Source organism: Aromatoleum aromaticum EbN1 (assembly GCF_000025965.1).
GTDB lineage: Bacteria > Pseudomonadota > Gammaproteobacteria > Burkholderiales > Rhodocyclaceae > Aromatoleum > Aromatoleum aromaticum.
In genome coordinates, this window is record NC_006513.1 from 513439 (window position 1) to 628781 (window position 115343).

The following is a 115343-nucleotide window of genomic DNA, read 5'->3' on the forward strand; positions in this document are numbered from 1 at the left end:
GACGATCTCCAGCGTCTGCTTGTCGATGACCTGGAGGATGTTCTTCGCGTCACGGCTCATCATCGAATCGACAAAAGCGTAGCGGCTGTTCTCGTGGCTGCGCAGGAAGAACCCCGCGCCGCGCGTCCGGATGCGCTTGATGACGCTCCAGTCCTCGAGATCGATCACCGTGACTTCGGCCGCCTTGAGGTTCGTACTCGCCATCACCCGCCGCCCCTGCCACTCCCAGGTGATGCCGGAACCGAGGTGCGGCATGCCGTCGAGCGGCAGGTCGGCGATCTTGCGGCGAACGTCGAGATTGACGACCTGTCCGACGCCCTCGCGCGATGCGCCGAGCACCATCGAATAGTCCTGGGTGAAGAAGAAGTCGTCGAGCACCTGCGTGAGCTCAGTGCGGCGCGGGTTCAGGTAGCCGCGAACGAACGCGCCTTCGCGCAGCTTGTAGTCGTGGACGTAGCCGATCGGGATTTCCTCCGCCGTCGGGTCGTAGCTGATTTCCCAGACCTCGGGCACGTCCTTCAACGCGGCGACGAAGGCATTGCGCGGCGTCGCTTCATACACTGCGGAGACGCGCGAGCTGCGCTTGCCTTCGCGGTCGGTGACGTCGATCGATTTCAGCAGATTCAGGTCACCGTCGAGCAGCACCAGCGTATGCGGCAGATAGTTCGCGACGGCGACGTGCCGGCCGTCCGGCGACACTGCGACGTTGCGCGTGTTGATGCCGGCGCGGACTTCGGCGACGACCTTGAGATTCCACAGGTCGTACTTCGTCACCCAGCCGTCGCGCGAGCCGAAAAACACGAAGCGGCCGTCCTTGGTGAACTTCGGCCCGCCGTGCAGCGCAAGCCGCGATGCAAAACGGTGGATCGGTTCGAGCTTGTCGCCATCGAGCACCGAGACGTGGTGGTCGCCCCCTTCGACGACGACGAAGAGGTTCATCGGATCGGCATCGAACACGGGCTTTGCCGCCAGCGTCGCCGGATCGACGTGCTGGATGCGCGACGCGCGGATGTCGGCTTCGCTCCATTTCGGCGCCGGAACGACCGGCGTGTAGATCAACGCGCCGAGCGCCGCGATCTCGTCCGCTTTCAGCGTTGCGTCGAACGCCGGCATCTGGGTCGCGACCCGGCCGTCGCGGATGACCTCCAGCGCCTCTTCCTTGCGCAGGCGTGCGAGATTCTCCGGCAACAGCGCCGGCCCGCTAGCGCCGAGGCGATTGCCCCCATGACAGGAGGCGCAGTATTGCTGGTAATGACGGCTCGCCATGTCGCTGTCGTCAGCGCGCACCGACGAACTGAAAGCGACGAAGACCGCCGCAAGCAGCACGGGAACGGCGAAAAGACGGGTTGATGGACGGAATGTTGCCGCTTTGGAACGAAGAAAATTCATTCGATGTCTCGGTGGGGTCAGGCAGGACGGCGGCGAGGCACGAAAGGAGTGGTCTTGACCCGCTCGCTGCCGTAGTCGGCCGCCGTCACGCCGATCTCCTCGTCGCTGAGGTAACAGGCCGGATCCTCGACCCACGGGTCGCCAGTGATCTGCTGTGCACGCACGCGCGAGCTCCCGTTGCACACCGCGAGGAATTTGCATTTGCCGCAGCGTCCGCCGAGGAGCCGGGGATGGCGCTTCAGGCCTGCCATCAGCGGATTCGACAGGTCGCTCCAGATCTCGGAGAACGGCCGCTCCCGCACGTTGCCGAGCGGCACATGCCACCACATCGTGTCGGGATGCACGACTCCGAGGTTGTCGATGTTCGCGACGTTGACGCCGCTCGCGTTGCCGCCCCACTGCAGCAACTTTGCACGGATATGCTCGGCGCACTCGGGAAACCGGCGCGCGACCCAGTGATACATGTAGACTCCGTCGGCATCGTTGTTGCCAGTGACGAATTCCTTGTCGATGCCGCGCCGATGCAGCGCCAGGCAGGTATCGAACAGCAGATCCATCGCCTCGCGCGTCGTGCGATGGTGCGCATCGTCGCCGCGGTGCTTGTTGCCGCGGCCGGCGTAGTTCAGATGCGAGAAGTAGAACTTGTCGATACCCTCGTCCTCGACGAGGCGCAGCAACGCGGGCAAGTCGGCAGCGTTGTCCTCGGTCATCGTGTAGCGCACGCCGACTTTGATGCCGCGGGCGGCGCACAGCCGGATGCCGCGCATCGAGGCATCGAAAGCACCTTCGAGACGGCGGAACCTGTCGTGCGTGGCGCCGATGCCGTCGAGGCTCACGCCCACGTAATCGAAGCCGATCTCGTCGATCCGGTCGATGTTGGATTCGCCGATCAGCGTGCCGTTGCTCGACAGGCCGACATAGAAGCCCATTTTTTTCGCGTGGCGGCCGATCTCGAAGATGTCCGGGCGCAGCAGCGGCTCGCCACCCGAAAGGATCAGCACCGGCACGCTGAATGCCTTGAGATCGTCCATCACCCCGAACACTTCCGCAGTCGACAACTCGCCGGGAAAGTCGGTATCGGCCGAAATCGAGTAGCAATGCTTGCAGGTGAGGTTGCAGCGCCTGATCAGGTTCCAGATCACCACCGGCCCGGGGGCGTTGCGGTGCGGGCCCGGAGGCGTGGGGTGATCGAGTTCGCGGATGAAGTTCGAGATGCGAAACATGCGGGCTCTCCTGAGTGCGGCCATTACAGCGGACTGCGATCCGCCGGGAAATGACGGCGGTCAAGGGGATGGCAGGGGAAAACTCACCCGCGCTTCTGCACGCTTCCTGCTGCGCCACCGATCCGCAGCCCCGTTTTTTTCAGGATTGCCGATGAGAACAACACCTCGCGGCCGCGGCAGGCGCCGGGAAAGCGAGCCACGATGCGGTCTGCGATGTCGCTGATCTGCTGCCGCACCTCGTCATGGCTGCGCCCGTGAACCATTGCGAACAGGTTGTACGGCCAGTCCGGCAGACGGCGCGGACGTCGATAGCAGTGAGTGACGGCATCGAGTGCACCGATGAATTCGCCGACTGCATCGACCCACTCGTCCGCAACATCCCACACGCTCATGCCATTCGCGGTGTAGCCGATCGCATAATGATTCGGTACCGCGCCGATGCGACGGATGACCCCGCGCTCGAGCATCGCGCGCACACGACAAAGCAGTTCGTCGACCGGGAGGCCGACTTCCCGGGCCACTTCGTCCCAAGGCTGCGGAACCAGCGGCAGGCCGTCCTGGGTCGCGATGATGATGCGCCGCTCGATCGCCTCGTCGTAGCCGACACCGGGCACTGTAGCGGGGTCGTTCGGGTCCTGCAGGACGGGATTTTCCCGGTGCGCTGCCATCATGCCTCCAGCTTCATTTCGACGAAGTACTCCCGTTCCTTCGGAAACAGGAACACCGGCAGCCCGGTCGCAGCTTCGATCCGTCTTGCCGTCGCGGCGATGCCCTGCGGGGTTTCGGTCGCCAGGACGAACCACATGTTGAGCGCGTGGTCGCGACGGTAGTTGTGCGCCACTTCGGCGAAGGCATTCACTTGGGCCGTGACGCGCTCGAAATCGGCTTCCGGCACGCTGATCGCCGCAAGGCAGAACGCGCCGCCGATCCGTTCGATCTGGAACATCGGGCCGAACCGGGTCAGCACCCGCTGATCGAGCAGGCGCTGCAGCCGGTCGATGACTTGCCCCTGGTCGATCCCGAGCCGGATGGCGACGTCGGCGAACGGGTTGCGCACCAGCGGAAAATCCCCTTGCAGCATGTTGATCAGTGCCCGGTCGGTGTCGTCGAGCAGCGGCGTCTGCCCCTTCGCGGTCGCCCGGCTCATGCGTCGCCGTCCGCCAGATAACGTGCGCCCTGCTGCTTGAACCGCCGGGTGCTGAACAGCACTGCGCCGGGCCAGCGATTCATGCAGTGGCGCGCAGCGATGGCTTCGCGCACGTCGAGCACCACTTCGCGCGATTTGCCATGGATCATGCAGAACAGGTTGTACGGCCAGTCCGGCAGGACGCGGCTGCGACGGTAGCAAAGCGTTACTGCAGGCTCGGCTGCGAGACTGCGGCCCAGTTCGCTGACCTGGTCGTCCGGCACGTCCCACACGCACATCGCGTTCGCGCAAAAACCGAGCTCATGGTGGCGCACGACGATTCCGAAACGCTTGATCAGGCCGTTTTCGAGCCACGACGCGATCAAGTCGATGACCATCGCTTCGCTGAGCCCGACGCTGCGCCCCAGCGCGTCGAACGGCCGCGGCAGCAACGGCAATCCCGACTGCAAGGCGAGCATCAACCGGCGCTCGATGCCCGGCAGCGCGCAGGGCGTTTCGCCGATGGAGAGCAAATCCCCCGTCGCAACGCTGGCAGCGCGGCGCACGGCACCGCCGAGATCGAAGCCGAGGTCGATGTGGAACTCCTCTTCGAGGGGCAGCACGACGACGCGGCAGCCGGTGTCCCGCTCGATTTCCGCGGCGATCTGTCGCAATCGCTGTTCCGACGCAGCGGTGATCACAAACCACAGATTGAGCGGATGTTCGCGCTGGTAATTGTGATTGACTTCCGGCACCGCGCTGACGCGGGCTGCAATCGACTCGAGTCGGGACAGGGGCGCTGCGAGCGCCGCCAGCGCGCTCGCGCCGACGCGCCGCGGCGCGAATACCGCTCCCACCCGGCTGACGACGCCGGAGTCCAGCCAGTTCTGCAGCGCGGCGAGAACGGCCGGCTCGCCCAATCCGCATTCCGCGCCGATCGCGGCAAACGGCTCGGAAACGAGGGGAAACCCGCGTTGGTAGTCATTCAACAGGCGAAACGTGGCCGTATGGGGTTGATGAACCGCTCCGGGCCCGGCCATCGTCGTGATGCACATCTGCGTGGCGCTCGTGCAAGGCATGTCCTAAAAACCTGTCCGGAAGGCGCGGCTGGTGAAGAAAATGCCGCTCGGGCTGGCGGCGGGGAGTTCGGCGCGCTTGTCGCGCTTCGCGGTGCCGTAGATCACGACCTTGTTGTCGTCACGCGCAGACACCCAGACCTCCTCGCCTTTCGGTGCAAACTCCATGTGAAGAATCGCCCGGCCGGGCTGCAGCGTATCGACGACGCTGTTTCCGACTGTATCGATCACCTGGACCCAGCCGTTGTCGGGGAAGGCGAAATTGACCCACACTTCGCGGCCGTCGGGCCTCGCCATCACGAACACCGGCTGGCTCTTGACCGGAATCCGCCCAACCTCCTTCCAGCTGCCGAGTTCGACGACCAGGACTTCGTGACGGCCGATCGCCGGCAGGTATGCGCGTCCCGCGGCAACGGCCCAGCCGCGCAGATGCGGCATCTTGTACACCGGCAATGCCTGCTCGCCCCGGCCGTAGCCCGGCAGGATCGTGCGCACGCCCAGTTCGGGATGCCACAGGTCGAGCATCGACAGACCGTCCTCGCCGAACAGCCCGGCGATGTAGTAGCGCCCGTCGGGCGTCACCAGCGCATCGTACGGTTGCTTGCCGGATGGGTAACGCTCGGTCTTCGGATGCCGCGGATCGGAGAGGTCGGTGACCCGGATCTCGTTCGCGTCGAACAGCGAATAGACGAAACGGTTGCCCGGCAGGTCGGCCAACCCGACGACTTTCGAGCGCTTGCCATCGAGACCGTAGGTGGCCGGCACATCGGCGAGCAGTTCCAGGGTGTCCGCGTCGAAAGCCTTGATTCCGCCCGGTTCGTAGTTCTGCGCGACGAGGATGCGTCCGTCCTGGGAAATCGCGCCGCCGATCGCGTTGCCGGCCTGTACCACGCGGTTCGCGATCGTCGCCGTGAGAAGATCCACCTTCGTCAGGCCCCCATCGCGGCCGAAGACGTAGGCATAACGACTGTCCCGTGAAAACACCACCGATGCATGGGACAGGTCGCCGAGGCCCGAAACCTGCGCGAGCGCCCGACGATGCGTCGTCTCGATGACCTGCAACTGTCCGGTCGCGCGCTCGACGACGACGCCGAGATCGCCGGTACCACGCAAGGCGACCGGCTGTTGGGAAGCGCACGCCGACAGCAGGAGCACCGAGACAGTCAATGCTGCACGCTTCACTTTGCTTCCGGACATCATGCGTCTCTCTTTTTCGGGTGCCGATGGGCAGACTGGCGAAGGCGCCGTCACCGCGTGCCCGCCGTCTGTTGGGTGGACGCCGGGCCACCATCCGCGGGAAAGCCTTCGACGAGCCGTTCCACGACCCAGGCAGCCTCCGATTCATCGACCAGGCCGCGAAACGACGGCATTGGCGTACCGGGCCGACCATCGACAATCGTCGCGATCAGCCCCTCCGGAGGTTTTCCCCGCAGCGCCGCCGGAGTGAGGGCCGGACCGAGGCCGCCCTGCAGGGTCAGGCCGTGACATGAGCCACAGTCCTGGCGAACCATATGGACCAGCTCGGACTGTCGTGTGTCGTCGGGAGCAATGCCCTGGGCGTGAACCGGAAAAACCAGCGCCGGAAGAAAAGCTGCGATCAAGATGCTTCGACAGAACATTCTCGGGGTCCTCGTCAGTCCGCGGAGGAAAGGTTTGCGATTCTGGACGGGAGGCCGCCCTGTATCCGTTCAGCCATCGTCCGAGTATCGCGGCGACATAGCCTGCTCCTCCTTGATATCGGTTAATTTCCCGGGTTACAAGTAGGGATAAAGTGGCGACACCCGAACGTCCTGTTCGCGCCATTCGAATCGGCCGCGGCGCACATATTCGCGGCATAAGCGGAGAGCTCTAATGAGCAAGAATATCGGCGGCTTCGATCCAGCGGTAAGGGGTAGCGATCTTCCGACGCGAGTCGCGCGGGCTGGCAAGGTGTATCTCGTCGGCGCCGGTCCCGGCGACCCGGAACTCCTCACGCTGAAAGCGGCACGCCTGCTGGCCGGCGCACAGGCAGTAGTCTACGACCACCTCGTCGGCGACGGCATTCTCGAACTGATCAACCCCACGGCGCGAATGATCTACGCCGGTAAGGAGGCGGGACATCACGCCCTTCCCCAGGATCAGATCAATCACCTGCTCGTCCAACTCGCGCGCACCGGCACCAACGTAGTCAGGCTAAAGGGCGGCGACCCGTTCATGTTCGGTCGCGGCGGCGAGGAGATGGAGGAACTGCTGGCCTGCGGCATCGAATGCGAGATCGTGCCCGGCATCACGGCGGCTTGCGGGATCGCAGCCTGTACAGGAATCCCGCTGACTCATCGCGACCACGCCCGCTCGGTGATCTTCACGACCGGACATCTCAAGGACGACACGGTCAACCTCGATTGGCCTGCCCTTGCACGACCGAAACAGACGGTCGTGATCTACATGGGGCTCGCGGCGCTCGAAATCATCTGCCACCAGTTGATGGCCCACGGCCTGCCTGCCGACACGCCCGCGGCCGTGATTCACGCTGGCACGACGGACCGGCAGGTCATCGTCGCTGATCGCATCGACCGCCTTGTCGCCACCGCACGCCACGCCCAGCTCGAATCGCCCGCACTGATCATGATCGGCTCGGTGGTGTCGCTCCACTCCCTCGCCCATGACAATCGCACATTCCGGGAACTCGCCCTCACGGCATGAGCGCCCGCCCTGGGTCATCGCCGGGAAAAGACCGCAATTTGATCAAGGTTAAGGATTCCGGCGCTTTAGAAGCTCAATCTCTGCGGCTGTCAGCCGTGTTGCGTAAAATCTTTATGACGGGAGATAGACCATGAGTAGCAAGAGAAGAAGCTGGACCACCGGTGCATTCCTGCTTGCGAGCCTGCCGATGGCAATGTCTCAGGCATACGCGCAGGCAAATACCGAGGAACATGTCGGCGAAGCGGAGGCGAAGTACCAAGCCGGCGGTTCTCCGCTGGCCGACGTCGAGATGTACCAGGACATCAATCCCGACGCTCCCAAGATGACCAAGGTGGAATTCGACAAGGCGCGGAATATCTACTTCCAGCGCTGCGCCGGCTGCCACGGCGTACTGCGCAAGGGCGCCACCGGCAAGCCGCTGACCCCCGACATAACGCTCCCCAAGGGCAGCGAATACCTCAAGGTCTTCATCAAGTACGGATCTCCCGCCGGGATGCCGAACTGGGGAACGTCGGGCGAACTCAGCGACGACGATGTCGACCTGATGGCGCGCTACATCCAGCAGTCGCCTCCACAACCGCCCGAGTTCGGCATGGCGCAAATGAAGGAGACGTGGAAAGTCATCGTCCCGCCCGAGCAGCGGCCGAATAAGAAGATGAACGACTACAACATCTCGAACATCTTCTCGACGACGCTGCGCGACACCGGCGAGATCGCGCTGATCGACGGCGACACGAAGAAAATCATCAACATCGTCAAGACCGGCTACGCGGTGCACATCTCCCGCATCTCGGCATCCGGCCGTTACCTGTTCGTGATCGGGCGGGACGCGAAGATCAACATGATCGACCTGTGGATGGAGAAGCCTGACAACGTCGCCGAGATCCGCATCGGCCTCGAGGCCCGCTCGGTCGACACCTCGAAGTACAAGGGCTACGAGGATAAATACGCGATCGCCGGCGCGTACTGGCCGCCGCAGTTCGTCATCATGAACGGCGACACGCTCGAGCCGCAGAAGATCGTCTCGACCCGCGGCCTCACCGTCGATACGCAGGAATACCACCCCGAGCCGCGCGTCGCCGCAATCGTCGCATCGCACTTCAAGCCGGAGTTCGTCGTCAACGTCAAGGAAACCGGCAAGACGCTGATGGTCGACTACTCCGACATCCAGAACCTGAAGACGACCGAGATCGGTTCGGCCCCCTACCTGCACGACGGCGGCTGGGACGCGTCGAAGCGCTACTTCATGGTCGCAGCGAACCAGTCGAACAAGGTCGCGGCGATCGATGCGAAGGACGGCAAGCTCGCCGGCCTTGTCGACGTCGGCAAGATCCCGCATCCGGGGCGAGGCGCAAACTTCACGCATCCGAAGTACGGTCCGGTGTGGGCAACCGGTCACCTGGGTGACGACACGATCGCGCTGATCGGCACCGATCCCGTGAAGCACAAGCAGTACGCGTGGAAAATGGTCGACACATTGAAGAGCCAGGGCGGAGGGTCGTTGTTCATCAAGACCCACCCGAAGTCGAAGCATCTCTATGTCGACAATCCGCTGCATCCGGAAGCCAAGGTCAGCCAGACCGTGGCGGTATATGACTTGAGCAACCTGCAGGCGGGTTCGAAGGTGCTGCCGATCGCCGAGTGGGCGGGGCTGAAGGACGACGGCGCGAAGCGGGTCGTGCAGCCGGAATACAACAAGGATGGCAACGAGGTGTGGTTCTCGGTGTGGTCGGCGAAGGACAAGGAGTCCGCGATCGTCGTCGTCGACGACAAGACGCTCGAACTGAAGACCGTGATCAAGGATCCGAAGCTGATCACGCCGACCGGGCACTTCAACATCTATAACACCCAGCACGACGTGTACTGAGTTGCATGGCGGCGAATGCCGCCACGACCGCGAGATGCAGACGGCCAGCTCAACGCTGGCCGTTTTTTTCAGCCCTCTGCGCCGATCATTTGCGCAGGCGGGTCACGATGAACAGAATGATGATCGCGCCGACAAGCGCGCCGATGAAGCCGGAGGGCTCCCCCGGCCGGTACAGGCCGAGGAACTGTCCGCCGTACGTCGCGAGCATCGCTCCCGCGATGCCAAGCAGCGTCGTCATGATGATCCCGAGGCCATCCTTGCCAGGATGCAGCAGGCGTGCAAGGAGTCCGACGATGAAGCCGATGATGATGGTCCCGATGAGCGACATGAGCATATCTCCTTGAGGTTCAGACTTCAGGCCACGCGGCAAGGAACTGCTTCCAGTGCGGCGCGTCGATGCGCCCGAGGGCTTCGCGCACGACGGCGAGTTCGGCGGCGTGCGCCACCGCATCGAGCCGGCCGCGCATGCGCTGAAAACCCAGGTACACCAAGTAGGTGTTGACGACATCGGTTTCACAGTAATCGCGGATTTCCGCGGCACGCTCGTCCTGCCACGCGCACCACACTGCGGAACCGTCCATGCCGAGCTTGCCGGGAAACCCCATCAGCTTCGCCATCTCGTCGAGCGGTGCGTTCGCACGCGGCTGGTACAGCGCGAGCAGGTCCATCAGGTCGAGGTGCCGGCTGTGATAGCGGCCGATGTAGTTGTTCCACTTGAAATCGCGCGAATCCTGGTAATCCCCTTCACCCTGGTCCCAGTACCGCGGTGCCGACACGCCGTGTTTCAGGCCGCGGTAATGCAGCACCGGCAGGTCGAAACCCCCGCCATTCCATGACACGATCTGCGGCGTGAAGCGTTCGATGCCGTCGTAGAAGCGCTGGATGATCTCGCCTTCCGTGCAGTCCGGTTCGGACAGCGAGAAGACCCGGAACTGGGAGGCGTCCCGCAGCACGCACGAAATCGTCACAACGCGCTGCAGGTGATGCTGGAGGAAGTCGCTGCCATTGGCCGCCCGCCGCTGCTGGAAAGCGAACTCGGCGACTTCGTAATCATCGAGATCGTCGGGCAGACCGTTGAGGACGCGGATGCCTTCGACATCCGGGACGGTCTCGATATCGAAGACGAGGACCGGCATCACTTGCGCACCCAGCTGCCATCGCGCTGGATCCACCAGCCCGGCCGGGCGCGCTCGATCCAGCGCCGCGCGAACGTGGCGCGCACCTCCGCCTCCCACTCGGGATGACCGTTGGCGCGTGCAATTTCGCGATAGAGGGCGGCGCGATCGGCGTTTTCAGCGGCGACCAGCGCATTCGCCTGGCCGCGCTGCGCGAGCGGGACGCCGGAGGCATCGCGCAGGGCAACGTTGCCGTCGGCCGCCAGCCCGACGGCACCCGACGCGTACAACAGCGCGAGCTTCGCATGACGCTGCTGCATCGACTGCTTGAGCGCCGCGATCGCCGGCGTGTCGATTTCGATGTTCCCCTGCGCGAGCACCAGTCCGGCAAAGCCGAGCAGCAACACGGCGATCCAGCCGCGCCATTTCATCATCGTCTTCGTCATCGCATTCATTTCGTCTCCCCGTCCGGCTGCGGTCGGATTGTCGGCGTCTCGCCTTCGCCGAGCTGCCAGACGTCCTCGATGATGCGATCGGCGGCTTTTTCCGCGGCCGCAGCGGGAAAATAGATATTGATCGTCACGCAGGCGCTGGCGGTCGCCACCACGGCGCCGAGCACAGCGACTCTGGGGAATCCAATCATCCGGCCTCCTGTTCCTGCCCGCGGCGAGTCGGGCGTGTTGCGGCGAAGCCGCGAATTCCGACTGCTACTGGATGACGGGGGGCGCGTTCGACGCGATGACCCGCTGCAGACGATCGATCAGCTCGTTCCAATCGACGCGCCGATTGTAGCCGATGACATTCAACGCAGGGACGCCGCCGCCACGCACGATGTAGTAGCCGTCACCGGGCGCCCCAGGATCATCGAGGCCGCCCATGCGGCATACGCCGTTGCGCAGGACGCAGGAGATGCCGATCTCGCGGTAGCCGAACGTCTCGAACACGCCGAGCAGCCCACGCTGCAGCGCGGCCACCGCGCCGGGCCCGCCGAGCGCGCTGATGTTCTGCACCGCACGCTGGCTGATCCGTCGCGGATAGCTTCCGGGGCTGCTGACGACGCGTGCATCGAAGCGCACCGGCTGCCAGCCCGCGAGTTCCAGCCCGAGGACGTCCGCGTCGACAAAACCGGACACGCTGCCGAACGAGAAGGCTTCGGTCAATTGTCCGAGGTCGAGGTGGCGCGCCTGGACGTCCGCGTAAAGATGCGATGCGACGCCGAACGGTTCGAACAATTGCAGGCGCGTCGCCTGCAGGTAGCCGCCGAACACCGAAATAACCAGAGCGCCGTCGAGCGAGATTTCGCCCGGCGCGACGCGCAACCCCGGCAGTGACGCGCTCAGCACGCCGGACATCGCCGGCAGGCCGGCCGCCTCGGCGAGCAGCGCCATCGATATCGGCTCGACGACAGCGGCACCCCTGCCATGCCAGCCCGTCGCATCGCGCACGAGCGCCAGCCGCTCGAGGACCAGCGCTCCGTCGAGCACCGGGATCGCGACGCGGCCGACGTCGACGCGTTGCCCGTCGAGTTGCGCGACAAGTTCGAAGGCGCCCAGCCCGAGCTTTTGCCAGCGACCGCCAGCGACCGCCAGTCGCGCTTCGGTGCGAGCTTCCGCGCGCCAGGGCACCACCCCGGTCAGCGGACCGAAACTCAGTTCCTTGTCACTGAGGCTGAAGCCGGCCTCGTCGAACGCAAGATCCACCGTGGTCGGCACCCCCTCTTCGACTGTCGCTGCGGCGCTGACGTGACCCGAGAAGTGCAGCCGATCCGTTGCGGCCGGCGCAAACGCTGGAGCGAGATAGCGCGGACCGACCACCGCGAGATCAGCGTCGGCGAGCGAAAACGCCAGGCTTCTCACGGCCACGGGTTGCAGGCCGATTTCGGCGGTTGCGGCGATCGTGCGCACGCCTTCGAGTTCGAGCCGCGCGCGTGCCACCGTGAGCACATCCGCTTCGAGCCGCCCCGCTGCCTCGATGACCGGTCCGGCCACGAGGTATAGCGGATGCAGATACGCTTCGCCGGCGTTCCAAGCCATACGCCCCTGCCAATCCCACCCGGCAAGCCCGCGCCGCGCCCGCAGATCGATATCGAGGCCCAGCCCTTCCGCCGCCCGCAGCCCATCCGCCTGCGAAAATCGGCCACTTTCGAGCTTGCCCGACACCTGGATGCGGGCGCCGCCGCGTGTCGGAGAATATTCGATGCGACCAGCGAGGCGCCCCGCCATATTCCAGCTTGCCAGATCGAGAAGCTTCCCCAGACGTGCGACCGCAAGCCCTGCAAGCGACGCGACGATTCGGCCATCCGGACGCATCACAATGTCGATCGTTTCGCGACCGGATATGCGCAGATTGAGTTTGCCGCTCTTGTTCCGGGTGTCGAAGTGCAGGTCGATGGCCGCACGCTCGAACAGGCCCGGGACGGTCAACAGGCCTCTGCGGCAGCGGACCACACGTTCGAGGCGAAAGGCCGGGCAACGGATGGTGATACCCTGCCAGTCGCGCTTGCCGATCGCGAAGCGTTCGATCGCCAGTTCAGCGGCCTCGCCTTCGTCGCCCAGCCGAACGTGCAGGCCGTCAATGACGAAAACAGGATGCGTGAGGCGACCCAGGTCGAGTTGCAGGGTCCGCGCTCCGGCAAATCCTGACCACGCCAGGAGCAAAAGCAGAAAAGCCAGACGCATCATGCGTCGGCCGGAACGGAGCTCAGCCCGGAAACACGCCGGTCGACAGGTACCGGTCGCCACGATCGCAGATGATGGACACGATCACTGCATTTTCCAGTTCGGCAGCAATGCGGACGGCGACGTGCATCGCGCCGCCGGAGGATATTCCGGCAAAAATGCCTTCCTCGCGCGCCAGGCGCCGTGTCATCTCCTCGGCGTCGGCCTGGCTCACGTTTTCGAGCGCATCGACCCGCGGTTTTTCGTAGATCTTCGGCAGATAGGCTTCGGGCCACTTGCGGATGCCCGGGATCTGCGAGCCCTCGTCGGGCTGGCAGCCGATAATCCGGACTGCCGGATTTCTTTCCTTCAAAAAGCGCGAGCAGCCCATGATCGTCCCGGTCGTGCCCATGCTGCTGACGAAGTGCGTGATCCGGCCGTCCGTCTGCTCCCAGATTTCCGGACCAGTGGCTTCATAATGAGAGAGCGGATTGTCCGGATTCGCGAACTGGTCAAGGATGATGCCCCGGCCTTCATCGCGCATCCGCTCCGCGACGTCCCGGGCCATTTCCATGCCGCCGTCGCGCGGAGTCAGGACGAGCTCGGCGCCGAATGCCCGCATGGTCTGGCGCCGCTCGACGCTCTGGTTTTCCGGCATCACGAGGATCATCTGGTAACCGCGCATCGCCGCAGCCATCGCCAGCGCAATCCCGGTATTTCCGCTGGTCGCCTCGATCAGCGTATCGCCGGGGCGGATCTCGCCGCGCGCTTCCGCCTGCACGATCATCGACAGCGCCGGCCGGTCCTTTACCGATCCGGCCGGGTTGTTGCCTTCGAGCTTCGCGAGAATGACGTTGTTGCGACCCGCGCCGATGCGCTTGAGGCGCACCAGCGGCGTGTGGCCAACGTAGTCTTCCAGCGTCTTGTAGTCCATATCCCTGTGTTCCGGTCTGATTTCGATGAGCCGATAGTAAGCGTGGAGCCCGTCCGCGCAAACCCGCGGGGCGACATAAGCTTATATCGGCAATCGTTCCGGAACGGGGCTCAGCGCATGTCGTTATACACAACTCAGGCCGCCTCATCGCGTAGCGCCTGTATGGTGGCGGCGGCATCCATGACGCGCTGCAAGCCCAGCCAGATGGTCTTCACACCCGGCTCGCCGTCGCCCTTGCGCGCCAGGAAGCCGCCGAGGGTGGCGATCAGGCGCAGCACTTCGTTGATGGTGGGCGGGGTGGCGGGCGGTTTCTTCTTCGTGAGCAGATACGCGCCGCGGATCTCGTCGGGGTCGAAGAAGAGCGTGGCATCCAGCTCGGGGCAGGTTCGGCCGGTGCGCATCAGATGCGCGATGCGCCAGGCGACGACCATGAACAACGCCAGCGCGCGCTCCAGGCGCTCGATGGCGGACAGTTGCAGCGCTTCGATCCGACAGCCGTTCTTGAGCACGTGAAAGAAAGTCTCGATCTCCCAGCGCGCCCGATACCAGTCGATCAGCTCGACCACGTCGGCAGCCGTCGCAGCTTCCCGGTTGGTGAGCAGGCGCCACTCCACGGGCTTGGTGCCGGCCGGCGCGCCGATCTCGCGCGCCACGATGCAGGTGGCCGATACCGTGCCCGCCTTGCCCGCAGGCAGGCTGACCCGTCGGGCCCACAGTTGCTGGCGCACCTCGCGCGCCTTCTGGCCGTGGCGCGAGCCCATCGTGAACACGATCTCGCCCAGCGGCTCGCCTGCGCAGGTGTGCGACCACAGCTTCGCGCCCTCTGGCAAGCAACGGTTGTGCTTGGCCCGCACCAGCCAGTCGGCCGGCGTGCCCAGCGTCTGGGCGCGCAGCATCATTTCCATCAGATCCGCTTCGCGGTCGGCTACATACACCAGGCGGGTGGTCGCCATCCCCGTGGCCAACTCCGCGACCCGCTCGTAGCCTTCGGGCCAGCGCGCGCTCTCCTTGATGCTGGTGCGCTCGCCTGGTTCATCGACATCCTCGCGCGCCCACATCCACGCATCGAGCACGCCCAGCGGTTCGCGCTCGGGCGTCACCGCATAGGTCGGGTGCAGGTACATGCCGCGGCGCGCCTCGTAGTTCAGCCGCCCCAGACCCGCGATGCCCTGCCCGTTGAAGTCCAGCTCGGTCGTGTCCTGCAGGCACAACACCACCGGATGGGCACGCATGCGGCTGCGGGTGCGCTCCCAATGCGGCGCCAGGATCGCCTGCCAGTCGACCTCGTCGTTGCCCAGGAAGCGGTACGCGCCAACCGTCTCGCCCCAGCCCCGGCACGCCATCGGAATGCCCGCCGTCGGCTTCGCCGACAACCGCTCCATCAGCACCTTCGCCCGCTTGTTCAGTCTCTCGTCGCCCAGCGCCATCCCCGCAAACTCCTCCACCACCCAGCTCTTCGTCGCCAACAGGTCACCCAAATTGCAAAAGTAGACGCGTTTTTATATGGGTTTACAAGCACTTCGTGTAAGTCATTGAAGGTCAACGATTATTCAGATCGGCGTGCCGGCGGTGCGGAGTTGTGTATAACGAGATGGGCTCAGCGCCGTCCGATGCCGTGATATTCAAGGCCGACCCGTGCCATGACCGACGGTTCGTACATGTTGCGCCCGTCGAAGACCACCGCATGCCGCAGCGTCTGCTTGATCCGGATGAAATCCGGGCTGCGGAACTCCTTCCATTCGGTGACGATGATCAACGCATCGGCACCTTCAAGGACCTCCATCGGCCGCTCGGCATAGGCCAGCCGCGGTTCGTCACCGAAGATACGCCGCGCCTCGTCCATCGCGACCGGATCGTAGGCAACGAGCGTAGCGCCACGGCGCAGCAATTCGGCGACGATTATCCGGCTCGGTGCGTCCCGCATGTCGTCGGTGTTGGGCTTGAAAGCGAGGCCCCACAGTCCGAAATGGCAGCCCGACAGATCCTCGCCGAACCGGGCGACGACCTTGTCGACGAGACGCAGCTTCTGCACCTCGTTGGCCACCTCGACAGCGTTCAGGATCAGCAGATCATGTCCGCGCTCGTGGCCGGTGTTGATCAGCGCTTTCACGTCCTTCGGGAAGCACGAACCACCGTAGCCGCAACCGGCGTAGAGAAAGTGCCAGCCGATGCGGGGGTCCGAGCCGATGCCCTGGCGCACGAGTTCAATGTCGGCGCCGAGCGTCTCGGCGAGGTTCGCCAGTTCGTTCATGAAGCTGATGCGGGTCGCGAGCATCGCGTTGGCAGCATATTTCGTCAGCTCGGCGCTCCTGACATCCATCATCAGCATCTTTTCGCGATTGCGCTGAAACGGGCCGTACAGTTCGCGCATCAGATCAATCGCGCGCTCGTCGTCCGCACCGACGATGATCCGGTCCGGACGCATGAAGTCATCGACCGCCGCGCCTTCCTTCAGGAATTCCGGGTTCGATACGACACTGAACGGAAAATCGACTTCGCGCGCCGCCAACTCCGCAACGATCGCCTCGCGAACGCAGTCACCCGTACCGACCGGAACCGTCGACTTGTTGACGATGACGCGATAGCCGTCCATGTGCTTGCCAATGTTTCGTGCCGCCGCGACCACGTACTTCAGATCCGCCGACCCATCTTCGTCCGGCGGTGTCCCGACCGCGATGAACTGGATCGTTCCGTGACGCGCTGCACGTTCGACATCGGTGGTGAAGAACAGCCGTCCGGCCTCGACATTGCGGCGCACGATCTCCAGCAGCCCCGGTTCGTGGATCGGAATTCCGCCGCCTTTGAGGATGCGGATCTTGGCCGGATCGACATCCAGGCACAGCACATCGTTGCCGACATCGGCGAGGCAGGCCCCACTGACGAGTCCGACATACCCGGTACCCACGACGGTGATTTTCATGAATCGTCCTCAGTCGGAAGAAACAACGAACCGGCGGGCGATCCACGCGCAGCCGGCAAAACATGTCATCGGCGCTTACGGCGCGAGATCGTATTCTTCCGTGCGGCGCGGAGGATATGTTTCCCAGCCGCCACACGCCGGGCAACGCCACTGGAACTGGCGCGCCTTGAACCCGCATTCGGCGCAACGATAACGCGCAACCCGGCGGGTGTGACCGTGGATTAACTGTTTTACAAGTTCGATGTCACTGCGCTGCTCGGCCGGCGCGTTCAGCAATGCGGCTTCGAGCAACTTGTCGAGCCCGAGCAGCGTCGGATTGCGGCGCAGCTCTTCCCTGACAAGGTCATAGGCCGCGCGCGACCCCTCCTTTTCGAGCTCCCAGTGGAACACTTCGTCGAGGAGATCGAGCGAGGAATGACGCTCGAGCCATGAGCGCAGCAGCGTCTGCCCCTGCTCGACCCGGTCTAGCCGCTGGTGGGCGTCCATGATGCGTTCGGCGACCAGCGCAAGGTAAACCGGATCCTGGCTCTCGACGCGCTTCCACACTTCGATGGCCTCGTCGTAGCGCTTCTCCGCCGCCATGAGATCGCCGAGGACGATGCTCGCGCGGACACACTGCCGGTTGATCGCGAACGCCTGGTCGAGATGGCGCCGGGCTTCCTCGTTCCGCGAGCTGGCAAGGGCGAGGGTCGCCAGTTCGCAATAGAAATTCGCGACTTCCTTGCGCCACAGGACGCTCTCGTGATCCGGCAGGGCCTTTGCCGCCTCGATCGCCTTTGCCCAGTCCTTTTCCTGCTGGTAGATCTCGAGCAGGAAACGCGCCGCAATGTCATTGAGGCGGGTGTCCCGAAGCTTCAGGAACACCGCCTCGGCGCGATCCAGCAACCCGGCCTTCAGATGATCCTGGCCAAGCTCGGCGAGCGCCTGAAGGCGTTGCTCGTCGGAGAGGTCCTCGCGGTCGACAAGGCTCTGGTGCATGCGAATGGCGCGATCGGTCTCGCCGCGGCGTCGAAACAGGCTTCCCAGCGCGAAATGCAGCTCGATCGTTTGCGGATCGATCTTCACTGCTTCGATGAATGCATCGATCGCCTTGTCTTGCTGTTCATTCAGCAGAAAGTTCAGACCCGACAGGTACGAACGCGGCAGCGCGCGCGATTCATGCACCACCTGACGTATGTCGATGCGGGCTGCCAGCCAGCCCAGCGCAAAAAAAAGCGGTAGCGCCAGAAACCACCAGAATTCGATTTCCATCGCTCAAAAAGTCTCGGGCGCCTGGACTTCGGCCGTGCTCGGGACCGGGTGGGTCGGGCGGTCGCGCGCGGCGCGCTCCAGCTGGCGCCGCAAGCGGCCGATTTCGCGTCGCTGACGCAGCAGCGAGCCGAAAGTCGCGGTCACGCCGAGCAGGGCACCCGCGGTGAATGCGACGAGGATGACGAACACCAGCGGCAGCTGCCAGCTGCTGCCGAAAAAGAAGTGAAGGCTCACGAGATGGTCGTTCTTCACTGCGAAACCGAACAGCAGGAAGAACAGCAGGAGCCGGATGATCCACATTACGACGCGCATGGGATGAATTATCTCCGAGCGAAGGGCAAAAAAGAAGGCGGCTTGCGCCGCCCTCCCGGACATTCATGATGCAGACCCGACCGCCGCGCAGCTCATCCGGCGATATCGACGCGCTCGCGCAGCTCTTTGCCGGCCTTGAAGTGGGGCACGTACTTTTCCGGAACCAGAACCTTGTCCCCGGATTTCGGATTACGCCCTACCCTCGGCGGTCGGTAGTTCAATGCAAAGCTGCCAAATCCCCGGATCTCGATGCGATCCCCGCGCGCAAGCGCTTCGGACATCGCATCGATCACCATCTTGACCGCGTAATCGGCGTCTTTTGCGACCAGCTGTGGAAAACGCGCCGCCAGCCTCGCAATCAGCTCCGATTTGGTCATATCCAACCGGACTTACTGCTTCTGCTCGTTGAGCTTGGCCTTCAGCAGCGCACCAAGGTTCGTGGTACCGCTGGCTGCGGAACTGTCCGATGCGAACTTCTGCATCGCGTCGCTCTGCTCGGCCTGATCCTTCGCGCGGATCGACAGGTTGATCGAACGCGTCTTGCGGTCCACGTTGATGATCATGACCTCGACTTCCTGGCCTTCCTTCAGCACGGTCGTCAAGTCATCGACACGATGCGCAGCAGCTTCCGAAGCCCGCAGGTAGCCTTCGACATCCTCGTTCAGCGCGATCACCGCACCGCGCGCCTCGACCGATTTCACTGTGCCGCCAACGATGCTGTTCTTCTCGTGGGTCGCGATGAAATTCGTGAACGGATCGCCTTCGAGCTGCTTCACGCCGAGCGAGATGCGCTCGCGCTCGACGTCGATCGCCAAGACCACAGCCTCGACTTCGTCGCCTTTCTTGAAGCGACGCACCGCCTCTTCGCCGGTATCGCTCCAGGACAGATCGGACAGATGCACCAGGCCGTCGATGCCGCCATCCAGGCCGATGAACACACCGAAATCGGTGATCGACTTGATCTGGCCGCGAACCTTGTCGCCCTTCTTGTGGTTGATCGCGAAATCATCCCACGGGTTCGACATGCACTGCTTCATGCCGAGCGAGATGCGGCGGCGGTCTTCGTCGATCTCGAGGATCATCACTTCGACTTCGTCGCCGAGCTGAACGACCTTGGTCGGATGGATGTTCTTGTTGGTCCAGTCCATTTCGGAGACGTGGACCAGGCCCTCGATGCCCTGTTCGACCTCGACAAACGCGCCGTAGTCGGTGATGTTGGTCACCTTGCCAAACAGGCGGGTGCCCTGCGGGTAACGGCGCGAGATGCCGACCCACGGATCTTCGCCGAGTTGCTTGAGGCCGAGCGAGACGCGGTTCTTTTCCTGGTCGAACTTAAGCACCTTGGCGTCGATCTCGTCGCCGACGTTGAGAACTTCGGACGGGTGACGCACGCGACGCCATGCGAGGTCGGTGATGTGCAGCAGGCCGTCGATGCCGCCGAGATCGACGAACGCACCGTAATCGGTGATGTTCTTGACGATACCCTTGATGACGGTGCCTTCCTTGAGGTTCGCGAGCAGCTTTTCGCGCTCTTCGCCCATCGTCTCTTCGAGCACGGCACGGCGGGACACGACGACGTTGTTGCGCTTGCGGTCGAGCTTGATGACCTTGAATTCGAATTCCTTGCCTTCGTACGGCGAGGTGTCCTTGACCGGACGCATGTCGACCAGCGAGCCCGGCAGGAACGCACGGATGCTGTTGGTCATGACCGTCAGGCCACCCTTGACGCGACCCGAGATCAGGCCCTTCACTAGGGAGCCTTCGTTGAGTGCCTTTTCCAGATCGTTCCAGGCTGCGATCCGCTTCGCCTTCTCGCGCGACAGACGGGTTTCACCGTAGCCGTCTTCCAGCGCGTCGATAGCGACGTGGACGAAGTCGCCGACCTGGACTTCGAGTTCGCCGCGGTCGTCGCGGAACTCTTCGATCGGCACGTAGCTCTCGGACTTCAGCCCGGCATTCACGACGACGAAGTTGTGGTCGATGCTCACGACTTCGGCGGTGATCACCTCGCCGGAGCGCATCTCCTGACGGGCAAGGCTTTCTTCGAACAGGTCGGCAAAACTTTCCTGGAAATCGGAAACGGGGGTGGCAGTGGTCATAAAGAGTGAAGGTCCAAAAGCCGCCCGAAAGCGGCTACCAGTAGAGGATTGAAAATCAGAAAACAAACTCTTGCGAGTCTGCTTCTCGCCTGCGGGAACGGGCTAAGAGCGGACCCGGTCGAGCACGAAACCGACCGCCTGCTCCACATCGACTTTGGTCGTATCCAGGAGCACCGCATCCGGCAATTTCTTCAAAGGAGCGACAGTGCGGGCGGCGTCGCGCGCATCCCGTTCATGAAGATCCTTTAAAAGACTTTCCATGCTAGCACCCATTCCTTTTTCCATCAACTGCTTATAGCGACGCTGCGCGCGCGCCTCGACAGTCGCGGTGAGGAATATCTTGACTGTCGCATCCGGGAACACGATCGAGCCCATGTCGCGCCCTTCCGCAACGAGTCCGGGCGCACGACGGTAATCGTGCTGGCGACCGAGCAGGGCAGCGCGCACCGCAGGCAATGCCGCCACCCGGGAGGCACCGACCGAACACGTTTCGCTGCGGATAGCGTCAGTGACGTCCTCGTCGTCGAGCATCACTCGCGCTGCGCTGAACCGGGCGGGCAAGCACGCAGCGAGCGCCGCGAGCGCCGGCTCGTCATCCAATGAGAGCTCCGCACGCCTTGCCGCGAGCGCGACCAGACGGTACAGCGAACCGCTGTCGAGGTAGTGGTAACCCAGCGCGGCGGCGACCCGCGCGGCGACCGTGCCCTTGCCGGAGGCCGACGGTCCGTCGATCGCGATGACCGGGACAGGCCGGGTGATGCTGGCGAAACACTCGAAATAGGTCGGGAAAGTCTTGTTCACGCATTTCGGCTCATTGATGCGCACGCGGCAGCCGCCGAGGCTCACCAGCGAGAAGCACATCGCCATGCGGTGGTCATCGTAGGTGTCAATCGCAGCCGGCACGAGCTTCGCAGGGGGCGTGACGCGCAGGAAATCCGCCCCCTCCTCCACTGCGGCGCCGACTTTACGCAATTCTTTCGCCATCGCTGCGATGCGGTCGGTTTCCTTGACCCGCCAGCTTGCAATATTGCGCAGCGTGCACGGACCGTCGGCAAACAGCGCCGCGACGGCGAGCGTCATCGCGGCGTCGGGAATATGGTTCAGGTCGAGATCGAACGCCTTCAGCCGTCCGCTCTCCGGTGCACGCGCTTCGATCCAGTTGTCGCCGATATCCACCCGGGCGCCGAGTTCGGCGAGCGCCTCGGCGAAGCGCACGTCGCCCTGGATGCTGCTGCGGCCCACGCCTTCGACGCGAACCGGCCCACCGCCGATCGCACCGGCGGCGAGAAAGTACGAAGCCGACGATGCGTCCCCTTCGACGAACAGCGTGCCGGGGCTGCGGTAGCGCGCGCCCCCGGGAACGGTGAAGCGGGTCCAGCCCTCGCGCTGCACCTCGACGCCGAAGCGGGCCATCAGATCGAGCGTGATCGAGATGTACGGCTTCGAGATCAGCTCGCCGACGACTTCGATCGTGGTCTGCGTTCCGGTGAGCGGCAAGGCCATCAGCAGCGCGGTGAGGAACTGGCTCGAAACGTCGCCTCGCACGCGCAGCATGCCGCCGGGGCGAATCGCGGCGGGCAGGATATGCAGCGGCGGGAAGCCTTCGACACCGAGATAGCGCACGTTCGCACCGACCTGCCGCAGCCCGTCGACGAGGTCGCCAATCGGCCGCTCATGCATCCGCGCCACCCCTGTCAGGCGGTATTCGCCCCCTGACAGCGCGAGCGCGGCGGTCAGCGGGCGGAACGCTGTGCCGGCATTGCCCAGGAACAGGTCCGCGGCCTTGACCGGAAAGGGCCCGGCGACGCCGTCGACCCGATAGTGGTCGCTGTCGCCCTCGCGTGCCCACGAGACGCCCAGCGTGCGCAGCGCGTCGAGCATCCGCTCGACGTCGTCGGAGGCGAGCAGGTCACGGATTTCCGTTCGTCCCTCGGCGAGGGCAGCAAGCAGCAGGGTGCGGTTCGAGATGCTCTTCGAGCCGGGCAGGCGCACCTGCCCCGTCGCGTCGAGCATCGGCGGAAGGTCGATGAAGTCCATAGTCATTCGGGTGTGGGAACAGCGTTGGCGGCAGTGGAAAATTGCTCGGCCCAGGCGTTGCGCGCCCGGCGCGCCTCGCCGAACAGTTGCTCGAGCCGGTCGCCGTCGCCAGACAGCAGCAGTGCCCGAAGCTGCGCGAGCTCGGCCAGATACTGGTCCAGTTCGCCCAGCAGCGCCTGCCGGTTGGCGATGCAGATATCCCGCCACATCTCCGGATGGCTGCCCGCGATACGCGTGAAATCGCGAAAGCCGCTCGCGGCGTACCCGAACAGCTGTTCGGCGTTGGACCGTCCGGCAAGGTCGTGCACCAGCCCGAACGCCAGCAGATGAGGCAGGTGGCTGACCGCGGCAAACACGCGATCGTGCTCCTGCGGCGGCATCTCGTGCATCAGCGCCCCGCACGCTTCCCACGCTTCGCGCACGCGCAGCACCGCCTCCGGCTCGTTTTCCGGCAGCGGCGTGACGACGACCTTCCTGCCGTCGTACAGCCCGGCGAATGACGCCTCGACACCGCTGCACTCGGCGCCGGCGATCGGGTGCGCCGGGACAACATACGGGAGGTGGTCGGGAAGATGGCGGTAGATGGCCTCGATGACGTCGCGCTTGGTACTGCCAGCGTCCGTGACCACCGTGCGCGGCGCCAGATGCGGCGCCATCGCCGCCATCACCGCATCCATCTGCCCGACCGGGGTAGCCAACAAGACGAAATCGGCGCCGTCCAGGGCGTCGGCCCAGCCGGCAGCCGCCTTGTCGATGACGCCCAGGGCCACTGCGCGGGCAAGCGACGCGGGGCTGCGGCCGAGCCCGACGATACGCCTGACCAGTCCGGCCCGGCGCAGCGCCAGCGCGAACGAGCCGCCAATCAGGCCGACGCCACAGACGACCAGCTTGTCGATCATGACCATTGCCTGCACCTTGCCTGTTTCATTCCGCTCAGATCACCGCGCCCGGGTACGACCCCAACACTTTGACGAACCCCGCACGTTCGTTGAGTTCCTTCAAAGCCGCGGCCACCTCCGGGTCGTCGCGATGGCCTTCGATGTCCATGTAGAACACGTACTCCCACAATCCGCCGCGCGCGGGACGGGATTGCAGCTTGCTCATGCTGACACCGTGCTTCGCCAGCGGTTCGAGCAGCGCATGCACCGCGCCGGGCCGATTCGGTGCCGAGCACACCAGCGAAGTCTTGTCCTGGCCGGAGCGGTCCGCGTCGTGGTGCGCGATGACGAGAAAGCACGTGGTGTTGTTCGGATCGTCCTCGATGTTCGCAGCCAGCACGCCGAGGCCGTAGAGGTCGGCCGCCGCCTCACCCGCGATCGCGCACGATTCGGCATCTTCAGAAGCGAGGCGCGCCGCCTCGGCGTTGCTCGCGACCGGTACGCGCGAAAGGGACGGCAGCTTGCGGTTCAGCCACTCGTGGCACTGGGCGAGGGACTGGGCGTGCGAATACAGCCGTTTGAGCGCGCCGATACCGGCAGCTTTCGACAGCAGGTGCTGATGGATGCGCAGCTTGACTTCGCCGCAGATCTGCAACGGATTCTCGAGCAGCAGGTCGAGCGTGCCGCCGACCACGCCTTCGGTCGAGTTCTCGACCGGGACGACGCCGTAGTCAACATTCCCGGCTTCGACGGCGCGAAAGACCTCCTCGATGGTCGAGGTCGGTACGAAGTTCGGCGCCGAGCCGAAATGCTTGCGCGAAGCGCTCTCCGAAAAAGTTCCCGCCGGCCCGAGGTAGGCGACCCTGAGCGGCCGTTCGAGTGCGAGGCACGCCGACATGATTTCACGGAAGATCCGCTGCACCGCCAGATCCGGCAACGGCCCGGGATTGGCAGCGCCGAGGCGGCGCAGCACCTGCGCTTCGCGCTCGGGGCGATATACGTTGCCCTGCTTGATCTCGCCGACGCGCTGTGCGTGCCGGGCGCGTTCTGCAAGGCGGACGAGGATTTCCTCGTCGAGGCGGTCGATGTTCTTCCTGAGGTTCAGCAGTTCGTCACTCATGCTCGCCCTTTCAGCCGTCCGTATTCAACCGTTTCGCGCGGAAAAATCCCGCATGTAATCAACCAGCGCCTGCACTCCGGCGAGCGGCATCGCGTTATAGATCGATGCGCGCATCCCGCCGACCGACTTGTGCCCCTTGAGCTGGGTCAGTCCAGCGGCCTTCGCCCCGGCGAGGAAAGGGTCGTTGAGCGCGTCGTCGCGCAGCAGGAACGGGATGTTCATCCGCGAGCGGCTGTCCTGCGCGACGCGGTTCTCGTAAAAATCGCTGGCGTCAAGAAAATCGTAGAGCAGGTCCGACTTCGCGATGTTGTTCGCCTCGACCGCCGCGAGGCCGCCCTGCGCCTTGAGCCAGCGGAATACAAGTCCGGCGATGTAGATCGCGTAGGTCGGCGGAGTGTTGAGCATCGATCCGTTCTCCGCCATCACGCGATAATCCATGATCGTCGGTGTCACCGGCGAAGCATGGCCGAGCAGGTCCTCGCGCACGATGACGACGACCAGCCCGGAAGGACCGATGTTTTTTTGTGCCCCGGCATAGATCAGGCCGTAGCGGCCGATGTCGAGCGGGCGCGACAGGATATGCGACGACATGTCGGCGACCAGCGGCACGCCGGTGTCCGGCAACCGGCTGACTTCGCACAGCTCGACGCCGTGGATCGTCTCGTTGGTGCATAGATGCAGATAGCGCGCCCGCGGGTCGAGGTCGAGTTCTTCCGTGCGCAGCAGGCGCGTGAATCCGGCGGTCTCCGTGGAGCCGGCGAGCCGGACTGCGCCGCCGAGCGCGCCGGCCAGATGCTTCGCTTCGCCGTAAGCCTTCTTCGACCAGCTCCCGGTCACGAGATAGTCAGCCGACCCTCCGGCGAGCAGATTCATCGGGATCTGCGCGAACTGTTGCGTCGCACCGCCCTGCAGGAACAGCACGCGGTAGTTGTCCGGGATTGCCAGCAGCTCGCGCAAATCCGCTTCCGCCTGTGCGACGATCGACGTGAACTCCTTGCCGCGATGGCTCATTTCCATCACGCCGCAACCCGCGCCCTGCCAGTCGAGCATCTCTTCGGCGGCCTGTTGCAGCACCGCCTCCGGCAGCGCCGCGGGCCCGGCGCTGAAGTTGTATACGCGTGTCATCGTCTGGAACTCCCCCTTCGCGGTCTTACTCCGGCAGATCATCCGTTTGCATGCCATCCACCGCCGGCTCGGAGTCGGCCGGGGCGATGCCGTCGTCAGGAACGTCAGCCGCAGGCTCGTCGACTTCGGACTCCGCGACTTTCTCGATCCCCGCCAGCGAGGTGCCCTCGTCGAGGTTGATCAGCGTCACACCCTGCGTCGCCCGGCCCAGTTCGCGGATGTCCTGCACTCTGGTCCGGATCAGCACTCCGCCCGTCGAGATCAGCATCACCTCGTCGCTTTCCTCGACAAGGCAGGCGCCGACAAGCTTGCCGTTGCGGTCCGACGTCTGGATCGCGATCATGCCTTTGGTGCCGCGGCCGTGGCGGGTGTATTCGGCGACCGGCGTGCGCTTGCCGTAGCCGTTTTCGGTCGCGGTCAGCACCGACAGCTCCTCGTCCTTCGCGACCAGCATCGCGATCACGCGCTGGCCTTCCTCGAGATTCATGCCGCGCACCCCGCGCGCCTCGCGGCCCATCGGGCGAACGTCGCCTTCGGGGAAGCGCACCGCCTTGCCGGCATCGGAAAACAGCATGACGTCGCTGTTGCCGTCGGTGATCGCGACGCCGATCAGGCGGTCGCCGTCGTCGAGGTTCGCCGCAATGATGCCGGCCTTGCGGGGATTGGAGAACGCGGTCAGCGCGGTCTTCTTCACCGTGCCTTCGGCGGTCGCCATGAAGACGAAATGATCGTCGTCGAAAGCCTGCACCGGCAGCACCGCGTTGATCTTCTCTCCTTCCATCAACGGGAAAAGATTCACGATCGGACGGCCGCGCGAGTTGCGCGTGCCTTCGGGGACCTCATACACCTTGAGCCAATAGACGCGACCGCGACTGGAGAAGCACAGGATGTAGTCGTGCGTGTTGGCGACGAACAGACGGTCGATGAAATCGTCATCCTTCATCCCGGTCGCCTGCTTGCCGCGACCGCCGCGACGCTGCGCGCGGTAGTCGGTCAGCGGCTGGCGCTTGAAGTAGCCGGCGTGCGACAGCGTCACGACCATGTCTTCGGGCGCGATCAGGTCCTCGATGTTGATCTCGGCCGTGTTCAGCACGATCTCGGAACGGCGCGGGTCGTCGAACTGGTGCCGAATCGCGCCCAGTTCCTCGACGATGATCGCGGTGATGCGCGGCGGATTCGCGAGAATGTCGAGCAGGTCGGTGATGACGTCCATCACTTCGCGGTATTCGGTGACGATCTTGTCCTGCTCGAGTCCGGTCAGGCGTTGCAGGCGCAGCTCCAGGATCGCCTGTGCCTGCGCGTCCGACAGCCCGTAGCCCTGCGCCGAGAGGCCGAACTCGGGCGCCAGGCTGTCGGGGCGATAGCTGGCGGCGAGGGCGCGCGCGAGCATCTCCTCGACCAGCGCGGAATGCCACGTGCGTTCCATCAGCCCGCGCTTGGCGTCGGCCGGTGCCGGAGCCGCCTTGATCAACGCGATGATCTCGTCGACATTCGACAGCGCGACGGCAAGCCCTTCGAGGATATGTCCGCGTTCGCGCGCCTTGCGCAGCTCGAACACCGTGCGGCGCGTAATGACTTCACGCCGGTGCGACAGGAAGCAGTCGAGCATCTGCTTCAGGTTCAGCGTGCGCGGCTTGCCATCGACCAGCGCCACCATGTTCATGCCGAACGTATCCTGCAGCTGGGTCTGCTTGAAGAGGTTGTTCAGCACGACTTCAGGCACTTCGTTGCGCTTGAGCTCGATGACGACGCGCATGCCGGACTTGTCCGACTCGTCGCGAATCTCGCTGATGCCCTCGATCTTCTTTTCGTTCACCAACTCGGCAATGCGCTCGAGCAGCGTGCGCTTGTTCACCTGATACGGCAGCTCATCGACGATGATCGCCTGGCGGTTGCCTTTTTCCAGATCTTCGAAGTGCGTGCGCGCGCGCATCACGACGCGGCCGCGGCCGGTACGGTAACCGTCGTGCACGCCCGAGAGCCCGTAGATCAACGCGGCAGTCGGAAAGTCCGGCGCCTTGACGAGGGCGATCAGCTCTTCGATATCGGTGTCCGGGTTCTCCAGCAGCTTCAGGCAGGCATCGAGCACTTCGCCGAGGTTGTGCGGCGGGATGTTCGTCGCCATGCCGACAGCGATGCCCGACGACCCATTGATCAGCAGGTTCGGGATCTTTGCCGGCAGGATCAGGGGCTCCCTCTCCGAACCGTCGTAGTTCGGGCCGAAATCCACCGTTTCCTTGTCGATGTCGGCAAGCAACTCGTGACCGATCCGCGCCATGCGGATTTCGGTGTAACGCATCGCTGCGGCGTTGTCGCCATCGACGGAGCCGAAGTTTCCCTGGCCGTCGACGAGCATGTAGCGCAGCGAGAAGTTCTGCGCCATCCGCACGATGGTGTCGTAGACCGCGGAGTCTCCATGGGGGTGATACTTGCCGATGACGTCACCGACGATCCGCGCGGACTTCTTGTAAGCCTTGTTCCAGTCGTTCGACAGCTCGTGCATCGCGAACAGCACACGCCTGTGAACCGGCTTGAGCCCATCGCGGGCATCGGGCAGCGCGCGGCCGACGATCACGCTCATCGCGTAGTCGAGATAGGAGTGCCGCATCTCGTCTTCGAGACTGATCGGCAGCGTTTCCTTGGCAAACGGGGTCATTTAGCGGCGGCGGCGAAAACCGCTCGATCAAAAGCGTGCAATCTTACCATGCGGCCGGTACCGGACGGTCCGCATTGCCAGGGTGCCCGACCATACGCATCACTCACGAACGCGCCGATGGCGGGACAAACCGACGTATGCTTAAATCGTAGGAAAAACCGAGATGCCAAGCTGTCGCACCTGCGCAGCGCCTGCAATCGTCTGGAGCAAGAGTGAGCCAGCCCGCAGACCTCCTGATTCACGCCCGCTGGATCGTTCCCGTCGAGCCGGCGAACGTCGTACTCGAGCACCATGCGGTTGTGGTGCGCAACGGGCGCATCCTCGCGATATTGCCGCAGGACGAAGCGCGCTCGCACTATCACGCGCCAGAGTCGTTCGAACTCGCCGATCATGTCCTGATTCCGGGGCTGATCAATCTCCATGCCCATTCGGCGATGACGTTGATGCGCGGAATCGCCGACGACCTGCCTTTGATGCGCTGGCTGCAGGAGGCGATCTGGCCGGCCGAAAGCAGGCAGGTGTCCTATGCTTTCGTCCGGGACGGCACCTTGCTGGCGGCGGCCGAAATGCTGCGGGGCGGAATCACGACCTGCAACGATATGTATTTTTACCCCGATGCGGCCGCTGAAGCGTTCGACCAGGCGGGAATGCGTGCCGTGCTCGGCATTACCGTGCTCGAATTTCCCACGCCCTACGCCGCCGATGCGGACGACTATCTGCGCAAGGGACTGGCAGCACGGGGGCAATGGCACACGCATCCACGAATCGATTTTTCGTTTGCCCCGCACGCACCGTATACCGTTTCCGATGAAACCCTGGCGCGCGTCGCCAGCCTCGCCGCCGAACTCGACACGACGATCCACATCCATCTCCACGAGACGCTCCAGGAGATTCAGGACTCCCTTTCCCGGCATGGTGTCCGTCCGCTCACCCGACTTGCACGCCTCGGTCTGCTCGGCAGCAACCTGCTCGGTGTCCATGCGGTTCATCTCGACCAATCCGATTTCGACCTGCTCACCCTGCATGGTTGCAGTATTGCCCACTGTCCCACCTCGAACATGAAGCTGGCAAGCGGTATCGCACCGGTCGCCCGCCTGAGGGAAGACGGCATCACGGTAGGCCTCGGCACCGACGGCGCAGCAAGCAACAACCGCCTTGATCTCTTCCAGGAAATCCGTCATGCCTGTCTCCTTGCGAAGGTGTCCACCCTCGACGCCACCGCGATTCCTGCCCATGCCGCCATTCGGATGGCGACACTCGATGCCGCCCGCGCTTTGGGAATGGGAGACCAACTCGGGTCGATAGAACCAGGCAAGGCAGCCGACCTTTGTGCGGTCGCGCTGGACCGGTTCGAGACACGCCCCTGCTTCAATCCTGTCTCGCATTTGGTCTATGTCACAGGACGGGAGCACGTCTCCCACGTATGGGTCGGCGGAGAAATCCGTGTAAACAAAGGGAATTTGATGTTGCAATTAAACGACAGAGAATTGCTCACGCTTACTGCACTGTGGCAAACTAAGTCTGGTAGCTGAACTGGATATGTTTGGCTCTTACTCTTGGCGGGTACTGCAGAATTCAATTCGCCCGGTTAATCAGTCATCCCCACTCATCCTCCTGCCCATCGACGAGGAAATCATGATCAAACAGACTAAAAAGCAGATGTTCATACTGGCCGCAATCGCCTCGATCGGCCTCTCCGCCCCGGCCGCCTTTGCGCAGGCAAAGGATGTCGTGGTCGATGGCAAGGGCGAGATTCCCTACGTTATCGATTCGCGCAACGTCGTAGCGCGTAGCGGTGCCGGCTTGTGCTGGCGCACCGGCTACTGGAGCCCGGCTGCTGCAGGTACCGCCATGGCCGGTCAGTTCCCGGCAGGCTGCGAATGCGACAGCGATATCGTGCCGAAGGAAAAGTGTACGCCGGCAGTGATCCCGGCGGCAGTTCCCGCCCCTGCCGCTCCGGCCCCGAGGCCCACCGCTGAAAAGATCAAACTCTCCGCCGACACGCTGTTCGACTTCGACAAGGCCGTCCTCAAGCCGGAAGGCAGGAGCAAGCTTGATCAACTGGCCGAGCAGGCGAAGAGCGTCAAGCTGGAAGTGATTCTCGCGGTCGGCCATACCGACCGCCTCGGCTCCGATGTCTACAACCAGAAGTTGTCCGAGCGCCGCGCCAATGCCGTGAAGACCTATCTCGTGGGCAAGGGCGTCGAAGCAAACCGCATCTATACCGAAGGCAAGGGCGAGCGCCAACCGGTCACGGGCACGACCTGCTCGGACAAACTCGGGCGCAAGGCTCTTATCGAATGCCTGCAGCCGGATCGTCGCGTCGAAGTTGAAGTGATCGGCACGAAGTAAACTATTCATATCAGTGCCCGTGAAAGCCCTGCTCCGGCAGGGCTTTTTCATTTGGCCAGCTAAAGGGGAACACGGCTGCGCCGCACTGGTCCCATCGTGACAAAAGACTTCAGGCAATGAACATGAATGCAGACCCCGCAGAACTGCAGAAATTCAGCGAACTTGCCCACCGCTGGTGGGACACCACGTCCGAATTCAAACCGCTTCATGAAATCAACCCGTTGCGTCTCGATTGGATAGACAGGAATGCGGGGCTTGCAGGCAAGCGTGTCCTGGATATTGGATGTGGCGGAGGAATCCTGTCCGAGAGCATGGCGGCTGCAGGCGCTCATGTCACAGGTATTGACCTGTCAGAAAAGGCTCTCGGCGTCGCTCGCCTTCACCTGTTCGAAAGCGGGCAGAAAGTCGACTATCACCATGCGAGCGCCGAGGAATTCGCCGCGCAACATGCGGGTGAGTTCGACATCGTGACATGCATGGAAATGCTCGAGCATGTTCCTGATCCTGCAAGCACAGTGGCCGCGTGCGCCCAACTGGTCCGCCCCGGCGGCCAAGTGTTCTTCTCCACAATCAACCGGAATTTCAAAGCGTATCTATTTGCAGTCCTCGGGGCGGAATACATCCTGAAGCTATTGCCGCGCGGCACGCACGATTATGTGAAATTCATCAGGCCATCCGAACTCGCACGGTATTGCCGCCAAGCGGGCCTGGAAACCGCCGAATTGCTCGGTATGAGCTACAACCCCTTGACGCAGGTGTATTCTCTCGGAAATGACACCGATGTGAATTACCTTGTTCACGCCAAACAGGCAGTGTCGTAGAGCTCGCGAAGGAAGCTCGGATCCATTCAGATTTATTGGAATGCTGGTGTCGTAAAACGTATTGTGCCCATGAAGATTCCCTGCGTCTTCTTTCCGCCCCGGCGACGTAGCGCTTGCGCGGAAGTCGCGGGCGTGTCCGGTTGCGGCGTTTGGACAGCAAAAAGCCGCTTTCCCGGGGAGGGGAAGCGGCTTTTGTGCAGAGCAAAGGGTAGTCTGACGATGACCTACTTTCGCACCCGTTTAGGCACTATCATCGGCGCGGTCCTGTTTCACGGTCCTGTTCGGGATGGGAAGGGGTGGTGCCAGGACGCTATGGTCGTCAGACTGTAAAGGGTAACAAAGCGGAGAAGCAAAGTGTGTGGGGTGTTGTTGGTGTGATGCGTTTTTCGGTGAGTTGTCGCGGTGTTCGATCCAGGGTTATAGGATCAAGCCTCACGGGCAATTAGTATCGGTTAGCTCAACGCATTGCTGCGCTTCCACACCCGACCTATCAACGTCGTGGTCTTCGACGACCCTTCAGGGGGCTCGAGGCCCCGGGGAAGTCTCATCTTGAGGCGAGTTTCCCGCTTAGATGCTTTCAGCGGTTATCTCTTCCGCACTTAGCTACCCGGCGATGCGACTGGCGTCACAACCGGTACACCAGGGGTGCGTCCACTCCGGTCCTCTCGTACTAGGAGCAGGTCCTCTCAAACTTCCAGCGCCCACGGCAGATAGGGACCAAACTGTCTCACGACGTTTTAAACCCAGCTCACGTACCACTTTAAATGGCGAACAGCCATACCCTTGGGACCGGCTACAGCCCCAGGATGTGATGAGCCGACATCGAGGTGCCAAACTCCGCCGTCGATGTGAACTCTTGGGCGGAATCAGCCTGTTATCCCCAGAGTACCTTTTATCCGTTGAGCGATGGCCCTTCCATGCAGAACCACCGGATCACTATGACCTGCTTTCGCACCTGCTCGACTTGTCGGTCTCGCAGTCAAGCCGCCTTTTGCCATTGCACTATCAACACGATGTCCGACCGTGTCTAGGCGACCTTCGTACTCCTCCGTTACCTTTTGGGAGGAGACCGCCCCAGTCAAACTGCCTGCCATGCACGGTCCCCGACCCGGATTCACGGGCCAAGGTTAGAACCTCAACGACACCAGGGTGGTATTTCAAGGTTGGCTCCACGGAAACTGGCGTTCCCGTTTCACAGCCTCCCACCTATCCTACACAAGTCCCGTCAAAGTCCAATGCAAAGCTACAGTAAAGGTTCATGGGGTCTTTCCGTCTTGCCGCGGGGAGATTGCATCTTCACAAACATTTCAACTTCGCTGAGTCTCAGGAGGAGACAGTGTGGCCATCGTTACGCCATTCGTGCAGGTCGGAACTTACCCGACAAGGAATTTCGCTACCTTAGGACCGTTATAGTTACGGCCGCCGTTTACCGGGGCTTCGATCAAGAGCTTGCACCCCATCACTTAACCTTCCGGCACCGGGCAGGCGTCACACCGTATACGTCCACTTTCGTGTTTGCACAGTGCTGTGTTTTTAATAAACAGTCGCAGCCACCGATTCTCTGCGGCCCCTTCGCCCTTCGGATGTACTCCTACAAGCTAACGGGGCATACCTTCTCCCGAAGTTACGGTATCAATTTGCCGAGTTCCTTCTCCTGAGTTCTCTCAAGCGCCTGGGTATTTTCTACCTGCCCACCTGTGTCGGTTTGCGGTACGGTCGATCCTAGACTGAAGCTTAGAGGCTTTTCCTGGAAGCATGGTATCAACCACTTCGGGCTCAAAGAGCCCTCGTCATCACGCCTCAGCTCAGCCCCGCGGATTTGCCTACGGGGCACGCCTACACGCTTAAACCGGGACATCCAACACCCGGCTGGCCTAACCTTCTCCGTCCCCCCATCGCATCTAGGACCGGTACGGGAATATTGACCCGTTTCCCATCGACTACGCATTTCTGCCTCGCCTTAGGGGCCGACTCACCCTGCGTCGATGAACGTTGCGCAGGAAACCTTGGGCTTTCGGCGAGGGTGCTTTTCACACCCTTTATCGCTACTCATGTCAGCATTCGCACTTCCGATACCTCCAGCATCCCTCTCGAGACACCTTCGCAGGCTTACGGAACGCTCCCCTACCATCTCTTGCGAGATCCGCAGCTTCGGTTCATGGCTTGAGCCCCGTTACATCTTCCGCGCAGGACGACTCGACTAGTGAGCTATTACGCTTTCTTTAAAGGATGGCTGCTTCTAAGCCAACCTCCTAGCTGTCTGGGCCTTCCCACTTCGTTTCCCACTTAGCCATGTATTTGGGACCTTAGCTGGCGGTCTGGGTTGTTTCCCTCTTGTCCCAGGACGTTAGCACCCCAGGACTGTCTGCCGTATATCACTTTGCGGTATTCGGAGTTTGCTATCGCGGGGTAGATCGCAGTGACCCCCCCAACGATTACAGTGCTCTACCCCCGCAAGTGTCCGTACGACGCACTACCTAAATAGTTTTCGGGGAGAACCAGCTATTTCCGGATTTGTTTAGCCTTTCACCCCTATCCACAGCTCATCCCCTAATTTTTCAACATTAGTGGGTTCGGACCTCCAGTGCGTGTTACCGCACCTTCATCCTGGCCATGGATAGATCATCCGGTTTCGGGTCTACGCCCAGCAACTCAGCCGCCCTTGTCAGACTCGGTTTCCCTACGCCTCCCCTATTCGGTTAAGCTCGCTACTGAACGTAAGTCGCTGACCCATTATACAAAAGGTACGCAGTCACCCCACGAAGGAGGCTCCCACTGTTTGTATGCATGCGGTTTCAGGATCTATTTCACTCCCCTCCCGGGGTTCTTTTCGCCTTTCCCTCACGGTACTGGTTCACTATCGGTCGATCACGAGTATTTAGCCTTGGAGGATGGTCCCCCCATCTTCAGACAGGATTTCTCGTGTCCCGCCCTACTTGTCGCACGCTCAGACCCGCCAGCTACTTTTCGCATACGGGACTATCACCCTGTATCGTCGGACTTTCCAGACCGTTTTGCTAAGTAATTGGTTTAGTCGTGCAGGCTGCTCCCCGTTCGCTCGCCACTACTTGGGGAATCTCGGTTGATTTCTGTTCCTGCGGCTACTTAGATGTTTCAGTTCGCCGCGTTCGCCTCCACACGCCTATGTATTCAGCGCGGGATACTCCAAAAGGAGTGGGTTTCCCCATTCGGACATCGGGGGATCAAAGCTCCATTGCCAGCTCCCCCCCGCTTTTCGCAGGCTTGCACGTCCTTCATCGCCTGTGATCGCCAAGGCATCCACCACATGCACTTAGTCGCTTGATCCTATAACCATGGACCCTGTTGCCAGGGCACCACCGCCATAGACGAACTCACGCTTGTGCGCAGTCACCGGCCGCTGGTTCAAAGCGCCAATGACCGCAAAAATGCAATCACACCAACCCATGCAACAGCGCGCCTCGCGGCCCACTGTCGCACACTTTACTTCTTCCACTTTGTTAAAGAACGCAGCCTCAAAAACCTGCCAAGGCCTAAGCCCTGCGGACCCGACGATCCGCACGGCTTAGCCCTTTTCCGACGCCTCTACCCACCCCGAACACTGGTGGAGGATGACGGGATCGAACCGTCGACCCCCTGCTTGCAAAGCAGGTGCTCTCCCAGCTGAGCTAATCCCCCGCTTGATCGCTTGGTGGGTCTGGTTGGGTTCGAACCAACGACCCCCGCCTTATCAAGACGGTGCTCTAACCAGCTGAGCTACAGACCCTCATGCCTTCGAGGCTCTCGTTGCCTGAACAACCGATAAGTTGTGGATACTGCGTCGCCGCGGCCTCTTCTCTTGAAAGGAGGTGATCCAGCCGCACCTTCCGATACGGCTACCTTGTTACGACTTCACCCCAGTCATGAATCTCACCGTGGTAAGCGCCCTCCCCGAAAGGTTAAGCTACCTACTTCTGGTGAAACCCACTCCCATGGTGTGACGGGCGGTGTGTACAAGACCCGGGAACGTATTCACCGCAGCATGCTGATCTGCGATTACTAGCGATTCCGACTTCACGTAGTCGAGTTGCAGACTACGATCCGGACTACGATCGGCTTTGTGGGATTGGCTCCACCTCGCGGCTTGGCAACCCTCTGTACCGACCATTGTATGACGTGTGAAGCCCTACCCATAAGGGCCATGAGGACTTGACGTCATCCCCACCTTCCTCCGGTTTGTCACCGGCAGTCTCGCTAAAGTGCCCAACCTAATGATGGCAATTAGCGACAAGGGTTGCGCTCGTTGCGGGACTTAACCCAACATCTCACGACACGAGCTGACGACAGCCATGCAGCACCTGTGTCCTGGCTCCCGAAGGCACTCCCGCATCTCTGCAGGATTCCAGGCATGTCAAGGGTAGGTAAGGTTTTTCGCGTTGCATCGAATTAATCCACATCATCCACCGCTTGTGCGGGTCCCCGTCAATTCCTTTGAGTTTTAACCTTGCGGCCGTACTCCCCAGGCGGTCGACTTCACGCGTTAGCTGCGTTACTCAGCGCGTTACCGCACCGAACAACTAGTCGACATCGTTTAGGGCGTGGACTACCAGGGTATCTAATCCTGTTTGCTCCCCACGCTTTCGTGCATGAGCGTCAGTATCGGCCCAGGGGGCTGCCTTCGCCATCGGTGTTCCTCCACATCTCTACGCATTTCACTGCTACACGTGGAATTCCACCCCCCTCTGCCGTACTCCAGCCGTGCAGTCACAAGCGCAGTTCCCAGGTTAAGCCCGGGGATTTCACACCTGTCTTACACAACCGCCTGCGCACGCTTTACGCCCAGTAATTCCGATTAACGCTCGCACCCTACGTATTACCGCGGCTGCTGGCACGTAGTTAGCCGGTGCTTCTTCTGACAGTACCGTCATCCAGGCAGGCTATTCACCCGCCCGATTTCTTTCCGTCTGAAAGAGCTTTACAACCCGAAGGCCTTCTTCACTCACGCGGCATGGCTGGATCAGGCTTGCGCCCATTGTCCAAAATTCCCCACTGCTGCCTCCCGTAGGAGTCTGGGCCGTGTCTCAGTCCCAGTGTGGCTGATCATCCTCTCAGACCAGCTACGGATCGTCGCCTTGGTAGGCCTTTACCCCACCAACCAGCTAATCCGACATCAGCCGCTCCAATCGCGCGAGGCCCGAAGGTCCCCCGCTTTCCCCCTCAGGGCGTATGCGGTATTAGCCACGCTTTCGCGTAGTTATCCCCCACGACTGGGTACGTTCCGATGCATTACTCACCCGTTCGCCACTCGCCGGCAGGCCGAAGCCCCCGCTGCCGTTCGACTTGCATGTGTAAAGCATGCCGCCAGCGTTCAATCTGAGCCAGGATCAAACTCTTAAGTTCAATCCAACAAAGCACTCAAAGAATCTTTACTGACTTCTGCGAGCACTCGATCTTTGCAATGCCGGATCTGCCCGAAGACAATCCGGCCACCGCAGCAACCCAGTACCCACACTTATCGGTTGTTCAACTTTTTAAAGAACCGCTGCCGTTGCAGCGAGAAAGAGATTCTGACCGACTTCGCTGCTGCCGTCAACCCCCACCGGCTTCTTTCCTGACCACCGGTGAAGCTCCCTCTACCGCCACCGCGCCTCGCCCCCCACCGCAAAAAACCGACTGGAGCGCGAAGAACGGCGGATTATAGACACATCCAACAGGCAGTCAACCGGTTGTTGACGTAATCCGTCCTCGGAGCCAAGCGACTTCTTGATCACGGAGAAATTCCCGTCAATTCAGTACAACCGATGCGAACTTCCGTTTTCCAACCTGCAAGACAACCGTTTGATCACGCTGAAGCACAAGACCTTTGTCCTCGACTCGTTCCCCATTCAGTCGAACCGCGCCCTGCTCGATCATACGCAGCGCTTCCGATGTACTTCCAGTCAGTCCTGCCTGTTTGACGACTTGGAACACCGGCAAACCGCCATCCCCGACCACGACATTCACTTCGGGGATGTCGTCTGGCAATACCCCCCGTTGGAATCGTGCTTCGAAATCAGCGAGTGCATCCTCTGCAGCAGCGTGGCTGTGGAACCGGGCCACGATCTCCTGCGCCAGCAGCACTTTCAGCTCGCGCGGATTACGCCCCCCTTCGACCTCGGCGCGATAGCGCGCGATCTCGACCGCAGGATGAAACGACAGCAAGTCGAAATAGCGCCACATCAAACTATCGGAGATCGACATGATCTTCCCGAAAATTTCGCGAGGTGCTTCCGTGATGCCTATGTAGTTGCCAAGCGACTTCGACATCTTGTTAACGCCGTCGAGTCCCTCCAGCAGAGGCATCATCAACACGCACTGGGGAGCCTGCCGATCATGCTTCTGAAGCTCTCTGCCGACCAGCAGATTGAATTTCTGGTCTGTCCCCCCAAGCTCGACATCCGCCCGCATCGCCACCGAGTCGTAGCCCTGGCACAGAGGGTACAGAAACTCGTGGATCGCGATAGCCTGCCCCCCCGCGTAGCGCTTTGCAAAATCGTCCCTCTCCAGCATGCGGGCCACGGTGTACCGTGATGCCAGACGGATCATCCCCGCTGTCCCCAGAGACTCCATCCACGAGGAGTTAAAGCAGATCTCCGTCTTGTCCGGATCGAGAATCTTGAACACCTGCTCCTGATAGGTCCGAGCATTTTCAAGGATCTGCTCACGCGACAAGGGCGGCCGAGTGGCGTTCTTCCCGGACGGATCACCGATCATTGCGGTAAAGTCACCCACCAGAAACATTACCTGATGGCCCAGTTCCTGGAAGTGCCGCAACTTGTTGAGCAGGACAGTGTGCCCTAGGTGCAGGTCGGGTGCCGTCGGGTCGAAACCCGCCTTCACGCGCAGAGGGCGATCCGATTCGAGTTTTTCGACAAGTTCCGCTTCGACCAGTAACTCTTCAGCTCCCCGCTTTATCAGCTCAAGGGCCGCCTGTACGTCAGTCATGTATTTCTCCATTCGTTAGGGCAGCCGGAAAAACTTTGCTAAACTCGCGCAAGTTTTTGCCCAGTGTTTCCCATGCAGGCACGAAAAATCAGGATTCTAGCCGAACTGTTCCACCATCTCCCTTCCGGCCGCCGGCGATGGATGCTTGGAACGCTCGTGGGCACCTCACTTTTGAGCGTCGTCGCGGCCACTGCAGTGGTTCCCGGCGATCCCTTGCCGCCGTTTCCGGTGCAATCGGTCACCGAGCAGCTTGGCTCCGTTACCGTCCAGCCTAGTGCCAATGGACCCATCCCTTTCGTTTTCGACGAACGGGTGCAGCCGGGCGATACGATTCAGTCGCTTTTCCGGCGCATCAAGATCGACGACCAGGAAGCGCTCGATTTCCTGTCTAGCGATCCCGAAAGCCGAAGCACACTTCGCCAACTGCATGCAGGACGGTCCGTATTGGCACTCGTCGACGGCCGCGGAAAACTCGTTTCCCTGACTTTGCCAGTCGCGAGAGGTGATTCACGCTTCACAATCGAGCGCACTCCAGAGGGGATCCGCTCCCGCAGGCAAGCCCACCCCGAAGTGGACACCCACATCGAGATGCGCTCCGGAACGATCCGCCATACGCTTTTCGGTGCCACGGATTCGGCGGGGGTTCCCGACAGCATCGCGACAAAGCTTGCGGAGATTTTTGGCACCGAGATCGATTTCAGCTCGGATCTGCGTGCAGGAGATCAATTCAGCGTCGTCTACGAGACGATTTACGACAAGGGGGCTCCTGCAGGTAGTGGACGAGTGCTGGCGGCCGAGTTCGTCAACCAAGGAAAAAAATACGCTGTGGTATTCCACCGAGATGCGGATGGGAGCGAGGCGTACTACACACCCGAGGGTCGCGGGCTGAATGAGGCATACCTCCGGTACCCTCTCGAGTTCTCCAGAATCTCCTCCACGTTCGGGCGGCGTCTCCACCCCATTCACCGCAGTTGGCGCAGCCACAACGGCGTGGACTTTGCAGCGCCGACCGGCACCCCCGTGAAGGCGGCCTCTGACGGCGTTGTAAACTATGCAGGCAGGCAGAACGGCTATGGCAACATTGTTATCTTGCAACACCGGGACGGCTACTCCACCGCCTATGCTCACCTCAACGGCTTTGCCGGCGGTCTTCGAAAAGGCACAAAAATCAGGCAGGGCGATCTGATCGGCTATGTGGGGTCGACGGGCTGGGCGACCGGCCCGCACCTGCATTACGAAATCCGCGTCAACAATATTGCGCGCGATCCGATGAAGATTGCGCTACCTACCGTCCAGCCACTGGGACCCACCGCCCTGGCCGCATTCAAGAGCCGTACTGCCCCCCTGCTACAACGATTGGCGCTACTGAATCGAACAGTCGTGGCTCAAGCCGATTGAGCTTTCTGGCGCAGAAAGGCTGAAAAGAAAACGGGATGCAGCAGCATCCCGTTCCTGCTTCACCCTGCGGGGAACAAACCCGCAAGTGTCTTTCGTTCACGCAGAAAACGAAGAGCCGCAGCCGCAAGTACTTGTCGCGTTCGGATTGCGGATCACGAACTGGGACCCTTCCAGCCCCTCGCTGTAATCGATTTCGGCCCCTACCAAGTACTGGTAGCTCATCGGATCGACCAGCAACGTCACGCCGTTTTTTTCGAAGGCGGTGTCGTCCTCGTTCACTTCCTCGTCGAACGTAAAACCGTACTGAAAACCGGAACATCCCCCGCCGCTCACGAAAACGCGCAGCTTCAGTTCAGGGTTGCCCTCCTCCTCAATCAGCTCCTTGACCTTCATGGCCGCACTATCCGTGAAGACCATCAGTTCTGGGGTATCAACTACGGTGTTCATATTTTCTCCTCTATCAGAACACTGGCACATGATGCGCCACAGGAAGCATTTTCGTCAAAGTCCGATCACCGGTCCAGCCGATAGTTCCCCTATGGGGACACCGGAAGGATATCGAGCCCGAGCGACTCATCCAGTTCAAACATGATGTTCATGCACTGGACGGCTTGGCCGGCGGCACCCTTGACGAGATTATCGATGACCGACAGGACCACGACGACGTCGCTGCCTTGCGGCCGGTGGACGGCCACACGGCAAAGGTTGCTTGCCCTCACCGAGCGGGTTTCCGGATGACTGCCTGCGGGTAGAACATCGACAAAGAGCTCGTTCTGATACCGTTCTTCAAACAGCTTCTGCACATTCACATCCGTCGAAAGCCTGGCGTAAAGCGTCGCATGGATGCCACGGATGATCGGGGTCAAATGTGGAACAAAAGTGAGGCCAACACCCTGTCCGGCCATCGCCTCGAGTCCTTGACGAATCTCGGGAAGATGGCGGTGCCCCGCCACTGCGTAAGCTTTGAAGTTGTCGGCCGCCTCGGCAAACAACGTATGGACTTCCGCCTTGCGTCCCGCCCCCGAGACTCCGGATTTCACATCCGCGATCAAATGCGACAGATCCACCACTCCGGCCTCGACCAACGGCAGAAAGCCCAGTTGGACCGCGGTCGGGTAGCAACCTGGATTAGCCAGTATGCGGGCCGAACGAATGCGTTCGCGGTTCCGCTCGGGCAAGCCGTAGACGGCTTCGGCCACCAGCTCCGGCGAAGCGTGTTTCATCCCGTACCACTTCTCCCATTCTCCAACATCCCGGATGCGGAAATCCGCCGCCAGATCGATCAGCCGCACACCGGCATCGACGAGTTCCCTTGCCTGCTGCATTGCGATCCCGTTGGGCGTGGCAAAGAAGACTACATCGCAGCGGTCGAGCGCCGCGTCCTGCGGAGTCACGAAGCGCAGATCGACACGACCGCGCAGACTCGGAAACATGTCGCAAACGGGCATACCGGCGTCGCCGCGCGAGGTTATCGCAACCAGGTTCGCCTCGGGGTGGCGGGCAAGCAGCCTCAACAGTTCCACTCCGGTATATCCCGTTCCACCGACCACACCAATCTTGATCATGCCTTCTCCTTGCCGTGACTACCTTTCCGAGCGATGAATTATCGCACTCGCAGCGGTCGATCTTGAGTTCGAAACGAGAAAAGCCGCCTCGAAGGGCGGCTTTTCTGCTCGCAGATACGAAGTATCAGCGCTTCGAGAACTGCTTGCGGCGACGCGCCTTGCGGAAACCAACCTTCTTCCGTTCTACTTCGCGAGCGTCACGAGTCACGAAGCCGGCCTTGCGCAGCACGGGCTTGAGTTCTGCATCATATTCGATCAGCGCACGGGTGATACCGTGGCGAACAGCACCGGCCTGACCAGACTCGCCGCCGCCCGTCACATTGACCATGATGTCGAAGCGGCTGTCGTTTTCGGTCAGCACAAGCGGCTGACGCACAATCATGCGCCCAGTTTCACGCGAAAAAAACTCGTCGACCGGCTTGCCGTTGACGACGATATTGCCGGAACCCGGCTTGATGAACACGCGAGCAACCGCAGTCTTGCGGCGGCCGGTGCCGTAGTTGTAACTCACAGCCATTGATCGGCTCCTGTCAGATCTCGAGAACTTGGGGCTGCTGAGCGGAATGCGGATGTTCACCACCCGCGTAGCACTTCAGCTTCTTCAGCATGGCGTAACCCAGCGGCCCCTTCGGCAGCATGCCCTTCACCGCCTTTTCCAGCACGCGCTCGGGAAAGCGTTGCTGCAGCTTGGTGAAGTTGGTTTCGTAGATTCCGCCCGGATAACCAGTATGACGATAATACTTCTTGTCCAGCGCCTTGTTGCCGGTCACCCGCAGCTTTTCGACATTGACGACGACGATGAAGTCACCCGTATCGACGTGCGGCGTGTAGATGGCCTTGTGCTTGCCACGGAGGCGACGGGCCACTTCGGCGGCAAGCCGGCCAAGCACCTTGTCCGACGCGTCGACAACAAACCAGTCGCGCTTGACTTCATGCGGCTTGGCAGAAAACGTTTTCATTCGAATCCTCGATCTTGTCCGGCCTAGGGCGAAGGCCAATAAACGGAAAGCTCGTGATGGTACCCGTAACCATACCGGGAAGTCAAATTCAGGCTACTGCAGCCCTGTCACAAGAGAGGAGGCAAAAAAAACGCAGCCCATGCAGGACTGCGTTAAATCCACACCAAAGGAGGAGGGTGGAGGAGACACCGCTTGGATCACGAAACCGCCTTGATCCGACTGGGTACGATTATCGTGAAACACGCCCCCCGTCACAAGCTTTTATTGTGCATTGCACTATAAATGTTTTGATTACTCGATAAATTTTACTTATTTATGAGCAAGATATTGATACTAATCAATTTAACAGGCCACCATCGTCAACATGTGCCCACCTCAGCGTGACACGTTGTTATGCATTCGAGGTGTATTATTGCGCCGCAATAGAAAATCCGGATGCTGACCCATCTCGCGTCCGGTTGGCCGTATCGAATTGCCATCCGGTAAAATGCCGCTCCGCCTCGCCCAGAGGTTCCCTCGCTCATCAAGCGGACAACGGAGTAGATGATGGAATGCACTATAAAGTGGGTCGATGGAATGACTTTCCTCGCGGAGACCGGGACCGGTCACGTCGTGGCGATGGATGGGGCACCGGAGGCAGGCGGCCGAAATCTTGCCCCCCGCCCGATGGAAATGATGCTTGCCGGCGCTGGCGGATGCACGGCGTTCGACATCGTGCTGATCCTGAAACGCGGCCGCCAGGAGGTCCGCGGCTGCGAGGTAAAGCTTTCGAGCGAACGAGCGGAAGCAGACCCGAAGGTGTTCACCCGCATCACTTTTCACTACACCGTGCGCGGCAAGGGGTTGAAGGCCGAGGCGGTGGAACGCGCGATTCACCTCTCGGCAGAGAAATATTGCTCGGCGTCGATCATGCTCGGCAAGACGGCCGAATTGGTGCACGAATGGGACATCGTCGAGTGCGAGTGACGGCACTGGACGGAGGCGCCACAAGGGTTTTTCCCGCTATATCCGGTATGCAGTCGCCGTCATCACGCGGGCCATCAATCTCATTGCTCCCCTGAAGGGCGCAGGCAATTCGTGAGCCCCGAGGGCGAGGGCGACGTCAGCGTGATGCGCCTCATCCGCCTTCATCTGCTCGATGATTTCACGAGACTTGTGGTCCTCCGGAGGCAAATGTTCCAGATGGCCGTCGAGATGCGCTTCGACCTGGCGCTCAGTTTCGGCAAGGAAGCCGAGACTCCATCGGTCGCCAAGCCTCCCGGCCAGCAGCCCCAGCGCCAGCGACCCACCGTACCACAGCGGATTCAGCAGGCTCTTGCGCCCTCCGAGTTCGGAAATACGCTGCTCGGTCCACGCCAGGTGCTCGGTTTCCTCGTCCGAGGCCCGCGCGAGTTCGCGTTTGACGTCGAGGTCACCCGCGCTCATCGACTGCCCCTGGTACAGCGCCTGGGCGCAGATCTCGCCGCTGTGGTTGACGCGCATCAGGGCCGCGACATGCTGCCGATCACGATCCCCGAGATGCGTTTCGGGCACGCCCGCGCCGGGCGTCGGGCGCACGCTGCGCGCGGGCGCGAATAGCGTGCGCAAAGCCTTGTCGAACTGGACAATCGCTTCGTCGATCATGAACACCTCTGAATGTCGGTCATTTCAATGCCGGCTCCCTGCCGCGCAGGCGCCGCACCACTTCGCCGACGTCCCGGGGCGGGACCACTCCGTCGCATAAATATTCCTTCGCCAAAGCTGCACGCGGACGGTTGTATGCCGTGTCGACGATTGGCTGCCAGCCGGCGTCGCGCGCCACCGCCCACTCGCCCCCGTCGCGGCCCACCGCATAGATACGCCATCCCGCCACCTCGCAACGAATGCCTTCGAAAGTGACGTTCTCGGCGCCGCCCGCAGTGTGCACTACGAGTACGTAGCGCACGACGCCGTCCTCGCCCACGGTCACGCTATGCTCATCGAGCAGAAAACGGTTGCGTGAAGTCACATCGACGGGGAATTCACGCAATGCGGAGGGAAGCGGCGGCGCGGGCAACTCGTAGTGGCCTTCCTTCCAGTGCGGGTCCGGGTCGCTGAAAAGACCGGCGCAAGCTGCGCCGGAAAAGAACACGAGAGCTGCCACCCCCGCTTGGACGACGGTTTGGAACGGTTTCAAGCTTGCAGGTCTCCGCACAGGAACAAACGAATCCTCTCGGGCAGCGTATCCACCGCCGCAGAGGGCGCCGGCTGATCGATCCCGATTGCGCACGCTCCACCGGCCTTTAACGACCGAATCGTGTCCGGTGGCAACTGGAATCGGAGGAAATGCAGCACAGAGGTTTTTTCGGCATTGTCACGTTCCGGACCGTCGTCGGCAATCGAAAAAGCAAAAACCAGCCTCATGTCCGCTCGACGCGTGGACCGGCGGCCCCTACGGCTCGAGGTTTTCAAGATATCCGGTGCGCTTGCCCGGTCTCGCCTTCAGCCTTCCCCCGAGGGAAAGCGCGATGAGACACGGTGGGAGCCGGGCTTATTGCCTCACGCGGAGATTGCCGCTTCGATCTCGGCGAAATTCCTCGCGATCTCGGTGCTCACGGGCTGAGGCTCCCCGAGTTGGCGCGCGATCTGGGACGCCGAGAAAATTCCCCTGATCAGGCCCCGTCCGCCCTCGCAGCGTTCCAGCACGAGGGCATGCTGCCGACCGGAGCGTTTCAGCGTCGCGAGGACATGTCCGACGTCCGCGCGCATCACTTCGCCGAGTTCGACGGCCTCAGTCCGCTCGAGGGGCGTCATGACCGAATGGACGGTCAGTTCGCCAACCCGCGTGCCCCGTTCCTGTGCGGTCCGGACCGGGCCTTCGCCCAGCAGGTCCGCAACCGAAATCACGCCCATCACCTGGTGACGCGAATCGGTCACCAGCAACAGTCGCACGCCGCGCAGAATCATGGCGCGGTTGGCATCGGCCAGCGAGGTTTCGGCCGCGATCGTCGCCGCGGGAATTCTCGTGAGGTCGGTCATGACCTCTATCGCCGGGGAGTTGCGGGAGACCCTGCGGCTGTTATCGGTTCTTGCGACTTCGCAATGCAGCCCCGCCAGGCGCGCTTGCGGAAGCGGATCGAATTCCCGGTTCATGGACACCTCCCATTACAGAATATCGACAAGCGTGCCAACTCCATGCAGCCGGTCTTTTCAGCCTGCCGCAAGCGCATCTTTTTCATGTCCGAGAAGCTTGGCAGAGGCCGCGGCTGCAAACAGCCCGGACGCATCCGTTCGACCCGATCGTTTCCCGGAAGTTCATCGCGCTGAACCGACGGAATTCCGCAAGACGAATGAGTCAGCTCAAAGAAAACGCCCCGCATGCCGGATATCGACATGCGGGGCAACGAGGAACGGCACTCAAGGCTCACGTACTTCGGCCAGTGCCTTGTAGGCCTCGGGTGGATCGCAAGGTCGCGTCCGGAACAACGTTTTCGACAGTTCGAACAACGCCTGCTGGTACACCTGCCGCTTGAACTCAATCACGGCTTCCAGCGGCACCCAATAGTCACTCCAGCGCCAGGCATCGAACTCCGGATGAGTGCTGGCTCGCAGACAGACGTCCGAATCACGCCCCACCAAACGCAACAGAAACCAGATTTGTTTCTGTCCCCGGTAGGTATTGCGCCATTCCCGCTTGATCCAGTGCTTCGGAACGTCATACCGCAACCAGCCACGCGTGCGGCCGAGAATCTTCACATGCTCGGGACGCAGACCCACTTCCTCGAACAGTTCACGGAACATGGCCTGCTCCGGCGATTCGCCGTGCTTGATGCCACCTTGCGGGAACTGCCACGAATGCTCACGGATCCGCTTGCCCCAGAAAACCTCATTGCGCGTGTTGACCAGAATGATGCCGACGTTCGGGCGATAGCCTTCACGATCGAGCATGATCAAACCTTCAATTCAAGAACTGTCACAATTTTTCCACATTTACAGAGACTTGGAAAGGCGAACCACCGGAAGCGTTCCCGTTCGGCCGCTTCGTGCCGGTATGCGGCAGGCCGAGCGACGTACCGCGATCTGCATATCGGCTGTCGACACGGTAAAATCGCGTCTTTGCCCACCAGCCCGACCTCCGGATCCAGCATGCGCGCCAGCCAGTATTTCATCTCCACCCTCAAGGAAGCCCCTTCGGACGCCGAGGTCGTCAGCCAGAAACTGATGCTGCGTGCGGGCTTTATCCGCAAGGTCGCAGCCGGAATCTACAGTTACCTTCCCATCGGCCTGCGCGTGATCCGCAAGGTCGAGGACATCGTGCGGGACGAAATGAACCGCGCCGGCGCCCTCGAACTGACGATGCCGCTCGTTCAGCCGGCCGAACTCTGGGACGAAACCGGCCGCTGGGAACAGATGGGCGCCGAGATGCTGCGCTTCAAGGATAGGCACCAGCGCGACTTCGCGCTGCAACCCACATCCGAGGAAGTGGTCACCGATATCGCTCGTCAGGAATTGAAGAGCTATCGTCAGCTGCCGAAGAATTTCTACCAGATCCAGACGAAGTTCCGCGACGAGCGCCGACCACGATTCGGCGTGATGCGTGGCCGCGAGTTCACGATGAAAGACGCCTATTCGTTCGACCGCGACGTGGCCGCCGCAGGCCGCAGCTACGACGCGATGTACGCTGCCTACTGCCGCATTTTCGACCGGCTCGGTCTGACGTACCGGGCTGTCGCCGCCGATACCGGAGCGATCGGCGGGGACCGCTCGCACGAATTCCAGGTCATCGCCGACACTGGCGAGGATGCAATCGTCTATTGCCCCGGTTCCGATTACGCGGCCAACATCGAACTTGCCGAAGCGCTGCCGTTGCTGGCGACGCGCGCCGCGCCGGCCCAGGCGCTCGAAAAGACCCCCACTCCGGGCAGGACGACCTGCGAAGAGGTCGCGAAGCTTCTCGGCGTGCCGCTCGAGACGACGGTGAAATCACTTGTCCTCGCGACCGATGACGTCGATGACACGAACAAGCCGGCCGGCGTCACAGTGTGGCTGCTGCTCGTGCGCGGCGACCACGAACTGAACGAGGTCAAGGCGGGCAAGATCCCCGGCCTGAAGGCGGGGTTCCGCTTCGCGACGGAAACCGAGATCGCCGAGCGCTTCGGCTGCCAGCCCGGCTACCTCGGACCCGTGGGCGTGAACAAGGCCGTCAAGATTGTCGCCGACCGCACTGTCGCGAACATGGCCGACTTCATCTGCGGCGCCAACGAGGCGGACTTCCACTTGACCGGCACGAACTGGGGCCGCGACCTGCCGGAACCCGACCTCGTCGCCGACCTGCGCAACATCATCGAAGGCGACCCGAGCCCGGACGGCAGGGGACGGCTCGCGATCCAGCGCGGCATCGAGGTCGGCCACGTTTTCTACCTCGGCACCAAATACTCGCAGTCGATGAACGCGACCTTCCTCGACGAAAACGGCAAGCCGAAGCATTTCGAAATGGGCTGCTACGGCATCGGCGTCACGCGCATCCTCGGTGCGGCGATCGAGCAGAACCACGACGCCCGCGGCATCATCTGGCCGGATGCGATCGCGCCGTTCCGCGTCGTCGTCTGTCCGGTCGGCTGGGGCAAGTCCGACGCGGTGCGCACCGAAGCGACGAAGCTATATGAGACGCTGTGCGCCGGGGGCATCGACGTGATCCTCGACGACCGCGACGAGCGTCCCGGCGTGATGTTCGCCGACTGGGAACTGATCGGTGTTCCGCATCGCGTCGTCATCGGCGATCGCGGACTGAAGGACGGGATGGCCGAATATCAGGGGCGGCGCGACGCCGAGGCGGCGAAGATTCCGCTTGCCGAACTCGCAGCTTTCGTCGGCTCGAAGCTCCGGCCGACTGCGTGAGGAGCACCGATAGCGGCGGCATGAGGGCCGCGTGCAGCCTCGTGCTGAGCGTCGTTCTGCTCACGGGTCTCGCCGGCGCTCCGCAGCAGGCGCTCGCCGGCCGCCAGCAGTACGAACCGATGGCGGCGAGCGTGCGCTCGACGCTGCACGCGGCCGTGAGCGACGCCGGTGCTCCGGAACTCCTGATTGCGAACGAGGGCGAGCGGGTCCGCTGGCTGCAGGACATGTCCCGCCGTCTCGAAAAACGCATCCCGGACCGCCATTACCGGGAAGAATTGCTGACTGCAGTGCACTACGAAGCGACGCGGGCGGGACTCGATCCGCAACTCGTGCTCGGCCTGATCCAGGTCGAGAGCGGCTTCCGGAAATACGCAGTCTCGAGTGCCGGAGCGCGCGGCTTCATGCAGGTGATGCCGTTCTGGATCAAGACAATCGGCCTGCCGCAAGACAACCTCTTCCACCTGCGTACGAACCTGCGCTACGGCTGCACGATCCTGCGCCATTACCTCGACATCGAAAAAGGCGATCTGTACCGGGCGCTGGGGCGATACAACGGCAGCCTCGGCAAACCCGAGTACCCGACCCTGGTGCGGGCAGCGTGGGAGAAGCACTGGAGCTACCAGTCGCTGCGACTCGCGTCCGATGACCGCGGGAGTCGCGCGAACTGAACCGAAAAGCGGCGTGGCGGGGGCGACCTGCCTCTCGCGAGCCGCCTCCTGGCGCGTGTCGCTGGGACACGACAGTCGTCAGCTGGCGCCCACCACTGCGACTTTCGGCATCGGCTCCTCGCGCGGCACGGCTCTCCCCGCCTCCTTCGCCGAAGCCAGCGACTGAACGTCACCGGACAGCTCGCCGCCTTCCTCGATCAGGATCTTGCCGTAGCGGATCTTGCCGCTGACACGACCCGTTGCGTGGATCACGAGTTGGGTGCGCGCAGTAAGTTCGCCATCGAACCGGCCGCGGATTTCAGCAATGTCGATGCCGACCGTCCCTGCGAACGAGCCGCTTTCGGCGATGCGAATGACGCGGCTGTCCATCGTCGCTTCGACGCGGCCTTCGACGATCAGCGTATCGCAATCCAGGATTTCCGCGCCTTTGAGCTTGACTTCGGGCCCGACGATGAGGCGGCTGCCCGAAGCATAGCCCGCATCCTCGGCGGCCTCGTTGGCGCGAGGAAGGGAGGTCGAAGCGGCTGCCCCTCCTCCCATGCTGCTCGTTCCGACATCGCGCCCCACCGGGGATGCCTCGGCAGAAGTGTTGGAACTGTTGACCGGCCCCGCCGGTTGGGCACCTGCGAAATTGCCCGGCCCGATACGCGGTCCACGCGCGGCCTGTGGATCGGCAGCTTTCGGGAACACTGGGGATTTGCTGAACATGATCTCTCCTGGAGTGAATTCGCGTCGGACGACCAGGGACGCGAGTGCAAAATCCAGGCCATGCGGATTTACTCTTTTATATTCATATTCCTGGAAATATAAGCTGGAGCGGTACAGGAGATTTTTAGCCATCTTCTGTTGCCCATGAGCGACGCTTTGCACGGCAATTGATCACAACAACTTGAATACTATCGAGTTGTGTGTGTCGCTCCACAGCGACATAGGTGTAGCCAAAAAGCGCCAACTTGCATTTCCTTACGGACCCCGACCCCGCCCCACCCTAAACTGCGACGCCGGACTTCGAGCTATTCGCCGGCCGTCCATGTCCCGCCTGTCCTTCAGTTCCACGCTGCTTGCGAGCTTTCTGCTCATCGCCGCGATCCTCGGCACCGCTGCGCTCGGCGGACTGCTGACCCTGGAAGACTTAGCGGCGCGCAGTCGGGAAGGTGCAAAGCACGCGCTCGGTTTTTCCAGCGCGCTCCAGGAACTGGGCGAACGCACGGTGGATCTGGAACGCAGCGCCCGCCAGTTTCTGGTTCTCGGCGATCCCGTCCTGCTCGAGCGGTTCGAGCAGGCGCGCGACGATTCGATGACGGCGCTGGTATGGATTGCCGGTCTTGGAAGCACGAAATCGCAAAGACTCGTCAACCAGTGGAGCGACGCCGCTGAGCGGGTGGCCGCAGCATTGAACACTCGCGCAGGAGCCGACGTCGCGCTCCAGGCACTCGGGGAGTTGCCGGTCCTCAATGAGCAGCTCGCCGCGGAACTCCGGCTGCAGCTGGAGGCGGAGTCGAAACGGCTGCTCGACGAACTCGACGGCAATCGGGAACAGCTGGCGTGGCATCTGTTGGTCGCAGTGACAGCGGCCTTCCTGCTCGCGGCGCTCACCGGATGGTGGGTGCTGCGTCCGCTGACCAGGGTCGAAGGCGCGATCGAAGCCCTCGGCGAGAGCCGCTTCGACGAACCGGTCATCATTGGCGGGCCGGCCGACTTGCGCCGGGTCGGGCGACGACTGGACTGGCTGCGGGTACGCCTCGCCGACCTGGAAGCAAACCGCACGCGAGTCTTGCGCCATGTCTCGCACGAACTGAAAACTCCGCTCGCATCCTTGCGCGAAGGCATCGCGCTGCTCAAGGACGGCGTCGTTGGCGAGCTCACGGCCGGGCAGCACGAAGTGGTGGGCATTCTCGAACACAATACCCGCGCGCTGCAGTTGCGCATCGAAGGATTGCTGGGCTACAACGCGGCGGTGTTCGACGCCCGCAGCCTCAAGCGGCGGAAAGTGGCATTGCGACCGCTGGTCGAGGCAGTGGTCGCGGAACAGCAATTGCAGATACAAAGCCGGAATCTTCACGTCGACATCGACGTGAACGGCAATATCCCGCCGTTGAGCGCCGACCCCGACAAGCTTCGCATCGCGCTCGCGAACCTGGTCGCGAACGCGATCTCATTCAGTCCGCACGGAGGCAAGGTCCGGCTGAAAATCGCCCGCCAGCTGCGCGACGTGACGATCGACTGCATCGATGAGGGCCCCGGCGTGCCTGAAAACGAATCCGAGCGCATCTTCGAACCTTTTTATCAAGGCAGCCGGCAGCCGGCCGCGCCGCGTCATGGCAGTGGCCTGGGGCTTTCGATCGTGCGCGAATTCATCGACGCGCACGGCGGGAAAATCGAGCTGCTGCCGACTTCCACGGGCGCCCATTTCAGGATCGCGCTTCCCAATGAAAGCTGAAACTGAAACGGGTCGCTCAGCCTGGTCGGTCCCGGCAACTTCTGCGGCATGGCGACCGGGGTTCGTCGCAAGGACGTTCGTGGCCTTGCTGGCCGCCGTCCTGCTGGGGGCGTGCGCGAACCTGGCTGCGCCGGGGCCGGGCGACGCCGAGCGCGCCGACCCGTCGAAGGACGGCGGCCGACGCGCAGTCGAGAGTGCGATCGAGTACTACCATTTCGTCCGCCAGCTCGAACCGGCCGAGCTGGAACGGGAACGGGACGCTCTTGCGGTCGGGGTGGGCGACCCGCTCAATCAGCTGCTCCAGGCGATGGCGCTCGCCCGCCCGCCCGGAAGCAATATTCCGCGCGCGCTGGCGCTGCTGGGAGTCGTCGACGCCTCGACACGACCCGAAGCGGTCGCGTTGCGTCCGCTGGCGTGCCTGCTCGCCGATCAGTTTGCCGAGCAGCAACGTCTCGATGCGGCGGCGCAATCCCTCACCCGGCAACTCGAACGCACCGGCCAGCATCTCAAGGAAAGCCGCCGGCACGCCCGGCAGCTCGAGGAAAAGATCGAGGCGCTGACCGAGATCGAACGCACGCTGCCGGAGCGCCCGGCCGCCCATGCGGCACCGCCGCCGCCCCCGACGGAACGGAGGATCACGCGATGAAAGCCACTCACAGTCCCGCCCCCACTGCCGGCGCCCACCTGCTGCTCGTCGATGACGACACCGACCTGCTCAAGCTGCTGTCGCTGCGCCTGCACGCGAGCGGTTATCGCGTCAGCACCGCCGAGACGGCGGAGGCTGCGCTCGGACGCATCGCAGTCGAACGCTTCAGCCTGGTCGTCAGCGACGTGCGCCTCCCGGACCGCGACGGACTCGCGCTGTTCGAGGAAATCCGGCGTACCTGCCCTGTGCTGCCGGTGATCCTGCTCACCGCGCACGGCAGCATTCCCGACGCCGTCGAGGCGACTTCCCGCGGCGTCTTCGGCTATCTGACAAAACCTTTCGACAGTCAGGCGCTGCTTGAAAAGATCTCCCAGGCGTTGCAGGTAGGCGGCCCGATACACGTCGGGAACGACGCCGACGACGGGGACTGGCGTGATGAAATCATCAGCCACAGCAACCGCATGGCGACCGTCCTCGACGAAGCCCGTCTCGTCGCCGCGTCGGACGCGAGCATTCTCATCCGCGGCGACAGCGGCACCGGCAAGGAATTGCTCGCGCGCGCAATCCACCGCATCAGCAGCCGCGCGAACGCGCCGTTCGTCGCGATCAACTGTGGCGCAATTCCGGAACAGTTGCTCGAATCGGAACTCTTCGGCCACGTGAAAGGCGCTTTCACCGGCGCGGCGACGGCCAACACCGGGCTTTTCCTTACCGCCCATCGCGGCACGGTGTTTCTCGACGAGATCGGCGACATGCCGCTCGCGCTGCAGGTGAAGCTGCTGCGCGTGCTGCAGGAGCGCGCCGTGCGCCCCGTCGGGGCGAGTCGCGCCGAGCCGATCGACGTGCGGATCATCTCCGCGACGCACCGCGACCTGGAACTCGCGCTTGCCGAGGGGCAGTTCCGCGAGGATCTGTTCTACCGCCTCAACGTCGTCAGCCTGACCTTGCCGACGCTCGACCAGCGCCGCGAAGACATCCCGCTGCTCGCCAACCATTTCCTCGAGGTTATCGGGCGCAAATACCACAAACGGCTGCGCGGTTTCGCCCCCGAAGCGATGGAAGCACTCGCGACGGCGGCTTGGCCGGGGAATATCCGCCAGCTGCAGAACGTCGTCGAACAGGCCTGCGCGCTCGCGACGACGTCACTGATCCCGCTCGCGTTGGTCGAACGGGCGCTGCGGGTGCCGAGCATCGAAGCCCTGAGTTACGCCGAAGCAAAGCAACGCTTCGAACGCAACTACCTCATCCAGCTGCTCAAACTCACCGACGGCAATGTTTCGGACGCAGCGCGCCTCGCGGACCGCAACCGTACGGAGTTCTATCGCCTGCTGCAACGGCATGCGCTGACTCCCAGTCTGTTCCGCGACGGTTCGGTTGTCGCTCGCGAACGACAGCAATAACACCTTCGATACAACGTCCTGGCTCGAGCCCTGCGCTTTGGTCGCCGCTGCCCGACGAATTCGGTCGGGTCGCGGGCGAACGTGCACCGTCCGCCCCTGCCCCGCCCCGGCAACCTGTTGATTGAACCCGCCATTCGGCAGCTGGCATGAAGCCTGCTGTAAGGCAGGGACCAGCCTTCGCCTTTTCAGCCTGTTTATTGCACAAGGAGTTCGCGCATGATCAGACGGAAGACTATTGCCTCCGTGCTCACCACCACTGCAATCGCTTTCTGCATTGCCCACACTCCCGCCCAGGCAGCGGACATGGCTTCCGCAGCCGCCCCGCCCGACGAGCGCGACCGTGGGCTGCAGCGCGACGTCAAGAATGCGCTCGTCGCCGATCCGGCGCTGCAGCAGACCCATATTGCGGTCTCCGCAGAAGGGGGGCAGGTGACGCTTGCCGGCGTCGTCACCACCGCAGCGCAGCGGGACCGCGCACAGCGCAATGCGATGGCGGTCCGCGGCGTGCGCCAGGTGGAGAACGCGATCGAGGTCACCGAACCCTGAACCGCACCGCGCGGGCCGCGGCAACGCGGCCGGGAGGGGCTACGCGTCCCGGCGCTTGGGACGGACGGGGCGTCGGCGATCTTCAGCCGGTCCCGCCGACGGTCAAGCCGTCGATGCGCAGCGTCGGCTGGCCGACCCCGACCGGCACGCTCTGGCCATCCTTCCCGCACGTGCCGACGCCCGGATCCAGTGCCATGTCGTTACCGATCATCGATACGCGCGTCAGCGCGTCCGGGCCGTTGCCGATCAGCGTCGCGCCCTTGACCGGGCGTGTGACCTTGCCGTTCTCGATCAGGTAGGCCTCGGCGGTCGAGAAGACGAACTTGCCCGACGTGATGTCGACCTGTCCGCCACCGAAATTGGCGGCGTACAGGCCTTTTTTCACCGACTTGATGATCTCCTCATGCGACTTGTCGCCGTTCAGCATGTAGGTGTTCGTCATGCGCGGCAGCGGCAGGTGCGCGAACGACTCGCGGCGGCCGTTGCCGGTCGGCTTCACGCCCATGAGGCGCGCGTTCATCGTGTCCTGCATGTAGCCGGTGAGGATGCCGTCCTCGATCAGCACCGTGCATTCGGTCGGATTGCCCTCGTCGTCGATCGTCAGCGAGCCGCGGCGATCCGGCAGCGTGCCGTCGTCGACGACCGTGACGCCTTTCGCCGCCACCTGCTGCCCCATGCGCCCGGAGAACGCGGAGCTGCCCTTGCGGTTGAAGTCGCCTTCCAGGCCGTGGCCGATCGCCTCGTGCAGCAGGATGCCGGGCCAGCCCGGTCCCAGCACGACGCTCATCGTACCGGCCGGCGCCGGCCCGGCACCGAGATTCGTGCGCGCCTGATGCACCGCGGCGAGCGCATATTCGCGCAGCCGGTCGTCGTCGAAATAACCGTAGTCGAAGCGTCCGCCGCCGCCGCCGCTGCCTTGCTCCCGGTCGCCGTTGTCTTCCATGATCACGGTGACCGAAACCCGCACCAGCGGACGCACGTCGGCCGCCATGTGGCCGTCGCTGCGCATCACCATGACGACTTCCCACGAGCCGGAGATGTGCGCCATCACCTGCGTGACGCGCGGATCCTCGTCGCGCGCGAAGCGTTCGAGCCGTTCGAGCAGCTTCACCTTCGCGGTGTCATCGAGCGACGCGAGCGGATCGTCGCCGCGGTACAGGCGCGGCAGGCCGGCATGCGGCCGGACCGCGACGCTGTGCTGGCCGCCCGCGTCGGCAATCGCCCGCGTGGCTTCGGCCGCCGCCGTCAGCGCCGGCAGGGAAATGTCATCGGAGTAGGCGAAAGCGGTCTTCTCGCCGCAGATCGCACGCACCCCGACGCCCTGCTCGATATTGAAGCTGCCGGACTTGACGATGCCTTCCTCGAGGCTCCAGCCTTCGGAACGGTGATACTGGAAATACAGGTCGGCGTAGTCGAGCTGGTGGCTCAACAGCTTGCTGAACACTTTCTCGAGTTCCGGATGGCCCAGATCGTAGGGGTTCAGCAGGTAGCGGTCGGCCACCTTAAGCGAGTTTTGTGTGGGGCTCATTGTTTGTCCAGTCGTTGGGTCGCCCCGTTCGACAGGGCCGACCCGATAAAGGTCACCGGAGTCTCGTCCGGCCCCCCGGTTCAGGTTGCGAGGCAGCGGTGCCGCAGCGCCGGCAGGCTCTCGCGCACCGCCGCGATACGGTCCGGGTCGAGGTCCGCGGCGACGACGCCGGGCCCTTCGTCCCGGCATGCGAGCACCTCGCCCCACGGGTCGACGATCAGGCTGTGTCCCCAGGTCACGCGCCCACCCGGGTGGCGCCCGCCTTGCGCAGGAGCCATCACGTAGCACTGGTTCTCGATCGCGCGCGCACGCAGCAGCACTTCCCAATGGTCGCGGCCGGTCGTCCACGTGAAGGCTGCCGGCAGCACGATCAGATCGACCTTGCCCATCGCGCGGAAGAGTTCGGGAAAACGCAGGTCGTAGCACACCGACAACCCGACGCGACCGCACGGGCCGTCGAACGTGACGACCTCGCGCCCGGCCTCGATCGTCGCGGCCTCGTCGTACTGTTCGCTGCCCTTGCGAAAGCCGAACAGATGGATCTTGTCGTAGCGGGCGACCTGGACTCCGTCGGGGTCATACACCAGCATGCTGTTGCGGACCTTGCCGTCGGCGTCGGCGACGAGCGGAATCGTGCCGCCGACGAGCCACACGCGATGACGCGTGGCCACCTCGCGCAGGAAGTCCTGCAGCGGGCCGTGGCCTTCGGTCTCGCGGATCGCGACCTTCGCCGTCTCGTCCGGCGTGATCAGCGGGAAATACTCCGGCAGCGCGACGAGCTGCGCGCCGTCGGCTGCCGCTTCGGCAACCAGCGCCGCGGCGACGCGCAGGTTCTCCGCGACGTCCGCGCCGGACACGGTCTGGATTGCCGCGATCCGGCACGCTTCGGGCGAAGGGTCTGGGGACACGCTCACGTTCATCATTCCTGGTCAGGTTGCGGATTCGCCGTGGCCGAACGGCCGGCGAGCTTCTCGACTTTCGGGTCCGCCCAGCTGCCGGTGATCGCGTAATTGAAAGCGAACAGCTTTTCGATCGGGTCGCTGAGCGCTTTCTGGGCGACGTAGGCGACGACGCCGGCGACCGGATTGATCAGTCCGGCCGCCGTGCCGATCGCGACCGATTCGGACAGCGTCGGCTGAACGGTGACTTTCAGATCCTGGGTTTCCCTTTCGACGTCCGCCGAGCCGCTCATGAGGATCCGGGCCGCCGGGCCGCGGATCAGCAGATCATCGGTCCGCATGACGCCGGCGCTGACGTCGATGCTACCGGAAATGCGATCGAACGCGAATCCTTCGCTGAGGACGTCGCGAAAATCCAGCGTCAGCCGTCGCGGCAGCGCTTGCAGACTGAGGACGCCGAGCAGGCGGCCCATGCCCGGCTCGAGCTTGCGGAACTGGCCGTTGCCCGCTTCCACGAGCATTCCGCCCGACAGCGACGGGTAGTGGATGCGCGTCGGCGCGCCGCTCCAGCCGAGCTTGCCGCTGAGGACCGCCTGTCCGCCGCGCACCGCCTCCTCGTAGCCCATGCGCGTCGCGAAGCGGCCGATGTCGTTCGCTTCGAGACGGAAATCGAGCGTGGTACTGGCGCGGGCGCCAGGACGCCACTCGCCGCGCCCTCTGAGCGTCGCGTCGGCATTGGCAATCGCGAGGGCATCGAGATGCCAGACATCACCGCGATTGCGCGCCTGCAGCTCGAGGCGCCCGAGGTCGATGCCGCGCAGCACGAAGCGCTCGGCGACGACATTCAATCCGGGCAGCCGGCGCGGCGGTTCGTATGCTTCGAGGGGATCCGCGCCGCCCTCGCCCTCGTTCACGGCACCGACGACAAGCCGCTTCAGACGCGCCTCGAGCGCGCCTTCACCACGCTCGCGCCAGTCGAACTCGCCCTCGACTTCGGTGCTCGCGATGCGTCCCTTCCAGCCGCCGGCATCGGTTTGGGCAGCGATCCGCACCCCCGACAGGTTCTGACCGAATGCCGTTGCGCGCTTCACCTGCAGCTCGATGCCCGCCAGTGGCGGCATCTGCGCGTCAGCGCCCACACCCGCTGGCTCATCGGCAGCGTCCTCGCTATCGAAGACCGCGCGCCACGCATCGACGTCGAGCTCATCGAGCTCGGCGACCACCATCACGCCGCGGTCGGCCTGGCGCAGCGGCGCAAACAGCGCCAGGCCGCCACGTTCGATCTCCCATCCCTGCTCGCTGCGGCGTCGCATGAGCTCGAGTTCGGCGCGCCCGTCGAGCACGACGCGGATGTCCTCACGCGCGCCGCCGGGAAAGGCGAGCGCGACGTGCAGCGGCCAGCGCACCGTCGCACTCTTGTTCATCGGCGCCGGCAGGCTGGACGCCACGCCCGACAGGTCGGACTGCACGACGACGCGGGTCTGCTGCGCGCGCAGGTCGATGCTCGCCTGCCAGGGCAACGTCCCCGACAGGTGCGCGAGCACCGGCCAGTCGTGCGCCTGGCGCAACGCCTGGATGCTTGCCGCACCCGTCGCCGTGAAGCTCACGCCGCCGTCCTTCGCGGCATCGGCAACCAGTTGCATCGGTTCGCCGAAAAGCCGTCCGTGCGCCTCCGGGATCGCGAGATCCTTTTCGGTGAAACGCACCCTGCCCCCGGCTTCGGTCACCGGTGGCAACGCGTCGACCAGCCACAGGCGATTGTCGGCAAAGCGGAATTCCCCTTTCACGGTGCTGTCGGCGATGTCGCGCAGCGGCATCACCAGCTTCAGGTCGAGCGTTCCACGCCCCTCGGCGCGCATGCCGTCGGTGAAACCGTCGATCCGCCCGCTGACCGGGCTCGCCGAGACGAAGCGGAGAAACTCCGCAGTGGGACCGCCTGCGCGCCCGTCGATCGTCATCACCTCGCCTGCAGGGGCGTCGAGCTCCGGCACTTCCGCGACGACGCGGCCCAGCGTCGCGCCGAAGATGCGCGCCCGCTCGGCAACGATTCGCATCCCGGGCCCATCGAAACGCACTTCGCCGTGGATGTCGGTGATCGCCGGCCAGCCTTCGGCATAGTCGAGACTCGCTCCGGCGACGCGCGTCGTCACCAGGAACTGGCCCGATGCGCCGTCGCGAAACGGAAAGTCGTCGAGCTTGCCCCGCAGCCGCAACCGCGCCTCCGGTACCGTTCCGCCACTGAGGGCGCGGCGCAGCCAGTCGCGCGTCGCGTCGTTGACGACTTTCGGCAGGTAGCGCCATACCGCCTTGCTTTCGGCGCGCGTCAGATGCGCGGCGAGGTCGATTTCCCCGCGCCCTTCAGCCGCAGGCCGGTACCAGCCGGACGCACTGCCGGCGGCATCCGCGTTGTCGAAATTCGCGCGGTCGAGCGCGATTTCCAGTTGTCCGTCCTTCCGCATCCAGCCGCCATCAGCGTGCAGCACCGAAAACGCGAGGCGCGACCCCGGGAAGACCGCGGGCAGGTCGAGCGCCATGTCCTGCCCGACGAGACCGAAACGGCCGCGCTGTTCGTCGCCTTCGATCTCGCCCGACAGCCCCGCGAGGCCCGGCAGGACCCCTTGCGGACGTAGCCCGATATCGTGGAAGCGGGTCTTCAGGCTCCAGCTGTCCGGTTGCACGACCTCGCCGCGCCAGGCGAGCTGCAACGCTTCCAGCCGCCCCTGCGGATCGGCCGCCGCAAGGCGCGCACGCACCGCTTCATCGAACGGCAGATGCGCCGCCAGGCGCGCGAGCACACCGAAATCGAGGCGGTTCGCACTGAACTGTCCTCCGTCGGGCTTGCCATCGATCGCCTCGCGCAGCGTGAAATCCAAATCGACGGGTTCGACATGCAGGCCGTCGCTGGTGACGAGTTGCAGCGCCCGCGCTGATAAGCTCAGCCCCGCCGGCGAACGCCGCCCGGACAGGCGGCCGCGTGCGCTGGCGAGCTGCAGTTCGGGCAGGTCCGCAGCGAGGCGCGTCGCGATCTCATCGGCGGCGAAGTTCGCCGTGAATGCTTCCGGTTGCCCGTGCGTGAGTTCCAGCCACGCCCGCATACCGCCGTTGCCGGCAAGTTCGATCGGGTAGTCGATCCACGCCCGCCATCCGCCCAAATCGGCCTGTGCGAGGGCCAGGTAAAGCTCGCCGCTCCACGTGCCGGGCTCGGCAGGCTGTGCGCTGGTGATGTCCCCGCGCAAGTCGAGTGTCGAAGCGAGCGCAGCGGGAGGCGCGGCCTGCAGGCCGAAGCGGTAACGCCCTCCGGCGTGGGCGAGACGGAAATTCACCTGTTCGAGCCGCAGCTCGGGCGCGGCACGCCGGGCATCGTGCCAGCTCACCGCTGCGTCGCGGATCACGATCTCGCGCTGCCCGAACAGCCAATCGGATAGCCCCCCGGAAGGGCCGCCCGAGGCGACCGGAATCCCGGCAACGAAGAGCTGCCCGCCGGCGTCGCGCCGCAACGCCAGTTGCGGCGCATGCAGGACGAGCCGGTGAAAGTGCGGCTGCCCGCGCAGCAGCGACCACCACGCGAGCGTCGCATCGACGGTGTCGAGCCGCAGCGCGGGACGGCCTTCACGGTCGCGCAGTTCGACGCCCGACAGATGCAGGCGCGGGCGCAGCCCCGACACGTCGGCCGACAATGCGTCGATCGAAACCGGCAGGCCGACGGCGTCGCCGATCAGCGCGGCGAGGTGGCCGCGGTACTGGTCGGCACGCGGCAGCAGCACGTCGCGCACGAGCAGGAACGACAGCGCCGCGACGAAGAATGCGACCGCGAGTCCGATCGCCACGGGACGCCATGCGGAGCGGCGGCGCGTTGTCATGCTGGCGGCATTGGTTGCGGCAGGAAGGACGGAAGGAGCGTTCATCTCGATAATGCTTGAGGCCGATGCTGCACGACTGAAAACGGACAGGCTTGGCTACAATCCGCTCCACGTCCTCCGCGCCGACGCCGCCACGCGGCGTCAGGAGCCCGCCATTCTAACAATGATCCGGAGCTCGCCTCCCATGTCCGTCGACTCCTCGCCGCTGCCCGAAGCGCTCCGCCACGCCGCGTCCATTTCCCGATTCATGCGCCGCATGCTCGACAGCCGGCCGTGGCTCGCCGCGCAGCTCGCGGGTTCGCTCGGACAACCGCTCGACAGCGAAGCGATGTCGTCGTTCCTCGCGAACCGCGGCGTCGACGAAGCGAGGCTGCGGGCGAGCCTGCGCCACTTGCGCAGCTGGGTCGTCTGCCACGTGCTGACACGCGACCTGAACGGCTTCGCGGACCTCGCCGAAGTCACCGAAACGATGACGGTGCTCGCCGAAGTGACGGTCCGCGCCACGTACGAGGTGCTGCGCGAAGGGCTGGTTGCGCGCTATGGCGCGCCGCTGTCGCCGACCGGCTGGGAGCAGGAGCTGCTGGTCATCGGCATGGGCAAGCTGGGCGGGCGCGAACTCAACGTGTCGTCGGACATCGACCTGATCTTCGTCTACCCCGAGGACGGCGACACCGGCGGCAACAAGGTGATCAGCAACTTCGAATTCTTCGAACGGCTCGGCAAACAGATGATCCAGGCGCTCGCCGACGTCACCGAGCACGGCCAGGTGTTCCGCGTCGACATGCGCCTGCGACCGAACGGCGATTCGGGGCCGCTGGTGTGCTCGTTCGACATGCTCGAGAACTATTTCATCACGCAGGGCCGCGAGTGGGAGCGCTACGCGTGGATCAAGGCGCGAGTGCTGGCCGGCGAGCGCTATCACGAACTGGAACAGATCGCGCGCCCGTTCGTGTTCCGCAAATACCTGGATTTTGGCTCGATCAACGCGATGCGCGCGCTGCACGCGCAGATCCGGCGCGAAGTCACGCGGCGCGACCGCGTGAACAACATCAAGCTCGGGCCCGGCGGCATCCGCGAGATCGAATTCACCGCGCAGGTGTTCCAGCTGATCCGCGGCGGGCGCGAACCGGGATTGCAGGTGCGCGCGACGCTCGACGTGCTCGCGGTGCTCGGCGAGCGCGGCATCCTCACGCCGCAAACGGTGGGCGAACTTGCCGAAGCCTACGACTTCCTGCGCCGCCTCGAGCATCGGCTGCAGTACCTCGACGACGCGCAGACGCACGACCTGCCCGGCAACGACGAAGACTGCGAGTGCATTGCGCGGGCGATGGACTTTCCCGACTACACGTCGTTCCTCGGCGTGCTCGACCACCATCGCGCCGCGGTGAGCCGCCATTTCGACCACGTGTTCGGCGATCCGAGCGAGGAAGCCCACACGCTCGACAGCATGTGGGCGGCCGCACGGGACGTCGAGCAGGCCGAACCGATCCTCTCGCGCCTCGGCTACGGCGACCCGTCCGGCGCCGCACATCGGCTTGCGGCGCTGCACGGCAGCGCGCGCTACCAGCAGTTGCCGAACCACATCCGCAGCCGGCTTGACGCGCTGATGCCGCGCGTCGTCGAAGTCGCTGCGGCGACCCCGGGCCCAGATGAAACGCTTGCGCGCTGCATCGACCTGATCGAGGCGATCAGCCGCCGCGGCGCCTACCTCGCGCTGCTGCAGCAATACCCGCAGGCGCTGCGGCGCGTTGCCGACCTCGTCGGCGCGTCGCGCTGGGCGGCGCAGTACCTGACGCGCCACCCGATCTTGCTCGACGAACTGCTCGACGACCGCAATCTCGAACCGGCTCCCGACTGGGACGCGCTGCGCGCGCAGATGCGCGACACGCTAGACACGCTCGAGCCCGACATGGAGCGCCAGATGGACGTCATGCGCGAGCAGCACCACGCACAAGTGTTCCGGCTGCTGACGCAGGACATCGCCGGACTGCTGACGGTCGAGAAGCTCGCCGACCACCTGTCGGCGCTCGCCGACCTGATGCTCGAACTCGCGCTGCCGCTGGTGTGGCGCAAGATCAAGATCCGCCACCGCGACGACCCCGCATTCGCCGTCATCGCCTACGGCAAGCTCGGCGGCAAGGAACTCGGCTACGCCTCGGATCTCGACATCGTGTTCCTGTTCGACGACCCGGCACCCGAAGCGCTCGAGGTCTACACCCGGCTCGCGCAGCGCATCAACACCTGGCTGTCGAGCCAGACCGCCGCGGGCATCCTGTTCGAGACCGACCTGCGGCTGCGCCCGAACGGCGAGTCCGGCCTGCTCGTGACGTCGATCGAGTCGTTCCGCAAGTACCAGCTCGAATCGGCGTGGGTTTGGGAACACCAAGCGCTGACGCGCGCCCGCTTCGCCGCCGGCGACGCGACGATCGGCGCCGCCTTCGAGCGCATCCGCTGCGAAGTGCTGCGCCTGCCGCGCGATATCGCCGCGCTGCGTGCCGAAGTGCTGGCGATGCGCCGCAAAATGAGCGACGCGCACGCCGGAAAAAGCGAACGGTTCAACCTCAAGCACGACGCCGGCGGCCTCGTGGACGTCGAATTCCTGATCCAGTACCTCGTGCTCGGCCACGCGCACCGCTACCCGGAACTCACCGGCAACCTCGGCAACATCGCGCTGCTGCGCATCGCCGGCGAACTCGGCCTGATTCCCGCCGAGCTGGCTGCGCGCTGCGGCGACAGCTATCGCCTGTTCCGTCGCCTGCAGCACCGCCAGCGCCTCAACGGCCTCCTGTCGCTGGTCGCTCCGGACGAGGTCGCAGCCGCTCGGGAACCGGTCCGGGCACTCTGGACAATCGTGTTCGGCAGCGCCTGAGCCACGGCGCCCCCGAACTCCCCCGGCGCGCGCATCGCATCGCCATACATCTGCCGGTAACGGCACGAGGACTACAATCGGCCACTTCTTCACCCGTGGCCCGCCACCTTCCAATGAGCCAGGAAATCGAACTCAAACTCAACTTGCCCACGAAAGCGGTGCCTGCGCTGCGCCGCCATCCGATCTTCAGCAGTGCCGCCCGGCAGGGCAACGCGGTGACGCTCGACAACACTTACTTCGACACTCCGGGCCTCGCGCTGAAGCAGCGCAAAGTGGCGCTTCGCATTCGCCGCCATGGGCGGGTACGGTTGCAGACGGTCAAATGCTCGGCCGTTTCCGCCGGCGGCCTGACCCAGCGACCGGAATGGGAACATCCGTACTCCGGCGCCTTCGATTTCTCCGCCGTCGATGCGCCGAAGGTGCTGAAGCTGCTGAAGCGGCACGAAGCGGCGCTGCAGCCGGTGTTCTCGACACGCTTTCGCCGCGAAACGCGCCTCTACGCGCCGCGCGAAGGCGTGCGCATCCTGATGATGATCGACACCGGAGAGGTGATCGCCGGCGAACAGCGCGAACCGATCTGCGAGCTCGAACTGGAGCTCGTCGAAGGGTGTCCGCTCGACCTGTTGCTGCTCGCGTGTGAGCTCGCCGCCGACCTCCCGCTGCTGCCGAACGACGTCAGCAAGGCCGAACGTGGCTACCGGCTGCACCTGGGCTACGAGCCGGAAGCACTGCGCGCCGAACTGTCGACGATCAACCTGGAAGAGACGCCGGTCGAAGCGTTTCGGACGCTGGCATTCTCGTGCCTGCGGCAGTGGCAGGCGAACGCGAGCGCCGCGACGCACAGCACCAAACCGGAATTCATCCATCAGTTGCGCGTTGCGTTGCGGCGCCTGCGCTCGCTGCTCGCGCTGTTCGCGCCCGCCCTGCCCGCAGATTTCGTCGCCGACTGGCGCGAACGGCTGAAGCACAATGCCGATCGCTTCGGCGACATGCGCGACCTCGACGTGCTCTACGACGAAGTGCTCGCTCCCGTCGTCGCTGCCGCGACGGGTGTGGAGGAGCCGTCGCTCACGCGGCTGACCGGATTGGCCGTCGCCGCCCGCGATGAAGCGCGCGACGCGGCGGTCCATGACCTCGACCTTGCTACCCAGGGCCGCCTGCTGATCGAATTCACCGCCGCACTCCATGCGGTGCCGACGAGCGACCTGATCGAAGCGGTCGATCTGCGCAGTTTCGCGCGCCTCCAGCTCACCCGCCTGCGCAAGAAAGTGCGGCGGCGCTTCGAGGCCGCGGCCGACCTCGTGCCGGCGCATCTGCACGCATTGCGGATCGCGCTCAAGCGCCTGCGCTACGGCGTCGAGTTCTTCGCTCCGCTGTTCCGCGCCAAGGCCGGCAAGCGTTATCTCCAGTGCATCGTCCGGGCGCAGGATGCGCTGGGCTTCGTCAATGACGTCGATGTCGCCCGCGGGCGGCTGCTCGGCTGGGCTGGCGAGGACGCCGAACTGCGCGCCGCAGCGGCTTTCGTCAGCGGCTGGCACAGTCCGAGATATGCGCGCCTGGCGCGGCGCGCGCTGCGCGAGCTCGATCCGCTGCTGTGGGGCAAGACCCCCTGGAGCCGTTGAGTGTGCAAGGGCACTCGAACCTGGCGTGACGGTCGACCCGTCATCGAGGCGTAACCGGCTCCATTCAGGCTGGCGTCCTTTTGACCGGGAGCAAGCGATGGATTTGTTGTTGTGGCGTCACGCAGAGGCCGTCGAAGGCAGTCCGGACCGGGCTCGCGAACTGAGCGCGCGCGGGCGCGAGCAGGCGCGGCGCATGGCGGGCTGGATCGATGAGCATCGCCCGAAAGCACTGCGGATACTCGTCAGCCCGACGATGCGCACGCGCCAGACGGCGCTCGCATTCACGCGGGACTTCGAGATCGTGCCATCGATCGGGCCGGAGGCCAGCGTCGCGGACCTCATCGCCGCAGCCCGCTGGCCGGAGGCGCGCGGTGCGTGTCTCATCGTCGGCCATCAGCCCACCCTCGGACGGCTCGCGGCGCTGCTGTTGTGCGGTGCGGAAACCGACTGGACGATCAAGAAAGGGGCGTTGTGGTGGGTCAATAATCGCATCCGCGAAGGCGAGCCGCAGACAGTGCTGCGGGCCGCGATCCCTGCCGATTTCACGTAACTCCATCCTGGCGGGGACAACAGGAAGCGCCCGGACTGCCCAACCTGAGGCGCGCCGCATACGGGATCACGGCAAAACATGATTTCGTGCAGTGCACAATGCATGATTTCATGCCTACACTGTCAGCCACACGAACCGAAATGGGCCGCCATGAACACATTGATCGCCAATGGCACTGTCCGCGTCATCGGAAACATCGAGCGCGTCTACTACGACGGGTACTGGATCAAGGCTTACGATCCGCCCGCTGACTCGCTGCGGGCAAAGAAGCAACTGATCGAAGCCCTGACGCGCCGACTGTTCAATCATGTCGAACACGGAATCAACATCCCGGGACGCCGGCTGAATGAAGCGCGACAGGCCTTCGAGTCGGAGACCGAGCCGGCACGCAAGCGCGTCAAGGGAGCGATGCTCGCGGGGGCGCTGTTCAACCGCGCGACTGACATCTTCACGAAACTCATGGAGCTGCAGGAACTCGGCATCGAGATCGACGAGGAAAACGCATTGATGCGCGAGTGCGGCTTCTGTCTGCAGGAAGCGCTGACTTTCGGCAAAATGGTGTTGCACCGCAGCGGCGAAGAGGGCATCGACGAACTGTGGGGCGAGCCGTTCCGTGCATTCTCGATCCCGGTCGAAGCCTTCTATGACAGCCGCTACATCAAGATCGCCCAGACGCTGCGCGACATCGACCGCATTGCGCAGGTGATCGTCAGCACTTTCGGCGGAACGCGGCTGTTCGAAGGCATCGAAAGCCTGGTGCTGCGGTTCACCGAGGCCGCCAAGATCAAATGCGAAACGCTGCGCACCGACCCGGCGATCTTCGACGTGTGGGCGGATTTCGCAGTGGCCGGCGAGGAACTCGCCGCGTTCGCGCCGCGGCTCGTCGGCGCGACGTCGGCGGAGGACCTGCAGCTTGTGGCCGACGGGCTACAGTTGATCGTCCAGGGCCGCGATCTGGTCGGCCACATCACCCGGGCGCGGGTGCCGATGCCCAAGAGCACACACGAATACATCGAGCGCTGCGAACATTACAGTGCGAGAATCCACCGCCATGTCCAGGGCTGCATGAAGCTGCCCTGAACCCACACCGGCCCGCCAGCGCGGCCGCTTCTACCAGGACAAAGTCGATGAAACGCACCGATCTCGAGAAACTCAACGGACTGAAAATCCAGGGCCGGATGAAGCGCGGCGGTACGCCCGAGCGGTTCCGCTCGGGGGCCGAAAACGAGGCCAAGGCGCCGCTCAATCCGCTCATCGAAAAACTGCTGCGCAAGAGCCTCGGAACCAAGAACGGGAACTGAGCATCCCGGCCAGCGGTGGCGGGAGCAGCGCAGTCAGGCGATCACGCCACCGCCGAGGCACACCTTCGATTCATACACGACGACGCTCTGCCCCGGCGTCAGCGCCCACTGCGGTTCCGCGAACACGATCTCGGCGCCTCCGTCGACGAGCGCCTCGATCTCGCACGGCATGTCCGGCGTGCGGTAGCGCGGTTTCGCGGTGTACACCCAGTGCGTATGCGGGTCGCGGCCGGCGATCCAGTGCAGGTCGGTCGCGCTCAGGCGGGTCTTCAGCAAGGCCGGATGTTCGTGCCCCTGGACCGCGTACAGCACGTTGGCCTTGACGTCCTTGCCCGCGACATACCACGCATCGTGCTCGCCCGCGCCGTCCTGGCGGCCCTTGATGCCGCCGATGTGCAACCCTTTGCGCTGGCCGATCGTGTGGTACATCAGGCCCTGGTGCTCGCCGATGACGCGGCCGTCGTCGAGGTTGCGGATCTCGCCCGGGCGCATTGGCAGGTAGCGCATCAGGAATTCGCGGAACGGCCGTTCGCCGATGAAGCAGATGCCGGTCGAATCCTTCTTCTCGGCGACATGCAGCCCGGCCTCGGCCGCGATGCGGCGCACGTCGCGCTTGTAGAGGGCGCCGAGGGGAAACAGCGTCTTCGCGAGCTGCGCCTGGTTCAGCCGGTACAGGAAATAGCTCTGGTCCTTCGTGCCGTCCTCGGCCTTCAGCAGCTGGTATTCGCTGCGCCCGTCATTGGCCCATTCGCGCACCTGCGCATAGTGACCGGTAGCGATACGGTCCGCGCCGAGCGCCATCGCGTGATCGAGAAAGCAGCGGAACTTGATCTCGGAGTTGCACAGGACGTCCGGGTTCGGCGTGCGCCCGGCTTCGTATTCGCGCAAGAAATCGGCGAACACCCGGTCCTTGTACTCGGCCGAAAAATTGACCACCTCGAGGTCGATGCCGATGACGTCGCAGACCGACGCGACATCGACGAGATCCTGGCGCGTCGAGCAGTATTCGTCGTCGTCATCGTCCTCCCAGTTCTTCATGAACAGGCCGGTCACATCGAAACCCTGCTGCTTGAGCAGCAGCGCGGTCACCGAGGAGTCGACGCCGCCGGACATGCCGACGACGACCTTCATCCCGTTGGGATCGGTATTACTGGACATTCGGTCCTTCTCCATTGAGCCATTCGGCCAGCGGCAGCACGACTGCCGGCTCGCCATGATTTCCGAACCAGCTATCGACGACGAAACGCCCGCCCGGGGCCGCGATCTCTGCAGCACCGGGCGGGGACGCATCGGGATCGCGCGCTCGCGGGATGTCGTCGACGACATTCTGGCAGTCGCACAGCGCGAGCAACAGCGGCACGTGATCGGGAACACTGCCCGGCGCAGCGACGGCCGGTGCGGCGGGCCGCGGTGGCGGCGCGACCTCCTCGATCAGCGCGGAAAAATGCTGGAAGATCACGCGCGAGCGGCGCGCCGGCTCGAGCACACGGTGAAAGCGCAGCCAGCCGCGGCTTGCCATCAGCGCGAGCAGGCGCGTCGTCGTCGTCGCGTGATCGATGCAGTCCATTCGCCCGTTGACGCCGTCATCGAGAAAATTGCCGGCACGGTCGGCTGCGATCGGCGATTGTTCCCCGGCGATCCGGTGCAACGCGGCGACCGCGAGCGATATCGCCGCCCGCTCCCGCTCGGCATCGCCCGCGTCGGAAAACAGCCGCCCGACCTCGTCGAGCCGCTCGTCGGCGAAGCGGACTTCCGCACTCGCCGCACAGCCGTAGTTGAAGCAGACGTCGACGGAAGCGGCCGCCTGCACGACACTGCAGACGGACAGCGCGAACACGAGCGGCCAATGATGCATCGGCTCGCAGTCAGCCGGAGTAGTGCGTGATGAACTCGAGCGGGTAGCGGCGCCCGGCAATCCAGTCGTCGACGCAGCGCATCACGAGCGGGCTGCGGTGACGCGGAGTGCAGTCGCGCAGCTCGTCCGCCGTCAGCCACACTGCCCTGACGATGCCGTCGTCGAGCTGCGCGCCGGTCGACTCGCCGAGCACCTGACCGCCGAAGGCGAAGCGCAGGTAGGTGATGTCGCCATCCGGCACGGGCCACTGGTAGACGCCGACGAGGAACTCCGGCACGAAACGGTACGCGGTCTCCTCGAGCACTTCACGCGTCGCCGCCGCGACGAGCGACTCCCCTTCCTCGAGATGGCCCGCCGGCTGGTTGAAACGCAATCCGTCGGCGGTCTCTTCCTCGACGACGAGGAAGCGTCCGCCGCGCTCGATGACTGCCGCGACGGTGACATTGGGTTTCCAGGATCTGTTCATCGTTTTGCCGGGCAAAGGCGCGATTTTAGCGCCTCGGGCGCTGCCCTTGAAGGTTGCGTCGCGACGGGACGCGCTGGCACGCAGACCCCCACGGCTTTTCGTCGTCCGCCGTTTTGTTTCACCAAACCGTCCGGCGATTTCCCGGGAGCATGATCAGGCACGCCTCGGCACCTGGCGCGAACGCGCCACAGCCCGGCAAAGACACCGGACTTTGCGCTAGAATCGCCCGCTTGCTCCGCTTCGCCGCGGATGCCTACATCAACCTGATTTTTCGCTGGAGAACACGCACCATGTCCATGGCTGACCGCGACGGTTTCATCTGGCAGGACGGCAAACTCGTGCCGTGGCGTGAAGCCACGACTCACGTCCTGACCCACTCCCTGCATTACGGCCTGGCCGTCTTCGAGGGCGTGCGCGCGTACAACACCGCCAAGGGCACTGCGATCTTCCGCCTCGCCGAGCACACGCAGCGCCTGATCAACTCGGGCAAGATCTACCGGATGGAGATCCCGTTCTCGAAGGAAGAGCTGATGGAAGCGCAGAAGGAAGTCGTGCGCGCCAACAAGCTGGAATCCTGCTACCTCCGCCCGCTCGCATTCTACGGTTCGGAAAAAATGGGCATCTCGACGCGCGGCGCGACCGTGCACGTCGCCATCGCCGCGTGGCCGTGGGGCGCATACCTCGGCGAGGAAGGCCTCGAGAAAGGCATCCGCATCAAGACGTCGTCCTACTCCCGCCACCACGTCAACGTCACGATGCCGCGCGCGAAGATGTCCGGCAGCTATGCGAACTCGATCCTCGCGAACCTCGAAGCGACCGAAGACGGCTACGACGAGGCGCTGCTGCTCGACACCCAGGGCTTCGTCGCCGAAGGCTCGGGCGAGAACCTCTTCGTCATCAAGGACGGCAAGATCTACGAACCCGAGATTGCATCGGCGCTGACGGGCATCACGCGCGACTCGGTGATCCAGGTCGCGCACGAATTCGGCTACACGGTCGAGTCGCGCCGCATGACGCGTGACGACATCTACATCGCCGACGAAGCCTTCTTCACTGGCACGGCTGCCGAAGTGACCCCGATCCGCGAGCTCGACAACCGCACGATCGGCGAAGGCCGTCGCGGCCCGATCACCGCGAAGATCCAGGCCCGTTTCTTCGATATCGTCAATGGCCGCGCACCCGAATACGAGCGCTGGCTCACCCACGTCTGAGGATTCCTCCATGGTTGAAACTCGCGACAAGATCCCATCGATCGCCGTCACCGCAGCCGACCTGCCGCTCGCCTGCCCACGCCCCGACGCCCCGCTGTGGGCGCGACACCCGCGGGTATTTCTCGACGTGCTGAAGGAAGGCGAAGCGGTGTGCCCGTACTGCAGCGCGAAGTACGTGTTCACCGGCGAACATCCGAAAGGCCACCACTGAACGGCCTCGCCGCGCGCCGGCCTCTTCCCGGCGGTCCGTTCCATCATCAATGGGGGGCGAAGATGCTTCCGCGCAGTTTCGCCCGGTTGCGGGCGTGGATTGAACCATTGTGAGCAAACCCATCTACACTTCGGTCGCCGAAGCGGAAGCGGCGTTCTACGATGCGCTGGCGCGCTCGGATCTCGATGCAATGATGACGGTCTGGTCGGAAGACGACGAAGTCGTCTGCGTGCACCCGGACACGCCGCGCCTGGTCGGGCTCGCCGCGGTGCGCGAGTCGTGGCGGCAACTGTTCGCCAGCGGCACGCGGCTGCAGGTGCGCACGTCCCACCACGTGGTGTGCCAGAACATGCTGCTGACGATCCACAACGTGATCGAACACGTCACGGTCGAAGGCGAGGACCGGCTGCCGCCGCCGATGATCGCGACCAACGTTTATACGCGCGGAGCGCTCGGCTGGCGCCTCGTCATGCACCACGCGTCCCCGGCGCCGGAAAACCCGCACGCGCCGGCTCACGGCACATCGCACGTCATGCACTGAACGGGCTGTAACAGCCCGGACAGGGCGCCCGCTGGCAGGTCTGCGATAATGCCGCCCGTCATTCACCCCCACCTTCGACCGGCCTGCGCCATGACTCCTACTCCGAACTCCGCGACGCCCTCCTCCTACGCTCCGCCCGCTGCCGAGATCTTCAAGGCCTACGACATCCGCGGCATCGTCGACAAGACGCTCACCGCCGAGGCCGTCGGCGCGATCGGGCATGCACTGGGTTCCGAGGCGCGCAAACGCTCGCAGCGCGCGATCGCGATCGGCCGTGACGGGCGCCTGTCGGGCCCCGAGCTGGCGGGCGCGCTCGCCGACGGCATCCGCGCTGCCGGCGTCGATGTCATCGACATCGGCTGCGTGCCGACGCCGCTGACGTACTTCGCCGCCTATCATCTCGGCACCGATTCCTGCGTCAGCGTCACCGGCAGCCACAATCCGCCCGACTACAACGGCCTGAAGATGGTGCTCGGCGGCGAGACCCTCCACGGCGAACTGATCCAGGACCTGCGCCGGCGCATCGTCGCCAACGACCTCACCCACGGCGCAGGCGAACTGCGCGAAGCCCCGGTCATCGACGCCTATCTCGACCGCGTCACCGCCGACGTGAAACTCGCCCGGCCGATGAAGATCGTCATCGACTGCGGCAACGGCGTCGCCGGCGCAGTCGCCCCGCAGCTCTTCCGCCGCCTCGGCTGCGAACTCGTCGAGCTCTTCTGCGACGTCGACGGCACGTTCCCGAACCACCATCCCGATCCGTCCAAGCCCGAGAACCTGCAGGACGTCATCCGCGCGCTGCGCGACACGGACGCCGAACTGGGCCTCGCGTTCGACGGCGACGGCGACCGCCTCGGCATCGTCACGAAAGCCGGCCAGATCATCTACCCCGACCGCCAGCTGATGCTGTTTGCCGCCGACGTGCTGTCGCGCGTGCCGGGCGGCGAGATCATCTACGACGTCAAATGCACGCGCAACCTCGCCGGCTGGATCCGCAAGCACGGCGGCAAGCCGACGATGTGGAACACCGGCCACGCGCTCGTGAAGGCGAAGCTCAGGGAAACCGGCGCGCCGCTCGCCGGCGAGATGAGCGGCCACGTGTTCTTCAAGGAGCGCTGGTTCGGCTTCGACGACGGCCTGTACGCCGGCGCACGCCTGCTCGAGATCCTGTCGCGCGCAGCCGATCCCAGCGCGGTGCTCGACGCGCTGCCCGATGCGGTGAGCACGCCCGAGCTCAATATCAAGATGGCCGAAGGCGAGCCGTTCGAGCTCGTGCGCCGGCTGAAGGAGTCCGCGCGCTTCGGCGGCGCCACCGAGGTGATCACGATCGACGGCGTGCGTGTCGAATACACCGACGGCTTCGGCCTCGCGCGGCCGTCGAACACGACACCGGTCGTCGTGCTGCGCTTCGAAGCCGACTCGCAGCAAGCGATCGAGCGCATCCAGGCGGATTTCAGGCGCGCGATCGAAGGCGTCTGGCCGGGCGTGCAGCTGCCGTTCTGAGCGGCCCGGCCGATCGTCTTACCGCGCAAAAGGCCCACTCCCCGGAGTGGGCCTGGTGGCCGGAGGCACGCCCGGAGGTGCCGCTGATTTTCCTGTTCGTCATGCTCCATCGATTGCTGTCCGCCCCACACCGGGGCACACTTCGGCATGAAATCCACGTCCGACCGCAAGCAACCCCGGCGCCTCAAAGCGGCCTTCATCGGCCCATTCGCGATCGTGCTCACCTTCATCATGGGCGTGTTCCTCGTCTCCACCTACATGGTCAAGGTACGCATCCTCGACCGGGATCTGGCCGAGCGATCGGAGGCGGTCGCCAAGCTGCTCGCCCAGAAGCTGGACAAGGAGGCAAGCCTGATGCGCGCGGTGCTGCGCGCGATGATGGGCAACCGTGTCGTCGAATCCGCCTTCACCGCTCGGGACCGCAATGCGTTGACGCAGGAAGCAGGATCCTTGTTCCAGGTTCTGCGCGCCGACCATCTGATCACCCATTTGTATTTCATCGGCCACGACCTCGTGACCCTGCTCCGCCTGCATAGTCCCAACGAATTCGGCGACGAGATCCACCGCGCCACGATGCTGATGGCCCGTGACCGAGAGCAGACGGTGAGGGGGCTCGAACTCGGTCCGATGGGCACGCTCACGCTGAGGCTGGTCATGCCGTGGCGACAAGGCGAGCGCGTCCTCGGCTATCTCGAGATCGGGCAGGAAATCGAGCATCTGCTCGGCGAGATACGCGCCAGCCTGTCGGTGGACCTGCTCGTGCTGGTCGACAAGCGCTACCTGCTGCCGGCGCAGTGGGCGCGTGGCCTCACGCTGATGGACCGGAGCGGAGACTGGGAGCGGTTTGGCAGTCACGTGCCCATTGCGCAAACCGTCGACCAGGTTCCGCAGGCGTTGACAGCGGCACTCGCCGACGACCTGCGCTCCGGGCGGCAGGCGGAGATCGAAGACGGCGGCCGTGCGCTGCACCTGGCCATGCTGCCCCTCGAGGATGCCGGCGGAAGGCGCATTGGCGACGTGCTCGTGGTGCGCGACATCACCGAGCTGCAATCGACCTTCCGCTCGTCGATGGCGTTGGTCACCCTGCTTTGCCTGCTGGCGGCCGCCGGCGTCCTCGGCCTGTTCTATTATTCGCTCGAACGAGTCGAGCGCGACTACCGGCGGCAACACGATCTGGAGCGCCAGTTGCTGCGCATCGGCAGCGAGCATCAGCGCATGCTCCAGATCGAGAAGCTTTCGGCCCTGGGGACGATGGTGGGGGGCGTTGCCCACCAATTGAACAATCCGCTCGTCGGTGTGGTGAACATGGCCCAGCTGGCCACGCGCGAAGTGGAAGACCCGGAGCGTACGCGCGAACTGCTGGGCGAGATTCGCCGCGCCGGGGAAGATTGCCGGACTCTCGTCCGCCGCATGCTGGAGTTTTCCAAAGTCTCATCGTTCGAAAGCAAGCGCGTCCCGATGGCGCCGCTCATCGAGGAGACGGTCCTGCTCTTCCGCCAGACGGGAAGTCACCGCATGCCGGTCGACATCGAGCTTCCCGATCAGTCGGTGGTGCTGCGGGTCGACCCGATCCTGATCCGTCACGCGTTGTTCAACCTCCTGCTCAATGCCGCGCAGGCCACCGCCAATGATGCCGCCATCACCATTGCGCTCGAACGCGAGACCAACACGGCCAGCGGGGCGCCGGGCTGGTCCTTGTCGGTCAGCGACCGGGGCACGGGTATCGCTCGCGAGCTCATTGACAAGGTCTTCGAGCCCTTCTTCACGACGCGTGCCGAAGGCACGGGCCTCGGTTTGCCGGTGGTGCAGCACGTGGCCTTGATGCATGAGGGACAGGTGACCGTCAGCGCACGGGAGGGTGGTGGCACGCGTTTTGCGCTCTGGCTGCACGAACCCGAGGTGGAGAGTGCCAGTGATGTTGCCTAAACTCCTCGTGGTCGATGACGACCACTACACGCGCACGCTCATCAGGCGCCTGCTGGACAAGTCGGCGGAAGTGCACGTGGCCGCCGACGGTGCCGAGGCGCGCCGTCGATTCGCCGCGGAGGACTTCAACCTGGTGTTGATGGACCAGTGCCTGCCTGCGGACAACGGCCTCGAGCTGCTGCGGGAGTTCCGCGCGCAGCGGCCGAAGATGGTCGCGATCCTCATCACCGGCTTCGCCGACGTGCGCGACGCGGTGGCGGCGGTACGCGAGGGTCTGTTCGACTACCTGACCAAGCCCTTCGAGGATCTCGAAGCCCTCGAGGCGGTGATCGGCAAGGCCCTCGAGATGGACGGCGCCTACCGCGAGATCGACGTCCTGCGGACTCGCCTGGCGGCGGAAGCCGGCGCTCCGGTGATTGTCGGCGGGTCGCCGGCGATGGAGCGGCTGCTCGCTCAAGTCCGCCAGGTGGCGGGGCTCGACACCACGGTCTTGCTGGAGGGAGAAAGCGGAACCGGCAAGGACGTCATCGCCAAGCTCATGCATGCCTGGAGCGGTCGAAGCGCACGACCGTTTCTCGAGCTCAATTGCGGCGGGCTGCCGGAGACCTTGCTGGAGAGCCTGCTCTTCGGCTACGAGAAAGGGGCCTTCACCGGCGCCACCCAGGCCACCACCGGCTACTTCGAGAAGGCCCATGGCGGCAACCTGTTTCTCGACGAGATTGCCGACATGAGCCCCAAGCTGCAGAGCAGCCTGTTGCGCGTGCTGCAGGACCACACCTTCACCCGCATCGGCAGCACCCAGCCGCGCCCCACCGATTTTCGCCTCATCTGTGCCACCAACCGCCCCCTCGCCGCCGAAGTCAAGGCCGGCCGCTTCCGCGAGGACCTGTATTTCCGCATCAACGTGATACCGGTACGGCTGCCTCCGCTGCGCGAGCGCGACGGCGACGTCATTCGCCTCGCCGTCCATTTTCTCGATCATTTCAACGCCAAGTTCGGCAAGCAGTGCGGCCCCTTTTCGCCGGCGGCGGTGCGGGCGATGGAAACCTGCAGCTGGCGGGGCAACGTGCGCCAACTGCAGCATTGCGTCGAGCGTCTCGTCGCACTGCATCCCGGCGGGCCGATCGACTTCCTGCACCTTTGCCCGGGCTGCGACCAAGGGGGCGACCGCCGCGCGTCCAACTGCACCGCTTCCGGTAAAGCGATACCGCTGGGCTACCAGGACGCTCGCGCCGAGTTCGAGCGCGATTATCTGCGCAGCCTGTTCGATTCGGCGGGCGGCAACATGTCCGAAGCGGCTCGCCTGAGCGGTATCCCGCGGCAGAATCTGTATGTGCGCATGAAGCGCTGGGGCTATGTCACTGAATAACGACAGCTGACTTATTCCAATGACACGGCACCTGCCGATGTAAAGCCATCAAACCTTTGAACAACAAGGCATTGCACTTTGGCATGAGGCTTGCTGTTCTCTCGATACTACATTCCGTCGAGGGAGAACTTCATGAACAAGAGTGCGTTGATTCTCAGCTGTGCCGTGCTGGTTGCCGGTGCTGCTTCCGCTGCCGATCCCGCCACCATCGACTGGTCCAAGATTCCCGCGGTCAAGGTGCCGCTGTTCTATCCCGGCCAGTCCTCATATGAGTGGCTGCGCAGCGCCGATCACAAGAAGGCGCAAAAGGAAACCATCGAGGGTCAGGCCTGTATCTCCTGTCACAAGAACGAAGAGAAGGCCCTGGGCGAGAAACTGGTCAAGGGCGGCGATCTCGAGCCGATGCCGGTCAAGGGCAAGAACGGTTTCCTGGAGCTCTCCGTCCAAGCCGCCTACGACGCCAAGAACGCGTACTTCCGCTACCAGTGGAAGACCAACGGCAAGGCCGGCATCGAATATCCCTACTACCGCTTCGACGGCAAGGCATGGAAGGTTCACGGCGGACCGCGCCTCGACCAAGCCGTTCAGGACGGCCAGCAGCCGGCCATCTATGAAGACCGCCTGTCGATGATGGTGGACGACGGCAAGGTGCCGATGTTCGCCCAGCAGGGTTGCTGGCTGAGCTGCCACGAAGGCGAGCGCGACCTGAATGCCGCCACCAAGGAAGAAGCGGCGGACAACGGTCTCCTGAAGGCGATCAAGAAGACCGACGTGCGCAAGTATCTGCCGGCCAGCCGCAGCGATCCGCAGGATTGGACGACCGGCAAGTCGCCCGACGAAATCGCCAGGATCAAGACCGCGGGCGGCTTCGTCGATCTCATCCAGTGGCGTGCCCACCGCACCAATCCGGTCAGCATGGCCGACGACGGCTACGTGCTCGAATACCGCAACTTCGACGCCGGCAAGAACGCGTTCGCCTCCAACATGGACGGCACCACGAAGCAACCCAAGTTCATGTTCGACACAGCAAAGTTCGGTGCCCGGGCAGTGGCCGTGGCCGACCTCGGCAAGAAGGACCACTTCCTGATCAAGGGGGCGAATGCCGTTCCCTTCGATCCGAACGCGGGCTGGAAAGAGGGTGACCTGCTGCCGCGCTATGTGCTGAGCGCAGCCGAAGCCGCCGGTTCGGGCGCCGACAACAAGGCCAGCGGGAGCTGGAACAACGGCGTGTGGACGGTGGTGCTGGTGCGGCCGTTGAACCTCGCCAACGACGACGACAAGGCCTTCGCCGAGGGCAAGGTGTACAACGTCGGCTTTGCCGTCCATGACGACAACATCACGACGCGTGGCCACCAGGTCTCCTTCGTCAGGACCGTCGGCATCGGCACCAAGGCCGACATCCAGGCCGTCAAGCTTCCGTAACCCGAGCGCGCCCGACCGTCCGACGCGGTCGGGCGCATTCCGTGGCCCTGAGTAACCGTCGCGGCCACCCCAAGACGGTTACTCGCCTCCGCCGGGGCGAGGCGGGGGTTCCCGGAGCACCGCTCCGTGCCAGCCGAACGGGCTGGCTGCGCAAGGCCAGCCCTCCAGAGCATAGCGATGGGGCACACACGACGGGGAGATCTACCGTGCAGCTTTCGAAATACATGACGCCCCGCAACCTGAAGATTGCAGGCGCGATCGCCGTGGTGGCGGTGCTGGGCTGGTGCTTGGCATTCGAAACCGTGACGCGCAAGGTCGTGGCGGTCGATGCGGTCTGCACCGCGTGCCATCTGCCGTGGGAATTCGCCTCGACGGCACGCTTGTCGGCGACCAAACCGCACCCCGCGACGCCGGAGGGCGGGCAGGCCGCCTGTGTCGATTGCCACCTGCCCGCGGGATTCCTCAACTCCGCCAACGCCTGGTTTCATTTCGTCAGCCTGACCGATCTCTTCGGCCACTTCCGGGACATCGACGGCGAGCGCAAGGGCGAGTACGTCACGATGCGCGCCAAGACCGCCTATCGGGTGCGCGACCGGTTGCATGAGTCGGACAGCAGTACCTGTCGCAACTGCCATGTCGAAAGCGAGATCAAGCCCAAGCGCGAGCGCGGCATCAACGCCCACCAACTTGCGCTCGACGAGAAGAAAACCTGTATCGAGTGTCACTACAACCTGGTCCACCGCAGCGTCGATCTGAAGAAGAGCGCCGCGGCCGGCGGCGAGGCGGACGCGCCCGAGGCGAGGAGCGAAAAATGAGCGACGCACACGACGACCAACCTAACGGACGCCGCAAGTTCGTCACGGCCCTGGCCGCAGGCGCGACAGCGACCGCGGTGGCTTTGACGGCCAGGGCCAAGCCCGAGGACCGGGGCGCGGCCAGCGAAGGAAAGGCCATCCAGTACGGCATGCTGATCGATGTGCGTCGCTGCATCGGTTGCCATTCCTGCACCGTCGCCTGCAAGAGCGAGCACGACGTGCCGGCCGGGGTGAACCGCAGCTGGGTCGAGTACGTGGAGAAGGGCGAATATCCGAACGTCGCCCGCAGTTTCCTGCCGCGGCTGTGCAACCACTGCTCGGTCCCGCAGTGCGTTAGCGTGTGCCCGACGGGCGCCACTTACAAGCGCCCGGAGGATGGCGTGGTGGTCGTCGACTCCGGGGTCTGCATCGGCTGCAAGTACTGCATCCAGGCCTGCCCTTACGACGCGCGCTTTCTCAATCCTCATACCGGCTTTGCCGACAAGTGCGATTTCTGTATCGGCCGCGTGACCAACGGGCTGGTACCGGCCTGCGTCGAGACCTGCATCGGCGGCGCGCGCATCTTCGGCGAAGTGAGTGACCCTGACAGCACGATCTCCCGGCTGATCGCGAAAAATCCCGTCACCGTGTTGCGGCGGGAGATGGGAACCATGCCCAACGTGTATTACATCGGCGCGGACCACTCCGACGAGAGCGACGCCCGTCGCCCGGAGGTGCGCTATGTCCGCGTCACGACCCACCGCCCGCAGCTCAAGAGGAGATGAGGCCATGGAAGCGGAACTGACCTGGGGTTTGCCCGTCATCGCCTATCTCTTCATGGCGGGCGCGGGAGCCGGCGCGGTGGTGGTATCGGCGTCGGTGTTGTTGCGCGGCGGCGGTTTCGGCCCGTCGCGGGAGGCGGTGGCCCGCTACGGGGCGCTCATCGGCCCCTTGCCGGTGATCCTCGGCACCGCGCTGATCGTGTTCGAGCTCGGTGCGCCGTTTCGCGCGTTCAATCTGTTCAAGGTGATCAACCTGTCGCCGATGTCGATCGGCTCGTGGCTGCTCGGCCTGTTCATGGTGCTGAGCACACTCTATGCCGCGACCTTTCTCACCCCCGAACGCTGGCGCTGGGCGCGAACGGCCAAGATCGCGCTCGCCTGGATCTGCGTGCCCATCGGAATCGGCGTGGCGGTCTATACCGGGGTGATGATCGGCGCCATGCCGTCGCGGCCGTTCTGGAATTCACCCATCATCGCCTTCCTGTTCCTGCTGTCGGCGCTGTCGGCCGGGGTGGCGGCGATCGTGCTGACGATGACCTTGGCGCGCCGGCGCAGCGACGATCACGAGGTGGAACGCGATTTCGAGAACACCTCCTACCTGCTGACCGCTTCGGATGCCGTCCTGCTCGCCGGCGAACTGATCATCATCTTCCTGTTCATCATGTTCGCCCACCTGACCATCGGCAGCACCAAGGAGGCGGTGAAAGTCATCCTCTCCGGCGGCCCGCTCGCCACGGCATTCTGGGGCATCGTGGTGGCGCTGGGCATCGTCCTGCCGCTGCTCGTGGAACTGAAGCTCGTCATGCCGCGGCTGCTGTACAGCCAGGAATTCCGCTCCCATCGCGCATTCGATGTGGCCTTGCCGGTGGCGATCCTCGTCGGCGGTTTCTCGCTGCGCTACATCGTCGTCGTCGCCGGTCAGATCACCGGCCCGGTCGGACTCTGAGCAGCTGTCGCCGGGCCGCCCCAAGACAGATGCTCGCCCCCGCGGGGGGTGGGCGCGGAGCGACGGGGGGCTCGCCTATATGAGGGGTAAGTCATGATCAGCCGTAGAAACTTCTTCCGTGCTGGCGCCGGCCTGGCCGCGTCGCTCGCCGCCGCGCCGGGGGTCCACGCCCACGACGCCGAACTCAAGCCGGGAGGCGCTGCCTACTCGGCCTGGAGCGGTGTCCAGTACAAGGGCGTGCCCACCGTGTGCACGCTGTGTGTCAGCCGCTGCCCAGCCATCGCCTACACCGACGACGGTCGCCTCGCCAAGATGGGTGGCAACCCGCAGTCGATCCGCACCGGCGGCCGCCTGTGCGCCCGCGGCCAAGCGGCGGTCGAACAGGTCTACGATCCCGATCGCATCCTCTATCCGATGAAGCGCAGCGGTCCGCGGGGCTCGGGCCAGTGGCAGCGCGTCAGCTGGGACGTGGCGATGGGCGAACTGGCCGGGCTGCTCAAGAGCCTGCGCGATGAGGGTGTGCCGGAGCGCTTCGTGGTGCAGCACGGCTGGCTGTCGGCCGGCACCCGGCGCCTGCTCGAAGAGGTGTTCATGCCGGCCTACGGCTCCGCCTCCCTGGCCGGGCCCGAATCCTTGGGTCGCCGCGCGCGGCTGGCGGCGCACCGTCTGACCTGGGGTGGCGCCCCCGACCATTGGGATCTGGAAAACGCGCGCTACATCCTGAACTTCGGCAGCAACCTCCTCGAGGCGCACACCAATTACGTCGCGTTGGCCCGACGGTTCTCCGACAACGCGGTGGACAACCGCGTCAAGATGGTGACCTTCGACGTGCGCCTGTCGAATACCGCGGCCCGCTCCGATGAATGGCTGCCCATCCGGCCCGGCACCGATCTGGCCGTGGCGCTGGCGATGTGCCATGTCGTGATGGAAAAGGATCTCTACCGCGGCGAAGGCGAACGCTTCCTCGAATATTGCCGGGTGACGCCGCAGGTCGATGCGTCGGTCGCCGACAAGGTGGCCGCGCTCAAGGCGCACCTCGCTGACTTCACCCCCGAGTGGGCGGAGGGTATCAGCGGCGTCCCGGCCGCCCGCATCGAAGCGACTGCAGTCGCCTTTGCCTCCACCCGGCCGGCGTGCGTGATCAGTCAGCGCGGCGCCTCGGCCCATCACAACGGGGTCGATGCTGAACGCGCCCTGCAGATGTTGGCGGCCCTGACCGGAAATGTGGACGTGGCCGGCAGCCGAGCCCAGGGCGTGATGCCCCGCTGGGTAACGCCGCGCGTCGATCCTGAGACGCTGCCCAGGCGGCTGGCCGCGCTCGACGGACCCGCCGGCGCTGCCGTGTTGCCCTTCGACGGCGTCGGCCATCTGGCCCTCGGTGCCGCCAAGGACCAGGCCGGCCCGGCCGTGCTGATGTGGATCGGGCACAATCCGGCCTATGCCAACGGCAATACGGCGGAGACCGTCGCGCTGCTCAAGGATGAAAAGGCCTTGCCCCACACCGTGGCGGTCACGCCCTTCTACGACGAGACCGCGGCGCTGGCCGACCTCATCCTGCCGGATACCACCTTCCTCGAAAGCTGGGACATCGAAGAGGGCGTGTCGGCGAACCAGATCGCGGAGTTCGCGATCCGCCAGCCCGCCATCGAGCCCATGGGGGAGGCGCGGGACGTCAAGGACGTGCTGTGCGAACTGGCGGCAATGATGGGGATCAGCCTGCCGGTGCGCTCCGGCGCCAAATTCGTCGAAGAAGCATGCAGGCAGACTCCCGATGTCAAGACCAAGGCCCGGGGCCTGGCCGGCATGAAGAAGGCTGGCGTGTGGAGCGACAAGAGCGCCACTCCCGCTTTCGGCGCCTACCTCGTCCCTGTGGCCGAAGAGGAACTCGGCCAGCCCGCGGTGCTGCTGGACGACGCCAGCGGCGTGTACTGGAACTGGCGGCTGGCAGGCGCGGCGAGCGAAGCAGAGGCGCGAAGCAACGGCTATTCGGGTACCGCCGGCGCGTGGCGCGGCTACGCCGCGCAGAAGCTCGGCGGCGCGGCAGTGGCGGGCTTTCGCCCCTACGGCGTCAACAAGTCCGGCCTGTTCGAGCTCTATTCGACCGTACTGGCAGCCAAGGGGCTGCCGCCGCTACCTGTCTGGAGCGCCATTCCGGAGCATCAGGAATTGGGCGACGACAAGCTGGTGTTGGTCACCTTCAAGGTCAACGTCCACGCCCAGGGGCGCAGTCAGAACGCCCGCTGGCTCGACGAGATCCAGCACGACACTGCTGCCTGGCTCAATCCGGCGACCGCCGCCGTCCGTGACATCCGTGACGGCGATCGCATCCGCATCGGATCGGCGCTCGGCGACATTGTCGTCACCGCCCGTGTCACCCACTCCATCGCGCCGGGCGTGGTCGCCCTGCCGGCGCATGGCGGCCATCGCGAATACGGCCGCTTTGCGTCGGGCAAGCGCACGCCGACAGGGGTGGACGATGTCAAGCTCGACGGACAGCGTTGGTGGAAGAGCGCCGGGAGCAACGCCAACGACATCATTCCGAAAAGCGCCGAGCCGGTGTCCGGACAGCAGAGATGGATGGACACGGTCGTCACGGTCACCAAGGCGAGTGCTTGACGGACAGCACAAGGATTGCCGAGATGCGCCGCGGCGTCTCCTTCGCTTCGGTCACGCGCACACGCAAAACGGGCAAGGCGTGGGCACTGCGAACACTGTCGGGCATGCTGCGATAGCGCGAACAGCCCGCCGCGCTGCGCGGGGATTCTCCGGCCTTATGACGTTTTTCGCGGACGCGAAGGTTTGCCGGGCCGCCCCAAGTTCCCCTGACCCTGGGGGGCGGGCCGCCGCATAGCGGCAACCCTTGGGGGCGATCAGAGGCGAGCTTCGGCCCAGGCTTTGACCGACGCGAGCGCTGCCGGCAGATGCGCCGGGTCGGTGCCGCCGGCCTGCGCCATGTCCGGGCGGCCGCCGCCCTTGCCGCCGACCTGCTGCGCGACCATGTTCACGAGCTCGCCGGCCTTCAGCTTTGCGGTCAGATCGGACGTGACCCCGGCGATCAGGCTCACGCGCCCGTCGGCGACCGCCGCGAGCACGATCACTGCCGACTTGAGCTTGTCCTTGAGCTTGTCGAGCGTCTCGCGCAGCGTCGCGACGTCGGCTCCTTCGAGCATCGCGGCGAGCACTTTTGCGCCCCGCACCTCGACCGCCTGCGCGACGAGCTCGTCGCCCTGGCTCGCGGCGAGCCGCGACTTCATCCGCGCAAGCTCCTTCTCGAGCGCGCGCACGTTGTCGAGGATGCCGGCGATGCGCTCCGCGACCTCGTCGGGCTGCACTTTCAGCAGCGCCGAGATGCCCTGCACGCGCCGCTCCTGCTCTTGCGCGTAGCGCAGCGCATTCGCGCCGGTCACCGCCTCGATGCGACGCACGCCGGCCGCGACGCCGCCTTCCGAGACGATCTTGAACAACCCGATGTCGCCGGTGCGCGCCACATGCGTGCCGCCGCACAGTTCCTTGCTCGAGCCGATCGCGAGCACCCGCACCTCGTCGCCGTATTTTTCGCCGAACAGCATCATCGCGCCGGATTTCTGCGCGTCGTCGATCGACATCACCCGCGCTTCGGTCGCGACGTTCGCGAGGATCTCGGCGTTGACGAGATCCTCGACTTCGCGGATTTCCTCGGGCGACAACGGCGCAGTGTGCGCGAAGTCGAAACGCGTCTTGTCGGGGTCCACCTGCGAGCCTTTCTGCTGCACATGCGCGCCGAGCACTTCGCGCAGCGCCTTGTGCATCAGGTGCGTGACAGAGTGGTTGCGCTGCGTGCTCGCGCGCGCTTCGCCGTCAACCCGCGCGCCGAGTTCCTGCCCGACCGCGAGCCGCCCGGTCTTGACGACGCCGTGGTGTCCATACACTGCGGCCTGGATCTTCTGCGTGTCCTCGACCTCGAAAATCCCGGCGCTGCCGCGCAGCTCACCGCGGTCGCCGACCTGGCCGCCGGACTCGGCGTAGAACGGGGTGTTGTCGAGCACGACGACGCCGATGTCGCCTTCCTGGAGTTCCACGACCGGCGCACCGTCCTTGTACAGCGCCAGCACCGTGCCGCGCTCCTCGAGCCGCTCGTAGCCATGGAACTTCGTTTCCGGGCCCTCGTATTCGAGGTTCATCGCCATGCGGAACTTGCCGGCCGCGCGCGCCTGCTCTTTCTGGCGCGCCATCGCCGCGTCGAATGCCGCCGCGTCGACGGTGACGTCGCGTTCGCGGCAGACGTCGGCCGTCAGGTCGAGCGGAAAGCCGTACGTGTCGTGCAGCTTGAACGCGGTTTCGCCATTGAACGTCCGGCTGCCGGCCGTCGCCATCGCGGCCAGTTCGGTTTCGAGAATCGCCATGCCGTTCTCGATCGTCGCGAAGAAGCGCTCCTCTTCCTGCTTCAGCACGTCGGCGACGCGCGCCTGCCCGGCCTTCAGCTCCGGGTACGCCGGGCCCATCTCGGTGACCAGGTCCGGCACCAGCCGGTGGAAGAACGCGGCACGCGAGCCGAGCTTGTAACCGTGGCGGATCGCGCGCCGGATGATGCGGCGAAGCACGTAGCCACGCCCTTCATTGCCGGGGATCACGCCGTCGGCGATCAGGAACGAGCACGCCCGGATGTGGTCCGCGATGACTTTCAGGCTCGGGCTGTCGAGGTCCGCGCACCCAGTTTCGCGCGCCGCCGCGCGGATCAGGGTCTGGAACAGATCGATCTCGTAGTTGCTGTGCACGTGCTGCAGCACCGCTGAGACGCGCTCGAGGCCCATACCAGTGTCCACGCTGGGCCTGGGCAGCGGATGCATCACGCCGGCCTCATCGCGGTTGAACTGCATGAAGACGTTGTTCCAGATTTCTATGTAGCGGTCGCCGTCCTCGTCCGGCGATCCCGGCGGCCCACCCCAGATCTCGGGACCGTGGTCGTAGAAGATCTCGGTGCACGGGCCGCAGGGCCCCGTGTCGCCCATCATCCAGAAGTTGTCGGACGCGTAGCGCGCGCCCTTGTTGTCGCCGATGCGGATCACGCGCTCGGCTGGCACGCCGATTTCCTTCGTCCAGATGTCGTAGGCTTCGTCGTCGTCCGCATAGACCGTGACCCACAGCTTGTCCTTCGGCAGCCCGAACTCTTCGGTCAGCAGCTCCCACGCGTACGTGATCGCGTCGTGCTTGAAGTAGTCGCCGAAGCTGAAGTTGCCGAGCATCTCGAAGAACGTGTGATGCCGCGCGGTGTAGCCGACGTTCTCGAGATCGTTGTGCTTGCCGCCGGCGCGCACGCATTTCTGCGACGTCGTCGCGCGCGAGTACGGCCGTTTGTCGAAGCCGAGGAAAACATCCTTGAACTGGTTCATCCCGGCGTTCGTGAACAGCAGCGTCGGGTCGTCGTGCGGCACCAGCGAACTGGAGGCGACGATCTGATGACCTTTGGATTCGAAGAACTTCAGGAACTTCTCGCGGATTTCAGCGCTTTTCATGGGGAGGTTCGCCTGGACAGATCGGATCGACACAGCGGAATTCGTAAAACGGCGATTCTAACGGATGAAAGGAGGCCGAGAGGCTTCGCCTATAATCGGCCGACCCCAACTGCACAGGAAGACGAGGAAATGGGACATCGGCTCTCGAAGATCTACACTCGCACCGGCGACGCCGGGACGACCGGGCTCGGCGACGGCAAGCGTGTAGCGAAGAACAGCCTGCGCATCGACACGCTCGGCGAAGTCGACGAACTGAACGCGGTCGTCGGGCTGCTGCTGTGCGAGGACCTGCCGGACGACGTACAGGCGCTGCTGACCGACGTGCAGCACGATCTCTTCGACCTCGGCGGCGAAATCTGCATCCCCGGCATGAGCATGATCAGCCAGAAACATGTCGACAAGCTCGAGACCGAACTCGACCGGCTCAACGAACCGCTCGAACCGCTGAAGGACTTCATCCTGCCCGGCGGCAGCCGCGCCGCAGCGCTCGCGCACCTCGCCCGCACGGTCTGCCGCCGCGCGGAACGCGCGATCGTCGCGCTGGGACAGGAAGAAGCGATCAACGACGGGCCGCGCCAGTATCTGAACCGGTTCTCCGACCTGCTGTTCGTGCTGGGCCGCGTGCTCAACCGTGCCGCAGGCCGCGGCGACGTGCTGTGGCAGAAGGGCAAGAACGCCTGAGCTCGGCCGGCGTCACGGTGGGCCGTCGCCGTGCGGAGCGAGGCCTGCGAACAGCGAAAGCTGCAGGTCCGGCGCCGCAGGGGCGGCGAAGCGCACGCCGACACCGAGCAGGCGCACCGGCAGCGCGCGGCGCCGATACCCTTCCGTCAGGAGCTTGATCCATGTCTCGGGGCCCGGACGCGGATTGACGCATTCAACAGTGGTCCGCGTGAAATCGGAGAACCGCACTTTGACGAAAACCTTGTGGACTGTCTCGCCGTCGTGCAGCCGCGCCATCCGGCGCGAGAACTGCTCGACTAGCGCCGGCAACGCGTCGAGGCAGGACTGCAGGTCGGGAAGATCACGGTTGTAGGTCGTCTCCACCGACAGCGATTTGCGCTCGCGGTCGGGCGCGACCGGCCGCTCGTCGATGCCGCGGCACAGCCGATGCAGTTTCGCACCGAAGCTGCCGAATTCGCGCGTCAGATCGGCGAGACTCCAGCCACGCAGATCGCCGCACGTCTCCACTCCCAGCTGCAGCAGGTGGTCGGCAGTGACCTTGCCGACGCCGAAGATCTTCTTCACCGGCAGTTCGGCGACGAAGCGGTCGACCTCTTGCGGAGGCACGACGAACTGGCCGTTCGGCTTCCTCCAGTCGCTTGCGACTTTCGCGACGAACTTGTTCGGCGCGATCCCGGCCGACGCAGTGATGCCGACTTCGTCATGGATGCGGCTGCGGATCTCCTGCGCCAGCAGCGTCGCGCTGCCGCGGCAGCGGTCAACGGCAGTGACGTCGAGATAGGCCTCGTCGAGCGACAGCGGTTCAACGAGCGCGGTGTATTCCCGGTAGATCGCGAGGATCTGGCGCGACGCCGTACGGTAGCGGATGAAGTCCGGCGGCAGCAGCAGCAAGTGCGGGCACAGCCGCAGCGCGTGCGCCGTCGACATCGCCGAGCGCACGCCGAAAGCGCGCGCTTCGTAGTTGCAGGTGGCGATCACCCCGCGCTCGTCGGCGCGCCCGCCCACTGCCAGCGGCCGCCCACGCAGCGAGGGGTTGTCGCGCATCTCGACCGCGGCGTAGAAGCAGTCGCAGTCGCAATGGATGATCTTGCGCGACACGTGCAGTGTCCGATGCGGAGGATCGACGCTACGGATTCAGGTGCCGGACCCGGCATCCATCGCGGGAGGACCGGAAAGGCGCAGCGTTTTGCGGCAGATCAGTGCATTCATGATCCCGGCCCCTCACCACCGGCGCGGCAGCTACCCGGGCCGCCGCGTCACTCCAGGTCGGCGCGTTTGACGCGCCGCTGGCGTACCGCCTCGGCAAGGATTTCGAGCACGGTGACGCTGTCTTCCCAGCCCAGGCACGCGTCGGTGATGCTCTTGCCGTACTCGAGCTCCTTGCCCGGGATCAGGTCCTGGCGGCCTTCCTTCAGGTGCGACTCGACCATCACGCCGATGAGGCGGTCGTCGCCGTTCGCCATCTGCGCGCCGACATCGCGCGCGACCTCGATCTGCAGGCGATGTTGCTTGCGGCTGTTGGCATGCGAGAAATCGATCATCACCTTGCCCGGCACGCCCGAAGCAGCGAGCTCCTTGCAAGCCGCATCGACGCTGGCGGCATCGTAGTTGGTGCTCTTGCCGCCGCGCAGGATGACGTGGCAGTCCTCGTTGCCGAGCGTCGTGACGATCGCCGAATGCCCCGCCTTGGTGACGGAGAGGAAATGATGCGGCGACTGCGCAGCCTTGATCGCGTCGACGGCGATCCTGACATTGCCGTCGGTGCCGTTCTTGAAGCCGACCGGGCACGACAGCCCGGACGCGAGTTCGCGGTGCACCTGGCTTTCGGTGGTGCGGGCGCCGATCGCGCCCCACGCGATCAGGTCGGCGATGTACTGCGGCGTGATCATGTCGAGGAACTCCGTGCCCGCCGCCAGCCCCATCTCGCTGATCTCCCACAGCAGCTTGCGCGCGAGCCGCACGCCTTCGTTGATGCGGAAGCTGTTGTCGAGGTAGGGATCGTTGATCAGGCCTTTCCAGCCGACCGTCGTGCGCGGTTTCTCGAAATACACCCGCATCACGACGAGCAGATCGTCCTTGTGGCGCACCGCCTCGGCCTTGAGCTTGCGCGCGTATTCGAGCGCCGCGTCCAGATCGTGGATCGAGCATGGTCCGATGACGACCAGCAGGCGGTCGTCCGCGCCGAACAGGATGCGGTGGATCCCCTGCCTCGCCTCGTACGCCACTTCGGCGGCCTTCGGCGTCGCCGGAAATTCGCGCAGCACGTGGGCGGGCGGAATCAGTTCCTTGATCTCCTGGATGCGGACATCATCGATGTGAATCTTGACTGAGGCGGACATGACGAAACTCTGTTGGGCAGCGTTGGCAAGCAAACAATTCTAGCTGAAGATCGCCCGTTTCTGCGCCCGCAGCGTCCTGCCGGGGTTCCAATTCAGGTCTTTTTCGGCCGGATCGCCTGCTTTGGACGAAAGGCCTTGATGACTTCGTCATCGGTTTCGAGGTACGGCCCGCCGATCAGGTCGAGGCAGTACGGAATCGCGGCGAAGATGCCGACGTGACTCACCGAGCCGTCGGCGGCGCGCAGTCCTTCGAGGGTTTCACGGATCGATTTCGGCTGTCCGGGCAGGTTGACGATCAGGCTCTTGCCGCGGATCACGGCGACCTGCCGCGACAGGATCGCGGTCGGCACGAAGTTGAGGCTGATCCGGCGCATCTCTTCGCCGAAGCCGGGCATCTCCTTTTCGCCGACGGCAAGGGTCGCTTCCGGCGTGACATCGCGCGGCGCGGGGCCGGTACCGCCGGTGGTCAGGATCAGCGCACAGCCGGCGGTGTCGGCAAGCTCGATCAGCGTGCGCTCGATCGTCGGCCGGTCGTCCGGGATCAGCCGCATTTCGGCGCGCCACGGTGAAGTCAGCGCGCGATCGAGCCACTCGCGCAGTGCCGGAATGCCTTGGTCCTGGTACGTGCCGTCGGAGGCGCGGTCGCTGATCGACACCAGGCCGATCGTGATTTCTTCACTCATGAGAATCCCCTTTCGATCATCGGGCACTGCCGGAACGCCCGGCCGCGCTCACTCTTCGTCGTCATCCCGAGGCTCGTCCGCCGGCGGTGCGGCAGCGCCGACGTCGAGGTCGCGCAGCACGCGGAACAGCTCGCGGAACGCGCGCGGCGGCTTGTTCTGCTCGCGCTCCTTCAACGCGTTGCGGCGCAAGGTGCGCAGCTGCTGGAAATCCGCCTCCGGCCAGGTCTCGACAATCCTCTGCAGTACCTTCTCGTCGTCGAGCACCTCGGAGCGCAGGCGCTCGAGCCGGTGCTGGCGCGCGATCTCGGCTTTCGACAGGCCGTTGAACACGTCGAGCTGCGCCTGGATCGGTTCGGGATCGATGTGGCGCATCAGCTTGCCGACATACTGCATCTGGCGGCGCCGCGCTTCGTGCTTCGTCATGCGCTTGGCCTCGCGCACCGCGTCGGCGAGCGCCTCGGGCATCGGCACTTTCTTCAGCTGATCGACGGACAGCGCGACCAGCTGCTCGCCGAGATCCTGCAGCGCGTGCATGTCGCGCTTGCGCTGGCTCTTGCTTGGCGGCAGCGGCAGCCCTTCCTCGTCGTCGGGGAGGTTGTCGTCGTGGTCGGCGTGGATCATGAAAAGTACAGTGCGCGGGAACGGGGTAAGATTATAGCCTTTGCTCCCTGGTCTCCCGCTCATGTCCGCTCAAGGCTTCTCGTTCTCCCCCGACCGGCTGCACGAAATCGCCGCCGACGTGCTGAAATTCGCAAAAAAGCGCGGCGCGACGGCATGCGAAACCGATGTTTCAGAAGGGTTCGGCCAGTCGGCGACGGTGCGCAAAGGCGAAGTCGACACGATCGAATACAACCGCGACAAGGGCATCGGCGTCACGATCTATGTCGGCCAGCAGCGCGGTCATGCAAGCACTTCGGATTTTTCCAAGGCGGCGCTGAAGGCGACCGTCGAAGCGGCCGTCTCGATCGCCCGCTTCACCGCGCCCGACCCGTGCGCCGGCCTCGCCGACCCGGAGCTGATGGCGAAAGACTGCCCCGATCTCGACCTTCACCACCCGTGGCAGCTCAGCGTCGAGGACGCGATCACCGCGGCGCGCGAGTGCGAGGAAGCGGCGTTCGCCGTCAGCCCGAAGATCACGAATTCCGAAGGGGCGAGCGTCTCGACGCAGCAATCGCACTTCGTCTCGGCGAACAGCGCCGGCTTCATCGGCGGCTACGCCAGTTCGCGCCACAGCATCTCGTGCTCGGTCATCGCCGGCGAAGGCGACGCCATGCAGCGCGAATACTGGTACGACTCGCGCCGCGACGCGGCCGACCTGATGGCGAGCGATCTGGTCGGGCGGCGTGCCGCCGAACGGGCTCTGGCCCGCCTCGGCGCGCGCAAGATCAAGACCTGCGAGGCGCCGGTGCTGTTCGAAGCGCCGCTGGCGGTCGCGCTGGTCGGCAATTTCGTCCACGCCGTCAGCGGCGGCTCGCTGTACCGCAAGTCGTCGTTCCTGCTCGACAGCCTCGGCCAGCCGGTGTTCTCGCCGATCGTGAACATCTCGGAGCGCCCGCACGTTCCGAAAGGCTTCGGCTCGAGCCCGTTCGACAGCGACGGTGTGGCGACACGCGACCGCGAAGTCGTCAGCGACGGCGTTCTGCAAGGCTATTTCCTGTCGACCTATTCGGCGCGCAAGCTCGGGCTTCAGACGACCGGCAACGCCGGCGGCTCGCACAACCTCATCGTCGGCGCCGGCGACATGGACTTCCCGGCACTCGTCAAGCACATGGACCGCGGCCTCGTCGTCACCGAACTCCTCGGCCATGGCGTCAATTACGTCACCGGCGACTACTCGCGCGGCGCGGCCGGCTACTGGGTCGAAAAAGGCAAGATCAAGCACGCGGTCGAGGAAATCACGATCGCCGGCAACCTGCGCGACATGTTCCGCAGCATCGTCGCGATCGGCAACGACGCGCTGCCGCGCGGCGCGAAGCATTGCGGCTCGGTCCTCATCGAGCGCATGAAGATCGCGGGCCGCTGAAAGCCCCGCACCTCCATCGCCGGGGCGTGGCGCTACCGACGGCCTGTGGTCCTGAAGGAACGCCTCTGCCCTGCGCCCCTACCACCCCCGGGGATCTCGCGGGCATTGCCGGAAATTCGTAAAGCACAACAAGGAGAGGTCGTGGAACGTCGAAAATTTCTCAGAAGCGCAGGCCTCGCCGGAGTGCTCGCCGGAGGCAGCGCACCGGCGATCGTCCATGCGCAGGAGAACATCCGCTGGCGCCTCGCGTCGAGCTTCCCGAAGTCGCTCGACACGCTGATCGGCGCCGCCGAAACTTTCGCGAAGAACGTCGCCGAATCGACCGGCGGCAAGTTCACCGTCACGGTGCATGCCGCCGGCGAACTGGTGCCCGCTTTCGGCGTCGTCGATGCGCTGCAGCAGGGCTCGATCGAGTGCGCCAACACCGCGCCCTATTATTTCTTCGGCAAGGACGAAGCGTTCGCGTTCGATTGTGCGATCCCGTTCGGCATGAACGCGCGCCAGCTCACGGCATGGATGTATGAGGGCAATGGCCAGAAGCTGCTGCGCGAGTTCTATGCACCCTACAACATCGTCAGCCTGCCGATGGGCAACACCGGCGCGCAGATGGGCGGCTGGTATCGCAAGGAAATCAAGTCCGTCGCCGACTTCGACGGCATGAAGATCCGCATCGGTGGCTTCGGCGGGCGCGTGCTGGCAAAACTCGGCGTGGTGTCGCAGAACATTCCGGCCGGCGAGATCTACTCGGCGCTGGAAAAAGGCACGATCGACGCAACCGAGTTCGTCGGCCCGCACGACGACCTCAAACTCGGCCTGCACCGGGTCGCACCGTATTACTACTACCCGGCGTGGTGGGAAGGCAGCGCACAGACCACGCTGTACATCAACGCGAAGGCCTTCAACGGGCTGTCGAACGAGTACAAGTCGATCGTGCGCCAGGCGGCATCGGATTCGCACGTGGTGACTCAGGCCCGTTACGATGCCCGCAACCCCGCAGCGCTCAAGCAGCTGATTGCGGAAGGCGCCAAGCTCAAGCGGCTGCCCAAGGATGTCATGGACGCCGCGTTCAAGGCGTCGCGCGAAGTCTATGCCGAGTTGAACGACAAGAACCCGGCGTGGAAGAAGATCTACGCGGACTACTCGCGCTTCATGCAGGCGCAGTACCAATGGACGCCGCTCGCCGAAGGCAGCTACGACCAGTACATGGCCGCGCAGAAGCTGTAACGAGCCCGTGGGAGCGCCCGCCGGCAGCAACACCGGGGCCGCTTCCGGAAAGTCCCTTTCCGCCCACCCACAGTCCGGCGGACAGCACTGTCGCACTTGCGCAGCCGCAGCCGTACGCTCCCTTCCGGCCCGGCAGAAACACCGCATATTAGGGTTTCCCGCGAATTTCGCCGCCGCGCGAACCCTTGTACTCTCAGCGCCATTCCAACAACGGAAGGCCAAGGGAGACATCGTGGAACGTCGTTCATTTCTCAAGAATGCAGGTATCGCCGGAGTCCTCGCTGCCGGTTCCGCCCCCGCCATCATCCACGCGCAGCAGAACCTGCGCTGGCGCCTGGCGTCGAGTTTCCCGAAGTCGCTGGAAACGCTCTTCGGCGGGGCCGAGACTTTTGCGAAGAACGTCACCGAAGCCACCGGTGGAAAATTCACGGTGAGCGTTCATGCGGCGGGCGAACTCGTCCCCGCTTTCGGCGTCGTCGATGCGATCCAGCAGGACACGATCGAATGCGCACACACGGCCCCGTATTACTTCTTTGGCAAGGACGAAGCTTTCGCGCTCGACTGCGCTATCCCGTTCGGCATGAACTCCCGGCAACAGACCGCGTGGATGTACGAAGGCAACGGCCTGAAGCTGATGCGGGAATTCTATGCCAACTACAACATCATCAATTTCCCGATGGGCAATTCGGGCGCGCAGATGGGCGGCTGGTACCGCAAGGAAATCAAGTCGCTAGCCGACGTGAACGGTCTGAAGATGCGCATCGGGGGTTTCGGCGGGCGCGTGCTGGCAAAGCTCGGCGCAGTGCCGCAGAACATTCCCGCAGCGGAAATCTACCAGTCGCTCGAGAAAGGCACCGTGGATGCCGCGGAATGGATCGGACCGTATGACGACCTGAAGCTGGGCCTGCACAAGGTCGCCAAGAACTACTATTACCCGGCGTGGTGGGAAGGCAGCACGCAGTTCTCGGTGCTGATCAATACGAAAGCGTTCAACGGACTGTCGAACGAATACAAGTCGATCGTGCGCCAGGCCGCCTCCGATGCGCACGTCAAGGTTCAGGCGACTTACGACGGGCGCAACCCGACGGCGCTCAAGCAACTGATCGCCGAAGGCGCGAAGCTCAGCCGCCTGCCGAAGGAAGTGATGGACGCGGCGTTCAAGGCGTCGCGCGAAGTCTATGCCGAGCTGAACGACAAGAACCCGAACTGGAAGAAAATCTACGCCGACTACTCGCGCTTCGAGGCCGACGCGTATCAGTGGGAAGGCATCGCCGAAGGCAGCTACGACCAGTACATGTCCGCACAGAAACTCTGATCTGCATCAGGCACGGCCCCCGCCGGGGCCCTGCCGCTTCCCCCCGCCGAAGGCGGCGCTGTAGCATCCCGCTGGAAGCATCCAATTGTCGCGCCAGACGCGGTCCCCTGCAGGGTGCCGCTCGCGCCACCTCCCTCCGTTCAGGCGAATTACCCGATGGGAACTCTGCTCAAGTTGTCGCACCTCATCGACGCGTTCAGCCGCTTCATCGGCAAGTCGATCATCTGGCTGGTGCTGGCCGCAACGCTGATCAGCGCCGCCAACGCCGTCGCCCGCAAGGCTTTCAGCATCGGCTCGAACGCGTTTCTCGAAATCCAGTGGTACCTGTTCGCCGCAGTGTTCATGCTCGGCGCCGGCTATGCATTTCTGCAGAACGCGCATGTGCGCATCGACGTCATCGCGAACAAGATGAGCAGTCGAATGCGCAACTACGTGGACGTCTTCGGAATCATCGTCTTCCTGCTGCCGCTGTGCTACTTCATGATCAGCTTCTCGTGGCCGGTCGTGCACGGCGCCTACGTGTCCGGCGAGATGTCCTCCAACGCCGGCGGCCTGATCCGCTGGCCCGTCTACGCGCTGGTTCCCGTCGGCTTCGCGCTGCTCGGGCTGCAGGCCGTCTCCGAACTGATCAAGCGCGTCGCCTTTCTGACCGGCCGCGGCCCGGACCCGCTGGCCACCGCCGGACATGACGAAACGAAGAACCACATCCACGCCGCCGTCGGCGACACCTCCGAGGCCAACGCTGCCGGCGAGTCCCAAAAATGATTGAATTCGTCTCCGCCAACATCGCCCCGATCATGTTCGGGGTCATCATCTTCTTCCTGCTTTCCGGCTTCCCGGTCGCATTTTCCCTTTCGGCTTGCGGGCTGTTCTTCGGCTTCGTCGGCCTCGAACTCGGCCTGATTCCCGCCGCCCTGTTCCAGGCGCTGCCGCTGCGGGTGTTCGGCATCATGCAGAACGACACGCTGCTGGCGATCCCGTTCTTCACGCTGATGGGCCTGATCCTCGAACGAAGCGGCATGGCCGAGGATCTGCTCGAGACGGTCGGACAGGTGTTCGGCCCGATCCGCGGCGGCCTCGCCTTCGCGGTGATCTTCGTCGGCGCGCTGCTCGCGGCGACGACTGGCGTCGTCGCCGCGTCGGTGATCTCGATGGGCCTGATTTCGCTGCCGATCATGCTGCGCTACGGTTACAGCCGCCCGGTCGCGGCCGGAGTCATCACCGCCTCCGGCACACTCGCGCAGGCGATTCCGCCGTCGCTGGTGCTGATCGTCATGGCCGACCAGCTTGGCCGCAGCGTCGGCGACATGTACAAGGGGGCGATGATCCCGGCGCTGATGCTCGTCGGGCTCTACGCACTGTTCATCGTCGGGCTGGCGATCTTCAAGCCCAAAATGGTGCCCGCCCTGCCGCCCGAGGCGCTCACCTACCGGGAGCCCAACGGCAGTTCCGGCATGCCCTCGCTCGGCGTCCTGCTCGTCCTGGTCACCGGCATTTCAGTCGCGCTGGGCAAGTACTATGGCGAAGTCCTGAGCTTCATGGAGGGCCAGCCGGTGCCGCAGCCGGCTCTCGACGAAACAATCGTCGTCGCGATGACTTTCGGCACCCTCTTGGCGCTGCTTCTCGCCGTCCTGAACCGCATCTTCCGGCTCGGCCTGCTGTCGCGCATCGCCGAACGCGTGACCTTCGTGCTGATCCCGCCGCTGACGCTGATCTTCCTCGTGCTCGGCACGATCTTCCTCGGGGTCGCGACGCCGACCGAAGGCGGCGCGATGGGGGCAGTCGGCGCGCTGGCGATGGCAGTGTCGCGTCGCCGGCTCGATTTCAGGACGCTGCTTCAGGCGCTCGAAGCGACCTCGCGGCTGTCGATCTTCGTACTCTTCATCCTCGTCGGGTCGACGATCTTCAGCTTTGTGTTCACCGCGGTCGACGGCCAGATCTGGGTCGAACACCTGTTCGACCGGCTACCCGGCGGGCAGCTCGGCTTCCTGCTGTTTGTCAACACGGTGATCTTCTTCCTCGGTTGCTTCATCGACTTCTTCGAGATCGCGTTCATCCTGCTGCCGCTGCTCGGACCTGTCGCCGAAAACATGGGCATCGACCTGATCTGGTTCGGCGTGATCATCGCGATCAACCTGCAGACCTCGTTCCTGACGCCGCCGTTCGGCTTCGCGCTGTTCTACCTGCGCAGCGTCGCGCCGGTCGCCTCGTACCCCGATCGCGTCACCGGCAAGCGCATCGAGGGCGTCAAGACCGGCGACATCTATCGCGGATCGATTGCGTTCGTCATCATCCAGCTGATCATGGTGGGCCTCATCATCGGCTTCCCGCAGCTGGTGACCGGCGGTCTCGATGACGCCGTCAAGATCGATCTCGACACCATCCAGATCCAGCAACCACCGGGCGGTGCCGGCGGCTGGGGCGACAACGGGGGCGGCGACGCATGGAAATGACGACTCCGACGCGGCTATGCCTGGTCCGACACGGCGAGACCGCGTGGAACGCGGAAAGACGTCTGCAGGGACACCTGGACGTGCCGCTCAATGAAATCGGTCACATCCAGGCCGAAGCGACTGCCGCAAGCCTCGCCGGACACCGCTTCACCGCGCTCTACTGCAGCGACCTGCGTCGCGCGCAGCAAACCGCGGCGGCGGCGGGCCGCACGCTCGGGTTCGAGGCGACGCTCGAACCCGAACTGCGCGAACGGCACTACGGGGTATTCCAGGGCCTCACCTACGACGAAGCCCGCGAGCGGTTCCCGCAGGACTACGCGCGCTTCCACGCCCGCGACCCCGACTTCGCCTTTTGCGGCGACGGCGAGAGCCTCCGCGCTTTCGCGGCGCGCGTCCACCGCGCCCTCGAACGTATCGTCGTCCGTCATGCAGGCCGGCAGGCGCTGGTCGTCACGCACGGCGGCGTGCTCGACATCGCCCATCGCCTTGCGGCGGGCAAGGCGCTCGACGCGCCGCGCGACTTCACGATTCCGAACGCCGCGCTCAACTGGATCGAGTTCGACGGCCGCCGCTGGCACCTTCTCGCGTGGGCCGATCAGGCTCACCTGGCAGCCGCCCGCGACGAACTGCCGAACACCTGACGTCACGTTCGGCACACGCGTCTGCAAGAGATGTCCGCGCCGCTGCGGGCGAACGCTTGCCCCACCATGGCCGCTTGCGGTGCGTGCTAATATCCGCTTTTAAAACCAATCGCTTCGAGTCCGTCTCATGTTCTCTGCGCAAGACACCCTCGCCAAGGTCGACCCCGAACTGTGGACCGCCATCCAGGCCGAAAACCGCCGCCAGGAAGACCACATCGAACTCATCGCTTCGGAAAACTACGTTTCCCACGCCGTGATGGAAGCGCAGGGCTCCCAGCTGACGAACAAGTACGCTGAAGGCTACCCGGGCAAGCGCTACTACGGTGGCTGCGAGCACGTCGATGTCGCCGAGCAGATCGCAATCGACCGCATCAAGAAGCTGTTCGGCGCGGAAGCCGCCAACGTCCAGCCGAACTCCGGCTCGCAGGCGAACCAGGCGGTGCTGATGGCCTTCGCGAAGCCCGGCGACACGATCATGGGGATGAGCCTCGCCGAAGGCGGTCACCTCACGCATGGCATGCCGCTGAACATGTCGGGCAAGTGGTTCAACGTCGTGGCCTACGGTCTTGACGAAAAGGAAGAGATCGACTACGACGCGATGGAACGGCTCGCGCGCGAGCACAAGCCGCGCATCATCATCGCCGGCGCCTCCGCCTATTCGCTGCGCATCGACTTCGAACGCTTCGCGAAAATCGCGAAGGAAATCGGCGCGATCTTCTGGGTCGACATGGCGCACTACGCCGGCCTGATCGCCGCCGGCTACTACCCCAACCCGGTGCCGCACGCCGACGTCGTGACCTCGACAACGCACAAGACGCTGCGCGGCCCGCGCGGCGGCATCATCCTGATGAAGGCCGAACACGAGAAAGCCATCAACTCGGCGATCTTTCCGGGCTTGCAGGGCGGCCCGCTGATGCATGTCATCGCCGCGAAGGCGGTCGCTTTCAAGGAAGCGCTGACGCCGCAGTTCCGTGATTACCAGGAACAGGTCATCGCGAATGCGCGAGTCATGGCCCGTGTGCTCGGCGAAGAGCGCGGCCTGCGCATCATCTCGGGCCGCACCGAAAGCCACGTCTTCCTCGTCGACCTGCGCTCGAAAAACATCACCGGCAAAGCGGCCGAAGCAGTGCTCGGCTCGGCGCATATCACGGTGAACAAGAACTCGATTCCGAAGGATCCCGAAAAGCCTTTCGTCACCTCCGGCATCCGCATCGGCTCGCCGGCGATGACGACGCGCGGCTTCACCGAGATCGAAGCCGAGCAGGTCGCGCACCTGATCGCCGACGTCCTCGACGCACCGCAGGACGAGGCAGTCCTCGCGAATGTGCAGGCCAAGGTCGCCGAACTGTGCGCCCGTCACCCGGTGTATGGAAAGTAGGCGATTGCGCCTGGGCCGCGAGCACGTGCCGGCGCATGACAGCGGCTTTTCGCCGGCTGTTCGGACCGGCGCCGCAGTGTCCCGGCGCCGATCGTGAAGTGCCCTTTCTGTGGCGACCCGAACACCCAGGTCGCCGACACGCGTGAGAACGAAGGCGGCGAAGTGGTTCGCCGCCGGCGACGGTGTCCGAAGTGCGACAAGCGCTTCACGACGTACGAGCGCATCGACCTGAAGATGCCGCACATCGTCAAACGCAATGGCAACCGCAGCGAGTTCGAGCACGACAAGCTTGCCGGCAGCATGAAACTCGCGTTGCGCAAGCGCCCGGTCACGCTCGAAGCGCTGGACGCGGCGGTCGACCGCATCGAGGCGAAACTGCTGGCTCTCGGCGAACAGGAAGTGCCGAGCGAGAAAGTCGGCGAACTCGTCATGCGTGAACTCAAGAAGCTCGACAAGGTCGCCTACATCCGTTTTGCCTCGGTTTATCGCAACTTCGCCGACGTCGACGAGTTCGCTGAGGTGATTCGCGAAGTCAAGGCGCGCCCCAAACGCAATCGTCCCGCAGAACCCCCGGAACCGACCTCCGAGAATGACCTATTCCGAAGCTGACCATGTCGCGATGGCCCGCGCACTGCAACTGGCCGAGCGCGGACTCGAGACAACGACGCCGAACCCGCGGGTCGGCTGCGTCCTGATGAAGGAAGGCAGCATTGTCGGCGAAGGCTGGCATCGGCGCGCCGGCGAACCGCACGCCGAAGTCATCGCGCTGCGCGCCGCCGGCGACACGGCGCGCGGCGCGACCGCCTACGTGACGCTCGAACCCTGCACCCATCACGGGCGCACTCCCCCGTGTGCCGACGCGCTGATCGCCGCCGGCGTCACGCGCGTCGTCGCGGCGATGGAAGATCCGAATCCGCTCGTCGCCGGCACCGGAGTGGGCCGCCTTCGCGCGGCGGGCCTCGCCGTCACCACGGGCCTGCTCGCGAGCGACGCGCACGAACTCAATATCGGCTTCGTGTCCCGCATGACACGGGGACGCCCGTGGGTGCGGCTGAAAACCGCGAGCACCCTCGACGGCAAGACCGCGCTGAACAATGGCGTCAGCCAGTGGATCACCGCGGACGCGGCGCGGCGCGACGGACATCGCTGGCGCGCGCGCGCGTGCGCGGTGCTCACCGGCATCGGCACCGTGCGGGAGGACGATCCGCAGCTTACCGTGCGAGCGGTGCCGTGCGAGCGCCAGCCGCTGCGGGTGCTCGTCGACGCGCGGCTCGACATCCCCCTGTCGGCGAAACTGCTGCAGGGAGGGGGCTGCCTGATCGCTACTGCCATCGAGGACTGCGAGAAAAGCGCGGCGCTGGCGGCACTCGGTGCCGAAGTCGTCGTGCTGCCGAATGGCCGGGGGAAAGTCGATCTGCCGAGCCTGATGCGCGAACTCGGTGACCGCGGCATCAACGAAGTGCATGTCGAAGCGGGACTCAAGCTCAACGGTTCGTTGCTGCGCGAGAACTGCGTCGACGAACTGTTGCTCTACGTCGCGCCAATGCTGGTCGGCGACGCCGCCCAGGGACTGTTCAACCTGCCTGAACTCGTGCAACTCGACCGCGCGATACGGCTGCAATGGCGCGACGTCCGCTTCATCGGCGGAGATCTTCGCGTGCTCGCTCGTCCACTGAAAGCCGGAACCTGAAGCGGGTCGCCCGGGAACTCAGTCATCCCGGCCGGCGCACACTTCACAGGCCGGATCGCGACCGAGCAGGACGCTGCGCCATTCCATCGCGAGGCCGTCGAGCAGCAGCAGGCGGCCGTCGAGCGAAGTGCCGCAGCCGATCAGAAGCTTCAGCGCCTCGGCCGCTTGCGTCGCACCGATGATGCCGGTGAGCGGTGCGAACACGCCCATCACGGCGCAACGCACTTCGTCCACATCCTGGCCTTCGGGAAACAGGCAATGGTAGCAGGGGCTGTCGGATTGGCGCAGGTCGAAGACTGAAACCTGCCCGTCGAAGCGGATCGCCGCGCCCGAGACGAGCGGCTTGCGAAAGCGGACGCAGGCACGATTGATCGCGTGCCGGGTGGCGAAATTGTCGGAACAGTCGAGCACCAGGTCCGCCGCAGCGACCTGTTCGTCGAGCGCAGCTCCATCGAGGCGCACCGCGAGCGGCTCGATCCGCGCCTGCGGGTTGAGCCGGAGCAGCGTGTCGCGCCCCGACTCGACCTTCAGGCGTCCCACCCCTTCGGCGGTGTGCAGGATCTGGCGCTGCAGATTCGTCAGATCGACGGTATCCCCATCGCACAGCACCACGGTCCCGACTCCGGCTGCGGCAAGATACATCGCCGCCGGCGAGCCGAGCCCTCCGGCCCCGATCACCAGCACTCGCGACGCGAGAATCGCCTCCTGCCCCTCGACGCCGATTTCGGGCAGCAGGATATGCCGGCTGTAGCGCAAAAGCTGGTCGTCATTCATCGGAGAGAAAAACCCGGGAGAGGCGGAAGCGCCGGCATGGAAAAGGAAAGGGCCTGGGGAAGGAACCTGGGGAACCCGGCCTACTTGTATTCACGGAATTCCAGCGGTGTGTCGTCGTGGTCGCCGTGGAGGTGATGGTCATACGCCGTCACGTAGACTTCGTTCGATTTCTTGATCAGCCGCTCAGGCGAGCCGAGATTGTGCCGCTGCGTTTCCTCGCAAAAATAAACGAAAGTCCGCACCAGCCGCCAGTAAAGCGCGCCGTCGAGGTGAAAACCGGCCTCGGACAACGCGCTCTCGACCATTTCGAGCGAAAACTCGAGCACCGAATAGGAGACCACCAGCGACAGCGGATGTTCACCGGACGAAACCCGCAACCCCTTGAACATCTGCAGCGAGCGCATCGCCTGCGCGACCTGGCCGGGGGGCAGGGATGCGAAACGGATTTCCCGCTGCTTCTCCAGCCCGGTTCCGGCAACCGGGTGGTCATGATGCCTGCCGGCCAGCTTGTAGGCAGTCTCCCGACGCATCACCTCTCCTTATTGCGCTTTTATTCCTTCTTATTCTGGACGATCTGCAGCCCCTTGAGAAGGTTGATCGCCTGGTTCAGCTGGTAGTCGTCCTTGCTCGCGAGTTCCGGACGCGGCAGCGCTTCGGCCTCGTCGTCGGCAGGCGACTGGTCGCCCGCTTTCGGTTCGTCGGCCTTCTTCGGCTCTGCCTCGGGATCGCGGTCATTGCCGAGGTGACGCTCCAGGTCGGCCTCGCGCAGGCGACGCGAGGAGCCGTTTGCCGTTTCCTCGACGATGATGTCGGGCTCGATGCCTTTCGCCTGGATCGAGCGGCCGCTCGGCGTGTAGTACCTGGCTGTCGTCAGCTTGATCGCGGTGTTGCTGTTGAGCGGCAGGATCGTCTGGACCGAGCCCTTGCCGAACGTCTGCGTTCCCATCACGACCGCGCGTCGGTGGTCCTGCAACGCGCCTGCTACGATTTCGGAAGCCGAGGCCGAACCGGCATTGACGAGCACGACCATCGGGAGCGTCCGCGCGCCCGCCGGCAAGTCCTTGAGGAAATCCTCACGGCTGCCGCGCAGGTAGTCGTCCGCCCGCGCGCGATATTCACGCTTCGCGTCATCGGTCCGTCCGTCCGTCGACACCACCAGCGCATTCGCCGGCAGGAACGCCGAAGCGACGCCGACGGCGCCGTGCAGCAAGCCACCCGGATCGTTGCGCAGGTCGAGCACCAGGCCTTTCATGTCTCCTTCCTTGGCGAGCTTGGCAAGGTGCTCGGCGACGGCTTGCGAAGTGTTTTCCTGGAACTGCGCGACGCGCAGGTAACCATAGCCGGGCTCGACCATCTTCGACTTGACGCTCTGCACCTTGATCACTTCGCGCGTCAGCGTCACCACCACCGGGCGGTCCTCGCCCTTGCGCACGATGGTCAGCGTGATGTCGGTCTTCGGCTTGCCGCGCATCCGCTTGACCGCGTCGCTGAGCGTCATGCCCTTGACCGGCGTTTCGTCGAGCTTGACGATCAGGTCGCCGGCCTTGACGCCGGAGCGGAACGCGGGCGTATCCTCGATCGGCGAAATGACCTTGACGAACCCGTCTTCCATGCCAACTTCGATGCCGAGCCCGCCGAACTCGCCGTGCGTGCCGACCTGCAGCTCCTTGTACGCTTCCACGTCGAGGTACGCGGAGTGGGGATCGAGCCCGCTCAGCATGCCGCTGATCGCGTGGTTGATGAGTTTCTTGTCCTCGACGGGTTCGACGTAGCCCTGCTTGATCGCGTTGAACACGTCGGCAAATGCGCGCAGCTCCTCGACCGGCAGCGGGGCAGCTGAAACTTTGTCGGCACTGGCGGGGAAATTGAGACTGATCAGCACCCCGGCGAACACGCCGGTCATGATCAAACCCGCTTTCTGAAGCTTGTTACGCATGACTACTCCATCGAGGAAAAAACGCCGGGAATCCCGGAAAAGCTAATTGAGCCGCACCCACTGCAGGGGATCGACCGGCTGCCCGCGGTAGCGGATCTCAAAGTATAAACCCGATTCGGAGGCGCCTCCGCTCGCCCCAACGCTGGCGATCGGTTCCCCTCCGGCAATTACGTCGCCAAGCTGTTTCAGCAAGGCATCGTTGTTGCCGTATATCGACAGATAGTCACTGCCGTGGTCGACGATGATGAGGTTGCCGTAGCCGCGCAGCCAGTCGGAGAACACGATCTCGCCCCCCGCCACTGCCCGCACCTCCGCACCGCCGGAGGCGCGTATGAAAACGCCCCGCCACGTCGTGCCACCTTCCGCCCTTGGAGCACCGAAACGTCCAACCAGTTCGCCACGGACCGGAAATCGCATCTTGCCGCGCAACTGCGCAAAGCTCACGCCCGTCGGCGTCGCTCCCGCGGCCTGGCGGACTTCACCGACGACCGCTTCCGAGCGGGAGCGCGGCGTCGAGCGCACCGCTCCCGCCGCGTCCGCCCGCCTCTCCGCCGCCGCCTTTGCTGCCGCGCGGGCCGCAGCTTCGCGCGCGCGGGCAGCCGTCGCGATACGCGCAGCTTCCCGTTCCGCCGCCCGCTTGGCGAGGACCGCCACCAGGCGACCGAGCCGCTGCTGATCCTGGTGCAGCGTTTCCTCTTCCTTGCGCTGGCTGAGCAGTTGCCGGGATATCCCGTCGAGGGCCTGCTTGCGCCTGGCCTGCATCGATTCGAGCGTCGCATGCTGAGCGCGCTGTTGCGCTTCGAGCGCCACGAGGCGGTCGCGCCGCCCGGCAATCGACTCGCCGAGCTCGGCTTTCTGCCGCAGATCCCCGCGCAGCGACTCAATCAGCGCCAGGCGGGCCCTGCCGAGGTGTTCGAGATAATGAGCGTCGCGGGCGAACTGATTCGCGTCGCGGGTCGACAGGAACGGCGCGACCCCGCCGCCCGCGCCATGGACATAGTGCCGGCGCAGCCACTCGCCCAGTTCCGCCTGCCGCCCCGCAATCCGGGCTTCCACCGCTTCCTGCTCGGCCTCGAGGATCGCAAGCGACTTCTCGGTCGTCGCCCGCTCCGCGGCGAGCGCGTGCAGCCGGCGCTGCACCTGCGAAACCGCCCGTTCCGCCGCGGCGAGTTCGGCGGCAGCGCTCGAGCGGGTTTCCTCGGTATCGGCAATTTCCTTGCGCAGATCCGCGATGCGGCGTTTCACCTCTTCGAGGTCGGAACGCTTCTGCACGACCTCGGCCGGCTCGCTCGCCTGCGCGGCAGCGCCCAGCAGGAGCGCCAGCGCCAGCGCAGGGACAAGAGACCGCAACCCGAGCCGGACCATCATTCTCGGGCGACTTTCAGCCCTTCGCCTTGCCCTGTCCCGCCACTGCAGCCTCGGCCGCGCGGATCGTGTCGGCATCCGCGAGGTAGTAGCTCCTGATCGGGCGCAGATTCGCGTCCAGCTCATAGACGAGCGGCTGCGCGGTCGGGATGTTCAGGCCGACGATTTCGCTGTCCGAGATGTTGTCGAGATACTTGATCAGCGCGCGCAGGCTGTTGCCGTGGGCCGCGATCAGGATGCGGCGACCGGCCAGGATGTTCGGCACGATCACCGTCTCCCAGTACGGCACGAAGCGCGCCACCGTATCCTTGAGGCATTCGGTGCGCGGGAACTGCGCGCGCGGCAGCGAAGCATAGCGCGGGTCGCCGCTGGTGAGCCGTTCGTCGCCCTCCGGCAGCGGCGGCGGCGGCGTGTCATATGAACGGCGCCACACGAGCACCTGGTCGTCGCCGAATTTCGCTGCGGTCTCGGCCTTGTTGAGCCCCTGCAAGTCGCCGTAATGCCGTTCGTTCAGGCGCCACGAATGCTCCACCGGCAGCCACAGCGAGTCGAGTTCCTCGAGGACGATGTTCAGCGTCTTGTTGGCACGCTTGAGTACCGACGTGTAGGCCAGGTCGAAAGTGTAGCCCTCTCGCTTCAGCAAGTGGCCAGCTCCCCGGGCCTCCTCGACACCTTTCTCGGTGAGATCGACGTCGGTCCAGCCGGTGAAGCGGTTGTCCTTGTTCCAGGTAGACTCGCCATGGCGAAGCAGAACGATTTTGTACATGAACGCTCGGGAAAAAGTGATTGAAGTTGTGAAGCTGACGTATCGGACGACGGGACGAGACCGGCTCGAGAGCGCCCGGCGCAACACAAAGACACCGGACTCGCCCTTAATCGGGCCGCGGTATTTTATACTAGTCGCCTGATCTGCACTTCACCGCCACAGTGAACAACAACGCCATCATCGACCTGATCGACAAGCACGAACACATCGAGACTGCCGCTCGTGCCCTCAAGGCGATTGCACACCCGCTGCGGCTCAAGATCCTGTGCGTCCTCGGCGAGAGCGAAATCTGCGTCCAGGAAATCGTGGAGGCGGTCGGCACCTCGCAGAGCAACATCTCCCAGCACCTGGCGATCCTCCGGGACAAGGGGGTGCTGCAAACCCGAAAGGATGCGAATCGCGTCTATTACCGTGTCTGCGACCAGCGGACGCTGCAGCTGATCGTGCTGATGCGCGAAGTGTTCTGCGGCGTCGCGCGCGACAGGATTTGAGCCGGCAATCCCGGTTGCCATCTCGATTGGTACCGCAGTTGTCATCGCAGTTGTCATCATTCGCATCGAACCCCTAGAACGGAGCAAGATTTCGTGGAATTCCTCCAGCAAAACTGGTACTGGGCTGCGCTCGCGGTAGCGAGCGGCAGCTGGCTGCTGTTCGACTTCGCGCGCGCACAAGGCGACAAAAGCCAGGTCTCCCCGATCGAGGCGACGCTGCTGATCAACCGCGAAGAGGCGATCGTCATCGACATTCGCGACCAGGCCGAATACTCGCGCGGCCATATCCCGAACGCACGCCATATTCCGCAGAGCGATCTCGAACGGCGCAGCGCGGAGCTCGCGAAGTTCAAGGATCGTCCGCTGATCGTTTATTGTTTCACCGGCGCTCGCTCGTCTGCGGCGGTTGCAACGCTGAGGAAAGCGGGATTCGAGAAACTCTTCAACCTGCGGGGCGGCCTCGTCGAATGGGAAAAAGCCGGGCAGCCGGTCAGCCGCAAGAGGAAATGAACATGGCAAAAATCAGAATGTATGCCACGAACGTGTGCCCCTACTGTGTGCGTGCCGAACAGCTCCTCAAGCGCAAAGGCGTGACCGACATCGAGAAGATCCGCGTCGATCAGGACCCGTCGTTGCGCGACGAGATGATCAGGCTCACCGGGCGCCGGACGGTACCGCAAATCTTCATCGGCGACCTGCATGTCGGCGGTTGCGACGATCTGTTCGATCTTGACCACGCCGGCAAACTCGATTCCTTGTTGGCCGCGCCCTGAACGTCCTGACCCGGGGGCCTGGCGCCGCGTTGAGGCGCACCACCACCAGCCGGGTCACTTCGCATTCTCCGCTTTCACCGATTTACTTCCCCGATCCACTTCCCCAAGTCACTTTCTTTTCCAGGCCTCTCCATGACCGAAAACGCACAAGCCGCGCAACCCGTCTTCTCGATCGAAAAACTCTACGTCAAGGATCTCTCGCTCGAAGTACCCAACGCGCCGAAGATTTTCCTCGACCGTGAGAACCCGCAGATCAATGTTCAGCTGCGCACCGAGGCCAGCAACGTCGACGAAGGCGTTTTCGAAGTTACGCTGACGGTGACCGTATCGTCGAAACTGCCCGAAGACCGGACGGTGTTTCTCGTCGAGGTTGCGCAGGCAGGTATTTTCCAGATCCGCAACATTCCGGAAGGCGATCTCGAGGCGGTGATGATGATCGGCTGCCCGAACATCCTTTTCCCGTATGCGCGCGAATCGGTGTCGGATGCGATCACCCGCGCCGGCTTCCAGCCGGTGGTGCTTGCCCCGGTGAACTTCGAATCGCTGTACCAGGCCCAGCAACAACAGCAGGCCGCGGCGGCCGCGCAGGCCGGCGAGCTCCCGATCCAGTGAGACGAATGCGCGCGAACATTCGCTTCTCGCTGTCCCTTGCCGCCGCGCTGGCCCTGTCGGCCGGCGCCGCCGATGCGATCGAATTCCGTTCGGTCGGCGAACCCGCCGTGCTGTTCGACGCGCCTTCCGAGAAGGGCAAGCGTCTGTACATCGTAGCCCCGGGAACCCCTGTCGAAGTCGTCGTGACGCTCGACAAGTGGGTCAAGGTGCGCGATGCGGGCGGAGCGCTGACCTGGATCGAACGGCGCGCGTTGTCGGAAAAACGCACCGTGATGGTCGCCGTGCCGCGGGCCGTGGTGCGCCAGCACCCGGCAGACGAGGCGTCGGCGGCATTCGAGACCGTCAAGGATGCAGTCCTCGAATTCGTCGCGCAATCGGGCGATGGCTGGATCCAGGTCCGCCACAAGGACGGCACGCAGGGCTACCTCAAGATCAGCGAAGTGTGGGGGCTTTGACTCGGATGCGCATCGCCGTCTTCGGCGCCGGTGCCTGGGGCACCGCCTTGGCGCTCGCGTTCAGCGCGCGCCACGACGTCGTGCTGTGGGGTCGCGATGCAGGCCACATCGACACCCTCGCCGCGACGCGGCACAACGAGCGTTACCTGCCCGGCGTGCCCTTTCCGGAAGAACTGGCCCTGACGGCCGACTTCGCCGCCGCTGCCCGCGCCGCCGACCTGCACCTCGTCGTCACGCCGCTCGCTGGCCTTCGCGCCGCCGTGGGCGAACTCAACACACTGCAGCCCGACACGCCGTTGATCTGGGCATGCAAGGGTCTCGAAGCGGGGACCGGCAAGCTGCCGCATGAAATCGTCGCCGAGGAGCTCGGGCCCGCAGCCCGCTGCGGCGTATTGACCGGCCCCAGCTTCGCCGCCGAAGTCGCCCGCGCAATGCCGACCGCGGTGACGCTGGCAGCGACCGATCCGGCTTTCGCCCGTCGCTGGGTTCCTGCACTGCACCAGCCGCGCTTGCGCATTTACGCGAACTCCGACCTCGTCGGCGCCGAGATCGGCGGCGCGATCAAGAACGTGCTCGCGATCGCCGCAGGTGTCTCCGACGGCATGGGATTCGGCCTCAATGCGCGCGCAGCACTGATCACCCGCGGACTCGCCGAAATCGCGCGGCTCGCCGAAGCCCTTGGCGGGCGCCCCGAAACCCTGATGGGCCTCGCCGGCATGGGGGACCTGATCCTGACCTGCACCGGCGACCTGTCGCGCAACCGACGCGTCGGACTCGCACTCGCCCAAGGCAAGACCCTCGCCGAGATCCTCGGCGAACTCGGCCATGTCGCCGAAGGCGTGTCCACCGCCCGCGAAGTCGTCAAGCTCGCTGCCCGCCACGACGTCGAGATGCCGCTGTGCGAAGCCGTCGACACCCTGCTCCACGACGCCCGCCTCGGCCCGCGCGAAGTTGTCGAGCAACTGCTGTCGCGCGAGCCGCGCCGCGAGTGAGCCGCAAGGCGTTCGCGCCTGTTGCAGCACCGCAGCGTTCCTCCGTCCGCCCCCGTCGCTTCCCCCCGGGGCAGACGCGCCCGAGCTCAAGTCGCGCCGGCAAATCCCAGTTGGCGCCACGCTTCGAAAACGACGACCGCGACCGCGTTCGACAGGTTGACGCTGCGGTTGGCCGGGCACATCGGGATGCGCAGCGTCTGCATGTCCGGCACCGAATCGAGGACTTCGGCCGGCAGCCCGCTGGTTTCGCGGCCGAAAAGCAGCACGTCGTCAGCCCGGTAGTCGACCAGATCGTAGCGTGTCCGGCCCTTTGTGCTCAGCGCCAGCAGGCGCCGGCCGGCGAGCGCGGACAGACAGGCGTTCCAGTCGTCGTGAACGGTGAGCGTCGTCAGATCGTGGTAATCGAGGCCGGCGCGCGCGAGTTGCCGGTCGGAGAGATCGAAGCCGAGCGGGCGCACGAGATGCAGGCGTGCGCCGGTGTTGGCCGCGAGCCGGATCGTGTTGCCGGTGTTCGGCGGGATTTCGGGCTGGAAGAGAACGATATCGAGCATGTCAGTGGGGGGAAGGTGTGCGCGCGACGACGAGGTTTTCGACGCGCGCGGCGCCATGCATCTTGAGCGTGCGGGCGAGCTCGTCGAGCGTCGCGCCGGTCGTCATGACGTCGTCGACGACGATCACTGTGCGGCCGGCAAACGAGGCCTCGCAACGGAAGGCGCCCCGCATATTGACGCTTCGCTCCTTCCACGGCAAGGACACCTGCGGCACGGTGTTCAGCGCGCGCGCAACCGCCACGAGTTCGAGCGGCAAGCCCCATGCGCGTCCGAGCGGACGGGCGATCTCGACGGCCTGGTTGAAGCCGCGCTGGCGCAGCCGACGGACATGCAGCGGCATCGGCAGCAGGACCGCAGCCGGCCGGGGAGCGCCGAGCGGCAACAGCACCTCGGCGAAAAAATTCGCCAACGCCAGCCGGTGCCGATACTTGAGCCCCTGGACGATACGATCCACGGGAAAAGCGTACGCAAACGCGGCGCGGCTCGCATCGAACGCCGGGGGATTGTGCAGGCAGCGCCCGCAGGTGGCACCCTCGACAGTCGGAACGGCACATACCGGGCACGAAGCCGGCTGGCGCGGCAGATCGTTCCGGCAGGCGCTGCACAGCGCGGCTGCGCCCGACATCGAACCGCACACGAAGCACTCCTGCGGCATCAGCAGATCTGCGATCCGGCGCGCGCGAAAGCGCAACGCATCGAGCACGTTTGACAAGATTTCCGCCAATGAAGGAACATGCGAAGCTTCGCATTACATCCCGGAACCGCTTTCATGACAATGACTTCAGCGCCCGCTGCCGAACGCCCGGCCGCCCCGGCCGTACCCCGCATCAAGTGGACCGTGGTCGAAGCCGTCGAGCTGTTCGAACAGCCTTTCATGGACCTGCTCTTCCGCGCGCAGCAGGTGCATCGCGCACATTTCGACCCGAACGCGGTGCAGCGCTCGACGCTGCTGTCGATCAAGACCGGCGGCTGCTCGGAAGACTGCGGCTACTGCTCGCAATCGACGCGCCACAATACCGGGCTAGACCGTGAACAGCTGCTGAAAGTGGCCGAAGTCGTCGAGCACGCGAAAGCGGCGAAAGCGAAGGGAGCGTCGCGCTTCTGCATGGGCGCGGCGTGGCGCGGGCCCAAAGACAAGGACATGGAGACGGTGCTGGCGATGGTGCGCGAGGTCAAGGCGCTCGGCCTCGAGACCTGCGTGACCCTCGGCATGCTCAAAGGCGACCAGGCGCTGCAGCTCAAGGAAGCCGGCCTCGACTACTACAACCACAATCTCGACACCGCGCCGGAGTTCTATGGCCAAGTCATCACGACGCACACCCTGGCGGACCGCCTCGACACGCTCGAACAGGTGCGTGGCGCCGGCATCAACGTCTGTTCCGGCGGCATCGTCGGCATGGGCGAGGGACGGCGCAGCCGGGCCGGCCTGCTGGTGCAACTCGCGAACATGGCGTCGCCGCCGGAATCGGTGCCGATCAACAACCTCGTACCGGTGCCCGGCACGCCGCTCGAAAACGTCGACAAGATCGATCCGTTCGAATTCGTCCGCACGATCGCCGCGGCCCGCATCATGATGCCGACGAGTTTCGTGCGCCTGTCCGCCGGGCGCCAGCAGATGAGCGACGAGCTGCAGGCGCTGTGCTTCATGGCCGGTGCGAACTCGATCTTCTACGGCGACCGCCTGCTGACGACCGACAATCCCGACACCGACCGCGACGAGGCGCTGTTCGCGCGCCTCGGCCTGCGTCCCGTCTGAGCCGGATGAGCGCTCCGGCCGACTTCACCCTCGCCCGCGAACTCCTCGTCCGGCGCTTCGGCCGTGCCGCGGCGACCTACGACGAGGTTGCGGTGCTCGCGCGCGAAGTCGCGCGCCGGATGGACGAGCGGCTCGACTACATCCGCATCGAACCGAAGCGCATCCTCGACCTGGGCTGCGGCACCGGCGCGGATTTCGGGGGGCTCGGCAGGCGCTACCCGAAAGCGATGCGCATCGGCGCCGATTTCGCGCTGCCGATGCTGGACCGCGCACGCGGCGAGCGCAGCCTCTTCGGGCGGCTGCGCTCACTCGGCCGCAACGCGCCGCCGTCACTCGTCTGTGCCGATGCGTCCGCCCTCCCGTTCGCCCGTGCCAGCCTGTCGCTGGTGTGGTCGAACCTGCTGCTCAACTGGCTAGCCGATCCGCTGCCGGCGTTGCGCGAGATGCACCGCGTGCTCGAGACGGACGGCCTGCTGATGTTCTCATCGCTGGGGCCGGACACGCTGAAGGAGCTGCGCGCCGCCTTGCCCGACACCCACGGCACGCGGGTGCACCGCTTCATCGACATGCACGACCTGGGTGACGCGCTGGTCGCAGCCGGCTTCTCCGATCCGGTGATGGACATGGAAGTGCTGACGCTGACCTACGCCAACCTCGACGAACTGCTGCGCGACCTGCGGCTTTCCGGCAGCGCCAACGCGAGCCGGGCGCGGCCCCGCGGGCTCTCGGGCAAGTCGGGCTGGGCCGCGGCGCGCAATGCCCTCGAGGCGCTGCGCCGCGACGGGCGCCTGCCGGCGACTTTCGAGATCGTCCAGGGCCACGCATGGAAAGCGCAGCCGAAAACGACCGAGGACGGCCGCGCGGTCATGCAGTTCCAGCCGCGCAAGCTGCGGGGATGAACGCTCCGCTCCCGCCCCGACTGGTGTGGCTGTTCGACCTCGACAACACGCTGCACAACGCCAGCGCCCACATCTTCCCGCACATCAACCGCAGCATGACAGCGTACCTCGAGCAGCACCTGTCGCTGAGCCCGGAGGAAGCGAACGCGCTGCGGGTTCACTACTGGCATCGCTACGGAGCGACGCTGCTCGGCCTCGTGCGCCACCACGGCACGAACCCGCACCACTTTCTCGAGGCGACGCATCGCTTCGAGAAACTGCACAAGCTGATGGTGTTCGATCGCGCGCTGCGCTCGATGCTGCGTCGTCTGCCGGGGCGCAAGATCGTGTTCTCGAACGGCCCGCAGCGTTACGCCGAAGCGGTCGTCGAGGCGATGGGCATCCGCCGGCATTTCCATGACGTGTTCGGCATCGAGCAAATGCGCTTCCATCCGAAGCCCGGCGTGCAGGCGTTTCGCCACCTGCTCCACGACCACCGCCTGGATCCGCGCCGCTGCGTGCTCATCGAGGATTCGGCCGAGAACCTGCGCACCGCGAAGCGGCTCGGCATGAAGACCGTGCTGGTCGGCGAGGGCCTGAAGCAGCCCGCGTATGTCGACATGAAAATCAGTTCGATCCTGCGCCTGCACCGTGCCGCCCGGCCGTGGCTCGCCTGACCCCGGGACGGAAAAAGCTCAGGCCCCTTTCAACCAGCGCGCCGCGTCGAGAGCGAAGTACGTCAGGATGCCGTCGGCGCCTGCGCGCTTGAACGACAGCAGCGCCTCCATCACGCACGCCTCCTCCGACAGCCAGCCGTTCGCGATTGCCGCCTTCAGCATCGCGTACTCGCCACTGACCTGATACACATACGTCGGCACCTGCAGTTCGGTCTTCACGCGCCGGACGATGTCGAGGTACGGCATCCCCGGCTTGACCATGAACATGTCGGCCCCTTCGGCGATGTCGAGCGCGACTTCGCGGAGCGCCTCGTCGGAGTTCGCCGGATCCATCTGGTAAGTGTATTTGTTGCCCGTGCCGAGGTTCCCGGTCGAGCCGACCGCGTCACGGAACGGGCCGTAGAAGCTCGAGGCGTATTTTGCCGCGTACGCCAGAATGCGGGTGTGGATGCGGCCGTCGCGGTCGAGTTCGGCGCGGATGCGCGCGATGCGCCCGTCCATCATGTCGGACGGCGCGACGACATCTGCCCCGGCCTGCGCGTGGCACAGCGCCTGTTTCGCCAGCGCCTCGAGCGTCTCGTCATTGAGCACATAGCCGCGCGGGTCGTCGGCATCGATCAACCCGTCCTGACCGTGGCTGGTATAGGGGTCGAGTGCGACGTCGGTGATCACTCCGAGTTCCGGAAAGCGTGCCTTCAGCGCCTGCACGACCCGCGGCACGAGTCCGTCCGGATTCCACGCCTCTTCCGCGCCGGGCGTCTTGCCCCCGGCCTCGATGACCGGGAACAGCGCCAGCGCCGGCACGCCGAGCGAAACCGCCTCTTCGGCGACGCGCAGCAGGTTGTCGAGCGACACGCGGTTCACCCCCGGCATCGACGGCACCGCTTCGGTGAGGCCCGTCCCTTCGAGCACGAACACCGGATAGATCAGGTCATCCGTGGAAAGCCGGGACTCGCGCATCAGGCGGCGGGAAAAATCGTCGCGGCGCATCCGCCGCATGCGGGTCGCGGGAAAAATTCCGGTAGGGCGCATGGTCAGTCCAGTCAGGTGGAGGCGAAACACCCGGTAACGAAACCGCGGAGGAACTTCGCCGAAAGAGGCTTATCTTATCGTACAGATGGTGACGAGCCATCTCCCGCTTCACCTCCCTGAGCGGGTGCCTTAATCCAGTTAAGGCGTTTGACCCCGGGCTTTATCCCCTTTAGCCCGGGGTTTTTTATTGCCCCGGTGGTTTATCCGCCCAGTTTATCCGCCCACGGCGGGACAGGCTACTTCCCTGCCGCGCGCAACTGGGCGGGGGTAGGAATTGCCGGCAGATCGTCGCTAGGCAGACCGAGCCAGCCAGCCACCTTGTGCTCGACCTCTTCCATGCCGATTTTCTTCAGGCTCGAGAACAGTTGCACGCTGATCTGCGGCCCGAGTGCCGCGACTTCGCGGCGAACGCTGGCGAGCGTGGCCGCAGCCTCGTTGCGCGACAGCTTGTCGCATTTCGTCAACAGCACATGAATCGGCCGCCCTCCGGGCACGAACCAGTCGATCATCTGGCGGTCGAGGGGCGTGAGCGGATGGCGCGAATCCATGATCAGCACCAGTCCGATCAGGTTTTCACGTTTGCGCAGATAGTGCTCGAGCAGCCCCTGCCATTGACGGCGGATGTTTTCCGGCACTTTCGCGTAGCCGTAACCGGGCAGGTCGACGAGCACCGCCCCGCAATCGAGGCGAAAGAAATTGATCAGCTGGGTGCGCCCGGGCGTCTTCGACACGAATGCCAGACGTGTATGATCGGCAAGCGTATTGATGGCGCTCGACTTCCCGGCGTTGGAGCGTCCGGCGAATGCGATTTCCGCGCCCTCCGGAGGAGGCAGAGCCCCTGATTTTGCAATGGAAACTTCGAATCGTGCGTTACGGAAGATCGGCATCTGGGAATCGGCAAGAACAAGGGCGGGGTTAGAGGCGCCCACCTTGCATCGCGCAAAACGGGGTACTTAGTATAGAATAACGCGTTTGTGACGACCGCTCACGGCTTTCTGAGGACACCATGATCAAGCGTTCCCTGCTGCTCCCGCTGCTGCTGGTTGCCGGCGGCCTTCAGGCCCAAGAACCGGCTCCCGATCTTGCAAAGGCGAAAATGACGGCTGAAACCGTCTGCGCCGGCTGCCACGGACCGGATGGCAACAGTCCGATTTCGGCCAATCCAAAGATCGCGGGGCAGCACGAGGAATATCTCTACAAGCAGCTGAGAGCGTTCAAGTCATGGGACGGCAAGCCGCCCGAGCGCGAGAACCCCATCATGGGCGCCATGGTGGCCGGACTCGAAGACGCGGACATGAAAGCGCTCGCGGTCTACTTCGCGTCGCAGAAGCTGCAGCCCGAGAGCGCGAAGAATGCGGAGACGGCACAACAGGGCCAGGACATCTGGCGTGCCGGCATCACCGCGAAAGGCCTGCCGGCCTGCTCGGGCTGTCACGGCCCGACCGGCGCAGGCATGCCGGTCCAGTATCCGCGCATTGCAGGCCAGTTCGCCGAGTACACCGAAGCGCAACTGAAGGCCTTCCGCGACGGCGTACGCAAGAACGATCCGAACCTGATGATGCAGACGATCGCGCTGAAGATGACGGACGCGGAAATCAAGGCGGTCGCGGATTACGTGGCAGGACTGCGTTAAGAACCGAACAGCGGGATCGCAGTTCGTGAACGGGGTGGTTCGGCCACCCTTTTTCTTGCCGGCCCCCGAACCGCCAGCCACGAATGTCCGGGCGCAACTGACGAGCGCCCTCGACCAGAACACGAGTTGCCGCGCAGACGGTCGAGCGTGCAATGATAATCAGCAGTGTGGCGGCGCGCCGCCGCGGCAAGGGATGAGAGTCATGAAACAGAACTCCGGCGCGAAGCCCGCGCCCCGCTCCCCCCACCTGACCACCGCCGAAGCGCGGCGAACGATTCTGGAAAGCCTGGCGCCGATAAGCGGGTGGGAACGCGTGGCGGTCCGCAACGCGCTCGGGCGGATTTTGCTCGAGGACGTGATCGCGCCGTGCAACGTGCCGGCCCACGACAACTCCGCGATGGACGGCTATGCCGTGCGGTTTCGCGATCTCGAGGCCCGGCCCGAAACGGCGCTTGCGGTGGTGGGCACCGCGTTCGCCGGCAAACCGTTTTCGGGCATCGTCGGTGCGGGACAGGCAGTTCGGATCATGACTGGCGCACCGATTCCGCAAGGCGCCGACACCATCGTCGTGCAGGAAATGGCCCGCGCCGCCGACAGCCAGGTGTTCATCCCGCCGGGACAGCAGGCAGGGCAAAACCTGCGCCGTGCGGGCGAGGATCTCGCTCTCGGCAGCGTCGCACTGCCGGCTGGAAAGCGCTGCGGCCCGGCCGAACTCGGGTTGGTCGCTTCGCTCGGCATCGCCGAAGTCACCGTGCGCCGGCGCCTGCGTGTCGCGTTCTTCTCGACCGGCGACGAACTTGCGTCCATCGGCAAGCCGCTCGCACCGGGCGAAGTCTACGACAGCAATCGCTACACACTCTTCGGCGCGCTTTCCCGTCTGGGCTGCGACATGCTCGACATGGGCGTCGTGCCAGACAACCCGACGGCCCTCGAAGCAGCTTTTCGCGGTGCCTCGGCCGATGCGGACGTGATCCTGACCAGCGGCGGCGTGTCGGTCGGCGAGGCCGATTTCATCCGC

105 protein-coding genes, 2 tRNA genes and 3 rRNA genes (2 of these 110 only partly in view) are annotated in these 115343 nt (G+C 64.4%); 50 read left to right on the forward strand and 60 right to left on the reverse strand.

Annotation, left to right across the window (positions count from 1 at the left end):
* The 7 genes from EBN1_RS02405 to EBN1_RS02435 form a co-directional block, all read right to left on the reverse strand.
* On the reverse strand, positions 1-1389 hold the 5' portion of the coding sequence (locus EBN1_RS02405) for a nitrite reductase (RefSeq protein ID WP_011236320.1). The gene continues 216 nt to the left of window position 1, outside the view; the window shows 1389 of its 1605 coding nt (coding positions 1-1389); its start codon is at positions 1387-1389; the stop codon falls past the left edge of the window.
* A 17-nt stretch (positions 1390-1406) separates the two neighbouring features.
* On the reverse strand, positions 1407-2612 hold the full coding sequence (nirJ, locus tag EBN1_RS02410) for a heme d1 biosynthesis radical SAM protein NirJ (protein ID WP_011236321.1): 1206 nt from the start codon (positions 2610-2612) through the stop codon (positions 1407-1409).
* Positions 2613-2695: 83 nt separating this feature from the next.
* Positions 2696-3283, reverse strand: a complete 588-nt coding sequence (gene ahbB / locus EBN1_RS02415; RefSeq protein WP_011236322.1) for a siroheme decarboxylase subunit beta — start codon at positions 3281-3283, stop codon at positions 2696-2698.
* The gene (locus tag EBN1_RS02420) at positions 3280-3759 is read right to left on the reverse strand and encodes an Lrp/AsnC family transcriptional regulator (RefSeq protein ID WP_011236323.1); all 480 of its coding nucleotides are present in this window, start codon (positions 3757-3759) and stop codon (positions 3280-3282) included. The genes ahbB (EBN1_RS02415) and EBN1_RS02420 overlap by 4 nt, the downstream gene beginning before the upstream one ends.
* Entirely contained in the window at positions 3756-4793 is a 1038-nt protein-coding gene (gene ahbB / locus EBN1_RS02425; protein ID WP_011236324.1) for a siroheme decarboxylase subunit beta, read from the reverse strand. The genes EBN1_RS02420 and ahbB (EBN1_RS02425) overlap by 4 nt, the downstream gene beginning before the upstream one ends.
* Before the next feature lie 27 nt (positions 4794-4820).
* Complete coding sequence (locus EBN1_RS02430; RefSeq protein ID WP_011236325.1) at positions 4821-6014, reverse strand: cytochrome D1 domain-containing protein; 1194 nt, start codon at positions 6012-6014, stop codon at positions 4821-4823.
* A gap of 47 nt (positions 6015-6061) precedes the next feature.
* Positions 6062-6433 (reverse strand): c-type cytochrome, encoded by a 372-nt coding sequence (locus EBN1_RS02435; protein WP_041645566.1) that lies wholly within the window; start codon positions 6431-6433, stop codon positions 6062-6064.
* Positions 6434-6665: 232 nt separating this feature from the next.
* Here EBN1_RS02435 and cobA point away from each other — a divergent pair, with 232 nt between their 5' ends.
* Positions 6666-7496, forward strand: coding sequence for a uroporphyrinogen-III C-methyltransferase (gene cobA, locus EBN1_RS02440; protein ID WP_011236327.1), 831 nt, complete (start codon positions 6666-6668; stop codon positions 7494-7496).
* Positions 7497-7626: 130 nt separating this feature from the next.
* Entirely contained in the window at positions 7627-9363 is a 1737-nt protein-coding gene (locus EBN1_RS02445; RefSeq protein ID WP_011236329.1) for a nitrite reductase, read from the forward strand.
* Between the two features lie 85 nt (positions 9364-9448).
* On the opposite strand, the gene EBN1_RS02450 is transcribed toward EBN1_RS02445, so the two are convergent.
* From EBN1_RS02450 to gyrA, 17 genes are all read right to left on the reverse strand, one after another.
* Positions 9449-9691 (reverse strand): GlsB/YeaQ/YmgE family stress response membrane protein, encoded by a 243-nt coding sequence (locus EBN1_RS02450; protein ID WP_011236330.1) that lies wholly within the window; start codon positions 9689-9691, stop codon positions 9449-9451.
* A gap of 19 nt (positions 9692-9710) precedes the next feature.
* Complete coding sequence (locus tag EBN1_RS02455; RefSeq protein ID WP_173361272.1) at positions 9711-10499, reverse strand: 3'-5' exonuclease; 789 nt, start codon at positions 10497-10499, stop codon at positions 9711-9713.
* A complete protein-coding gene (locus tag EBN1_RS02460) occupies positions 10499-10933 on the reverse strand; it encodes a YdbL family probable chaperone protein (protein ID WP_011236332.1) in 435 nt (144 codons plus the stop codon). Before EBN1_RS02460 ends, EBN1_RS02455 begins: the two co-directional genes overlap by 1 nt.
* Entirely contained in the window at positions 10930-11121 is a 192-nt protein-coding gene (locus EBN1_RS02465; RefSeq protein ID WP_011236333.1) for a hypothetical protein, read from the reverse strand. The genes EBN1_RS02460 and EBN1_RS02465 overlap by 4 nt, the downstream gene beginning before the upstream one ends.
* Positions 11122-11185: 64 nt before the next feature.
* Positions 11186-13159 carry a translocation/assembly module TamB domain-containing protein gene (locus EBN1_RS02470; RefSeq protein ID WP_011236334.1) on the reverse strand — a complete coding sequence of 658 codons (1974 nt, stop codon included), beginning with the start codon at positions 13157-13159 and terminating at the stop codon, positions 11186-11188.
* Between the two features lie 19 nt (positions 13160-13178).
* On the reverse strand, positions 13179-14069 hold the full coding sequence (gene cysM, locus EBN1_RS02475; RefSeq protein ID WP_011236335.1) for a cysteine synthase CysM: 891 nt from the start codon (positions 14067-14069) through the stop codon (positions 13179-13181).
* A 134-nt stretch (positions 14070-14203) separates the two neighbouring features.
* Complete coding sequence (locus EBN1_RS02480) at positions 14204-15547, reverse strand: IS4-like element ISAzo5 family transposase (RefSeq protein ID WP_083782911.1); 1344 nt, start codon at positions 15545-15547, stop codon at positions 14204-14206.
* A gap of 119 nt (positions 15548-15666) precedes the next feature.
* Positions 15667-16989: a UDP-glucose dehydrogenase family protein gene (locus tag EBN1_RS02485; protein WP_011236336.1), complete on the reverse strand. Its 1323-nt coding sequence runs from the start codon at positions 16987-16989 to the stop codon at positions 15667-15669.
* Positions 16990-17064: 75 nt separating this feature from the next.
* A complete protein-coding gene (gene lapB / locus EBN1_RS02490; RefSeq protein ID WP_011236337.1) occupies positions 17065-18240 on the reverse strand; it encodes a lipopolysaccharide assembly protein LapB in 1176 nt (391 codons plus the stop codon).
* Positions 18241-18243: 3 nt separating this feature from the next.
* Positions 18244-18552, reverse strand: a complete 309-nt coding sequence (locus EBN1_RS02495; protein WP_011236338.1) for a LapA family protein — start codon at positions 18550-18552, stop codon at positions 18244-18246.
* 92 nt (positions 18553-18644) lie between these two features.
* Entirely contained in the window at positions 18645-18929 is a 285-nt protein-coding gene (locus EBN1_RS02500) for an integration host factor subunit beta (RefSeq protein ID WP_011236339.1), read from the reverse strand.
* Between the two features lie 12 nt (positions 18930-18941).
* Positions 18942-20651 carry a 30S ribosomal protein S1 gene (rpsA, locus tag EBN1_RS02505; protein ID WP_011236340.1) on the reverse strand — a complete coding sequence of 570 codons (1710 nt, stop codon included), beginning with the start codon at positions 20649-20651 and terminating at the stop codon, positions 18942-18944.
* Positions 20652-20753: 102 nt separating this feature from the next.
* A complete protein-coding gene (locus EBN1_RS02510) occupies positions 20754-22688 on the reverse strand; it encodes a bifunctional 3-phosphoshikimate 1-carboxyvinyltransferase/cytidylate kinase (protein ID WP_041645568.1) in 1935 nt (644 codons plus the stop codon).
* 2 nt (positions 22689-22690) lie between these two features.
* Positions 22691-23593 carry a prephenate dehydrogenase gene (locus tag EBN1_RS02515; protein WP_041645571.1) on the reverse strand — a complete coding sequence of 301 codons (903 nt, stop codon included), beginning with the start codon at positions 23591-23593 and terminating at the stop codon, positions 22691-22693.
* A 28-nt stretch (positions 23594-23621) separates the two neighbouring features.
* Positions 23622-24686 (reverse strand): prephenate dehydratase, encoded by a 1065-nt coding sequence (gene pheA, locus EBN1_RS02520; protein WP_011236343.1) that lies wholly within the window; start codon positions 24684-24686, stop codon positions 23622-23624.
* Between the two features lie 24 nt (positions 24687-24710).
* On the reverse strand, positions 24711-25811 hold the full coding sequence (serC, locus tag EBN1_RS02525) for a 3-phosphoserine/phosphohydroxythreonine transaminase (protein WP_011236344.1): 1101 nt from the start codon (positions 25809-25811) through the stop codon (positions 24711-24713).
* A 25-nt stretch (positions 25812-25836) separates the two neighbouring features.
* Complete coding sequence (gyrA, locus tag EBN1_RS02530; RefSeq protein ID WP_011236345.1) at positions 25837-28467, reverse strand: DNA gyrase subunit A; 2631 nt, start codon at positions 28465-28467, stop codon at positions 25837-25839.
* Between the two features lie 212 nt (positions 28468-28679).
* On the opposite strand from gyrA, the gene EBN1_RS02535 reads away from it, so the two are divergent.
* The 3 genes from EBN1_RS02535 (at position 28680) to ubiG (ending at position 31640) form a co-directional block, all read left to right on the forward strand.
* Entirely contained in the window at positions 28680-29999 is a 1320-nt protein-coding gene (locus EBN1_RS02535; protein WP_011236346.1) for a TRZ/ATZ family hydrolase, read from the forward strand.
* A gap of 103 nt (positions 30000-30102) precedes the next feature.
* Positions 30103-30819 (forward strand): OmpA family protein, encoded by a 717-nt coding sequence (locus EBN1_RS02540; RefSeq protein ID WP_011236347.1) that lies wholly within the window; start codon positions 30103-30105, stop codon positions 30817-30819.
* A 116-nt stretch (positions 30820-30935) separates the two neighbouring features.
* Entirely contained in the window at positions 30936-31640 is a 705-nt protein-coding gene (gene ubiG, locus EBN1_RS02545; RefSeq protein WP_011236348.1) for a bifunctional 2-polyprenyl-6-hydroxyphenol methylase/3-demethylubiquinol 3-O-methyltransferase UbiG, read from the forward strand.
* Between the two features lie 211 nt (positions 31641-31851).
* Here ubiG and rrf read toward each other — a convergent pair.
* The 6 genes from rrf to tyrS form a co-directional block, all read right to left on the reverse strand.
* A 5S ribosomal RNA gene (gene rrf / locus EBN1_RS02550) occupies positions 31852-31964 on the reverse strand.
* Positions 31965-32061: 97 nt separating this feature from the next.
* Positions 32062-34946, reverse strand: a 23S ribosomal RNA gene (locus EBN1_RS02555).
* A 275-nt stretch (positions 34947-35221) separates the two neighbouring features.
* A tRNA-Ala gene (locus EBN1_RS02560) sits at positions 35222-35297 on the reverse strand.
* A gap of 11 nt (positions 35298-35308) precedes the next feature.
* Positions 35309-35385 (reverse strand) — tRNA-Ile (locus EBN1_RS02565).
* Between the two features lie 75 nt (positions 35386-35460).
* Positions 35461-36998 (reverse strand): 16S ribosomal RNA (locus EBN1_RS02570).
* Together the 16S, 23S and 5S rRNA genes with 2 tRNA genes alongside form the textbook arrangement of a ribosomal RNA operon.
* A gap of 384 nt (positions 36999-37382) precedes the next feature.
* The gene (gene tyrS, locus EBN1_RS02575) at positions 37383-38582 is read right to left on the reverse strand and encodes a tyrosine--tRNA ligase (RefSeq protein WP_011236349.1); all 1200 of its coding nucleotides are present in this window, start codon (positions 38580-38582) and stop codon (positions 37383-37385) included.
* A 156-nt stretch (positions 38583-38738) separates the two neighbouring features.
* Here tyrS and EBN1_RS02580 point away from each other — a divergent pair, with 156 nt between their 5' ends.
* A complete protein-coding gene (locus tag EBN1_RS02580) occupies positions 38739-39980 on the forward strand; it encodes a peptidoglycan DD-metalloendopeptidase family protein (protein WP_338390406.1) in 1242 nt (413 codons plus the stop codon).
* Between the two features lie 96 nt (positions 39981-40076).
* On the opposite strand, the gene erpA is transcribed toward EBN1_RS02580, so the two are convergent.
* From erpA to rplM, 4 genes are all read right to left on the reverse strand, one after another.
* The gene (gene erpA / locus EBN1_RS02585; RefSeq protein ID WP_011236351.1) at positions 40077-40427 is read right to left on the reverse strand and encodes an iron-sulfur cluster insertion protein ErpA; all 351 of its coding nucleotides are present in this window, start codon (positions 40425-40427) and stop codon (positions 40077-40079) included.
* A gap of 89 nt (positions 40428-40516) precedes the next feature.
* On the reverse strand, positions 40517-41545 hold the full coding sequence (gene argC, locus EBN1_RS02590; RefSeq protein WP_011236352.1) for an N-acetyl-gamma-glutamyl-phosphate reductase: 1029 nt from the start codon (positions 41543-41545) through the stop codon (positions 40517-40519).
* 124 nt (positions 41546-41669) lie between these two features.
* Entirely contained in the window at positions 41670-42062 is a 393-nt protein-coding gene (gene rpsI / locus EBN1_RS02595) for a 30S ribosomal protein S9 (RefSeq protein WP_011236353.1), read from the reverse strand.
* 13 nt (positions 42063-42075) lie between these two features.
* Entirely contained in the window at positions 42076-42504 is a 429-nt protein-coding gene (rplM, locus tag EBN1_RS02600; RefSeq protein WP_011236354.1) for a 50S ribosomal protein L13, read from the reverse strand.
* A gap of 546 nt (positions 42505-43050) precedes the next feature.
* On the opposite strand from rplM, the gene EBN1_RS02605 reads away from it, so the two are divergent.
* Complete coding sequence (locus EBN1_RS02605; RefSeq protein WP_011236355.1) at positions 43051-43470, forward strand: OsmC family protein; 420 nt, start codon at positions 43051-43053, stop codon at positions 43468-43470.
* 36 nt (positions 43471-43506) lie between these two features.
* Here EBN1_RS02605 and coq7 read toward each other — a convergent pair whose 3' ends face one another.
* From coq7 to EBN1_RS02630, 5 genes are all read right to left on the reverse strand, one after another.
* Positions 43507-44127 carry a 2-polyprenyl-3-methyl-6-methoxy-1,4-benzoquinone monooxygenase gene (gene coq7, locus EBN1_RS02610; protein ID WP_011236356.1) on the reverse strand — a complete coding sequence of 207 codons (621 nt, stop codon included), beginning with the start codon at positions 44125-44127 and terminating at the stop codon, positions 43507-43509.
* Positions 44128-44146: 19 nt separating this feature from the next.
* The gene (locus EBN1_RS02615; protein ID WP_011236357.1) at positions 44147-44659 is read right to left on the reverse strand and encodes a CNP1-like family protein; all 513 of its coding nucleotides are present in this window, start codon (positions 44657-44659) and stop codon (positions 44147-44149) included.
* On the reverse strand, positions 44656-44886 hold the full coding sequence (locus EBN1_RS02620; RefSeq protein ID WP_049780154.1) for a DUF3501 family protein: 231 nt from the start codon (positions 44884-44886) through the stop codon (positions 44656-44658). Before EBN1_RS02620 ends, EBN1_RS02615 begins: the two co-directional genes overlap by 4 nt.
* Before the next feature lie 135 nt (positions 44887-45021).
* Entirely contained in the window at positions 45022-45501 is a 480-nt protein-coding gene (locus EBN1_RS02625) for a CBS domain-containing protein (RefSeq protein WP_241762794.1), read from the reverse strand.
* Between the two features lie 378 nt (positions 45502-45879).
* Complete coding sequence (locus EBN1_RS02630) at positions 45880-46410, reverse strand: RNA pyrophosphohydrolase (protein WP_011236359.1); 531 nt, start codon at positions 46408-46410, stop codon at positions 45880-45882.
* A gap of 198 nt (positions 46411-46608) precedes the next feature.
* On the opposite strand from EBN1_RS02630, the gene EBN1_RS02635 reads away from it, so the two are divergent.
* Both EBN1_RS02635 and EBN1_RS02640 read left to right on the forward strand, forming a co-directional pair.
* The gene (locus EBN1_RS02635) at positions 46609-48360 is read left to right on the forward strand and encodes a proline--tRNA ligase (RefSeq protein ID WP_011236360.1); all 1752 of its coding nucleotides are present in this window, start codon (positions 46609-46611) and stop codon (positions 48358-48360) included.
* A 20-nt stretch (positions 48361-48380) separates the two neighbouring features.
* Complete coding sequence (locus EBN1_RS02640; RefSeq protein ID WP_041645576.1) at positions 48381-49028, forward strand: transglycosylase SLT domain-containing protein; 648 nt, start codon at positions 48381-48383, stop codon at positions 49026-49028.
* Positions 49029-49106: 78 nt separating this feature from the next.
* On the opposite strand, the gene EBN1_RS02645 is transcribed toward EBN1_RS02640, so the two are convergent.
* Positions 49107-49736, reverse strand: a complete 630-nt coding sequence (locus tag EBN1_RS02645; RefSeq protein ID WP_041645577.1) for a bactofilin family protein — start codon at positions 49734-49736, stop codon at positions 49107-49109.
* 322 nt (positions 49737-50058) lie between these two features.
* Here EBN1_RS02645 and EBN1_RS02650 point away from each other — a divergent pair, with 322 nt between their 5' ends.
* From EBN1_RS02650 to EBN1_RS02665, 4 genes are all read left to right on the forward strand, one after another.
* Entirely contained in the window at positions 50059-51468 is a 1410-nt protein-coding gene (locus EBN1_RS02650) for a sensor histidine kinase (RefSeq protein WP_041645580.1), read from the forward strand.
* Between the two features lie 85 nt (positions 51469-51553).
* Positions 51554-52114, forward strand: coding sequence for a hypothetical protein (locus EBN1_RS02655; protein WP_049780155.1), 561 nt, complete (start codon positions 51554-51556; stop codon positions 52112-52114).
* On the forward strand, positions 52111-53514 hold the full coding sequence (locus EBN1_RS02660; protein ID WP_011236365.1) for a sigma 54-interacting transcriptional regulator: 1404 nt from the start codon (positions 52111-52113) through the stop codon (positions 53512-53514). Before EBN1_RS02655 ends, EBN1_RS02660 begins: the two co-directional genes overlap by 4 nt.
* Before the next feature lie 216 nt (positions 53515-53730).
* The gene (locus EBN1_RS02665; protein WP_041645582.1) at positions 53731-54060 is read left to right on the forward strand and encodes a BON domain-containing protein; all 330 of its coding nucleotides are present in this window, start codon (positions 53731-53733) and stop codon (positions 54058-54060) included.
* Positions 54061-54142: 82 nt separating this feature from the next.
* Here the strand turns inward: EBN1_RS02665 and tldD are convergent, their stop codons facing one another.
* The 3 genes from tldD to EBN1_RS02680 form a co-directional block, all read right to left on the reverse strand.
* Complete coding sequence (gene tldD, locus EBN1_RS02670) at positions 54143-55588, reverse strand: metalloprotease TldD (RefSeq protein WP_011236367.1); 1446 nt, start codon at positions 55586-55588, stop codon at positions 54143-54145.
* 80 nt (positions 55589-55668) lie between these two features.
* Positions 55669-56508 carry a carbon-nitrogen hydrolase family protein gene (locus tag EBN1_RS02675; protein ID WP_011236368.1) on the reverse strand — a complete coding sequence of 280 codons (840 nt, stop codon included), beginning with the start codon at positions 56506-56508 and terminating at the stop codon, positions 55669-55671.
* Positions 56508-60392, reverse strand: a complete 3885-nt coding sequence (locus EBN1_RS02680) for a YhdP family protein (RefSeq protein ID WP_011236369.1) — start codon at positions 60390-60392, stop codon at positions 56508-56510. The genes EBN1_RS02675 and EBN1_RS02680 overlap by 1 nt, the downstream gene beginning before the upstream one ends.
* Before the next feature lie 139 nt (positions 60393-60531).
* Here EBN1_RS02680 and glnE point away from each other — a divergent pair, with 139 nt between their 5' ends.
* From glnE to EBN1_RS02705, 5 genes are all read left to right on the forward strand, one after another.
* Entirely contained in the window at positions 60532-63216 is a 2685-nt protein-coding gene (gene glnE, locus EBN1_RS02685) for a bifunctional [glutamate--ammonia ligase]-adenylyl-L-tyrosine phosphorylase/[glutamate--ammonia-ligase] adenylyltransferase (protein WP_041645588.1), read from the forward strand.
* Between the two features lie 113 nt (positions 63217-63329).
* Positions 63330-64838, forward strand: coding sequence for a CYTH and CHAD domain-containing protein (locus EBN1_RS02690; RefSeq protein ID WP_041645591.1), 1509 nt, complete (start codon positions 63330-63332; stop codon positions 64836-64838).
* A gap of 97 nt (positions 64839-64935) precedes the next feature.
* Positions 64936-65388 carry a SixA phosphatase family protein gene (locus tag EBN1_RS02695; RefSeq protein ID WP_011236372.1) on the forward strand — a complete coding sequence of 151 codons (453 nt, stop codon included), beginning with the start codon at positions 64936-64938 and terminating at the stop codon, positions 65386-65388.
* 150 nt (positions 65389-65538) lie between these two features.
* Complete coding sequence (locus EBN1_RS02700) at positions 65539-66468, forward strand: hypothetical protein (RefSeq protein ID WP_041645594.1); 930 nt, start codon at positions 65539-65541, stop codon at positions 66466-66468.
* 47 nt (positions 66469-66515) lie between these two features.
* The gene (locus tag EBN1_RS02705) at positions 66516-66689 is read left to right on the forward strand and encodes a hypothetical protein (protein ID WP_168953260.1); all 174 of its coding nucleotides are present in this window, start codon (positions 66516-66518) and stop codon (positions 66687-66689) included.
* 33 nt (positions 66690-66722) lie between these two features.
* On the opposite strand, the gene mnmA is transcribed toward EBN1_RS02705, so the two are convergent.
* The 3 genes from mnmA to EBN1_RS02720 are packed head-to-tail and all read right to left on the reverse strand — an operon-like array spanning position 66723 to position 69010.
* Positions 66723-67820, reverse strand: a complete 1098-nt coding sequence (mnmA, locus tag EBN1_RS02710; RefSeq protein WP_041645596.1) for a tRNA 2-thiouridine(34) synthase MnmA — start codon at positions 67818-67820, stop codon at positions 66723-66725.
* 16 nt (positions 67821-67836) lie between these two features.
* A complete protein-coding gene (locus tag EBN1_RS02715; protein WP_011236375.1) occupies positions 67837-68544 on the reverse strand; it encodes a hypothetical protein in 708 nt (235 codons plus the stop codon).
* A 10-nt stretch (positions 68545-68554) separates the two neighbouring features.
* A complete protein-coding gene (locus tag EBN1_RS02720; protein WP_041645599.1) occupies positions 68555-69010 on the reverse strand; it encodes an NUDIX hydrolase in 456 nt (151 codons plus the stop codon).
* Positions 69011-69300: 290 nt separating this feature from the next.
* Here EBN1_RS02720 and EBN1_RS02725 point away from each other — a divergent pair, with 290 nt between their 5' ends.
* The 11 genes from EBN1_RS02725 to EBN1_RS02775 all read left to right on the forward strand — a co-directional run bounded on the left by EBN1_RS02725 (position 69301) and on the right by EBN1_RS02775 (position 82331).
* Positions 69301-70221 (forward strand): branched-chain amino acid transaminase, encoded by a 921-nt coding sequence (locus EBN1_RS02725; RefSeq protein WP_011236377.1) that lies wholly within the window; start codon positions 69301-69303, stop codon positions 70219-70221.
* A gap of 10 nt (positions 70222-70231) precedes the next feature.
* Positions 70232-70432 carry a zinc-finger domain-containing protein gene (locus tag EBN1_RS02730; RefSeq protein ID WP_011236378.1) on the forward strand — a complete coding sequence of 67 codons (201 nt, stop codon included), beginning with the start codon at positions 70232-70234 and terminating at the stop codon, positions 70430-70432.
* Between the two features lie 109 nt (positions 70433-70541).
* The gene (locus EBN1_RS02735; protein ID WP_041645601.1) at positions 70542-70973 is read left to right on the forward strand and encodes a YybH family protein; all 432 of its coding nucleotides are present in this window, start codon (positions 70542-70544) and stop codon (positions 70971-70973) included.
* Between the two features lie 90 nt (positions 70974-71063).
* Entirely contained in the window at positions 71064-72476 is a 1413-nt protein-coding gene (locus EBN1_RS02740) for a phosphomannomutase/phosphoglucomutase (RefSeq protein ID WP_041645604.1), read from the forward strand.
* Between the two features lie 147 nt (positions 72477-72623).
* Entirely contained in the window at positions 72624-74402 is a 1779-nt protein-coding gene (locus EBN1_RS02745) for an ATP-binding protein (protein WP_041645605.1), read from the forward strand.
* A complete protein-coding gene (locus EBN1_RS02750; protein ID WP_011236382.1) occupies positions 74392-75771 on the forward strand; it encodes a sigma-54-dependent transcriptional regulator in 1380 nt (459 codons plus the stop codon). The genes EBN1_RS02745 and EBN1_RS02750 overlap by 11 nt, the downstream gene beginning before the upstream one ends.
* A 132-nt stretch (positions 75772-75903) precedes the next feature.
* Positions 75904-77193, forward strand: coding sequence for an ethylbenzene dehydrogenase-related protein (locus EBN1_RS02755; protein WP_011236383.1), 1290 nt, complete (start codon positions 75904-75906; stop codon positions 77191-77193).
* Positions 77194-77399: 206 nt separating this feature from the next.
* Positions 77400-78008: a NapC/NirT family cytochrome c gene (locus EBN1_RS02760; RefSeq protein ID WP_011236384.1), complete on the forward strand. Its 609-nt coding sequence runs from the start codon at positions 77400-77402 to the stop codon at positions 78006-78008.
* On the forward strand, positions 78005-78772 hold the full coding sequence (gene dsrO / locus EBN1_RS02765; protein WP_011236385.1) for a sulfate reduction electron transfer complex DsrMKJOP subunit DsrO: 768 nt from the start codon (positions 78005-78007) through the stop codon (positions 78770-78772). Before EBN1_RS02760 ends, dsrO begins: the two co-directional genes overlap by 4 nt.
* Before the next feature lie 4 nt (positions 78773-78776).
* A complete protein-coding gene (locus EBN1_RS02770) occupies positions 78777-79715 on the forward strand; it encodes a DmsC/YnfH family molybdoenzyme membrane anchor subunit (RefSeq protein ID WP_011236386.1) in 939 nt (312 codons plus the stop codon).
* Between the two features lie 93 nt (positions 79716-79808).
* Positions 79809-82331, forward strand: coding sequence for a molybdopterin-containing oxidoreductase family protein (locus tag EBN1_RS02775; protein ID WP_011236387.1), 2523 nt, complete (start codon positions 79809-79811; stop codon positions 82329-82331).
* Positions 82332-82585: 254 nt separating this feature from the next.
* Here the strand turns inward: EBN1_RS02775 and alaS are convergent, their stop codons facing one another.
* Positions 82586-85207, reverse strand: coding sequence for an alanine--tRNA ligase (alaS, locus tag EBN1_RS02780; protein WP_011236388.1), 2622 nt, complete (start codon positions 85205-85207; stop codon positions 82586-82588).
* 129 nt (positions 85208-85336) lie between these two features.
* On the opposite strand from alaS, the gene EBN1_RS02785 reads away from it, so the two are divergent.
* Positions 85337-85888: a cob(I)yrinic acid a,c-diamide adenosyltransferase gene (locus tag EBN1_RS02785; protein WP_011236389.1), complete on the forward strand. Its 552-nt coding sequence runs from the start codon at positions 85337-85339 to the stop codon at positions 85886-85888.
* Positions 85889-85900: 12 nt separating this feature from the next.
* Here EBN1_RS02785 and dinB read toward each other — a convergent pair whose 3' ends face one another.
* The 4 genes from dinB to yjgA form a co-directional block, all read right to left on the reverse strand.
* Entirely contained in the window at positions 85901-86986 is a 1086-nt protein-coding gene (gene dinB / locus EBN1_RS02790) for a DNA polymerase IV (RefSeq protein ID WP_011236390.1), read from the reverse strand.
* A 158-nt stretch (positions 86987-87144) separates the two neighbouring features.
* Complete coding sequence (gene aroG, locus EBN1_RS02795) at positions 87145-88227, reverse strand: 3-deoxy-7-phosphoheptulonate synthase AroG (protein WP_011236391.1); 1083 nt, start codon at positions 88225-88227, stop codon at positions 87145-87147.
* Between the two features lie 92 nt (positions 88228-88319).
* Positions 88320-88910 (reverse strand): molybdopterin adenylyltransferase, encoded by a 591-nt coding sequence (gene mog, locus EBN1_RS02800; protein ID WP_011236392.1) that lies wholly within the window; start codon positions 88908-88910, stop codon positions 88320-88322.
* Positions 88911-88958: 48 nt separating this feature from the next.
* Positions 88959-89531, reverse strand: coding sequence for a ribosome biogenesis factor YjgA (gene yjgA, locus EBN1_RS02805; protein WP_049780156.1), 573 nt, complete (start codon positions 89529-89531; stop codon positions 88959-88961).
* Positions 89532-89592: 61 nt separating this feature from the next.
* On the opposite strand from yjgA, the gene pmbA reads away from it, so the two are divergent.
* From pmbA to ribD, 9 genes are all read left to right on the forward strand, one after another.
* Positions 89593-90933 carry a metalloprotease PmbA gene (gene pmbA, locus EBN1_RS02810; RefSeq protein WP_041645608.1) on the forward strand — a complete coding sequence of 447 codons (1341 nt, stop codon included), beginning with the start codon at positions 89593-89595 and terminating at the stop codon, positions 90931-90933.
* 141 nt (positions 90934-91074) lie between these two features.
* A complete protein-coding gene (locus EBN1_RS02815; RefSeq protein ID WP_011236395.1) occupies positions 91075-92157 on the forward strand; it encodes a TRAP transporter substrate-binding protein in 1083 nt (360 codons plus the stop codon).
* 232 nt (positions 92158-92389) lie between these two features.
* Positions 92390-93472 carry a TRAP transporter substrate-binding protein gene (locus EBN1_RS02820; protein WP_011236396.1) on the forward strand — a complete coding sequence of 361 codons (1083 nt, stop codon included), beginning with the start codon at positions 92390-92392 and terminating at the stop codon, positions 93470-93472.
* 156 nt (positions 93473-93628) lie between these two features.
* A complete protein-coding gene (locus EBN1_RS02825; RefSeq protein ID WP_011236397.1) occupies positions 93629-94237 on the forward strand; it encodes a TRAP transporter small permease subunit in 609 nt (202 codons plus the stop codon).
* A complete protein-coding gene (locus EBN1_RS02830; protein ID WP_011236398.1) occupies positions 94234-95925 on the forward strand; it encodes a TRAP transporter large permease in 1692 nt (563 codons plus the stop codon). The genes EBN1_RS02825 and EBN1_RS02830 overlap by 4 nt, the downstream gene beginning before the upstream one ends.
* On the forward strand, positions 95916-96566 hold the full coding sequence (locus EBN1_RS02835; RefSeq protein ID WP_011236399.1) for a histidine phosphatase family protein: 651 nt from the start codon (positions 95916-95918) through the stop codon (positions 96564-96566). The genes EBN1_RS02830 and EBN1_RS02835 overlap by 10 nt, the downstream gene beginning before the upstream one ends.
* Positions 96567-96693: 127 nt before the next feature.
* On the forward strand, positions 96694-97944 hold the full coding sequence (gene glyA / locus EBN1_RS02840) for a serine hydroxymethyltransferase (RefSeq protein ID WP_011236400.1): 1251 nt from the start codon (positions 96694-96696) through the stop codon (positions 97942-97944).
* A 93-nt stretch (positions 97945-98037) separates the two neighbouring features.
* Entirely contained in the window at positions 98038-98553 is a 516-nt protein-coding gene (nrdR, locus tag EBN1_RS02845) for a transcriptional regulator NrdR (protein ID WP_011236401.1), read from the forward strand.
* Positions 98534-99634 (forward strand): bifunctional diaminohydroxyphosphoribosylaminopyrimidine deaminase/5-amino-6-(5-phosphoribosylamino)uracil reductase RibD, encoded by a 1101-nt coding sequence (ribD, locus tag EBN1_RS02850; RefSeq protein ID WP_011236402.1) that lies wholly within the window; start codon positions 98534-98536, stop codon positions 99632-99634. The genes nrdR and ribD overlap by 20 nt, the downstream gene beginning before the upstream one ends.
* A gap of 18 nt (positions 99635-99652) precedes the next feature.
* On the opposite strand, the gene EBN1_RS02855 is transcribed toward ribD, so the two are convergent.
* From EBN1_RS02855 to gpmA, 5 genes are all read right to left on the reverse strand, one after another.
* A complete protein-coding gene (locus EBN1_RS02855) occupies positions 99653-100408 on the reverse strand; it encodes a HesA/MoeB/ThiF family protein (RefSeq protein WP_011236403.1) in 756 nt (251 codons plus the stop codon).
* A gap of 80 nt (positions 100409-100488) precedes the next feature.
* Positions 100489-100938 carry a hypothetical protein gene (locus EBN1_RS02860; protein ID WP_011236404.1) on the reverse strand — a complete coding sequence of 150 codons (450 nt, stop codon included), beginning with the start codon at positions 100936-100938 and terminating at the stop codon, positions 100489-100491.
* 20 nt (positions 100939-100958) lie between these two features.
* Entirely contained in the window at positions 100959-102344 is a 1386-nt protein-coding gene (locus EBN1_RS02865) for a S41 family peptidase (protein ID WP_011236405.1), read from the reverse strand.
* A gap of 42 nt (positions 102345-102386) precedes the next feature.
* A complete protein-coding gene (locus EBN1_RS02870) occupies positions 102387-103712 on the reverse strand; it encodes a murein hydrolase activator EnvC family protein (protein WP_041645609.1) in 1326 nt (441 codons plus the stop codon).
* 13 nt (positions 103713-103725) lie between these two features.
* The gene (gpmA, locus tag EBN1_RS02875; RefSeq protein WP_011236407.1) at positions 103726-104475 is read right to left on the reverse strand and encodes a 2,3-diphosphoglycerate-dependent phosphoglycerate mutase; all 750 of its coding nucleotides are present in this window, start codon (positions 104473-104475) and stop codon (positions 103726-103728) included.
* Between the two features lie 161 nt (positions 104476-104636).
* Between gpmA and EBN1_RS02880 the strand changes: the two genes are divergently transcribed.
* The 6 genes from EBN1_RS02880 to EBN1_RS02905 all read left to right on the forward strand — a co-directional run bounded on the left by EBN1_RS02880 (position 104637) and on the right by EBN1_RS02905 (position 107798).
* The gene (locus EBN1_RS02880; RefSeq protein ID WP_041645610.1) at positions 104637-104966 is read left to right on the forward strand and encodes an ArsR/SmtB family transcription factor; all 330 of its coding nucleotides are present in this window, start codon (positions 104637-104639) and stop codon (positions 104964-104966) included.
* Positions 104967-105059: 93 nt separating this feature from the next.
* A complete protein-coding gene (locus EBN1_RS02885) occupies positions 105060-105476 on the forward strand; it encodes a rhodanese-like domain-containing protein (protein WP_041645612.1) in 417 nt (138 codons plus the stop codon).
* A 2-nt stretch (positions 105477-105478) separates the two neighbouring features.
* Complete coding sequence (gene grxC, locus EBN1_RS02890) at positions 105479-105739, forward strand: glutaredoxin 3 (RefSeq protein WP_011236409.1); 261 nt, start codon at positions 105479-105481, stop codon at positions 105737-105739.
* A gap of 132 nt (positions 105740-105871) precedes the next feature.
* On the forward strand, positions 105872-106351 hold the full coding sequence (gene secB, locus EBN1_RS02895) for a protein-export chaperone SecB (protein ID WP_011236410.1): 480 nt from the start codon (positions 105872-105874) through the stop codon (positions 106349-106351).
* 5 nt (positions 106352-106356) lie between these two features.
* Positions 106357-106806: an SH3 domain-containing protein gene (locus tag EBN1_RS02900; RefSeq protein ID WP_041645614.1), complete on the forward strand. Its 450-nt coding sequence runs from the start codon at positions 106357-106359 to the stop codon at positions 106804-106806.
* Between the two features lie 5 nt (positions 106807-106811).
* Positions 106812-107798 carry an NAD(P)H-dependent glycerol-3-phosphate dehydrogenase gene (locus EBN1_RS02905; RefSeq protein ID WP_011236412.1) on the forward strand — a complete coding sequence of 329 codons (987 nt, stop codon included), beginning with the start codon at positions 106812-106814 and terminating at the stop codon, positions 107796-107798.
* Positions 107799-107884: 86 nt separating this feature from the next.
* On the opposite strand, the gene EBN1_RS02910 is transcribed toward EBN1_RS02905, so the two are convergent.
* Both EBN1_RS02910 and EBN1_RS02915 read right to left on the reverse strand, forming a co-directional pair.
* Positions 107885-108349, reverse strand: coding sequence for a tRNA (cytidine(34)-2'-O)-methyltransferase (locus EBN1_RS02910; protein ID WP_011236413.1), 465 nt, complete (start codon positions 108347-108349; stop codon positions 107885-107887).
* A 1-nt stretch (position 108350) separates the two neighbouring features.
* Positions 108351-109052 carry a ComF family protein gene (locus EBN1_RS02915; protein ID WP_338390410.1) on the reverse strand — a complete coding sequence of 234 codons (702 nt, stop codon included), beginning with the start codon at positions 109050-109052 and terminating at the stop codon, positions 108351-108353.
* A gap of 66 nt (positions 109053-109118) precedes the next feature.
* Here EBN1_RS02915 and bioB point away from each other — a divergent pair, with 66 nt between their 5' ends.
* The 3 genes from bioB to EBN1_RS02930 are packed head-to-tail and all read left to right on the forward strand — an operon-like array spanning position 109119 to position 111660.
* Entirely contained in the window at positions 109119-110105 is a 987-nt protein-coding gene (bioB, locus tag EBN1_RS02920; RefSeq protein ID WP_011236415.1) for a biotin synthase BioB, read from the forward strand.
* Between the two features lie 5 nt (positions 110106-110110).
* Entirely contained in the window at positions 110111-111004 is an 894-nt protein-coding gene (locus EBN1_RS02925; RefSeq protein ID WP_011236416.1) for a methyltransferase domain-containing protein, read from the forward strand.
* Positions 111001-111660, forward strand: coding sequence for a pyrimidine 5'-nucleotidase (locus EBN1_RS02930; RefSeq protein ID WP_041645619.1), 660 nt, complete (start codon positions 111001-111003; stop codon positions 111658-111660). The genes EBN1_RS02925 and EBN1_RS02930 overlap by 4 nt, the downstream gene beginning before the upstream one ends.
* 18 nt (positions 111661-111678) lie before the next feature.
* Here EBN1_RS02930 and hemB read toward each other — a convergent pair whose 3' ends face one another.
* Positions 111679-112692, reverse strand: a complete 1014-nt coding sequence (gene hemB / locus EBN1_RS02935; RefSeq protein ID WP_011236418.1) for a porphobilinogen synthase — start codon at positions 112690-112692, stop codon at positions 111679-111681.
* A 236-nt stretch (positions 112693-112928) separates the two neighbouring features.
* Positions 112929-113579 (reverse strand): ribosome biogenesis GTP-binding protein YihA/YsxC, encoded by a 651-nt coding sequence (gene yihA / locus EBN1_RS02940; protein WP_011236419.1) that lies wholly within the window; start codon positions 113577-113579, stop codon positions 112929-112931.
* Positions 113580-113698: 119 nt separating this feature from the next.
* On the opposite strand from yihA, the gene EBN1_RS02945 reads away from it, so the two are divergent.
* The gene (locus EBN1_RS02945; RefSeq protein ID WP_011236420.1) at positions 113699-114325 is read left to right on the forward strand and encodes a c-type cytochrome; all 627 of its coding nucleotides are present in this window, start codon (positions 113699-113701) and stop codon (positions 114323-114325) included.
* A 202-nt stretch (positions 114326-114527) separates the two neighbouring features.
* Positions 114528-115343, forward strand: the 5' portion of a protein-coding gene (moeA, locus tag EBN1_RS02950; protein ID WP_011236421.1) for a molybdopterin molybdotransferase MoeA. The gene runs 438 nt beyond the window's last position; only the first 816 of its 1254 coding nucleotides appear in the window; its start codon is at positions 114528-114530; its stop codon lies beyond the right edge, outside the window.

Bases quoted from the DNA above. Each gene is read 5' to 3' on its own strand.
- nirJ (WP_011236321.1), bottom strand. From the start codon at position 2,612: ATGTTTCGCATCTCGAACTTCATCCGCGAACTCGATCACCCCACGCCT.
- ahbB (WP_011236322.1), bottom strand. From the start codon at position 3,283: ATGATGGCAGCGCACCGGGAAAATCCCGTCCTGCAGGACCCGAACGAC.
- EBN1_RS02420 (WP_011236323.1), bottom strand. From the start codon at position 3,759: ATGAGCCGGGCGACCGCGAAGGGGCAGACGCCGCTGCTCGACGACACC.
- ahbB (WP_011236324.1), bottom strand. From the start codon at position 4,793: ATGTGCATCACGACGATGGCCGGGCCCGGAGCGGTTCATCAACCCCAT.
- EBN1_RS02430 (WP_011236325.1), bottom strand. From the start codon at position 6,014: ATGATGTCCGGAAGCAAAGTGAAGCGTGCAGCATTGACTGTCTCGGTG.
- EBN1_RS02435 (WP_041645566.1), bottom strand. From the start codon at position 6,433: ATGTTCTGTCGAAGCATCTTGATCGCAGCTTTTCTTCCGGCGCTGGTT.
- cobA (WP_011236327.1), top strand. From the start codon at position 6,666: ATGAGCAAGAATATCGGCGGCTTCGATCCAGCGGTAAGGGGTAGCGAT.
- EBN1_RS02445 (WP_011236329.1), top strand. From the start codon at position 7,627: ATGAGTAGCAAGAGAAGAAGCTGGACCACCGGTGCATTCCTGCTTGCG.
- EBN1_RS02450 (WP_011236330.1), bottom strand. From the start codon at position 9,691: ATGTCGCTCATCGGGACCATCATCATCGGCTTCATCGTCGGACTCCTT.
- EBN1_RS02455 (WP_173361272.1), bottom strand. From the start codon at position 10,499: ATGCCGGTCCTCGTCTTCGATATCGAGACCGTCCCGGATGTCGAAGGC.
- EBN1_RS02460 (WP_011236332.1), bottom strand. From the start codon at position 10,933: ATGAATGCGATGACGAAGACGATGATGAAATGGCGCGGCTGGATCGCC.
- EBN1_RS02465 (WP_011236333.1), bottom strand. From the start codon at position 11,121: ATGATTGGATTCCCCAGAGTCGCTGTGCTCGGCGCCGTGGTGGCGACC.
- EBN1_RS02470 (WP_011236334.1), bottom strand. From the start codon at position 13,159: ATGATGCGTCTGGCTTTTCTGCTTTTGCTCCTGGCGTGGTCAGGATTT.
- cysM (WP_011236335.1), bottom strand. From the start codon at position 14,069: ATGGACTACAAGACGCTGGAAGACTACGTTGGCCACACGCCGCTGGTG.
- EBN1_RS02485 (WP_011236336.1), bottom strand. From the start codon at position 16,989: ATGAAAATCACCGTCGTGGGTACCGGGTATGTCGGACTCGTCAGTGGG.
- lapB (WP_011236337.1), bottom strand. From the start codon at position 18,240: ATGGAAATCGAATTCTGGTGGTTTCTGGCGCTACCGCTTTTTTTTGCG.
- EBN1_RS02495 (WP_011236338.1), bottom strand. From the start codon at position 18,552: ATGCGCGTCGTAATGTGGATCATCCGGCTCCTGCTGTTCTTCCTGCTG.
- EBN1_RS02500 (WP_011236339.1), bottom strand. From the start codon at position 18,929: ATGACCAAATCGGAGCTGATTGCGAGGCTGGCGGCGCGTTTTCCACAG.
- rpsA (WP_011236340.1), bottom strand. From the start codon at position 20,651: ATGACCACTGCCACCCCCGTTTCCGATTTCCAGGAAAGTTTTGCCGAC.
- EBN1_RS02510 (WP_041645568.1), bottom strand. From the start codon at position 22,688: ATGGACTTCATCGACCTTCCGCCGATGCTCGACGCGACGGGGCAGGTG.
- EBN1_RS02515 (WP_041645571.1), bottom strand. From the start codon at position 23,593: ATGGTCATGATCGACAAGCTGGTCGTCTGTGGCGTCGGCCTGATTGGC.
- pheA (WP_011236343.1), bottom strand. From the start codon at position 24,686: ATGAGTGACGAACTGCTGAACCTCAGGAAGAACATCGACCGCCTCGAC.
- serC (WP_011236344.1), bottom strand. From the start codon at position 25,811: ATGACACGCGTATACAACTTCAGCGCCGGGCCCGCGGCGCTGCCGGAG.
- gyrA (WP_011236345.1), bottom strand. From the start codon at position 28,467: ATGACCCCGTTTGCCAAGGAAACGCTGCCGATCAGTCTCGAAGACGAG.
- EBN1_RS02540 (WP_011236347.1), top strand. From the start codon at position 30,103: ATGATCAAACAGACTAAAAAGCAGATGTTCATACTGGCCGCAATCGCC.
- ubiG (WP_011236348.1), top strand. From the start codon at position 30,936: ATGAACATGAATGCAGACCCCGCAGAACTGCAGAAATTCAGCGAACTT.
- tyrS (WP_011236349.1), bottom strand. From the start codon at position 38,582: ATGACTGACGTACAGGCGGCCCTTGAGCTGATAAAGCGGGGAGCTGAA.
- erpA (WP_011236351.1), bottom strand. From the start codon at position 40,427: ATGAACACCGTAGTTGATACCCCAGAACTGATGGTCTTCACGGATAGT.
- argC (WP_011236352.1), bottom strand. From the start codon at position 41,545: ATGATCAAGATTGGTGTGGTCGGTGGAACGGGATATACCGGAGTGGAA.
- rpsI (WP_011236353.1), bottom strand. From the start codon at position 42,062: ATGGCTGTGAGTTACAACTACGGCACCGGCCGCCGCAAGACTGCGGTT.
- rplM (WP_011236354.1), bottom strand. From the start codon at position 42,504: ATGAAAACGTTTTCTGCCAAGCCGCATGAAGTCAAGCGCGACTGGTTT.
- EBN1_RS02605 (WP_011236355.1), top strand. From the start codon at position 43,051: ATGGAATGCACTATAAAGTGGGTCGATGGAATGACTTTCCTCGCGGAG.
- coq7 (WP_011236356.1), bottom strand. From the start codon at position 44,127: ATGATCGACGAAGCGATTGTCCAGTTCGACAAGGCTTTGCGCACGCTA.
- EBN1_RS02620 (WP_049780154.1), bottom strand. From the start codon at position 44,886: ATGAGGCTGGTTTTTGCTTTTTCGATTGCCGACGACGGTCCGGAACGT.
- EBN1_RS02625 (WP_241762794.1), bottom strand. From the start codon at position 45,501: ATGACCGACCTCACGAGAATTCCCGCGGCGACGATCGCGGCCGAAACC.
- EBN1_RS02630 (WP_011236359.1), bottom strand. From the start codon at position 46,410: ATGCTCGATCGTGAAGGCTATCGCCCGAACGTCGGCATCATTCTGGTC.
- EBN1_RS02635 (WP_011236360.1), top strand. From the start codon at position 46,609: ATGCGCGCCAGCCAGTATTTCATCTCCACCCTCAAGGAAGCCCCTTCG.
- EBN1_RS02640 (WP_041645576.1), top strand. From the start codon at position 48,381: ATGAGGGCCGCGTGCAGCCTCGTGCTGAGCGTCGTTCTGCTCACGGGT.
- EBN1_RS02645 (WP_041645577.1), bottom strand. From the start codon at position 49,736: ATGTTCAGCAAATCCCCAGTGTTCCCGAAAGCTGCCGATCCACAGGCC.
- EBN1_RS02650 (WP_041645580.1), top strand. From the start codon at position 50,059: ATGTCCCGCCTGTCCTTCAGTTCCACGCTGCTTGCGAGCTTTCTGCTC.
- EBN1_RS02660 (WP_011236365.1), top strand. From the start codon at position 52,111: ATGAAAGCCACTCACAGTCCCGCCCCCACTGCCGGCGCCCACCTGCTG.
- EBN1_RS02665 (WP_041645582.1), top strand. From the start codon at position 53,731: ATGATCAGACGGAAGACTATTGCCTCCGTGCTCACCACCACTGCAATC.
- tldD (WP_011236367.1), bottom strand. From the start codon at position 55,588: ATGAGCCCCACACAAAACTCGCTTAAGGTGGCCGACCGCTACCTGCTG.
- EBN1_RS02675 (WP_011236368.1), bottom strand. From the start codon at position 56,508: ATGAACGTGAGCGTGTCCCCAGACCCTTCGCCCGAAGCGTGCCGGATC.
- EBN1_RS02680 (WP_011236369.1), bottom strand. From the start codon at position 60,392: ATGAACGCTCCTTCCGTCCTTCCTGCCGCAACCAATGCCGCCAGCATG.
- glnE (WP_041645588.1), top strand. From the start codon at position 60,532: ATGTCCGTCGACTCCTCGCCGCTGCCCGAAGCGCTCCGCCACGCCGCG.
- EBN1_RS02690 (WP_041645591.1), top strand. From the start codon at position 63,330: ATGAGCCAGGAAATCGAACTCAAACTCAACTTGCCCACGAAAGCGGTG.
- EBN1_RS02695 (WP_011236372.1), top strand. From the start codon at position 64,936: ATGGATTTGTTGTTGTGGCGTCACGCAGAGGCCGTCGAAGGCAGTCCG.
- EBN1_RS02700 (WP_041645594.1), top strand. From the start codon at position 65,539: ATGAACACATTGATCGCCAATGGCACTGTCCGCGTCATCGGAAACATC.
- EBN1_RS02705 (WP_168953260.1), top strand. From the start codon at position 66,516: ATGAAACGCACCGATCTCGAGAAACTCAACGGACTGAAAATCCAGGGC.
- mnmA (WP_041645596.1), bottom strand. From the start codon at position 67,820: ATGAAGGTCGTCGTCGGCATGTCCGGCGGCGTCGACTCCTCGGTGACC.
- EBN1_RS02715 (WP_011236375.1), bottom strand. From the start codon at position 68,544: ATGCATCATTGGCCGCTCGTGTTCGCGCTGTCCGTCTGCAGTGTCGTG.
- EBN1_RS02720 (WP_041645599.1), bottom strand. From the start codon at position 69,010: ATGAACAGATCCTGGAAACCCAATGTCACCGTCGCGGCAGTCATCGAG.
- EBN1_RS02725 (WP_011236377.1), top strand. From the start codon at position 69,301: ATGTCCATGGCTGACCGCGACGGTTTCATCTGGCAGGACGGCAAACTC.
- EBN1_RS02730 (WP_011236378.1), top strand. From the start codon at position 70,232: ATGGTTGAAACTCGCGACAAGATCCCATCGATCGCCGTCACCGCAGCC.
- EBN1_RS02740 (WP_041645604.1), top strand. From the start codon at position 71,064: ATGACTCCTACTCCGAACTCCGCGACGCCCTCCTCCTACGCTCCGCCC.
- EBN1_RS02745 (WP_041645605.1), top strand. From the start codon at position 72,624: ATGAAATCCACGTCCGACCGCAAGCAACCCCGGCGCCTCAAAGCGGCC.
- EBN1_RS02750 (WP_011236382.1), top strand. From the start codon at position 74,392: ATGTTGCCTAAACTCCTCGTGGTCGATGACGACCACTACACGCGCACG.
- EBN1_RS02755 (WP_011236383.1), top strand. From the start codon at position 75,904: ATGAACAAGAGTGCGTTGATTCTCAGCTGTGCCGTGCTGGTTGCCGGT.
- dsrO (WP_011236385.1), top strand. From the start codon at position 78,005: ATGAGCGACGCACACGACGACCAACCTAACGGACGCCGCAAGTTCGTC.
- EBN1_RS02770 (WP_011236386.1), top strand. From the start codon at position 78,777: ATGGAAGCGGAACTGACCTGGGGTTTGCCCGTCATCGCCTATCTCTTC.
- EBN1_RS02775 (WP_011236387.1), top strand. From the start codon at position 79,809: ATGATCAGCCGTAGAAACTTCTTCCGTGCTGGCGCCGGCCTGGCCGCG.
- alaS (WP_011236388.1), bottom strand. From the start codon at position 85,207: ATGAAAAGCGCTGAAATCCGCGAGAAGTTCCTGAAGTTCTTCGAATCC.
- EBN1_RS02785 (WP_011236389.1), top strand. From the start codon at position 85,337: ATGGGACATCGGCTCTCGAAGATCTACACTCGCACCGGCGACGCCGGG.
- aroG (WP_011236391.1), bottom strand. From the start codon at position 88,227: ATGTCCGCCTCAGTCAAGATTCACATCGATGATGTCCGCATCCAGGAG.
- mog (WP_011236392.1), bottom strand. From the start codon at position 88,910: ATGAGTGAAGAAATCACGATCGGCCTGGTGTCGATCAGCGACCGCGCC.
- yjgA (WP_049780156.1), bottom strand. From the start codon at position 89,531: ATGATCCACGCCGACCACGACGACAACCTCCCCGACGACGAGGAAGGG.
- pmbA (WP_041645608.1), top strand. From the start codon at position 89,593: ATGTCCGCTCAAGGCTTCTCGTTCTCCCCCGACCGGCTGCACGAAATC.
- EBN1_RS02825 (WP_011236397.1), top strand. From the start codon at position 93,629: ATGGGAACTCTGCTCAAGTTGTCGCACCTCATCGACGCGTTCAGCCGC.
- EBN1_RS02830 (WP_011236398.1), top strand. From the start codon at position 94,234: ATGATTGAATTCGTCTCCGCCAACATCGCCCCGATCATGTTCGGGGTC.
- EBN1_RS02835 (WP_011236399.1), top strand. From the start codon at position 95,916: ATGGAAATGACGACTCCGACGCGGCTATGCCTGGTCCGACACGGCGAG.
- glyA (WP_011236400.1), top strand. From the start codon at position 96,694: ATGTTCTCTGCGCAAGACACCCTCGCCAAGGTCGACCCCGAACTGTGG.
- ribD (WP_011236402.1), top strand. From the start codon at position 98,534: ATGACCTATTCCGAAGCTGACCATGTCGCGATGGCCCGCGCACTGCAA.
- EBN1_RS02855 (WP_011236403.1), bottom strand. From the start codon at position 100,408: ATGAATGACGACCAGCTTTTGCGCTACAGCCGGCATATCCTGCTGCCC.
- EBN1_RS02860 (WP_011236404.1), bottom strand. From the start codon at position 100,938: ATGCGTCGGGAGACTGCCTACAAGCTGGCCGGCAGGCATCATGACCAC.
- EBN1_RS02865 (WP_011236405.1), bottom strand. From the start codon at position 102,344: ATGCGTAACAAGCTTCAGAAAGCGGGTTTGATCATGACCGGCGTGTTC.
- EBN1_RS02870 (WP_041645609.1), bottom strand. From the start codon at position 103,712: ATGATGGTCCGGCTCGGGTTGCGGTCTCTTGTCCCTGCGCTGGCGCTG.
- gpmA (WP_011236407.1), bottom strand. From the start codon at position 104,475: ATGTACAAAATCGTTCTGCTTCGCCATGGCGAGTCTACCTGGAACAAG.
- grxC (WP_011236409.1), top strand. From the start codon at position 105,479: ATGGCAAAAATCAGAATGTATGCCACGAACGTGTGCCCCTACTGTGTG.
- secB (WP_011236410.1), top strand. From the start codon at position 105,872: ATGACCGAAAACGCACAAGCCGCGCAACCCGTCTTCTCGATCGAAAAA.
- EBN1_RS02900 (WP_041645614.1), top strand. From the start codon at position 106,357: ATGCGCGCGAACATTCGCTTCTCGCTGTCCCTTGCCGCCGCGCTGGCC.
- EBN1_RS02905 (WP_011236412.1), top strand. From the start codon at position 106,812: ATGCGCATCGCCGTCTTCGGCGCCGGTGCCTGGGGCACCGCCTTGGCG.
- EBN1_RS02910 (WP_011236413.1), bottom strand. From the start codon at position 108,349: ATGCTCGATATCGTTCTCTTCCAGCCCGAAATCCCGCCGAACACCGGC.
- bioB (WP_011236415.1), top strand. From the start codon at position 109,119: ATGACAATGACTTCAGCGCCCGCTGCCGAACGCCCGGCCGCCCCGGCC.
- EBN1_RS02925 (WP_011236416.1), top strand. From the start codon at position 110,111: ATGAGCGCTCCGGCCGACTTCACCCTCGCCCGCGAACTCCTCGTCCGG.
- EBN1_RS02930 (WP_041645619.1), top strand. From the start codon at position 111,001: ATGAACGCTCCGCTCCCGCCCCGACTGGTGTGGCTGTTCGACCTCGAC.
- hemB (WP_011236418.1), bottom strand. From the start codon at position 112,692: ATGCGCCCTACCGGAATTTTTCCCGCGACCCGCATGCGGCGGATGCGC.
- yihA (WP_011236419.1), bottom strand. From the start codon at position 113,579: ATGCCGATCTTCCGTAACGCACGATTCGAAGTTTCCATTGCAAAATCA.
- EBN1_RS02945 (WP_011236420.1), top strand. From the start codon at position 113,699: ATGATCAAGCGTTCCCTGCTGCTCCCGCTGCTGCTGGTTGCCGGCGGC.